Consider the following 115343-nt stretch of genomic DNA (forward strand, 5'->3'; position numbering starts at 1 on the left):
CTGTTGTACGAACTGTTCGCAGCCGTGTACAGCACACCCCTGTTCCGGCCCGGCCGGCAGCAGATGCTCGACATCGTGCGGGACATCGGTGCCGTCGTCGTCCTGGACGACCTGGAGTTCGGCGGGATCGCCCTCGACGAACTGCTCGACGCCACCCCCGAGTGCGCCTTCCTCATCGGAGCCACCCCCGACGTCCCCCTGCCGTCCGCCGACGCTCCCCTGGAGGAGATCGTCCTCGGCGGCTTCGACCGGGCCGGCAGCGAACAGCTGCTGGAGCGGGCCGTCGGCCGGGTGCTCACCGAGGACGAGTCGAACTGGGCCGGTGACCTCTGGTTCGAGTCCGAGGGCCTGCCGCTGCGCTTCACCCAGGCCGGGGCCCTGCTCAGGCAGCGGGACCGGCAGCGGGCCGGTGTGGACGCCGTCGACGAGTTCGGCGTCTTCCAGGACGCGCCGCCCGTGGACGCCCCCTTCGACGCGTCCTTCGACACCCCCGCCGACGCCGTCCCGGGCGAGAACGACATCCCCCTGCCCTCCCTCGCCGAGGGCGCCGCGCCCGCCGCGCTGCTCGCCTCCCGGCTGAGCGCCTCCGCCCGCGAGACCCTCCGGTTCGCCGTCACGCTCGGCGGCGAGGTCCCGCACCAGGCCCATCTGCCCGCCCTCGTCGGCGACACCCACGCCGACGCGGCCCTCGGCGAGCTGGTCGGCTGCGCCCTGGTGACCCCCGTCGGCGCCCGCTACCGGCTCGCCGCCGGGGTTCGGACCCAGCTGGTGGCCGCCGGATACGCCGACGACACCGGGACGCGCGCCCACGCCGCCGCCCAGCACTACGCCTGGTGGGCGGGCCACCCCTCGGTCACCCCCGAGCGGGTCTCGGCCGAGGCGGACGCCGTCCTGGCCGCCCTCACCGCACTGGTCCCGGCGACGGTGCCGGTCGGCGAGGACGAGGAGAGCGCCGCCGTGGTGCTGGCCAGGCAGGCCGCGCCCGCGTTCGCGGCGGGGCTGTCCTGGAGCGCCTGGGAGCGGGCGCTGCGGGCCGGCGCGGAGGCGGCGGGGCTCGCCGGTGAGACCGCCGAGCAGGCCTACTTCCACCATGAGCTGGGCGTCCTCGCGCTCTGCTCCGGACAGCTGGAGCGGGCCCGGGCCGAGCTGGAGGCCTCCATCGGGCTGCGCAACGTCCTCGCCGACAAGCGCGGCACCGTCGCCGGACGCCGGGCCCTCGCCCTGGTCGCCGACCGCTCCGGGGCGACACCGCCCGGCGGGCGCACGGCTGCGGGGGAGGAGGTCCCGGACGCCCGGCACGAGGAGTCGGCGTCCCCGCCCGGGGGAGTGCCGTCCGCGTACACGCCGACGGGCTTCGGCGCGGTCGGGTTCGGCGGGAACGGCTCGGGGGCCATGGGGCCGGGTGCGGCGGGCGTACCCCCGGAGAGCGGTGAGACGACGCTGGTCGGCCATCGTCCGGGGTCCGGCGCGCCCGCGCACAAGGCCGGCGGGATCAAGGGCGTCATAGGCAGCGCCCGGCGCAACCTGGTGGCCGTGGGGGCGGGTGCGCTGCTCGCCGCGGTCTTCGGCACGGTCGTGACCCTCGGCGCGACCTCCGACGGCAACGGCAACGGCCCCGCGGACAAGGTCGGCGTCAACCCCTCGGCGAGCGAGGGCGTCGACGACGGCGGCCTCGTCGCGGACCGCCCCAAGGCCGGCGACGACGACAACACCCCGGGCGCCGTCCCCGAGCCGACCGACCCGGGCCCGGACGGCTCGTTCGGCACGTCGGACGACCCGACGCCGACGGATTCGGCGGGGCCGACGGACGATCCGAGCGGCACGAAGGAGCCGACCAGGTCGCCGTCCCCGTCCCCCTCGAAGTCGACCAAGCCGACCCCGTCGCAGTCCGAGTCGGAGTCGTCGTCCCCGTCGCCCTCCCAGTCGGCGTCGGAGTCGGCGAGCCCCAGCCCGTCGGACCCGCCGACTCCGTCGCTGACTCCACCGGACGACACGAACACGATGAGTGCCCCGGCCTCCAGCTCACCCGCCGACTCCGGCGCCCCGGCCGAAACCGTGGCCTGACGCGAAAGCGGTCCGGCGGTGCCGAACCCCGAGAAGGGTTCGGCCCCGCCGGACCGTCGCCGTTCGAGCGGGACGCGGCCCCTCAGAACAGCCGGAGCTTGTCGTCCTCGATGCCGCGCATGGCGTCGTAGTCGAGGACGGTGCAGCCGATGCCGCGGTCGGTGGCGAGGACGCGGGCCTGGGGCTTGATCTCCTGGGCGGCGAAGACACCGCGGACCGGCGCGAGGTGCGGGTCGCGGTTCAACAGCTCCAGATAGCGCGTCAGCTGCTCGACGCCGTCGATCTCACCACGCCGCTTGATCTCGACCGCGACGGTCGCGCCCTCGGCGTCCCGGCACAGGATGTCGACGGGCCCGATGGCGGTCATGTACTCACGGCGGATGAGCGTGTAGCCCTCGCCGAGGGTCTCGATGCGGTCGGCCAGCAGCTCCTGGAGGTGCGCCTCCACGCCGTCCTTGATCAGACCGGGGTCGACACCGAGTTCGTGCGAGGAGTCGTGGAGGACCTCCTCCATCGTGATGATGAGCTTCTCGCCCGCCTTGTTGACGACGGTCCAGACGCCCTCCTCGTCCCCGGACCCCTCCTTCAGAGTGCAGGGCGGCGACATCCAGTTGAGGGGCTTGTAGGCCCGGTCGTCCGCGTGGATCGAGACGCTGCCGTCCGCCTTCACCAGGATCAGACGGGGAGCCGAGGGAAGATGGGCGGTGAGCCGGCCCGCGTAGTCGACGGAGCAGCGGGCAATGACGAGACGCATGGTCGGCAACGCTACTCGACGCCGACGGGTGCGCGCGATTCGACCTCCGGAAGTGCCCCGCGCGGGGCCCGGCCCCGCCCGATGACCGTCGCCCTCCGTCACGTTCCCGCGCCTCTCACCGGGGCCTTCTCCGTCCTCCGGCATGTGCCGCTGTCAACTCCTGTTCGGCATTGGCTGATTGTGTGCGTCGGGCGCCTTGTCGGTGCGCGCAATCTCCTGGTGCGGTCACGTTCGGTTGCTTACCGTAGAAACTGGAGGTCGCGAAGCGTGCACTCTGCGTGTTCGCCCACCGGTCTCCGACCCTGTCCGTCAACCCCTGTTGTTGTGGGGGTGCGAGAGGAGAACCCATGTCGCTCGACGTCTCACCGGCCCTACTCGAACAGGCCGAGCGAGGCGAGGTCGACGAAGCCGCCTTCGTCGACTGCGTCCGGACCTCCCTGCCTTTTGCGTGGGAGATGATCAGCTCTTTGGTGGCCCAGCTGAAGGTCGACGGCGGAGAGTTCGCCGACAACCAGACGCCGCCGCCGGACGAGCAGGCACGCGGGCAGCTGCTGCGCGCGCTCGCCAGTGACGCGATTCGCGGCGCGCTGCAGCGGCACTTCGGTGTACGGCTGGCCTTCCAGAACTGCCACCGGGTGGCGGTGTTCCCACTGGACCCGTCCGTGGACGACAGGCTGGCCCGCTTCACCTCGATCCGCGGCCAACTCCTCAACCAGTCCCCGGAACTCCGGGACTGCTGAGGTCGTGACGCAGCACGGCTTGCCGCTCCAACCGCGGGAGGTGCATCAGTAAGCGGGGCGGCAAGCCCCCCGGCATGAAACGGCGTGGCTCAGCCGAGGTGAGGCAGCACCTCGGCACCGAGTCGCCGTACGTTCTCCTCCGTCGCCGCCAGATCGCCGGAGCCCTCGACGAGCAGCGCGAAGCGGGAGATGCCCGTCCGCTCGCTGGTGGCCGCGAGCCGGTCGGCGCACAGCCGGGGGGTCCCCACCGGGTGGAGTCCGCAGAGCAGTTCGGTGTACGCCAGCGGGTCCCGCATGGCGCGGGCGCGGCCGTCGACCGTCACATGGGCGTCGAGGCCCTGCTTCAGCCAGCCCGGCATCGCCTTGGTGAGCGCCTCCACGGCGTCGGTGCGCCGGTCCGCGATCTGGCAGACACCGGCCGAGACATGGGCCGCGCCGGAGATCTCCTCCGGTGAACGGCCCGCCGCCCGGGCGCACTTGCGCCACAGCGCGACCATCTCGGCCTTCTCCTCGTCCCCGACGTGCATCCCGAGGAGCATCGACAGCCCGCGCTCGGCGGCCAGCCGTACGCTCGTCGGCGAGGTGCAGGCGACGACGACCTCGGGTCCGGGTGTCTCGTCCAGATCCTCGGCGGGCCGGGGTACGACCGGGACCTCACGGAAGCTGAATCGTTCCCCCGACGCCGAGACCGAGGGCTCCCGCAGCCAGCGCACCAGCAGATCGAGTGATTCCGGGAACCCCTTCTCGTACGCGTCCAGTCCGGTGCCGAAGACCTCCAGATCGACCCAGGGGCCGCCGCGTCCGACGCCCAGCGTGAAGCGTCCGCCGGAGGTCATGTGCAGCAGGGCGGCCTGTTCGCCCAGGGCCACGGGGTGGACGGTCGGCAGCACGCTGACCGCGGTGCCGACGCGGATGCGCCGGGTGCGTCCCAGCAGTAACGCGGCGAGGGTGATCGCCGACGGGCAGGTGCCGTACGGCACGAAGTGGTGCTCGGCCAGCCAGACCGCGTCCAGACCGGCCTCGTCGGCCACTTCCGCCGTCCGTACCGCCCGGTGGAGCGCCTCCCCCTGGCCCTGGCCGGGGAACTGGGCGCCCAGTACAAATGTTCCTACGTGCATCGCTCTTCCTGCTTCCTCGGCTCCGACTCGGGAGCTCCCCCACCGGCATAACCGCATGACACGTGCCGAAGTCACGGCCTGGCGGCGAGATTTGCCGATTGTCTGCAGAATGGGCCGGGCGGAGGGCGATCTGAGCGGATTGATGACGTACGCGTACCCCCACCGGGCCCGCGTAGGCTGGACACCAACCCTGCTCCCTGTATAGCCCCGTGAGGTGTCCCGTGTCCCCGCGTCGCAACCGTCCCAAGGGCAGTGACTCGTCGGGCTCGTCGGGTTCGTCAGGCCGCGGTGCGGAGGAGGACCGGTCGGACCGCTACGGCGGCTGGCAGACCAGCGAGCCCTGGCAGGGCGAGGAGTGGAGCGTGCGGCATGTGGCGGGCGCGAGCGCGGTCGGCAAGACCTACCGCTGCCCCGGCTGCGACCAGATGATCGCCTCGGGGGTGCCGCATGTCGTCGCCTGGCCCGAGCACTCGGGCGTCGACGAGCGCCGGCACTGGCACAAGGCCTGCTGGAACGCGAAGGACCGCCGCACCTCGCGGGTGCAGCGGTCCCGTAACGCGCCGAGGTTCTGAACCCCGAGGCCCTCGCGCTCATACGGCCCTCGCGCTCATACGGCCCTCGCGCTCATCAGGCCTTCGCGCTCACACGTCCCGCTGCTCCAGCAGGGCGTACGAGCCGACGAACGCCGCCGCCACCAGACCGAGCATGATCCACAGCGGCTCCCAGCCGGACGGGCCGGACTGGCTGATCTCCGCGCCGTAGAAGACGCTGAGCTGGCTCGGGATCGAGTACTCCAGCAGGAATTCCTGGACGTCCTTCAGCGACTCCGAGAACATGAAGATCGCGATGACCAGCGGGGCGAGGAAGACACCGAGCATGAGGGTGATCGCGCCCGCCGAGTGCCGGATCAGCGAGCCCATCAGCAGCGCCAGCAGCCCGAACAGCGCGAGGAACAGGCTCACGCCGACGGTCGCCTTGAACCACTCCTCGGCCTCGGGGCTCACCACGCCGTTGCCCTCCAGGATCGCCGCCTGGGCGAAACCGACGAACGCGGTGGTGACCAGGGTGACCGTGAAGGTGAGCGCGAAGAACACGATCGCCTTCGCGAGCAGCACCCGGCCGCGGCTCGGGCACGCGGTCATCGTGGTCCGGATCATCCCCGTGCCGTACTCGGACGCGGTGGTCAGCACGCCGAGCGTGATGACGCAGACGCTGCCGAGCATCACCCCGAACAGCCCGAGGCCGAGCGGGGACTCGCCCTCCAGGTTCATGTCCGTGGACGAGGCGATCAGGGCGAACAGCAGACCGAGCCCGACCACCAGGACGACGAAGACACCCAGCGTCCACATCGTCGAGCGGACCGACTTGATCTTCGTCCACTCGGAGGCGAGCGCGTGCCCGAGGTGGGTGCGCACCACCGGGATCGGTGAGGTGTACGAAGTGCCCGGCGCGCCCTGCCAGGTGGGAGCGGGCGGCTGCTGGGTGAGGGGCGGCTGGGGCGTGCTCATCGGGCGTCCTCGGACTTCGTCAGGTCGGCGGCGGGCGCGGCGGCCGGTGCGGCGGGAGCGGCCGGAGCCGGGGCCGGTGCGGCGGCGGGCTGCGCGGGGGCCTGGGGCGCGACCGGGGGCGCGGCCTGGGCGTACGGGTTCGGCTGGGGCTGCGCGGGCGCCGGAGCGCCGTACGGACCGGCCGGCGGCTGGCCCTGGGGGACCGGCTGGCCCTGCGGCGCGTACGGCTGCCCGCCGTGCTGCGGGGCGGGCGGGGCGTACCAGCCCGGCTGGCCCTGTCCGGGCACCGGCATCGGCGGCTGCGCGCCGGGCGGCAGCGGCTGCTGGAGTCCGGCCTTCTGGTCGGCCGTGGAGCGGTAGTCGACGGCGTTCTGCGTCATCCGCATGTACGCCTCCTCCAGCGAGGCCTGGTGCGGCGACAGCTCCCACAGCCGTACGTCGGCGCCGTGCGCGAGGTCGCTGATCCGCGGCAGCGGCAGCCCCATGACACGCAGTGCCCCGTCCTGCTCGGGCAGCACCTGGCCGCCCGCCTCGGTGAGCGCCGCCGACAGCTTCTCGCGCTGCTGCGGCTCGGTGTCCGGCGTCCGCACCCGCGCGAAGTCGGCGGAGTTCGCCGAGATGAAGTCCTTGATGCTCATGTCGGAGAGCAGCTGCCCGCGCCCGATCACGATGAGGTGGTCGGCGGTCAGCGCCATCTCGCTCATCAGGTGCGAGGAGACGAAGACCGTACGGCCCTCGGCGGCCAGCGCCTTCATCAGATTGCGGACCCAGAGGATGCCCTCGGGGTCGAGGCCGTTGACCGGCTCGTCGAAGAGCAGCACCTGGGGGTCGCCGAGCAGGGCGGCGGCGATGCCGAGCCGCTGGCCCATGCCGAGCGAGAAGCCCTTGGAACGCTTCTTCGCCACGTCCTGGAGGCCGACGACGCCCAGCACCTCGTCCACCCGGCGGGCCGGGATGCCCGACAGCTGGGCCAGCGACAGCAGATGGTTGCGGGCGTGCCGGCCGCCGTGCACCGCCTTGGCGTCGAGGAGGGCGCCGACCTGCCGGGCCGCGTTCGGCAGCTTGCGGTACGGGTAGCCGCCGATCGTCACCTGCCCGGAGGTGGGGTTGTCCAGGCCGAGGATCATGCGCATCGTCGTCGACTTGCCCGAGCCGTTGGGCCCGAGGAAGCCGGTGACGGCCCCCGGCCGCACCTGGAAGGAAAGGTTGTACACGGCCGTCTTGGCGCCATAGCGCTTCGTCAGGCCGACTGCCTCGATCATGCTCCGCACCCATCGAACGGTTCGTGACGTCTCGGAATCGTCTCAGGACGTCGGGGCGCACGCCCCCGTAAGGATTAGGAGCTTATCCGGGCGTTGACGGTTCCGGCCAAGAGGAAGTAAAACCGCGCAGGTCACCGGGTGACCGACTTGGCATGTACTCACGCGTCGCGTTTCCTCAGCATCAGATACCCGCCGAGCAGGGCCGCCACCACCCACAGCGCCATGACGGCAAGGCCGCCCCAGGGGCCGTAGGGGGTGTCGTCGTCGACCGGGGTGACCACCTGCATGATCTTGCTGCCGGCCTGGTCCGGCAGATAGCGGCCCACCTTCTCGGTGGCGCTGACATTGCCCAGGATGGTGGAGATCAGGAAGAAGAACGGCATCAGGATGCCGAGCGACAGCATCGGGCTGCGCAGCATCACCGCCACGCCCATCGAGAACATCGCGATGAGGGTCATGTAGAGCCCGCCGCCGAAGACCGCCCGCAGGACGCCCGGGTCGCCGATCTCGGCCCGGTGCGAGCCGAGCATCGCCTGTCCCAGGAAGAACGTCACGAAGCTGGTCGCGAGCCCCACCACGAAGGCGAGGGCGGTGGCCACCGCGATCTTGCTGAAGAGGAACGTGCCGCGCTGCGGGACCGCGGCCAGCGAGGTCCGGATCATGCCGGTGCTGTACTCGTTCGACACCACCAGCACCCCGAACACGATCATCGCCAGCTGCCCGAGGGTCATGCCCGCGAAGCTGATGAACGTCGGGTCGAAGGAGAGCCGGTCGTCGCGGCTCAGATTGTCGAACTCGTTCTTCGACAGCAGGGAGATCAGCACACCGAGCGCGATCGTGACGACCCCGGCCAGTGACAGCGTCCACACCGTGGACGCCACCGAACGGATCTTCGTCCACTCGGAGCGGACGACCTGGGCGGTGGCCATGTCAGCCCTCCCGCTTCCAGCCGGCGCCCCACGCGGGGGCGGGCTCGGGGGCCGGGACCGGGCCCGTGGCCGGGGTCCCGTCGTGCGCGTGGTACTCCACCGACTCGGCCGTCAGCCGCATGAACGCCTCCTCCAGCGAGGCCTGTTGGGGGCTCAGCTCGTGCAGCACCAGCTGCCGCCGGGCCGCCAGCTCTCCGATCTGCTCGGCCTTTCCGCCGTCCACCTCCAGCGCCCCGTCGCCCGACTCCACGGCCGTCACCCCGGCCGCGTGCAGCGCGTCGAGCAGCTGCTCGCGCTGCGGGGTGCGAATACGTACGTACGACCGGGAGTTCTGCCGGATGAACTCCGCCATCGAGGTGTCGGCGAGCAGCCGGCCCTGGCCGATGACGACGAGGTGTTCGGCGGTCAGGGCCATCTCGCTCATCAGATGGGACGAGACGAACACGGTCCGGCCCTGCGAGGCGAGGGACTTCATCAGGTTCCGGATCCAGTGGATGCCCTCGGGGTCGAGGCCGTTGACCGGTTCGTCGAACATCAGAATGCGGGGGTCGCCGAGGAGCGCGCCGGCGATCCCGAGCCGCTGCCCCATGCCGAGCGAGAATCCCTTGGCCTTCTTCCGGGCGACCGAGGTCAGTCCGACGGTGTCCAGCACCTCGTGCACCCGGGCCCGGGGGATGCCGTTGCTCTGCGCGAGACACAGCAGGTGGTTGAAGGCGCTGCGGCCGCCGTGCACGGCCTTGGCGTCCAGCAGCGCGCCGATGCAGGTGAGCGGGTCCCGCAGGCCGTCGTAGTGCGTCCCGTCGATCCGTACGTCCCCCGCCGTCGGGCGGTCCAGCCCCAGGATCATCCGCATCGTCGTCGACTTCCCGGCCCCGTTCGGGCCCAGAAAGCCGGTCACCGTCCCGGGCCGCACGGCGAAGGTCAGATTGTTCACCGCCACCTTCTCGCCGTACCGCTTGGTCAGCCCGTCGAGCTCGATCATGCGGCCACGCTAGAACGAGGCCCGGGGGCCTGCCACCGGAGTACCGACGACCACGGTCCGGCACTCTCCTCCCGACCGCCCGCGGCCGGCGGGGCCCGGAACGCCGAAGACCCGCGCCCCCCGAAGGGGAGACGCGGGTCTTCGGCTGCCTCGTCCGGCTGCTGCCGTCAGGCGGCCGTGTTACCGGGACTGCTGCGCCGGCACCCCACGCGAGATCGGCTCGTCGTCGGTGACCGGCGTGCCCGCGGCGGCGACGGCCGCGCCCGTGAGCGTCGCCAGCATCTCGCGCACGTTGGTGAGCTGCGCGTTGATCGAGTCGCGACGGTTGGTGAGCGCCGCCAGCTCCCGCTCGGATTCCGAACGGATGCGGTCCGCCTTGGCGTTCGCGTCCGCGACGATGTCCTCGGCCTGACGCTGCGCGGTCTCCACCGTCTGGCGGGCGCGGCGCTCGGCGTCGGTGCGCAGCTTCTCGGCCTCCAGCCGCAGCTGCTCCGCGCGGTGCTCGATCTCCGCGAGACGCTTCTCGGCCTTCTGCTGACGCGACGCCAGGTCGCGCTCGGACTGCTCGCGGCGCTTGGCGAGGTTCGTCTCGAAGTCGGCGGCGGCCTGCGCGGCCTTGGCGCGGGTCTCCTCGAAGAGGGCGTCCGCCTCCTCGCGCTTGGACTGCGCGTCCTTCTGCGCCTCGGCACGCAGCTGCGACGCGTCGCTCTTGGCCTTCTCGACGATCCGGACGCCCTCGTCCTCGGCCTTGGCCTTGCGCTCCGCGGAGAAGGACTCGGCGTCGTTGCGCACCTGCTGGGCCGCGGACTCGGCCAGCTCGCGGTGCTGCTCGGCGGCGCGGCGGGCCTCCTCGCGCAGGTCCTTCGCCTCCTCCTCGGCGAGGCGGAGGATCTTCTCGACGCGCGCGCCGAGACCCGCGTACGACGGCTCGGCGTCGGTCACGGCGGCCTGGGCGTTCTGCGTTTCGAGGTGAAGCTCCTCGATGCGCTTTTCCAGAGCGGTGATGCGGGCGAGAGCGGAGTCACGGTCGGAGACGAGCTTGGAGATACGTTCGTCCACCTGAGCGCGGTCGTATCCACGCCGCACAAGCTCGAAGCCGTAGGGGGAAGTGTCGCTCATGGGGTTCCTGTCGAATGAGACCGGTGAGGTGATAGGTGGAATCCTAGGGGGCGAAGCGGCGTGTCATCGAGCAGATGCACGTTTGATCTGGAGAATGACACCCCTTTTGAGTGGCCGACCATCGGAATACTTGCCAGAAACTTTGCGTAAAGGCCCTGGAAGCACAGACGGCACAGATGGCAAGCACAGAACGAGCACAAAATGGTGTCCGTAGTGCCGGGGGCGGCGCGGGAAGATACCCGCAACGCCCCGGCACCGCTAGCCGTCTGACGACTTGCCACCCGAACGAGTCGCACCTGCCGTGGCACCCGTCTTGACTCCACCGTCCTTGCCGCCCGACGGGGCCTCAAAAGACTCCAACGCCACCAGGACGTCCTGGACACGGGAAATCTCCGCATTGATGTCCTCGCGGCGGCGGACCAGCACCTCCAGCTCGCGCTTGCCCTCCTCGACCGTGCGCCGCGCCTCGCGGATCGCCTCGGCCTTCAGCTCCTCGGCCTCACGGACGAGCGTGGACTTCTTCTGCTCGGCCTCCTTCAGGAGACCCTCCGCCTTCTTCACCGCGGCGATACGGACCTTGCCCGCCTCGGAGTTGGCCTCGGAAACGATCTCCTTGGCCTTCGTCGTGGCCTTCTCCAGCTGTTCCTCGGCGGCCTTGATGAGCGCGTCACAACGGTCGCCGGTGGATTTCATGGTCTCGGCGGCCTCACGGCGGGCCCGGGTGTGCAAGGCCTCGATCTCGGCGGTGATCCGGTCCCGCAGCTCCTCGGCCCGCTCCCTTATGGCGGTCGCGTCCCGGCGCGCCCCGACCAGCAATTCGTCGGCGTCCGTACGGGCCTGCTCCACCGTGGAGTTGCCCTCGACGGTCGCCTCGGAGATCAGCCGGTCGGCCTCCTTGCGGGCCGCGCCCACCATGGAGTCGGCCTGCCCCTCGGCGTCCGCGGTGGTCTGCAGGGCCTGCGTCTGCGCCTCGGTGAGCAGCTTGTCGGCCTCGGCAGCCGTCTCCGAGATGAGCTTGTCGACCTGCTCGGCGGCCTCGGAACGCCGCTTGTTGGCGTCCTTGCGGGCTCCGTCGAGGGTGTTGTCGGCCTCCTCGCGGGCGTGCGCCATGAGCCGGTCGGCCTCCGCCTCCGCCTCCGACCGCGCCCGCTGGGCGTCGGCCCGGACCCGCTCGGCGTGCTGCTGTGCCGAGCCCACGGTCTCGGCGGCCTCGGCGCGCAGCCGCTCGGCCTCGTCGGTCGCCTCGCCGACCAGCCGGTCGGCCTGCGCGACGGACTCGGCCCGGACCCGCTCGGCCTCCTCGTTGGTCTCCCGCGTCAGCCGCTCCGCCTCGGCCGTCACCTCGGTGATCAGGGTGTCGGCCTGGGTGGCGGCGTCCGACCGCATGCGGTTGGCGTCCTCGCGGGCCTCCGCCCGGGTGCGCGAGGCGTCCTGGTCGGCCCGCGCGACGGTGTCCGAGGCCTCGGTGCGCACCCGCTGGGCGTGGTCGGAGGCGTCGCCGCGGATGCGCTCGGCCTCGGCGATGGCCTCCGCGACCGTGCGCTCGGCGAGCGACTTGGCGGCGTCCGTCTCGTCCCGGGCGTCACGGCGCACCCGGTTGGCGTCCTCGGTGGCCCGCTCCCGCTCCGCGTAGGCGTCGGCGCGGACCCGGTCGGACTCCTCCTCGGCCTCCCGGCGCATCCGGTCCGCCACGTGCTCGGCCGTGTTGCGCAGCCCGGCGATCTCCTCCTGGGCCTGCTCGTGCAGCCCGGCGACGGAGTCCCGCACCTGCTGGGCGTGGGTCTCGGCCGCCGACACCATCTCGCCGGCCCGCCGCTCGGCCTCCTCGACCAGCCGTACGGCCTCGGTCTGGGCCTCCTCCACGCGCTTGCGCGCCGAGGCCAGCAGCTCCTCGCTCTGCTCCCGGGCCCGCAGCCGCTCCTGGTCGGCCTCCTGGCGGGCGGAACCGAGCAGGTCCTCGGCCTCGCGGCGACGCCGGGCGGCCTCCTCCTGCGCGGCGGCCAGCGTCTCCGAGGCCTCCGCGGCGAGCCGCTCGGCCGCGGCCTGCGCCTCCGCGCGGACCCGGTCGGCGGTGTCCTGCGCCTCGGACTTCAGCCGCTCCGCCTCGGCCGCGGCGTCCGACCGCAGCCGTACGGCGACGGCCTCGCCCTCGGCGCGGGACGCGGACGCGTCGGACGCGGCCTCGTCCCGCAGCCGCTCGGCCTCGGCCTCGGCCTGCGCCTGGAGCGTGCGGATGCGCTCGGCGGCCTCGGAACGCAGCCGGTCGCTCTCCTCGCCGGCCTCCCGGCGGATCCGTTCGGCCTCGGCGCGGGCGTCGGTGAGCGCCTCCTCGGCGGACGCCAGCCGGGACTCGGCCTCGGTGTGCAGCCGGGTCAGCTCCTCGGCCGCCTCGGCCTTGCGGGTCTCGACCCCGCGCTCGGTCTCCTCGCGCAGCTCCTGGGCGGCGCGCTCGGCCTCGGCCTTGAGCTCCTCGGTCTGCTCGGCGGCCTCCGCGCGGTACCGCTCGGCCTCCTTGCGGGTGCGCTCCAGCGTCTCCTCGGCCTGACGGCGCAGCGTCGACGCGCGTTCGATGGCCTCGGTGCGGACCTTCTCGCTGTCCGCGGTGGCCGTCTGCCGCATCTCGTCGGCGTCCGTGCGCGCCTTGGCGAGCAGCTCCTCGGCGGTCTTGGCCGCCTCCTCGATCTGCTGGACGGCCTCGCGGCGGGCCTCGGAGCGGATCCGCTCGCCCTCGGCGACCGCGTCGGAGCGCAGCTGCTCGGCCTCGCCGCGCAGCCGGCGCGCCTCCTCCTGCAGCTCGACCGTCTTGGCGCGGTACTCCTCGGTGTCGTCCTTCGCCGTGCCCTTGAGCTGTTCGGCGAGGTCGTGGGCCTCGGCGCGCAGCCGGTCCGCCTCCGCCTCGGCCTCCGAGCGGATCCGCTCGGCCTCCTCTATGGCGGCCTTGGTGGTGCTGCGGGCCTCCTCGGACGCCTTGTTCAGCACGTCCTCGGCGGTCTTGGCGGTCTTGGCGAGCGCGGAGGCGGACTCCTCCGCGGTGATCGAACGGGCCTTCTCGGAGGCCTCGGCGACGATCTTCTCGGCCTCCGCCTTGGCGTCGGCGACGACCTCCTCGGCGGACGCCTTGGTGGCCTCGGCCTCCTTGGTGGCCTCCTCGACCAGCCGGGCGACCTGCTCCTTCGCCGTACGCGTGCGCTGCTCGTTGGTCGACTCGGCGCCGGCGACCGACTTGGCCGCGTTCTCCTTCGCCTCCGTGACCAGCTTCTCGGCCTCGGCGCGCGCCTCGCGCAGCGCCGTCTCGGCCTCCGTCATCCGCTGCTCGGCGGTCCGGCTCAGCTCGGAGGCCTGGCGGCGGGCGGAGTCCGACTCGGTGGCGGTGGAGGAGCGCAGCTGCTCGGCGTGGTCGGTGGCCTCCTGGGCCTGGGTGGACGCCGCGTTCAGCAGCCGCTCGGCCTCGGCGCGGGCCCGGCGCAGGATCTGGTCGGCCTCGCCGCGGGCGGCCTCGGAGTCGCTCTGGAGCCGCTGGCGCGCCTCGGTGGCGAGCCGCTCGGCCTCGGCACGGGCGGCGGCGAGCGCCTGCTCGGCCTCCGCGCGGGACTCGTCGACGAGCCGGCGGGCCTGGGACTCGCTGCGGGCGCGCAGCTGCTCGGCCCACGCCACGTTCTCGTTGACGTGCGACTCGACCGTCTGGCGGCGCTCGGACAGCTCCTGGTCGAGCTGCTGGCGGCGGGTGACCGCCTCCTGGTGCAGCTCCGCCTGGAGCCGCGCTGCCTGCTCGGCGTGCTCCTGGAGGATCCGCTGGGTCTGCGCCCTGGCCTGGCTCAGCTCCCGCTCGGCGTCCGTCCGCAGCTGGTCGGCCTGCATCTGCGCCTGGCGGAGCATCTGCTCGGCCTGGTACCCGAGATCGCCGCCGCTGTCGTAGGCGGGCCGGGACATGAGGGTGCGGCGCGCCTCGTGCAGCTTGGCGCGCAGCACCTCGACCTGGTAGCCGAGGTCCTCGGCGTGCTGGATCGCCTTTTCCCGCTCGGTCTTCAGCCGCTCCATCTCGGCCTCGAACCGAGAGAGGTGGTCGACGTCAGCCGCCGGCTCTCGCTCCTGGCGTTCGTAGCCCCGCACTGCGCGGTCCCATCCGTCCCCTGGTCGCAACCTCTGGCAAACGAGCTCCGTCCAACCGCCGAACGGTGCCCCCGGGGAATGGTGTCAGATCAACGGCGGAGCACGGGCTGCCGCCCTCACCCTCGTCCCCCGGCCCTGGGACAGCCGCTGATGGATCGCCGCGGTGCCCCTGGATCCCACTCGTCGGAAGGCGGCAGGACCCGGACCGTCACCCTGAAAGGGGACGGCCGACCCCAACCCTACCGGCCCATATGTACGGGGGTCAGTGCTCAGGTGACTCAACTGGCGCCGAAGTGACCAGTTCTGTCAGTACGCCATGACAATCCTTGGGGTGCAGAAACGTGATCCGTGACCCCATGGAACCGACTCGCGGCTCCTCGTACAGGACGCGTACGCCCTTGTCCTTGATCGCGGCCGCCTCGCCGTCGACATCCGCCGTACCGAAGGCGATGTGGTGGACGCCCTCGCCGTTCTTGGCCAGCCACTTCGCGACCGTGGAGTCCTCGCGGGTGGGCTCCAGGAGCTGCAGGTAGGAGGCGCCCCCGTCGTCCGTGGCGTTGATCCTGAGCATGGCCTCGCGCACGCCCTGCTCCTCGTTGACCTCGGAGTGGTACACCTCGAAGCCGTAGGTGGCCCGGTAGAACTCGACGGTGGCGTCGAGGTCGAAACAGGCGATCCCGATGTGGTCGATTCGCGTCAGCATGGAGTCAGTGCAGCGCTCATACGGCGGTTACGCAACGTGCGCGCGATCACACCGACGGCCCGGTGACGGCACGGAGTGCCACTCAGTACATTCGAAGTAAACCCTCGTTCACTCACTCCTCGGCCGTGCAGGCTGGAAGGGGATCGCACCTCATGACTGGAACGAACGGCACGACCTCGGTGATCGTCGCGGGCGCCCGTACGCCCATGGGACGGTTGCTCGGTTCGCTGAAGTCCTTCTCCGGAGCCGACCTCGGCGGCTTCGCGATCAAGGCCGCCCTGGACCGTGCGGGGATCGGTGGCGACCAGGTGCAGTACGTGATCATGGGCCAGGTGCTCCAGGCCGGGGCAGGGCAGATCCCGGCACGCCAGGCCGCCGTCAAGGCGGGCATTCCGATGAAAGTGCCCGCGCTCACGATCAACAAGGTGTGTCTCTCGGGCCTCGACGCCATCGCGCTGGCCGACCAGCTGATCCGCGCCGGCGAGTTCGACGTGATCGTGGCGGGCGGCCAGGAGTCCATGACCAACGCCCCCCATCTGCTCCCGAAGTCCCGTGAGGGCTACAAGTACGGGGCGATCCAGATGCTCGACGCGATGGCGTACGACGGGCTCACGGACTCCTTCGAGAACATCGCCATGGGCGAGTCCACCGAGAAGCACAACACCCGGCTCGGCATCCTGCGCCCCGAGCAGGACGAGATCGCCGCGCAGTCCCACCAGCGGGCCGCCGCAGCCCAGAAGAACGGCCTCTTCGACGCCGAGATCACCCCGGTGGAGATCCCGCAGCGCAAGGGCGAGCCGGTCGTCTTCAGCCAGGACGAGGGCATCCGCGGCGAGACGACCGCCGAGTCGCTGGGCAAGCTGCGCCCGGCCTTCGCCAAGGACGGCACGATCACGGCCGGTTCCGCCTCGCAGATCTCCGACGGCGCCGCCGCCGTGGTCGTCATGAGCAAGGCCAAGGCGCAGGAGCTGGGTCTGACCTGGCTCGCCGAGATCGGCGCCCACGGGAACGTGGCCGGGCCGGACAACTCGCTCCAGTCCCAGCCGTCGAACGCCATCCAGCACGCGCTGCAGAAGGACGGGCTGGAGGTCGCGGACCTCGACCTCATCGAGATCAACGAGGCCTTCGCCGCCGTCGCCGTGCAGTCAATGAAGGACCTCGGCGTGTCCCCGGAAAAGGTGAACGTCAATGGTGGTGCGATCGCTCTCGGGCACCCCATCGGCATGTCCGGCGCCCGTCTCGTCCTGCACCTCGCCCTGGAGCTGAAGCGGCGCGGCGGCGGGGTCGGCGCGGCGGCGCTGTGCGGTGGCGGCGGGCAGGGCGACGCGCTGATCGTGCGGGTGCCCAAGGCCTGAGGCCCCCGGTTCTCAGGTTCAGGTGGCTAGTCGGAGCGGAGCTGTGATGCAGGACGTCCCCACGCTGGTGGCCCAGGCCAGGGAAGGGCGGCCCCGGGCCGTCGCCCGGCTGATCTCCCTGGTGGAGGGGGCGTCCCCGCAGCTCCGTGAGGTCATGGCGGCGCTGGCCCCGCTCACGGGCGGGGCGTACGTCGTCGGCCTCACCGGCTCGCCCGGGGTCGGCAAGTCCACGTCCACGTCGGCGCTGGTGACCGCGTACCGCAGGGCCGGGAAGCGGGTCGGGGTGCTGGCGGTGGACCCGTCGTCGCCCTTCAGCGGGGGCGCGCTGCTCGGTGACCGGGTGCGGATGTCGGATCACGCGTCCGATCCCGGCGTGTACATCCGTTCGATGGCGACGCGTGGGCATCTGGGCGGCCTGGCGTGGGCCGCCCCGCAGGCGATCCGGGTGCTGGACGCGGCGGGCTGTGACGTGATCCTGGTCGAGACGGTCGGGGTCGGGCAGTCCGAGGTGGAGATCGCCTCCCACGCGGACACGTCCGTGGTGCTGCTCGCGCCCGGGATGGGGGACGGCATCCAGGCCGCCAAGGCGGGAATCCTGGAGATCGGGGACGTCTACGTCGTCAACAAGGCGGACCGGGACGGTGCCGACGCGACCGCGCGCGAGCTGAACCACATGCTCGGGCTGGGCGAGGCGCGGCGGCCCGGGGCCTGGCGGCCGCCGATCGTGAAGACCGTCGCCGCGCGGGCGGAGGGGATCGACGAGGTCGTGGCGGCGCTGGAGAAGCACCGGGGGTGGATGGAGGAGCGGGGGGTGCTGGTCGAGCGGCGGCGGGCTCGGGCGGCGCACGAGGTGGAGGCGATCGCGCTCACGGCTCTGCGGTCGCGGATCGGGGACCTTCACGGTGATCGGCGGTTGTCCGCGCTGGCCGGGCGGATCGTGGCGGGGGAGTTGGACGCGTATCGGGCGGCGGACGAGTTGGTCGCGGGGTTGACGGCGGGCTGACGGGGGCGCGTTGTCGGGTGGGGGCCCGGTGGGGGCTGGTCGCGCAGTTCCCCGCGCCCCTGAAAAGCAGGGGCTTCGCCCCGTGCTTTTCGTCCCGAAAGGGCCGCAGGCCGCTTTCAGGGGCGCGGGGAACTGCGCGGGAAGCCCCACCCACCCGCAGTCGCCGACGTACCCGAACCCCCGAACTCCCTTGCGGCTGCTAGCTTGACCCTCATGTTCCTTCACTTTGCGTAGAGGCGGACCCCCACACCGGTCCCCCCTCCGCCTCCCAGTGAGGAACGTTCCGCATGTCCGCGACCTCTCCGCGGCCGTCGTACGCCGCGGTGCTCCGCATCCCGTACGCCCGCCGTACCTTCGCCGCCGTACTCGTCGGCCGTCTCTCCTACGGCATGGTGCCGATCGCCGTGCTGCTCGCCGTGAGCCGGGCGACGGGCTCGTACGCCGTCGCCGGGACGGTGATGGCCCTGTTCGGGGCCACCAGTGTGTTCCTGTCGCCCGCGCGGGCGGCGCTCGTCGACCGGTACGGCCCGCGCCGGGCGCTGTTGCCGATGGCCTCGCTGTACGCCGTCCTGCTCGGTGTGCTGGCGGTGGCGAGCTGGCGGCCGGGTGCGCCGGGCCCGCTGCTGGGGGCGGTCGCGGTGGCGGCGGGTGCGTGCACGCCGCCGCTCGGGCCGACGATGCGGACGGTGTGGAGCGAACTCGCCGCTTCGGACGCCGGGTTGCTGCGGCGCGCGTACAGCCTCGACGGCGTCGCCGAGGAACTGCTGTTCGTGTCGGGGCCGTTGGTGGTGGGCGGGGTGGTGCAGTTCGCCGCTCCGGCCGCCGCAGTGGTCCTCGGGGCCGTGCTGGTGGTGGCCGGGACCTTCGGTTTCGTGACCTCTCCGGCCGTGGCGCGGATGCCCGGCAGCGGCGCGGCGCCGAAGGAGGGCGCGGGGCCCCGGTCGCGGCGCCCGGCGGCCGGGCTCGTGGCGCCCGTCGTCGCGGCCGGGGGTGTCGGACTGTCCCTCGGCGCGCTCGACCTGCTGGTGCTGGCCTTCGCCGAGCAGCGGGGGCACGGCGACGACGTGGTGGCCTGGATCTTCGCCGCGCTGTCCGCCGGGAGCGCGGTCGGCGGCCTGGCGTACGGCGTGGTCGAGTGGCGCTCCGGGGCACGCGCCCGGCTGGCCCTGCTGACGGCGGGCCTGGGCGTCACCCTCGCCGCTGCCGGGCTCGCTCCGGGCCTGGCCGTGCTCACCGGTGCCGTCGTCTGCGCGGGCCTCTTCGTCGCCCCGGCCCTGACCACGGCGTATCTGGTCGCCGACGCCTCCGCCCCGCCGGACGCCCGCACCCGGTCCGGGGCCTGGGTCAACACGGCCGTCAACGCGGGTCTCTCGGCGGGGGCGGCCGGCTCGGGCCTTCTGGTGGCCCGCTTCTCACCGTCCCTCGGCTTCGCCCTGGCCGGCGGCACGGCCCTCGTCACGGCGTTCGCCGTGGCGGTGGCAGCGACGGGGCGCCGTCGGGCGAGGGCGGCGGAGGGTGCGGTGGAGGAGGACGCGGTGGAGGAGCGGGCCGGTGCCTGAGACGCCCCTGCCGGTGCCCTGAACGGGCGGTAGGGGCACCCGGTGCCGGGTGCCCCTACCTGTGGGGGGAGAGAAATGGTCTCGGGGAGGGTGGGTCAGTCCTCCGAGCGGTCGGCCGTGAGCTTGCCGGTGTCGGGGTTCACCCTCCAGTCGCTGCCGGTGCCGTCGGCGGCGGTGGTGTCGACCTCCCAGGCCTTGTCCGCGCTCTCCTCGTCGAGGTCGACGGAGGTCACCGTGCCCTTGGCGGCGGCGGCCTCCGCGGCCTCCGCGGCGGTCACGGAGCTGCCCTTGAGGGCGGCCCGGATCTGCGCGGTCTCGGCGGCGTCGTCACCGTCGTCGTCCCGGTCGGCGTGCGTGCCGAGGACCTTGCCGGTGGCGGGGTCGACCTGGACGCTGAACCACTTGTCGCCGGCGGTCAGCACGTCGACGTCCCACACCAGGTTCGTGCCTTCGTCGTCGAGGTCGGCGGAGACGGCCGTACCGGACTTGGCCTTCAGCGCGGTGGCGATCGCGTCGGCGGCCGTGACCTGGCCGGCCTTCGCCTCGGCCGCGTTCTCGGCCTTGTCCTCGGCGTCCTGGTCCGTGTCCCGGGCGGCCTTGTCCTCCGCCTTGTCCTCGGCCTTGTCCTCGGCCCGGTCCTGGGCCGTGTCGTCGGTGTCGTTCACGTCCGTGTCGTTGACGTCGTCGCGGTCGTCGTTCGACACCGACACGGTCTTCTTCGCGGGCGCCTCGTCGTCACCCGCCACCGCGATGGCGGTGGCGGTGCCGCCGCCGATCAGGGCGACGGCCGTGATGGTGGCGATGACGATGTTGCGCTTCATGGTTTCCTCCAGTGACGGATGCTGTCGCTTTCGACGTGGACCAATCTGGCCGAGGCACGCTGAAGCGGACCTGAAGCCCCCTGAAGACCGCTTCAGGTTCGGTTTGCCAAGCTGAACGCATGCGCCTGTTGATCGTGGAAGATGAGAAGCGGCTCGCGGTGTCGCTGGCCAAGGGACTGACGGCCGAGGGCTACGCCGTGGACGTCGTCCACGACGGCGTCGAGGGCCTGCACCGGGCGAGCGAGGGGTCGTACGACCTCGTGATCCTCGACATCATGCTGCCCGGCATGAACGGCTACCGCGTCTGCGCCGCCCTGCGCGCCGCCGGCCACGACGTGCCGATCCTGATGCTGACCGCCAAGGACGGCGAGTACGACGAGGCCGAGGGGCTCGACACGGGCGCCGACGACTATCTGACCAAGCCGTTCAGCTATGTCGTCCTCGTCGCCCGGGTGAAGGCGCTGCTGCGGCGGCGCGGTCCGTCCGGCGGGGCCTCGCCCGTGTACGAGGTGGGCGAGCTGAAGGTCGACACCGCCGCCCGGCGGGTGTTCCTCGCCGAGGACGAGATCGCCCTCACCACCAAGGAGTTCTCCGTCCTCGAACAGCTCGCCCTGCGTGCCGGGGAGGTCGTCTCCAAGGCCGACATCCTGGAGCACGTCTGGGACTTCGCCTACGACGGCGACCCGAACATCGTCGAGGTCTACATCAGCACCCTGCGCCGCAAGCTCGGCCCCACGCTCATCAAGACCGTCCGCGGGGCCGGTTACCGCTTGGAGGTCCGCCCGTGAAGCGCCGTCTCGGCTCGGTGCGGGCCCGCGCGACCCTCGCCGCGACCGTCGTCGTCGCCGTCGCCCTGGTCGCGGCGGGCGCCGCCGTGCTGCTCTCGCTCAGGTTCACGCTCATCGACAAGGCGGACGCGGAGGCCGACTCCGTGGCCCGCAACGCCGCCTCGGCGCTGGCGAACGGCTTCGCCTACGACAGGCTCGTGCTCCCCGACGGCGACGAGAACCCCGTCGAGGTCCTGGACCGGGACGAGAAGCCCGTCGCGGTCGGCGAGGACGTCGAGGGCATGGACGTGACCTCGGTCGACTCGGACCGGCTGAACTCCGAGTCCAACGACGACGCCGACGACTCGGCGGAGGGCGACACCGACGCCGAGGACGAGGGCAGGCTCGACCCCGGCAAGGTCGCCGACGAGACCTGGTACGGCGAGGGCAGCGCGACCGTCGAGGGGGTGATCGCGGAGTACCGGTTCGCCGGCGTCGAGGTCGTCACCCCGGGCGGTGTGCCGCTCACCGTCTACGCGGGCGCCCCGCTCGCCACCGAGGAGGACGCCGTCGGCACCGCGCTGACGACGATGCTCATCGGGCTGCCGCTGCTGCTGCTGACCGTCAGCGGGGTGACGTACGTGGTCACCGGCCGGGCGCTGCGGCCGGTGGAGGGCATCCGTTCCGAGATGGCGGCCATCACCGCCTCCGAGGACCTCTCCCGGCGCGTCCCCGAACCGGACACGCACGACGAGATCGCCCGGCTGGCCCGGACCACGAACGAGACCCTGGCCGCGCTGGAGAGCTCGGTGGAGCGGCAGCGCGCGTTCGTCGCGGACGCCTCGCACGAGCTGCGCAGCCCCATCGCCTCCCTGCGCACCCAGCTAGAGGTGGGCGCCGCCCACCCCGAGCTGCTGGATCTTCAGGGCGCGGTCGAGGACACCGTACGGCTGCAGAGCCTCGCCGCCGACCTGCTGCTGCTGGCCCGGCTGGACGCGGGGGAGCGCCCGCCGCCGGACGCGCGCTTCGACCTGGCGACGGTCGTACGGGAGGAGGTGGCGTCCCGGGAGGGGGTGACGCTGGACGGTGTGGACTCGGTGGAGCTGCGTGGTTCGCGCAACCAGATCTGCCGCGTCCTCGGCAACCTCCTGGACAACGCCCACCGCCACGCCCGCGAGCGGGTCGCCGTCACCCTGCGCACCCCGCCCGGCTGGGCGGTTCTCCAGGTGGCGGACGACGGCTCCGGCGTCCCGGCCGCCGACCGCGACCGGATCTTCGAACGCTTCGTCCGCCTGGACGAGTCCCGGGCCCGGGACGACGGCGGCGCGGGCCTGGGGCTGGCGATCGCCAGGAACATCGCGACCCGCCACGGAGGCACCCTGACGGTCGACGACGCCCCCGACGGGGGAGCCCTCTTCGAACTCCGGCTGCCCCGGGACGTCTAGGGGCGAACCCGGGCCCGAACCCGGACCCGGGCCCGAATCCGGGCCCGCGGTCCCCGGTTCACCCCGAGAGAGGGTTACGGCTTTCCGCGATGGCTCCGCAGATGCTGGGCGATCGGCGCGAGCGACTCGTGCAGCTCCTCCAGCCCCTCCTCCGGCAGCAGATCGATGAAGTGCCGCCGCACGGAGGCGACATGATGCGGGGCCACCCGCTGCATCGTCTCCATTCCGTGCTCCGTCAGCACGGCGAACAGCCCGCGCCGGTCGGACTCGCAGTTCTCCCGGCGCACCAGGTCCCCGTTCTCCATGCGGGTGATCTGGTGCGAGAGGCGGCTCTTGGACTGGAGGGTGGCGGCGGCGAGGTCGCTCATCCGCATCCGCCGCCCCTCCGACTCGGAGAGGTTCACCAGGATCTCGTAGTCGTTCATTGTCAGGCCGAACGGCTGCAGGTCCCTTTCGAGCTGGTGAGTCAGCAGCCTGTTGACGTCCAGATGGGTGCGCCAGGCGCACTGCTCCGCATCGGTCAGCCAGCGCGTGGCCGTTTCGGTCTCCATGAATGAAGTCTACCTAAAATGTTGAAAGGCGAACTAGTGAGGGTTCGGTGCTGCTCGGCGCCGAGGATCGGGTGGACAGGTCGGGTCGTACGGGTTGGAGCATGACAGCGCGCACACGTTCGATGTCACACTCCGCAGACTACCGCTCACAGCCCGAAGCGACGTTGGAGGTCCCCCAGCTGTCCGGGAAGGCGCGGTGCGCCCGCGGGCTGTCCGTGATGGCCGGGTACCCCGCCGCCGCCGGGTACGCCCGGCTCGTGCGGGACCACCCCTGTGGCCTGCTCGGCCATGAGGGCCTCGGAGGACTGGAGCAGTACCGTGCCCGCCCCGACGAACTCGAACTGGTGCTCCTCGCCGGAGGCGCCACCCAGCCCCGTCATCGCACGTAGGCCGCCCATCAGGCCCGCCATGTACCCGTGGTCGTAGTGATGGCACGGCGAGGGGCAGTCGGCCCAGCCGACCAGGGCCTGCGGGTCGACCCGGATGGGGGGTTCCATGAACACCACCGGGCCGTTGGAGGCGGCCACGAACTTGCCCGTGCCGATGAGGGTCAGAAAGCCCGGAACGATCGACTGCTTGAGCGCGAGACTTGGCTGAAAAGCGAGGAGATTGCCCGAGCGAATGGTCAGGTTGCCGTCTTCGAGGTCGTAGGAATTGACGTCGAAGGCCCGGTCGGCGAGGAGCATCTTGCCCGAGCCCTCCGCCACGACCCAGTCGCTCGCGTGCAGAGGCGAATGGAACGACGTACGGACGAGACCGCCGAGACGGCCGTGCCCGATGCCGTTGAACTCCATCTGGCCGTAGTAGGCGATCATCTTGCCCTTCTGCAGGAACCACTGGCTCCCCTTGAGCTCCACGCAGAAGGTGTAGTTGTTGACGTTGTCGTCGGACGGCAGCGTCATCGGGTCGTGGACGGTCGGACCGGCGACCGGGGCCCCGTACATGCTCACAGCTTCTCCTCCGAGGCCTGGACGTACACCGCACCACTGCCGCTCAGCTCCAGCTGGAACGCCTCGCCGGAGCCCCGGCCCACCATGTCGCGCCAGCCGAGCGCGGTGGAGAGCTTGTTGCGTACGTCGCCGTGGTGCGCCACGTACGCCTGCGGGTCCACATGGACCGGGCGCTGGGGGATGATCGGGACCTCGATGACCCCGCCGTGCGCCATGACCGCGACCGCGCCGTGGCCCTTCAGGGTGGTGGTGAACAGGCCCTGGCCCGTCACCTGGCCCCGGACCATGCCCATGACGCCGCCCTGCGAGCCCATGAACATCGTGCCCTGCTGGAGGGTGCCGTCGAAGGCCAGCAGCCGGTCGGCCTCGACGTAGAGCGTCTCGCCGGTCAGATTGATCACCTGGATGTGGTGACCGCCGTGCCCGAACAGGACCGTGCCGCTGCCCTCGACGGTCATCAGCGGGGTCGCCTCGCCCGCCACCCGGCGGCCGATCATCGAGGCGATACCGCCCTGGCCGCCCTGCATGTTGGGCGTGAAGGAGACCTCGCCCTTGTAGGCGAGCATCGCGCCGCGCTGGCTGAACAGCCGCTGGCCCGGCATCACCGTCGCCTCGATCATCTTCGAGTTGATCTCACGGAAGGCCATGTCAGACGTCTCCCGCCACCGTGTTGCGCTCGCTGGGCTGGACGTAGACGAGTCCGTCGCCCTCGAAGCGGATCTGGAAGGCCTCGCCGCCGCCCTCGCCCATGAACGTGCGGAACGTCACACCGGACTGGAAGGACTGCTGGAGGTTGCCCTGGTGCGCGATGTACGCCCCCGGGTCCACCGTCAGCGGGTACTGGTGACTCACCCGCAGCACCACCGCCGGGCCGTCGGACATGATCGCCGCCTGGCCGTGGCCCTCGATGGTCGTGGTGAACAGGCCGTTGCCCTGGGTCGCGCCGCGCAGCCCCGTGAAGCTGGTGCCCGTGCGCAGCCCGGAGTCCGTCGCGAGCAGATTGCTCGACTCCACGTACAGCTTGTCCCCCTGAAGACTCACGAGGTTGATCTCGGAAGCCCGGTCCGCGAACCAGCAGGTCCCTTGCCCCGTCACCTCCATCAACGTCATCTGCTCACCCGTGAGGCGCCGCGTCACCATCCCACGCAGGCCCTCTCCACCGCCGCTCAGCTTCTTGAACGACATCTGACCGTCGTACGCGACCATCGAGCCGTTCTTCGCCTTCACGGCGTCCCCGGTCATGTCGACGGCCAGCACTTTGCTGCCTTGAAGTCGGAACATTGCCACGGGAGGACGGTAACCGGCAGATGCCCGGACAGGACAGGGCCCAGAGGTGGATCTCGACCCTGAAGGGACCCCTAGGGCCGTCCGAAGGTTGACGGATGCCAGAATGGGCGGCGCTTGTGCTTCCGTTCACAAAGATCGACCAGCGGTGCGACCGATCGCTCCGCCGACCCCACCGAAGGTGACCCGTGGACATAAAGACCGCCTCCGCCCTCCGCCGCCTGCGCCTCGTCTCCGCCCCCGAGGCCGTCTCCTTCCTGCTGCTGCTCGTCTGCTCGGTGCTGAAGCGGACGACGGAGTTCAACGCGGTGCCGGTGATGGGCTGGGTCCACGCCATCCTCTTCATCCTGTACCTGGTCTTCTGGGCCGACGCCTGGAACCGCGCCAAGTGGTCCCTGAAGACCGCCGTGCTGTACTTCGCCCTCGCCGTCCTGCCCGCCGGCGGGTTCTTCGCCGAGCGCAAGCTGCGCCGCGAGGCCGAGGACGCGGTCGGCGCGACCTTCGCGTCCGCCGCCGACGACGCGAACGAAGGGGCCGTGAAAGCGTGATCGTCGCCTTCTCCGTGACCCCGCTCGGCGTCGGTGAGGACGTCGGCGAGTACGTCGCCGACGCCGTACGCGTCGTCCGTGAATCGGGTCTGCCGAACCGCACCGACGCCATGTTCACCTCGATCGAGGGCGACTGGGACGAGGTGATGGACGTCGTACGGCGGGCCGTCGCCGCCGTCGAGGAACGCGCGCCCCGCGTCTCCCTCGTCCTCAAGGCCGACATCCGCCCCGGTGTCACGGACGGCCTCACCTCCAAGGTGGAGACGGTGGAGCGCCACCTGAACGCGTAGCCGCGAGCCCCGCGCGGCGCGGAGAACCCCGGTCCTCATGGGCCGGGGTTCTTTCGCGCCCGATGTTTGAGCGGTCGCTCAAATCGGTGTACCGTCTGGAACATGCGGGTTGAGCACTCGCTCAAAAACATCGCCGACCTGGGGGAACGCGCATGAGGCTCTATGTCGAGGCACGGATACGGGCGGATCTGGACGACCTGTGGGCTTGCACTCAGGAACCCTCCCTCCATCAGCGCTGGGACCTCCGCTTCACCGAGATCGACCACCTCGCGCGCGTGGAGGGCGAACCGCGGCGCTTTTGGTACGCCACCCGCGTCCTGCCCGGTCTGACGATCGCCGGGACCGGGATCTCGGCCGGCGAGAAGGAGCGCCCGGACGGCACCCGGACCTCGGCCCTGCGGTTCGCCTCGCCGCACCCCCTGTCCCTGCTCGCCGAGGGCAGCGGCTACTGGCGTTACGTACCGGACGGCGAGGGGATCCGCTTTCTCACCGGCTACGACTACCGCCCCCGCTGGGGCCGCCCCGGCGCGCTCGCCGACCGGCTGCTGTTCCGCCCGCTCATGGGCTGGGCCACGGCCTGGTCCTTCGACCGCCTCCGGCTGTGGCTGGAGCGGGACATCACCCCCGAAGAGGCCCTGCGCCGCTGGATCGCCGAGGCGGCCGTACGGGCGCTGACGGTCGTGGCCGCCTGCGCGGGGCCGGCGTACGGGGCGCTGGTGGACCCGGCGGGCGTGCTCGCCCCGCTGGCGCTGTTCGCGACGCCCGTGGCGGCGGTGCCGGCCGCGCTGATCGTGCCGCCGCTGCCCGGCACGCCCTCAGCACGCCGCTGTCTGCGGACACCGCCGCCACGCGCGCGTGCGCCCCGGCTGCTCGCGACGCTGAAGGGATGACTGGCATGGACGACGACAGGACGCCGGGGTCCGCTCCGGCTTCGATCTTCCGTACGGTCATGGGCGCCGACTTCGAGCGGCTGCACCCCGAGCTGCGCCGCCGGTTCTCGGTCGGGCTCGCGAGCGGGGAGGCCTGTACCGGCCGGGGCACGATGGACCGCGTCTGGCACGGGCGGGGGCTGGTCAAGCCGTTCCTCGCGCTGGGCGGCACCCGGAACATCCTCGTCCCGCGCGAGGGGCGGGACGTCCCCTTCACCATCGAGAACGTGCCGTACACCGACGGCTTCGGCCGTGAGACGGTGACCTTCGTGCGTACCTTCGATCTGCCCGGCCGGGCCCACCGGTTCGACGCCCAGATGGTGCTGAGCCCCAAGGGCGACCGCGTCCTCGACTACCTCGGGACCCACCAGCACCTCGCCAGCGAGCTGTACTTCGGCGCGGAGCCCGACGGGTCGCTGCTGATCCGCTCCGGTGAACACCGCTTCCGGGAGGGCCCGGTCGACGTCCGGGTCCCCGAACTCATCGGCGGGGAGGCGGAGGTGCGGGAGCGGTTCGACGAACGGACCGGGCGCTTCCGGATCCGGGTGCGGGTGGTGAACCGGCGCTTCGGGCCGGTCTTCGGCTACGAGGGCTCCTTCACCGCGTCGTACGACGACGTCCGGGTGCGCGGCGTGCGGACCGGGCTGCGGCCGGTCCGTGAGGAGGCGCGGGCGTGAGCGAGGCGACTCGGGTGAAGCTGCTGGAGGGCGCGCTGCGGACGCTCGTGGAGCAGGGGATCGCCAAGACGTCCGCCCGTTCGATCGCCACCACCGCCGGGGTGAACCAGGCGCTCGTCTTCTACCACTTCGGGTCCGTGGACGAACTCCTCGCGGCGGCCTGCCGGTACGGGGCGGAGCACCGGGTCGCCCGCCATCGGGAGCGGCTCGCGGCCGTCACCTCGCTCTCCGAACTGCTGGCCTTCGGGCGGGAGATGCACGAGGAGGAGCGGGCGGCGGGGCAGGTGGCCGTGCTGGGGCAGTTGCTCGCGGGAGCGCAGACCCAGCCGAGGCTGGCGACCGCGACGGCGGCGGGGCTGGAGCTGTGGATCGACGAGGTGGAAGGGGTGCTGGGGCGGGTGCTGGCGGACTCACCGGTGGGCGAGTTCGTCGATGTGCGGGGGTTGGCGCGGGCCGTGGCGGCCTCGTTCGTGGGGCTGGAGCTGTACGAGGGCGTCGATCCGGCAGGGGCGGGGGCGGCACTGGGAGCGCTCGAACAGCTGGGCGTGCTGGTGGCGGCGCTCGACGGGCTGGGGAGTGTGGCGCAGCGGGCGGTTCGGCATCAGCTGCGGAAGACGGTCGGCCGCTGAGGGGTTCTTCTCGCGAACCAGCGGTTCGTCTCTCCCGTTCGGGCTAACGCGGTTGGACGTACCACCCGATCGGCCCTTTCGTGGACGTATCGACTCGTTCGATCGCTGGAGGGCGCCGTGAGGCTGGAGGGATACGACTACGACACGTACAGCAGACTCGCCGGACCGCTCACGGAGGTCACCGGGCCGGCGTACCGGGTGCGGTACCGCAGGCTCCTCGCGAAGGAGCCGCATCGCATACGGGCCGTCCTTCTGATGACGCTGGCGCCCCTGCTGACCGGCGCCCTGCTCGTCTATCTGGTCTGGCCCAGCCACTGGGTGGAGCGCACGGGCGGGGCGACCTGGCTCGTGGCGCTCGACCTCACCATGCTGGTCGCCATCGGGCTGATCGAGCTGTTCATGCTGGTCAACGTCGTCTCCATCGCCCACGCCACGATGGTCGCCCGCGATCCCGTCCCCGTGGTCCCCGAGCCCGGCATACGCGTCGCCTTCCTCACCACCTACGTCCCCGGCAAGGAACCCCTCGCCATGGTCCGGGCCACCCTGGAGGGCGCCACCCGGCTCCGGCACGACGGCCCGCTCGACGTCTGGCTCCTGGACGAGGGCGACGACGACCGGGCCAAGGCCCTCTGCGCGGAACTCGGCGTCCGGCACTTCACCCGCCGCGGGGTGCCCGAGTGGAACCGTCCCCGGGGCGCCCACAAGGCCCGCACCAAGCACGGCAACTACAACGCCTGGATCGCCGAGCACGGCGACACCTACGCGTTCTTCGCCTCCGTCGACACCGACCACGTCCCCCTTCCCGCGTTCCTGGAGCGGATGCTGGGGTACTTCCGCGACCCGGACGTCGCCTTCGTCGTCGGCCCGCAGGTGTACGGGAACTACGTCACCGCCGTCACCAAGGCGGCGGAGTCGCAGCAGTTCCTCTTCCACGCCCTCATCCAGCGCGCGGGCAACCGCTATCGCGCCCCCATGTTCGTCGGCACCAACAACGTCGTACGCGTCGCGGCCCTGCGGCAGATCGGCGGGCTGTACGACTCCATCACCGAGGACATGGCCACCGGCTTCGAACTGCACCGGCACCGCAACCCGGCGACGGGACGGCACTGGCGGTCCGTGTACACGCCCGACGTGCTCGCCGTCGGGGAGGGCCCGGCGTCCTGGACCGACTTCTTCGCCCAGCAGACGCGCTGGTCGCGCGGGACGTACGAGACGCTGTTCAAGCAGTACTGGAAGGCGCCCTTCACGATGCCGCCGGGGCGGCTGTTCTCGTACACGCTGATGCTCGTCTACTACCCGATGACGGCCCTCAACTGGCTGCTGGGCATCGTCAGTTGTGTGCTGTTCCTGTGGTTCGGGGCGTCCGGGACGCAGGTCGCCGCCTCCGTGTGGCTGATGCTGTACAGCGACGCGGCGGCGCTCCAGGTGGGGCTGTACCTGTGGAACCGCAGACACAACGTCTCCCCGCACGAGCCGCGGGGGTCGGGCGGACTCGCCGGGATGGCGATGTCGGCGCTCTCCGCGCCCGTCTATCTGAAGTCCCTGGGGGCCGCGCTGCTCCGGCTGCCCTGCCGTTTCGTGGTCACGCCGAAAGGCGGTGGCGTGAGCGTCGACCGGCTGTCGACCTTCCGGATCCATCTCTTCTGGGCGGCCGTGCTCGCCTCGTCGCTGACCGCGTCGTTCTTTCTCGGCCACACCCATGCGGCCATGCGCACCTGGGCCGTCCTCGCCCTGCTGATCTCGCTCGCGCCCGTCGGGGTGTGGGCGGGCACCCGGTTCGCCGCCGGCCGACAGCCTGTCGCGGCCACCGCCGCGGCCTCGCCCACGACTCCCGCCCCCTCTGTCTCCGGGACCACGACGGGAGGCAACTAGCCATGGGCGGGAAGCCTCTGGCCGACAGGCTGTCGGGCCGGACCAGGAAGTACCTGCTCGGGATCGGTGCCCTCGTGCTGCTCGCCGGGCTCAACGCGCCGGCCGCCATCGGGTTCGCGCGGGAGCGGTACCACGCCTGGAAGATCGCACAGCCGGGGTACCGGGCCGCCTACGGCTCGTGGAGCGAGGTCGCCATCCCGGAGGCGTTCCGGACGAACGCCATCCACGCGGCCCTGCTGCACACCGGCAAGGTGCTGATCGTCGCCGGGTCGGGCAACGAGCAGAAGAAGTTCGACCGGGGCTCCTTCGACACCGTGCTGTGGGACCCGGTGCGCAACACGTACAAGCGGATCCCGACCCCCGTCGACTTCTTCTGCGCCGGACACGCCCAACTCCCCGACGGGCGCCTGCTGGTGGCCGGCGGCACCGCCCGCTACGAGCTGCTGGAGGGCGAGGTCGAGCGGGCCGGCGGCGGTATGCGGGTGAAGAACGAGAGCCCCGACAAGGCGGTGGTCCTGAAGAAGGGGACCCGCTTCCGCTCGCCGTCCGGCGTCGAGTACGTCAGCCGCTTCGACGTCACCGTGCCGAAGGCGAAGCGGGACTTCGACATCGACTACGACCCGGCCGGTGTCATGCGGCCCTGGAGGACGAAGGTGGTCGCGAGCGAGGCCCGGGTCTTCGTGGAGGCGGTGGAGAAGGGCGCGGGGTCCGTCACACCCGGGCGGGCCCAGTACGAGATCGTCGGGCTGGCGGGCGAGGACGCGGACAACACGTACGGCCTCGCCGAGAAGATCACCCTGGACAAGCAGGACTTCCAGGGGATCAGGGAGGCGTACGAGTTCGACCCGGTGGCCGAGCGGTATGTGCCGGTGGCGCCGATGGCGAAGGCCCGCTGGTACCCGACGCTCGTCGGCCTGGCGGACGGGCGGGTGCTGGCGGTCTCCGGGCTGGACGACGTGGGGGTCGTCGACCCCGGGGACAACGAGATCTACGACCCGCGGACGAAGAAGTGGAAGCCCGGCCCGAAGCGGTACTTCCCCACCTACCCGGCCCTCTTCCTCACCCGGGGCGGGAAGCTGTTCTACCCGGCCTCCAACGCGGGGTACGGACCCGACGACCTCGGCCGCGCGCCCGGCATCTGGGATCTGCGGACGAACACCTTCGAGAAGGTCCCGGGCCTGACCGATCCCGACCGGACGGAGACCTCGGCGTCCGTGCTGCTGCCGCCCGCGCAGGACCAGAAGGTGATGGTCCTCGGCGGCGGCGGGGTCGGCGAGTCCCGGAAGTCGACCTCGCGCACGGCCGTCATCGACCTGAAGAAGGAGAACCCGGCCTTCGTCGACGGCCCCGACCTGCCCCAGGGCACCCGCTATCTGAACAGCGTGCTCATGCCCGACGACACCGTCTTCACCTCCAACGGCTCCCGCGACTACCGGGGCCGCAGCGGCAGCAACATCCTCAAGGCGCAGTTCTACGACCCGCGTTCCAACTCCTTCCAGGGCGCCGCCGCCCCCAGGGTCGGCCGCAACTACCACTCCGAGGCGCTGCTGCTGCCCGACGGACGGATCGCCACCTTCGGCTCCGACCCGCTCTACGACGACCGGCGGAACACCAAGTTGGGCCACTTCGAGCAGCGCATGGAGATCTTCACGCCGCCGCTGCTGCACAAGTACGGCGCGAAGCGGCCCGTGCTCGGCGACGGGCCCGAGGAGACCGACGCCAAGGGCCGCGCCACCTTCGCCACGGCCCATCCCGAACGGGTCGCCGCCGCGCGGCTGATGCGGCCCAGCGCGGTCACCCACAGCACGGACGTCGAGCAGCGGTCCATCGCGCTGGAGGTGACGCGGACCCGAGACTCGGTCACCGTCGACGTACCGGACGACCGGACCCTCGTACCGCCCGGCTGGTACATGCTCTTCGTGACGGACGCGGAGGGGACGCCGTCGAAGGCGAAGTGGGTCCAGGTGAGATGAGACGCGGCAGGGGGCGTGCCGGGCGGCGTCGATATCGAAACGCGAGACAGGGCTGACCGGCATGTGACCGGCCGGTAAGGTCGATGCCGTGCCGAAGCCGCTCAGCCTCTCCTTCGACCCCATCTCGCGCGCCGACGAGCACTGGAAGCAGCGCTGGGGAAACGTCCCGTCCATGGCCGCGATCACCTCGATCATGCGTGCCCAGCAGATCCTGCTGGCGGAGGTCGACGCGGTGGTCAAGCCGTACGGCCTGACGTTCGCGCGCTACGAGGCCCTGGTGCTGCTCACCTTCTCCCAGAAGGGCGAGCTGCCGATGTCCAAGATCGGCGAGCGGCTGATGGTGCATCCCACGTCCGTGACCAACACGGTCGACCGCCTGGTCAGATCGGGCCTCGTCGACAAACGCCCCAACCCCAACGACGGCCGCGGCACCCTCGCCTCCATCACCGACAAGGGCCGCGAGGTCTGCGACGCCGCCACCCGCGACCTCATGTCCATGGACTTCGGGCTCGGCACCTACGACGCCGAGGAGTGCGCGGAGATCTTCGCGATGCTCCGGCCGCTGCGGGTGGCGGCGGGGGACTTCGAGGAGGGGTGACGGCGGCCCCCAGGGGTGCGCGAAGATCGTGCGAAACCCGTGGTTACGCTCGTACCCATGAAAAAGAGCGTGCTGACCCGCTACCGCGTCCTGGCCTATGTCACCGGTGTCCTGCTGATCCTGCTGACCGTGGGCATGATCGGCAAGTACGTGCTGGAACTGGACGGAGCCGCGGACTTCACGTATGTCGTCAGCCTCGCCCACGGCTGGCTGTACGTCCTGTACCTGGTCTTCGCCTTCGACCTCGGCTCCAAGGCGAAGTGGCCGGTCAGGAAGCAGCTGTGGGTGCTGCTGGCGGGCACGATCCCGACGGCCGCCTTCTTCGTGGAGCGCAGGATCAGCCGCGAGCTGGAGGCGAAGATCGCGGACAGCTCGTTCGCGACCGCCAAGGCGTAGTCCGCACGGGCCCTGCCGCCGTACGGACGCGCGTACGGCGGTCTGCCTTCGCCGTTTACTAGGACGTCCTAGTAAATTGGCTGCATGGACGCTGACGCCATCGCAGAGGGACGCCGACGCTGGCAGGAGCGGTTCGACTCCGCCCGGAAGCGGGAGGGGGACTTCACGACGCTGTCCGGGGACGCGGTCGAGGCGGTGTACGGGCCCCGGGCCGGTGACTCGTACGAGGGGTTCGAGCGGATCGGGTGGCCGGGGGAGTACCCGTTCACCCGGGGGCTGTACTCCACGGGGTACCGGGGGCGGACGTGGACCATTCGGCAGTTCGCGGGGTTCGGGAACGCGCGGCAGACGAACGAGCGGTACCGGAAGATCCTCGCCGACGGGGGCGGGGGGCTGTCCGTGGCGTTCGACATGCCGACGCTCATGGGGCGGGACTCCGACGATCCGCGGTCGGTGGGCGAGGTCGGGCACTGCGGGGTCGCCGTCGACTCCGCCGCCGACATGGAGGTGCTGTTCCGGGGGATTCCGCTGGCGGACGTCACCACGTCGATGACGATCAGCGGGCCGGCCGTGCCCGTGTTCTGCATGTATCTCGTCGCCGCCGAGCGGCAGGGCGTCGATCCGGGGGTGCTCGACGGCACGCTCCAGACCGACATCTTCAAGGAGTACATCGCGCAGAAGGAGTGGCTCTTCCCGCCCGAGCCGCATCTGCGGCTCATCGGCGACCTGATGGAGTACTGCGCGGCCCGGATTCCCGCCTACAAGCCGCTGTCCGTCTCCGGGTACCACATCCGTGAGGCGGGGGCCACGGCCGCGCAGGAGCTGGCGTACACGCTCGCGGACGGGTTCGGGTACGTGGAGCTGGGGCTCAGCCGCGGGCTGGACGTCGACGTGTTCGCGCCGGGGCTGTCCTTCTTCTTCGACGCCCATCTCGACTTCTTCGAGGAGATCGCCAAGTTCCGCGCGGCCAGGCGGATCTGGGCCCGGTGGATGCGGGACGTGTACGGGGCGCGGACGGACCGGGCGCAGTGGCTGCGCTTCCACACCCAGACCGCCGGGGTCTCGCTGACCGCGCAGCAGCCGTACAACAACGTGGTGCGTACGGCGGTGGAGGCGCTGTCGGCCGTGCTCGGCGGGACCAACTCCCTGCACACCAACGCCCTCGACGAGACGCTGGCCCTCCCGAGCGAGCGGGCGGCGGAGATCGCGCTGCGGACGCAGCAGGTGCTGATGGAGGAGAGCGGGGTCGCCAACGTGGCCGATCCGCTGGGGGGTTCGTGGTACGTCGAGCAGTTGACGGACCGGATCGAGGCGAACGCGGAGCGGATCTTCGAGCGGATCAGGGAGCGGGGGGTGCGGGCGCGGCCGGACGGGGCGCATCCGATCGGGCCGATGACGTCCGGGATTCTGCGGGGGATCGAGGACGGGTGGTTCACCGGGGAGATCGCGGAGTCGGCGTTCCGGTATCAGGAGGCGTTGGAGAAGGGGGAGAAGCGGGTGGTGGGGGTGAACGTCCATCAGGGGTCGGTGACCGGGGATCTGGAGATTCTGCGGGTGGGGCATGAGGTGGAGCGGGAGCAGGTGCGGGGGTTGGGGGAGCGGAGGGCGGGGCGGGACGAGGGTGTGGTGCGGGGGGCGCTCGGAGGGCTGGTGGAGGTCGCCCGGGGCGGGGGGAACGTGGTGGGGCCGATGCTCGACGCGGTGCGGGCGGAGGCGACGTTGGGGGAGATCTGCGGGGTGCTGCGGGAGGAGTGGGGGGTGTATACGGAGCCGGCCGGGTTCTGAAGGGGTGAGCGGGTACGCGCGGGCCCGTGAGGGCTTGTCGCGCAGCTCCCCGCGCCTCTTACGGGGCGCGTCTCAGGCCCTGGAGCAGGAGGGCGGTGAAGTCGCGGACCCATTGCTCGTCCGCCCGTTCCGCGCTCACCAGGGTGCGGTGGACCACGGCGCCCGCGACCACGTCGAAGATGAGGTCGACGGTGCGGGTGGCGGTGGCGGGGTCGGGTTCCGGGGGGAGTTCGCCCCGGGTGAGGGCGCGGGCGCGGCCCTCCAGGACGAGGCGTTTCTGGCGGTCGACGATGGAGGCGCGGATGCGTTCGCGCAGGGCGTCGTCGCGGGTCGACTCGGCGATGACCGCCATGAGGCCGCTCTTGGCCTCGGGGCGGGCCAGGATCGCCGCGAACTGCAGCACCACGCCCTCGATGTCGGCGGCCAGGCTGCCCCGGTCGGGCAGCCGGAGTTCGTCGAAGAGTTCGGCGACCGCGTCCACGACGAGTTCGTTCTTGCCCGCCCAGCGGCGGTAGAGGGTCGTCTTCGCGACGCCCGCCCGGGTGGCCACGTCGCCCAGGGTCAGCTTCGACCAGCCGAGGTCGACCAGCGCCTCCCGGGTCGCCGCCAGGATGGCGGTGTCCGCGGCGGCGTTGCGCGGGCGTCCGCCCGTGGCGCGGGCGGCGGGGGTGCGGCTCTGCATCCGCCGACCATATCCGGCCGTTCCCGAAGTCCTCGGGCACATCGTGAGACAGATCACCGGCGAGTGGGTAAGGAGGGGTGCAGAGAGCCGCCCGGGACCGTTACGCTACGAGTCGTAGCGAAAGTCGGGGGTCGGGCGGGGCCGGGTGTCTGGCTCTCGGGACGCTTTTCACGTGCGTGCTCGGAAGGGGGAGGATGTACTCATGCAGCCACGGAACATGTCCATGAGCGGAGTCGTCGACCTCGCCGCGGTGAAGGCGGCCCAGGAGGCCAAGGCGAAGGCGGAGCAGGCGCGCGCCGAATCGGCCCGGCAGGGCGGCGGAGGGGCGGTCTCCCCGGCCGACCTGGTCATCGACGTCGATGAGGCCGGGTTCGAGAGCGAGGTCCTGCAGCGGTCCACCGAAGTGCCCGTCGTCATCGACTTCTGGGCCGAGTGGTGCCAGCCCTGCAAGCAGCTCAGCCCGGTGCTGGAGCGGCTCGCCGTCGAGTACGGCGGCAAGTTCGTCCTCGCCAAGATCGATGTCGACGCCAACCAGATGTTGATGCAGCAGTTCGGGATCCAGGGGATCCCGGCCGTCTTCGCCGTAGTCGCCGGGCAGGCGCTGCCCCTCTTCCAGGGAGCCGCCCCCGAGCAGCAGATCCGCGCGACCCTCGACCAGCTCGTGCAGGTCGCCGAGGAGCGCTTCGGGCTCACCGGCCTGGTCGTGGACCCGGACGCCGAGTCCGGTGCCCCCGTCGAGGCGGCCCCGCAGATCCCGGCCGGCCCCTACGACCACCTGCTCGAAGCCGCCGTGCACGCCCTGGACGCGGGCGACTTCGGCGGCGCGGTGCAGGCGTACAAGAACGTGCTCAGTGACGACCCGGGCAACAGCGAGGCCAAACTCGGGCTCGCGCAGGCCGAGTTGCTGCAGCGGGTGCAGGGCGCCGACCCGCAGGACGTGCGCAAGGCGGCCGCCGAGAACCCCGGTGACGCGCAGGCGCAGATCGCGGCGGCCGACCTCGACCTCGTCGGCGGGCATGTGGAGGACGCGTTCGGCCGGCTCATCGACACCGTGCGCCGCACGGCGGGCGACGACCGGGACGCCGTACGGATGCGGCTGCTGGAGCTGTTCGAGGTGGTCGGCGGTGACGATCCGCGGGTGGCCGCGGCGCGCCGTCAGTTGGCACGGGCGTTGTTCTGACCCGCTCGTGAAGCCGCGCCCCGGGGTGCCGGGGCGCGTGGTGCGCGAGTGAGAGATTTGGCGACACAGCGACACCGCGGCCGCGTTTTGCCAAATCTTGGTAAACGCGGCCGCTGTTACTGGAAGTTACTCGCAGTAAGAGAATGCCGTCGATCTGTCGGACTCTGTCCGGCTGTCGTCCGTTGTGTCGCCTCGGTCGAAAACACCCAGGGTCGCTGGTCGATACCGATGGGTCGTTGTTCGGTTATCCGTCCGTTACTAGCCAGTAACGACCCCCCTTGCGGGGGCGGCGAGAATGCACCACGATCGGCGACGCTCGGTCCTGTCCCGTACCCCGCCAACCAGTCGGGTCAACGGGTTTTCTGGGTCCCCACCGAGTAGAGCGGGCGACAGTGGCGCCCGTTCTTGGGCAGGGGGGTCTCCGCTCGACGGCGGAGCCTGTCCAGCAGGTTGTGCGTGATGCGTGTCAGGCGCGACCAGTGGTTGTCGCTCGGGGGTGATCGCCGGTGATTCGGGCGCTTTTCGCGTTTGAAGGGTACGGGCGCTCTCCTTCCCGAGGACGTAGCACTTCTCCCATCCCTGCCCGGCTGAGCCGCCGTTGAGGGGCGATCCGGTTCAGGAGATGTACGTCCGAGAAGGAGGAAATATGGAGTCCCAGGTGCGTGGCGGGACCAGATGGAAGCGGTTCGCTGTGGTCATGGTGCCCAGCGTCGCCGCCACGGCAGCGATAGGTGTCGCCCTCGCGCAGGGTGCTCTCGCAGCGTCGTTCAGTGTGTCGGGCCAGTCGTTCAAGGTGACGGCTGACCAGCTCGACGGTACGGGCTTCTCGCAGTACGGCGCGCTCGACGAGGGGTACACCCTCAAGGGCGAGAAGACGGTTCACCCCGTCGCCGTCTCGGCGTTCAAGTCCGCGTCGATCACCAACATGTGCCAGTCGGTCGTGACCCCGGGCGTCCCGTTCCTCGGTAGCGTCAGCCTCAAGCTGACCGCCGGTACGGGTGGCAAGAAGGTCGAGGCCCAGAACCTCTACATCGACGTCGAGGACCTCTCGGCCGATGCCGTCTTCCGCGGCATCGACATCGGTGTGGCGGCCAAGGACGCCAACAAGGGTCCGGGCATGAAGGGTGGCTCGGAGCAGGCCAACCCCTACGGGTTCGCCCAGCAGGCCGACTCGGCCACGCTGACCGACGTGAAGCAGACGGCGTGGGCCACCACTGCCGGAACCTTCAAGCTGAGCAATCTGAAGATGTCGCTCCACAAGGGCACCGTGGAGTGCTACTAGGCACTCCCTGGGCGGGTGAGGGGGCCTGCCTCCTCGCCCGCCCGTCCCCACCGCCGTGCGCCTCGCCGCGCAACGGCACTCCGTACGTGAATTCCGTACGCGCGCCTCGTACATGTCCGTAGGTGGACACGCGCCGTACGTGAACTTGTCACAGCAACACCGTTCCAGGGAGCTGTTGTCCATGAGCGCCGAGTCAACGGGGCAGAACGAAGACTATCTCCGCGTCCTCCGGCGGCGCTTCGGCGACTGGAGGGGCAGCCGCCCCTTCTGGGCGGGCCTGTTGGTACTGCTCAGCGGCTTCCCGATCATGTACTTCCCGTACGCGAACGTACAGATCGGCCACCTCACCCTCGCCATGGCGACGACGGGCGGCTCGGGCTCCCTCATCATCGGCGTCCTGCTGGTGGTGCTCGGTGTGAGCCTCTGGTTCCAGCGCCACGTACGGACCTTCGCCGGTACCGCGGCGATCCTCCTGGCGCTCGTGTCCATCCCCGTCTCCAACCTCGGCGGCTTCGGCTTCGGCTTCCTGCCCGCGCTGATCGGCGGCGCGCTCGCCATCTCCTGGGCACCCGCTCACGACGAGGCGGCGGTGCCGTCCACCTACCGGACCCCGTCGCGGACGCCGGCACCGCAGGACACGGCCTCCCAGGCCACGACTTCTGAGAACACCGAGAACACGGCACAGCAAGGTGCGGTCCCCCTGCACAAGGGCGACGCCCCGGAGTCCGCGACAGCGGGTTCGGCGAACGGGGCGGCGCACGGCGAGGGCGACGACCTGACAGGTACCACCCCCACGAACGGGACGAACGGGAGGCACAGTGCCGGCTGACGAGGTGACCCACGGGACTTCGGTGGGAGAGTCCCGTGCGAGATCCGGACCGCGGCACGCGGCGCCCAAGAAGCCCCTTCTCACCCGGCTGAACGTGCCGGCGGGCAAGGCGATAGCCCTGGCGGCGATGCCGACGGCGGTCCTCATGGGCATGGGCTTCACACCCACGATCACCCTCGCCCGCGCCGACGACCCGGCCAAGCTGAGCCTGACGGCCGACGAGTACAAGGACTGCGTGGAGGCCCTGGAGGCCGCCGAGGAGGGCACGGACAGCTCCGCCTCGCCGACCCCGACGCCGTCCGCCTCCGCCTCGGAGAGCGCCGACTCCACGGACGACGGGACCAAGGACGAGGACACGTCCGCCGAGGACGACTCCACGTCCGGCACGGGCAACTCCTCGGGCGACTCCGCCTCCGACGACACGTCCAGCGGCTCGGACTCGACCGGCTCCTCCTCGTCGGACTCGGGTTCCGACGACAAGGACGCGACGGACAAGACCGACGACTCCACGTCCACCGGCACCGCCGGCGGCACGGACACCGCGGCGTCGGACACCGGGAAGGACGGCTCCGGCAACGTCCTGGAGGACATCGGCAGCGCGCTGGAGGACCTCTTCACGCCGGACGACAAGGAGACGGAGAGCACCACGCCGTCCGAGTCGGCCACCAGCCCGTCCCCGTCGCCCTCGGACTCGGCCCCGGAGGACACCTCCGGCTCTGACGAGGACACGGACGCGGGTTCGGACTCCGGCAAGGAGACGCCGGACACCACCGACAAGGTCGAGGAGTCGGCCAAGGACGTCACCGGCGCCGCCGACGACGCCAAGGACACCGACGACACCAAGGACACCGAGGAAGCCGCCGAGGACACCGCGGACGACGCGACCGCGACGCCCAGCCCGTCGCCGAGCGAGAGCCTGGACGCCGAGGGCTGCCCGGTCGCCACGGACGACGAGAGCGGCGTCGAGAAGGGCATCCCCGCCCTGCCCGACGACCCCTGGTACCTCAACGCCAGCTCGCTGCTCCTGAAGGGCGCCGACTACAAGGGCGTCGTCAAGGTGAAGACCGCCGACGGCACGGTCAAGGAGGTGCTGAAGTACGTCATCTCCGACGGCACCGACATCGGCGACCTCCACCAGACGGTCGACGACAAGCAGGCCGGCGTGACCTACCACGTGCAGGCCGGCAAGGGCACCACGTCCACCATCCGCGACGGCCAGACGGTCATGTACACCGAGAGCATCTCCGGCAACCTGCTCGGTCTGATCCCGGTGACCTTCGACCCGAAGCACCCGCCGCCGCTGAACATCCCGCTGATCTACTTCACCAAGGTGAAGGTCGTCCAGGCGGGCCAGTTCGGCGGGACGCTCACCGTGCCCGGGCTGCACCAGTACACGACCGACTGATCGGCCGGTCCGCACAGAGCGTCCACAGGACCCGTCCGGGAGCCGCACAGACCGAGGGCGCCCCCCTTCTGAAGGGGGGCGCCCTCGGTGCTGTCCTACGCCTCTGCCGCGGCCTCCACGGCCACCTCGGCCCCGTCAGTCGCGGGAGCCGCCGCCCAGGTGGTGCACCCGGACCATGTTGGTGGTGCCCGGGACACCGGGGGGCGAACCGGCGGTGATGATCGCGATGTCGCCGTCCTGGAAGCGCTTGAGCTTGACCATCTCCTGGTCCACCAGGTCGACCATCTCGTCGGTGCTGTTCACGAACGGGACGACATGCGACTCGACACCCCAGCTGAGCGCCAGCTGGTTGCGGGTGGACTCGTCCGTGGTGAACGCGACGATCGGCTGGGAGGCGCGATAGCGGGACAGCCGGCGGGCGGTGTCACCGGACTGCGTGAAGGCCACCAGCGCCCGGCCGCCGAGGAAGTCGGCGATCTCACAGGCGGCGCGGGCGATCGAACCGCCCTGCGTACGCGGCTTCTTGCCCGGGACCAGCGGCTGGAGGCCCTTGGAGAGCAGCTCCTGCTCGGCCGCCGAGACGATCTTCGACATCGTGCGGACCGTCTCCAGCGGGTACGCGCCCACGCTGGACTCCGCCGAGAGCATGACCGCGTCCGCGCCGTCCAGGATCGCGTTGGCCACGTCGGAGGCCTCGGCGCGCGTGGGGCGGGAGTTGGTGATCATCGACTCCATCATCTGGGTCGCCACGATCACCGGCTTGGCGTTGCGGCGGCACAGCTCGATCAGGCGCTTCTGCACCATGGGGACCTTCTCGAGCGGGTACTCGACGGCCAGGTCGCCACGGGCGACCATCACACCGTCGAACGCCATCACGACGTCCTCCATGTTCTCCACCGCCTGCGGCTTCTCCACCTTGGCGATGACGGGGACCCGGCGGCCCACCTCGTCCATCACCTTGTGGACGTCCCGCACGTCCTCGGCGTCCCGCACGAAGGAGAGCGCCACCAGGTCGCAGCCCATCCGCAGCGCGAACCGCAGGTCCTCGACGTCCTTCTCGGACAGCGCGGGCACGTTGACGGCCGCGCCGGGCAGGTTGATGCCCTTGTGGTCGGAGATGACACCGCCCTCGACGACCTCGGTCCGCACACGGGGACCGTCGACCTCGATGACCTTCAGCTCGACGTTACCGTCGTTGATGAGGATCTGGTCGCCCGCGGAGACGTCACCGGGCAGCCCCTTGTACGTCGTACCGCAGATCTGCTTGTCGCCCGGCACGTCCTCGGCGGTGATGGTGAACTCGTCACCGCGCACCAGCTCCACCGGACCCTCGGCGAAGGTCTCCAGACGGATCTTGGGGCCCTGGAGGTCGGCGAGGACACCGATGGCCACACCGGTCTCGGCGGAGGCGGCCCGGACCCGGTCGTAACGGCCCTGGTGCTCGGCGTGGCTGCCGTGGCTGAAATTGAAACGGGCCACGTTCATGCCGGCCTCGATGAGGGCGACCAGTTGCTCGTGGGAGTCGACCGCGGGGCCGAGAGTACAGACGATTTTCGAACGGCGCATGGGACGATCCTATCGGTTTGTTTCGCTCCGGAATATTCCGTCTGGCGGAATGCTGCAATTCATATGGGCGGCTATGCGCTCAGTCGTGTTACCGGCGTGTATTTCCGGGCCGTGCTTTGCTCATTTGTCGACCAGGGCGTACGTCTGTGCCGCGATCTCCAGTTCCTCGTCCGTCGGCACCACCGCGACCGCGACCCGGGCGCCGGCCGGCGAGATCAGCCGCGGCTCGTCGCTCCGTACGGCGTTGAGATCGCCGTCCACGGCCAGACCCAGCCCCTCCAGGCCCGCCACGGCGGCCTCGCGCACCGGTGCCGCGTTCTCGCCGACACCCGCCGTGAACGCGACCGCGTCCACCCGGCCGAGCACCGCGTAGTAGGCGCCGATGTACTTCCTCAACCGGTGAATGTAGATGTCGAAGGCCAGCTTCGCCCGCTCGTCGCCCTCGTCGATACGCCGGCGTATTTCCCGCATGTCGTTGTCGCCGCACAGCCCGATCAGACCGCTCTTCTTGTTGAGGAGAGTGTCGATCTCGTCCGTGGACATTCCGCCAACGCGCATCAAATGAAAGATGACGGCCGGGTCCATGTCTCCGGACCGCGTACCCATCACGAGCCCCTCCAAAGGCGTCAGCCCCATGGAGGTGTCCACGCACCGGCCGCCCTCGACCGCGGAGGCGGACGCCCCGTTGCCGAGGTGCAGCACGATGACGTTCACCTCCGACGGGTCCTTGCCCAGCAGTTCGGCGGTCGCCCGGGAGACGTACGCGTGCGAGGTGCCGTGGAAGCCGTAGCGCCGGATGCGGAGGGCGTCGGCCGTCTCGACGTCGATCGCGTAACGGGCGGCGGACTCCGGCATGGTGGTGTGGAACGCGGTGTCGAACACCGCGACCTGGGGAAGGTCCGGGCGCAGTGCCCGCGCCGTCCGGATCCCCGTCAGATTGGCCGGGTTGTGCAGCGGCGCCACCGGGATCAGCCGCTCGATCTCGGCGAGCACGGCCTCGTCGATCACGGTCGGCTCGGTGAAGCTCTGCCCGCCGTGCACCACGCGGTGCCCGATGGCGGCCAGTTCGGGGGAGTCGAGGCCGAGGCCGTCCGCCGCCAGCTCCTCCGCGACGGCCTTCAGGGCGGCCTCGTGGTCGGCGATCGGCCCGGTGCGCTCGCGGGAGGCGCCCCCGCCGGCGAGCGGCGTGTGCTTCAGCCGGGAGGTCTCCTCACCGATGCGCTCCACCAGCCCCATGGCGAGACGGCCGCTGTCGCGCATGTCGAGCAGCTGGTACTTCACCGAGGAGGAGCCGGAGTTGAGGACGAGGACGCGGGTGGCGGTCACGGTGCTGGTTCGCCTTCTGTCTGCGGGGGTCTCTGCGGGGGTCACTGGGCGGGCGCCTGGGCCTGGATCGCCGTGATGGCGACCGTGGTGACGATGTCCTGGACGAGGGCGCCCCGGGACAGGTCGTTGACCGGCTTGCGCAGGCCCTGGAGGACCGGCCCGACCGCGAGGGCGCCGGCCGAACGCTGCACGGCCTTGTAGGTGTTGTTGCCGGTGTTGAGGTCCGGGAAGATCAGCACCGTCGCCTGGCCCGCGACCTCGGAGTCCGGCAGCTTGGTCGCCGCGACACTCGGCTCCACGGCCGCGTCGTACTGGATCGGCCCCTCGATCAGCAGATCGGGCCGCCGCGCGCGCACGATCTCCGTCGCCTCCCGCACCTTGTCGACGTCGGCGCCCGAACCGGACGTCCCCGTCGAGTACGACAGCATCGCGATCCGCGGCTCGACCCCGAACCGCCGCGCGGTGGCGGCGGACTGGACGGCGATGTCGGCGAGCTGCTCGGCGTTCGGGTCGGGGTTCACCGCGCAGTCGCCGTAGACCAGCACCTTGTCGGCGAGGCACATGAAGAAGACCGACGAGACGATGTCCGCGTCCGGCTTGGTCTTGATGATCTCGAAGGCGGGCCGGATGGTGGCGGCGGTGGAGTGCACCGACCCCGACACCATGCCGTCGGCGAGCCCCTCCTGCACCATCATCGTCCCGAAGTAGTTCACATCGGAGACCACGTCGTACGCCAGCTCGACGCTGATGTTCTTGTGGGCGCGGAACTGGGCGTACTTCTCCGCGAACGCGTCCCGCCACTCGGAGGTCGCCGGGTCCACCAGCATGCTGTCGCCGAGGTCGATGCCCAGGTCGGCGGCCTTCTTGCGGATCTGCTCGACGGGCCCGAGGAGGGTGAGGTCGCAGACGTTCCGCCGCAGGATCACCTCCGCCGCGTGCAGGACGCGCTCCTCCGTGCCCTCGGGGAGGACGACGCGGCGCCGCTCGGAGCGGGCCTGTTCGAGGAGGGTGTGCTCGAACATCATCGGCGTGATCCGGTCGCTGCTCGGCGCCGAGACCCGGCCCCGCAGCTCGGCGGTGTCGACGTGCCGCTCGAAGAGCCCGAGCGCGGTCTCCGCCTTGCGGGGCGTCACCGCGCTCAACTTCCCCTCCATGGAGAAGAGTTCGGAGGCGGTGAGGAAGGAACCGGACTCGACGGCGACCACGGGCGTGCCGGGCGCGAGACGGGCCGCGAGGGTGAGGATCTCCTCGCTGGGCCGCTCGTTGAGGGTGAGCAGCACACCGGCGATGGGCGGGGTGCCGGCGCTGTGCGCGGCGAGCGCGCCGATGACCAGGTCCGCGCGGTCGCCCGGGGTGACGACCAGACAGCCCGGGGTCAGGGCGTTGAGGAAGTTCGGCAGCATGGCCCCGCCGAACACGAAGTTCAGCGCGTCGCGGGCGAGCCCCGAGTCGTCGCCGAGGAGGACCTTGCCGCCGAGGGCGTGGGTGATCTGGGCGACGGTGGGCGCGGAGAGCGCGGGCTCGTCCGGGACGACGTAACAGGGCACGGGGAGCGGCAGCCGCGAGTCCCCGAGCCGCTCGGCTATCTCGGCGCGGTCGGCGGGCGCCACCCGGTTGACCACCATGGCGAGCACGTCGCAGCCGAGGCCCTCGTACGCGCGGAACGCGTTGTGCGTCTCGGCGGCGACCGACTCGGCGGTCTGCTTGCGCCCGCCGACCACGGAGATCACCGACGCCCCGAACTCGTTGGCGAGCCGGGCGTTGAGCGACAGCTCGTCCGGGAACTGGGTGTCCGCGAAGTCGGTGCCCAGGACGAGGACGACGTCGTAGTCACGGGCGACGGCGTGGAACCGGTCCACGAGCGTCGACACCAGCTCGTCCGTGCCGTGCTCGGCCTGGAGGGTGGACGCCTCGTGGTAGTCCATGCCGTACACGGTCGCCGGGTCCTGGGTGAGGCGATAGCGGGCGCGCAGCAGATCGAAGAGCCGGTCCGGTCCGTGGTGCAGCAGGGGCCGGAACACCCCCACCCGGTCGACCTGGCGGGTCAGGAGCTCCATCACCCCCAGCTCGACGACCTGGCGGCCGTCGCCGCGGTCGATACCGGTCACGTACACGCTGCGCGTCACGTGTGCTCTCCGTTTCGTATGGTTCGACTTCGTATGGTTCGACTGGTTCGACAGGGGAGGGGCGGAAATCACCGTCACGGCGGACGGAAACCCTCTTGACAATACCCCTGACCATGGATAAGGCGCCCATCAGCTGGGTGTGGTGCCGGGCGGGGTGGACGGGCGCGGCGACCCCCAGTCGGGCGTGAAACAATCGGACTGGCTCACAAGTACCAGCAATCACCAATAATCACCGGCACGAGCAGGACGATCAGGACGAGCAGGAGAAGCAGCACGATGCGTATCGGAGTTCTCACCGCAGGCGGCGACTGTCCGGGCCTGAACGCAGTGATCCGGTCGGTCGTGCACCGAGCGGTCACCCAGTACGGCGACGAGGTCATCGGCTTCGAGGACGGCTACGCGGGTCTGTTGGACGGCCGCTACCGCACCCTCGACCTGGAGTCCGTCAGCGGCATCCTGGCCCGTGGCGGGACGATCCTGGGCTCCTCCCGCCTCCAGCGCGACCGCCTCCGCGAGGCCTGCGAGAACGCGCAGGACATGGCCCACCAGTTCGGTATCGACGTACTGATCCCGATCGGCGGCGAGGGCACGCTGACCGCGGCCCGCATGCTGTCGGACGCGGGTCTGCCGGTGGTCGGCGTCCCGAAGACCATCGACAACGACATCTCGTCGACGGACCGCACCTTCGGCTTCGACACGGCGGTCGGGGTCGCCACGGAGGCCATGGACCGCCTCAAGACGACCGCCGAGTCCCACCAGCGGGTGATGGTCGTCGAGGTCATGGGCCGGCACGCGGGCTGGATCGCGCTGGAGTCGGGCATGGCGGCGGGCGCGCACGGCATCTGCCTGCCGGAGCGGGCCTTCGACCCCGCCGACCTGGTGAAGATGGTCGAGGAGCGCTTCTCGCGCGGCAAGAAGTTCGCGGTCATCTGCGTCGCCGAGGGCGCGCACCCGGCCGAGGGCTCCATGGACTACGGCCACGGCGAGATCGACCAGTTCGGCCACGAGCGCTTCCAGGGCATCGGGGCGGCACTGGCGTACGAGCTGGAGCGGCGCCTCGGCAAGGAGGCCAAGCCGGTCATTCTCGGACACATCCAGCGCGGCGGCACCCCGACCGCGTACGACAGGGTGCTCGCCACGCGCTTCGGCTGGCACGCGGTGGAGGCCGCGCACCGCGCCGACTACGGGCGGATGACCGCGCTCCGCGGCACCGATGTGGTGATGGTGCCGCTGGCGGAGGCGGTGACCGAACTGAAGACGGTCCCGAAGGACCGGATGGACGAGGCGGAGTCGGTGTTCTAGGGGCGTCCTGGCGGACACGGCCTACGGGCGGATGGTCGCTCGCCGGACCAGTGACCAGAAGTGGTCGGTGATCCGGTCCAGGTAGTCACGGCCGGCGTCGCCCGAGTCGGTGGCGGCGGTGCCGTTGGCCCAGGTGAGAGTGGCGGCCATCAGGCCCTGGTACTCGGTGTGCATCTCCTGGAGGACGTCCTCCAGGAGGCGTCGGTCGAGGGACAGCAGCTTCACGGTCGGCCGAACCTGGGCCTGCCAGCGCGTGGTCACCGCGCCGTGCAGCAGCTCCCTGAGCCTCGGTTCGCGCCCCGTGACGGTGATCAGGTCGGCGAGCGCGAGGTCGAGCGCGGCGGCGAGGGCGGCGCACTGGCGGTCCGTGCCGCGCCACTCGCCGGTCTCCTCCATACGGAGATAGGCGGCGAGTTCGAGCCCGACCGCACGGGCGACGTCCTCTGCGGCGACCCCGCGTGCCATCCGATGTTCCCTCAACGTCCTCGGTGTACCGATGAGTTCGGCGGTCGAGCACCACAACACACCCGCGAGCGCGGTGAGTTCGGGGCCGGTTGGCGCGATATCGCCGTGCTCCCAGGCGGCGACCAGGTCCGGGGTGACGTACGGGAGTCCGTACGAGGACCGCATTCCGTAGGCGACATGCTCCGGCCCCATCCCGAGTGCGATACGGAGTTTCCGGGCGGCGGGGGCGTTGAAGGGCGGGGTGGGGGCGGAATCGGGGGCGTGTGGGTCCGTGGCCGGGGCCTGGTACGAGTGCGGATGCGGATGCGGGTACGGCTGCTCGGGCTGGTGCTGGGGCTGCCGTTCATGGGCTGAGCGTCGGTGCACGCGCACAACGTAGGGGTGCCGGGCTGCGGTGACTACGGGCTGTTCGGCCACAAACACGGATTGTAGGAATCTACGGTTGGTGGGGGCGGTGCGCTGCGAGTGAGTGGAGTGGCTCCCTGGGTAGGGGTGAGCGCATGACGAAAGCGACGCAGCTGGACGAGCACATACGCGAGCGCCTACTGGCCCCGAACTTCTGGCACTTGGCGACGGTGGGGGTGGACGGGGCGCCTCAGGTGTCACCCATGTGGGTGGACATCGAGAGCCGTGACGGGAGTGAGTACGTCATGGTGAACACGTCGGTGGGCCGGGTGAAGGAGGAGAACCTGCGCCGCAACCCGGGTGTCTCCCTCTCCCACATCGACTCCGGGAACCCCTACGACCGGGCCGAGATCCGGGGCCGGGTGGTCGGGTTCGTGGAGGGCGAGGAGGCGGAGCGGGCCATGGACCGGCTCACGCAGAAGTACATCGGCGAGGAACGCTATCCGTGGCTCCTGCCCGGGGAGCGGCGCCTGATGATCCTGATCGAGCCGGTGCGGGTGCGGCGGGTGGTGGGGGTGGAGCCGTTCCGGCCTGGGAAGTTGGGGTAGCGGCAGGGGGCAGGACGGGCGGGCGAGGGAGAGCATGGCGTCGCGTCGGCCGCCCTCTCACCCTTTGACCGCCCCACCCAAAGCAAACCCCCCACCCAACCGCCTGGCCACCCCCACATACAACAAAATCACCGGCGTCGAATAGATCACCGAGAACGCCGCCAACTGCCCATAAACAACCGTCCCCCGATTCCCGAAGAACTCGTTGATGCTCACCGCCGCCGGCATCTGCTCCGGGGTCAGGAGCAGCATGAACGGGACGAAGAAGTTGCCCCACATCATCACGAACGAGAAGACCGTCACCACGGCCACGCCCGGCCCCATCAGCGGTAGTACGACCCTGATCAGCGACTGAAGCGACGACGCGCCGTCCGTCCACGCCGCCTCCTCCAGTTCCTTCGGGACGCCGTCCATGAAGTTCTTCATCAGCCAGATGGCGAACGGCAATTGGGACGCGGCGAAGAAGAAGATCGTGCCCTGCATGGTGTCGATCAGGTTCACCTGGACGAAGAGCGCGTAGACCGGGACCATGATCGCCGTGATCGGGAGGCTCGTCGCGAAGAGGATGGTGAGGAGGAAAGGGCGGTTCAGGCGGGAGCGGAAGCGGGAGAGGGGGTAGGCAGCCAACGCCGCGCACACCACCGTCAGCAGAGTCCCTCCGCCGCACAGCAGCAGGCTGTTGAGGAGTGGTGTGAAGGTGATCTCCGGGGTCAGGACGGCGTCGAAATTGTCCAGGGTCACGCCGTCGGGGACTTTCACCGTCAGGTTCGCCTTCGGGTCCACCGACGAGAGGATCACCCACGCCAGGGGGAGGACGAAGGCCGCGGCGATGACCAGCAGTCCCGCGTCGGCCGCCAGGCGGCGGGTGTTCAGAGTGGGCACGGTACTCACACCTCCGTCCGCAGCAGCCGCAGATAGATCACCGAGAACAGCGAACCCACCACCAGCAACAACAGCGCCACCGCCGTGCCGTAACCGATCATGCTTTTCTGGAAGGCCTCCTCGTACATGAAGAGGGGGAGGGTCTGGCTCTTGCCGCCCGGGCCGCCCCGCGTCATCACCCAGATCAGGCCGAAGACCGACAGGGTCTGGAGGGTGATGAGCATCAGGTTCGTGCCGATGGAGCGGCGGATCATCGGGAGGGTGATGTGCCACATACGGTGCCAGCCGCCCGCGCCGTCCATTTCCGCCGCTTCCGTGATCTCCTTCGGGATTTCGTTCAGGGCGGCTGAGTACACCAGCATCGAGAAGGCTGTCCCGCGCCAGACGTTCGCGAAGGACACCGCCAGGATCGGGAGTGTGTACAGCCAGTTCTGGGTCGGGAGATGGAGCCAGTCGAGGAGGGCGTTCAGGGTGCCCTCGCGGCGGAAGAAGGCGTAGAGGAGGAAGCCGGCCACGACCTCCGGGAGGACCCACGCCGTGACGACGATTCCGCCGACCAGTGTGCGGACGGGTTTCGAGGCGCGTTGCATGAGCGCCGCCAGCGCCAGGCCCAGGGTGTTCTGGCCGAGCAGGGCCGAGACCACCGTGAACACCAGGGTCAGCCAGACCGCGTTGAGGAAGGCCTCGTCCCCGAAGGCCGTGCGGAAGTTGTCGAAGCCGATGAAGGAGTCCTCGGCCTGGCCGGTGAGCTGGAGGTCGGTGAAGGCGATGTAGGCGCAGTAGGCGATGGGGCCGGCGAGGAAGAGGAGAAGGAGGATCGTGGCCGGGGTGAGGGGGACGGCCCGGGTGACCGCTCGGAGAGCGGGGTGAACGGGGTGCGGAGGTCCCGTCGCCGGCCTCTTCATGCGCGGGGGCTCATTCCTCGGCCCCTTCGGTCACCTGGTCGTCCGTCGCCGTCTTCAGTTCCTCGTCGTAGTTCTTCGCCGCCTCCGCCACCGACGCGTCGCCCGTCGTCACCGATTCCATCGCCTCCTGGATGGCCGTGGAGACCTTGGGATACGCCGGGTACGCCGGGCGGTAGTGCGTGCTCGACACCAGGTCGGTGAAGAACTTGATGCCGGGCTGGGCCTCGGCGTACGCGGGGTCCGACGCCACGTCCTCGCGGACGGCGATTCCGGAGTTGGCGATGTACCACTTCTGGGCGTTCGCCTTCGTCTGCATCGTCTCGATGAACTTGAAGGCGAGGTCGGGATTTCCGGCCTTGTCGGGGATCGCCCAGGTCCAGCCGCCGGACATGCTCACCTTGCCGGGGGACTGGCCGTTCTGGGTGGGCATAGGGGCGAGGCCGAGTTTCTCCGACCATTCGGGCCATTCATGGCCGCTGCCGGGCAGCCAGTCCTGGGGGAGCCAGGAGCCGTCGAGGTTGATACCGAGCTTTCCCTCGGGGAGGAGTTCGCCGCGGACCCGGGTGGAGATGTTGGGGTCGAGGGCGTCGGAGACCTCGGGGCCCAGTTTCTCCTTGTAGACCGTCTCGACGAAGGCGAGGGAGTCCTTGAAGCCCTGGGTGCCCGCTTTCCATTTCTTGGACTTCTCGTCGTACAACGGGTCGCTCGCTCCGCCACCGCTCGTGGCACCCTCCGTGCCGTAGAGCAGCATTTCGAAGCCCTGCATGGTGGCCGCCTCACCGGCGGGTTTGCCCGTGTAGACGTTCAAGGGGATGACGTCGGGGACCTTCCGCTTGATGGTGCGGGCGGCATCGAGGACGTCGTCCCACGTCTTCGGCTGCCAATCCGCGGGCAGGCCCGCCTTCGCGAAGATCGCCTTGTCGAACCAGAGACCACGTGTGTCCGTGCCGTCCGGAATTCCGTACGTCTTTCCGTCCTCGGCCTTCGCCGCCGTCTTGGCCGTGTCGATGAACTGGTCCCAGTCCTTCCACTTGGCCAAGTAGTCGTCCAGCGGCTTCAGATAGCCGCTCGTGATGTCCGAGTTGATGAGGAACGTGTCCTCGTAGACCAGGTCCGGCGCCGTCTTCGGAGAACGCAGCATCTGCTGGACCTTGGTGTAGTACTCCGAGTCCGGGGCCTTGATCGGGACGAGTTTCACCGTCTTGCCCGGATTCGCCTTCTCGAACTGCTTCTTGACGTCGGCGAGGAAGGTGTCCATCACCCGGACCTGGTTGTCCGTGGACTGTTTGTAGGAGACCTCCACCGTGTCCGGGTCGCTGCCGGAGCCACTGCCGCAGGCGGCGAGCGCGCCCGGCGCGGTGATCGCCAGCGCGGCGGTGAGGAGGAGGCGGAGAGGAGATCGGTGGGGGGATCTGCGGGGGGATCGGCGGGGGTGGGGTGCGGTGGGGCGCACGGGCACGACCTCCTGCTGGCTACGTCGTTGTGGCCTGGGTGGGTGCCCGGTGACGGTACGAGGAGTGGTCTAGTCAGGTCAATGCGTCTGCACGGGTTCCCCGTAAGGTGCTGAGTGAGTTGCTTGAGCAGCGGCTCTGTCGGCGCGGGGGTAGGGGGCAAGGGTGTCGGACCAAGGTGACGTCACCTTCGGGCAGTTGCTGCTCGTCGAGTACCAGACCGTCAAGGACGAGCAGAAGACGCGGATCGGGTTCCGGGACAATCTGCTGTACGTCACCCTCACCGTCCTCGCGGCCGTCATCGCCGCCTCCGCGCAGGCCGGGCAGCCCGCGATGCTGCTCGCGCTGCCGCCGGTGTGTGTGGTGCTCGGGTGGACCTATCTGGTCAACGACGAGAAGATCTCGGCGATCGGGGCGTATGTGCGGGGCGATCTCGGGCCGAGGCTCGCGCAACTGGCCGGGGCGGAGAAGGCCTTCGACTGGGAAGTGGCCCACCGCGCGGACACCCGGCGGCGGTCCCGCAAGGCCATACAGTGCGGGATCGATCTGCTGGCCTTCTGCGTCGTGCCGTTCGCCGGGTTGGCGGTGTACTGGGTGAGCGGTGGGACCGGCGCCGGGCTCGTCGTCGTCTCGGTCGTCGAGGCGCTCACGGTCGTCGGGCTCGGGGTGCAGATCGTCCTCTACGCCACGCCCTTCAGCCGGCCCGCCACGACCTGAGCAGCGCGGCCGTGTCGGGGTGCGGGCCGTGGTCCGCCCAGTCCAGGGGGGACCAGCCCGTGCCGTGGTCCTCGCGGAGGTGGGGATCGGCGCCGTGGGTCAGGAGTTCCCGGACCGTCGCGGTGTGTCCCCAGCAGGCGGCGGCGCACAGGGGGGTGCCCTCCGCGCCGGGGCCGCGGCTCTCCGTGTCGGGCGAAGCCCCGGCCTCCAGGAGCAGGCGGGCCACTTCGGCCTCTCCCTGCACCGATGCCAGATACAGCGGAGTGGTGCCGTCCGCGTCTCTGCCCTCAGGGTTCGCTCCACCGCGCAGCAGGGCTTTCGTGGTCCTGGCGTCACCGGACAGGATCGCCTCGAAGAGGCGGTGGGAGAGCTTCTTCCGCCGTCGCCGCTTCATGGCCGGTGCGGCTCACGTGCCTGCTCGGGGAGGCTCGCGACGGCCGCCCGTACCGCTTCCAGCAGCGCGGCCAGGCCCGGCGCCCCCTCCCACTCCGCGGCCGTGTAGTGCCAGGTGGAGCGCGTCCCCGGGGCGTCGATCTCCAGGGTCCGCCTCCCCTTCCGGTCGGGGCCGGTGACGCGCAGCTCCAGGTGCCGGATGTGGAAGCGTTTGGGATGGCTGCCGAAGATCTCCAGTATCCGACCGTCGAACGAGAGCACCTCGTGGCCGACCGTGGTCATGATCTCGTCGTTCATGGCGGAACCCTATGTACGGCGATCAGCGGAGAGCCAGGCCCCGACGCGGGAGCGCTCTAGCCCTTCACCCACCGGTACTGCAGCTCCGGCCGCCCCACCTGCCCGTACTGCGGGCTGCGGGCCGCCCGCCCCGCGTCCACCAGATGCTCCAGGTAGCGGCGGGCCGTGATGCGGGAGATGCCGACCGCCTCGGCGACCCCGGCCGCCGTCAGGCCCTCGCCCGCGTCCCGGAGGGTCACCGTCACGCGCTCCAGGGTCGGGGCGCTCAGGCCCTTCGGGAGGGCGGCGGGCCCCGGCGCACGCAGGGTCGCCAGGGCGCGGTCCACCTCGTCCTGGCCGCTCGCCTCGCCCGCCGCCGCGTGGAACTCGGCGTAGCGGACCAGGCGGTCGCGGAGGGTCGCGAACGTGAAGGGCTTCAGGACGTACTGGACCACGCCCAGCGAGACGCCCTCCCGGACCACGGTCAGGTCCCGCGCCGACGTCACCGCTATCACGTCCGCGTGGTGACCGGCCGCGCGCAGCGAGCGGGCCAGCTGCAGACCGTGCACGTCCGGCAGGTGGAGGTCCAGCAGCAGCAGGTCCACCGGCATCCGGTCCAGCGCGCGCCGCGCCTCCGCGCCCGTGTGGGCCTTGCCGACCGCCGTGAAGCCGGGGACACGGCCGACGTACATCATGTGCGCGTCGGCGGCCACGGGGTCGTCCTCGACGACCAGCACTCTGATGGGGTCGGACCCGGCCTTCGTCATACGTCGTCGCCTCCAGCCACCGCGGCCCGAGGGGCCTGGACATCGTCGTCCCGCACCGCGGCATCATGCCCCACGGAGTCCCGCACCGCAGGAACCGGCCCGGCCCCGTCGCCGCCATGTGCACCGAGCGGCAGCCGGACCTCGAACTCGGCGCCGCCCCCGGCCGCCTCCGACACGGTCAGCGTGCCGTCGTGGCGGTGCGCGGTCTGCCGTACGAGGGCCAGGCCCAGGCCCCGCCCGCCCGGCCCCGCCGGCTTCGTCGAGAAACCGCGCTCGAAGACCGCCTCCGCGTGGGCCGGATCCACCCCGGCCCCCGTGTCCGTCACCCGCAGCACCAGCACGGGGCCCTCCGACGGCCCGCCCCCGGCGCCCGGCGAATCCGGCGCGTCCGCCTCGTCCGCCTCGCCTGTCTCGTCGGTGTAGGCCGTCACCGTCACCCGGGCCCCCACCGACCCCTGCGCCGCGTCCACCGCGTTGTCGATCAGGTTGCCCAGGACGGTGACCAGGTCGCGGGCGGGGAGGGACTCGGGGAGGAGGCCGTCGTCGATGCGGCTGTCCTCGGAGACCACCAGCTCGACGCCCCGCTCGTTGGCCTGGGCCGCCTTGCCCAGCAGCAGGGCCGCGAGGACCGGCTCGCTCACCGCCGCCACGACCTTGTCCGTCAGGGCCTGGGCCAGTTCCAGCTCCGCCGTCGCGAAGTCGATCGCCTCGTCCGCGCGGCCCAGCTCGATGAGCGAGACGACCGTGTGCAGACGGTTGGCGGCCTCGTGCGCCTGGGAGCGCAGCGCCTCGGTGAAGCCGCGTTCGGAGTTCAGCTCGCCCGTGAGGGACTGCAGTTCGGTCACGTCCCGCAGGGTGACCACCGCGCCCCGGCGCTGGCCGCCCGAGACCGGGGAGGTGTTCACCACCAGCACCCGCTCGGCGGTGAGGAGCACCTCGTCCACCCGGGGCTCGGAGGAGAGCAGGGCGCCCGTCAGCGGGGCGGGCAGGCCCAGGTCGGCCACCGAGCGGCCGACCACGTCGTCGGTCACCCCCAGCAGCTCCCGCGCGCCGTCGTTGATGAGGGCCACCCGGTACTGGCCGTCGAGCATCAGCAGACCCTCACGCACGGCGTGCAGCGCGGCCTGGTGGTAGTCGTGCATATTGCTCAGCTCGGCGGCGTTCATGTTGTGCGTGTGGCGGCGGAGGCGGGCGTTGACGATGTAGGTGCCCATACCGCCGAGCGCCAGCGCGCCGGCGGCCACTCCGACCAGGGCCGTCAGCTGCTCCTGGACGCGGTCGCTGATCGCCTGGACCCGGATACCGGCGCTGACCAGACCGATGACCTTGCCCTTCTCCATGATCGGGACGACCGCGCGGACCGACGGGCCGAGGGTGCCGGTGTAGGTCTCGGTGAAGGACTCGCCGTTCTGGGCCTGCTCTATGTGGCCGAGGAAGTGCTCACCGATCAGTTCGGGGTTGGGGTGCGTCCAGCGGATGCCGTCCGGCGTCATGATCGTGACGAAGTCGACGCCCGCGTGCCGCTGCACCTCCGTGGCGTACGGCTGGAGCCGCCTGCTCGGCTCGGACGTGTGGATCGCCGCCCGGACCGAGGGGGAATCGGCCACCGTGACCGCGACGGCCCGGGCCTGGCGGGTCCCCGCCTCCTCCGCCTGGCTGCGGTCGCTGACGTACGTGAACAGCGCGTACCCGGCCACGACGGCCGCGATCAGCACCGCCTGTACGGCGAAGAGCTGACCGGCCAGGCTGCGGGGACGGAACAGGGAAGGGACGCGCATGCCAACAGTCTGCATCGCCGTGTTGGCGTGAACTAAATGAACGGAAGGGTGACCGCCCTCACAGGGAGGGAGATAGTCACTTCATCGACCCGTCCAGCACATGGACACCGACAGGGAGTACGACTCCCGCACCGGGACCCCACAACCCGAGCCGCCGGGAGCCCGCCTCCCACCCCGGGAGGCACCTCTCCCCACCACCGGGAGCCCCCCAGCTCCCACCGCCGGAAGCCCCCAAGCCTCCGGCCCGGAAGCCCGCCGGCTTCCACCGCCGGGAGCCCCGGCTCCCACACCCCCCGGGAGCCCCGCTCCCACCGCCGGAAGTCCCCCAACTACCGGCACCGGGAGCCCGCCGGCTCCCGACCCCGGGAGCCGGTCTCCCACGGAGGCCACAGCGCTTCCACCCGGAGGCCTCTGGGCCTCCACCCGGGAACCCGCCGGTTCCCACCTGGGAGACCGTCTCCCGAATTCCCCCGGACGTGAGCCGCACGCCGGAACAGCGAGCCGACGACGTCGTCGACGAGGAGGGCAGCCGTGGCCAGCACCACCCATACGGCACCTACCGCACCCGCCAAGCGGGACCGCACCCACTACCTGTACATCGCCGTGATCGTGGCTGTGGCTCTCGGCATCGCCGTGGGTCTCATCGCCCCCGACTTCGCTGTCGAGCTGAAGCCCATCGGCACCGGCTTCGTCAATCTGATCAAGATGATGATCTCCCCGATCATCTTCTGCACGATCGTGCTGGGCATCGGCTCCGTACGGAAGGCCGCGAAGGTAGGCGCCGTCGGCGGTATCGCCCTCGCCTACTTCACCGTGATGTCGCTGGTCGCCCTCGGTATCGGCCTGGTCGTCGGCAACATCGTCGAGCCGGGCACCGGCCTCGCGGTCACCGACGCGATCAAGGAGACCGGTCAGGCGCAGGTGTCGGCCGAGGCCAAGGACACCACCGAGTTCCTGCTCGGCATCATCCCGACGACGATCGTCTCCGCCTTCACCGGCGGCGAGGTCCTCCAGACGCTGCTCGTCGCCCTCTTCGCCGGCTTCGCGCTCCAGGCCATGGGCGACTCCGGCCAGCCGATCCTGCGCGGTGTCGAGCACATCCAGCGCCTCGTCTTCCGCATCCTCGCGATGGTGATGTGGGCCGCCCCGATCGGTGCCTTCGGCGCCATCGCGGCCGTGACCGGTTCCGCGGGCCTCGACGCCCTCAAGAGCCTCGCCGTGCTGATGCTCGGCTTCTACATCACCTGCTTCCTCTTCGTCTTCATCGTCCTCGGCGCGCTGCTGCGGATCGTCTCCGGCCTGAACATCTTCACGCTCTTCAAGTACCTGGGCCGTGAGTTCCTGCTGATCCTGTCCACCTCCTCCTCCGAGTCGGCGCTGCCGCGCCTCATCGCGAAGATGGAGCACATGGGCGTCAGCAAGCCCGTCGTCGGTATCACCGTCCCGACCGGCTACTCCTTCAACCTCGACGGCACCATGATCTACATGACCATGGCGTCCCTGTTCATCGCCGACGCCATGGGTACGCCGATGTCGGTGGGCGAGCAGATCCCGCTGCTGCTCTTCCTGCTGGTGGCCTCCAAGGGCGCGGCGGGTGTCACCGGCGCCGGTCTCGCGACCCTCGCGGGTGGTCTGCAGTCGCACAAGCCCGCCCTGGTGGACGGCATCGGCCTCATCGTCGGCATCGACCGCTTCATGAGCGAGGCCCGCGCCCTGACCAACTTCGCGGGCAACGCGGTCGCCACGGTCCTCATCGGCACCTGGACCAAGGAGATCGACAAGGAGCGGGTGGAGCAGGTGCTCGCCGGACAGCTGCCCTTCGACGAGAAGACGCTGCTGGACGACGGCCACGGGTCCGCGCCGGCGCCCGCCGCCGAGCCGGAGGGCGAGAAGGAACTCGCCAAGGCGTGAGCGCTCCGCTCCGGGCGCCGGATCGAGCGCCGGGGTCCCTCACAGGTCCCCAAGACTCCGTACGGCCGGGTCCTCCCCCCGTAGACCCGGCCGTACGGCCCACAACCGCATAGCCCCAGAGCCCCGAGTGGCCAGGTCCTCCCCCTATAGACCTGGCCACTCGGCCTTTTCGGATTCGCCGTCGGGCTCGCGTCGGTGGGGCTTCTCGAGCAGTTCCCCGCGCCCCTGAAGGGGCGCGTTGGCGTTGACGTCGGCGTCAAGGAATACCGTCCTCGTATGCGCATCGGGGAACTGGCGGAACGGGCCGGGACGACGACACGGGCGTTGCGGTACTACGAGGCGCGGGGGCTGTTGCCCGCGCGGCGGACGGGCAACGGGTACCGGACGTACGACGAGGCGGATCTGCGACTGCTGCGGCAGATCCGGACCTTGCAGGACTTCGGGTTCGACCTGGAGGAGACGCGGCCGTTCGTGGAGTGTCTGCGGGCGGGGCATCCGGAGGGTGACTCGTGCCCGGCGTCGCTGGCGGTGTACCGGCGGAAGCTGGACGAACTCGACGCGCTGATCGGTGAGCTGGCGGCGGTGCGGGCGTCGGTCGGTGCGCAGCTGGCGCGGGCCGAGCGGGCGCGGGAGCGGCTGGCGGCCGAGGCGGAGGTTCCGGGCGGTCCGGAACCGGAGTGCGAACTGGGCCTGGGAGGCGGGGAGTTGTGATCAGAGCGGCGGGTGTGGCCGAGGTGACGGACGCGGACTTCGGGGCGGAGGTGATCGGGGCGGAGCTGCCGGTGCTGGTGGAGTTCACGGCCGACTGGTGTCCGCCCTGCCGGCAGATGGGGCCGGTGCTCAGCGCCCTCGCGGCGGAGGAGGGGGCGCGGCTGAAGGTGGTGCAGCTGGACGTGGACACGAACCCGGAGACCACCCACGCGTACCGGGTGCTGTCCATGCCGACGTTCATGGTGTTCAAGGACGGTGAGCCGCTGAAGGCGATGGTCGGCGCGCGGCCGAAGCGGCGGCTGCTGGAGGAACTCGCCGACGTGCTCTGAGGTCTCGACGTGCTCTGAGGTCCCGGCGAAGCCGCGCCTTATGCAGGAAATCCCCCGAGTGATTGCACTCGGGGGATTTCCTTGCGTATATTTAATGGTTCGCGACTTCAATTCGATGGAGTCACGGAGAAGTTCAGTGAGCACAGTATATCCGGGCGGGAGTGGAATTGTCAAACACCGGCTTTTCGCAAGATGAATTGCGGCGCGAGCAGGAATTCATCGACGGGGTGTACGCCCGTGTGGACGCCCTGCGCGGTGAGACCGAGGGGTCCGTCACGGACGCGCTCGCCCAGGGCAACACGCCCATGCAGGCCCGGCTGGAGCGGGACATCCTGGTCGCCGAACGCTCGGGGCTGCTGGCCGCGCTGAACTCCGTCGACGGCGCGCTCTGCTTCGGCCGGCTCGACCTCGCCGACGGGGCCGTCCACCACATCGGCCGGATCGGACTGCGCGAGGACGACACCGAGCACACCCCGATCCTGATCGACTGGCGCGCCGACGTCGCCCGGCCCTTCTATCTCGCCACCGGCCACACCCCGATGGGCCTGCGCCGCCGCCGGCACCTCACCACCGAGGGCCGCCGGGTCACCGCCCTGCACGACGAGATCCTCGACCTCGGCGACGAGACCCGCACGGGCTACGAGGACCCCACCGGCGACGCGGTGCTGCTGGCGGCCCTCGACTCCGCCCGCACCGGCCGTATGGGCGACATCGTGCAGACCATCCAGGCCGAGCAGGACCGGATCATCCGCGCCCCGCACCAAGGGGTGATGGTCGTGGAGGGCGGCCCCGGCACGGGCAAGACCGCCGTCGCCCTGCACCGGGCCGCCTTCCTCCTCTACGAGCAGCGCGAACTGCTCGCCAAGCGCGCCGTCCTCGTCGTCGGCCCCAACCCCGCCTTCCTCGGCTACATCGGCGAGGTGCTGCCGTCGCTGGGCGAGACGGGTGTGCTGCTGTCCACGGTCGGCGAACTGTTCCCCGGCGTACGGGCCACCGCCACCGACACACCGGAGGCGGCCCGGGTGAAGGGGAGCGCGGCCATGGCCGACGTCCTCGCGGCCGTCGTACGGGACCGGCAGACGCTGCCCGACCCGGTGATCGCCATCGAGCACGACCGGGAGATCCTGATGCTCGACGACGACCTCGTCCGGGTCGCCCGCGAGCGCACCCGCGAGGCGCGGCTCCCGCACAACGCGGCCCGTGAGCACTTCGAGGGCTACGTCCTCAACACGCTCACGGAGATGGTCGCCGAGCGCATCGGCACCGACCCCTACGACGGCTCCAACCTCCTCGACGACAGCGACATCACCCAGATCCGCGACGAGCTGGCCGAGAACCCCGAGGTCTGGGCCGCCATCGGACGGCTGTGGCCCCGGATCACCCCGCGCCGGCTGATCGCCGACCTCCTCGCCGAACCCGACGCGTATCTCTCGCCGGAGGACGCCGACGCCGTACGCCGCCCCGTCACGCGCGCGTGGACCGTCGCCGACGTGCCGCTGCTCGACGAGGCCGCCGAACTCCTCGGCGAGGACGACCGGGTGGCACGGGCCCGCGCCGAGCGGGAGCGGGAGACCCAGGTCGCCTACGCGCAGGGCGTGCTGGAGGTGTCGTACGCGTCCCGCACCTACGAGTTCGAGGACAAGGAGGAGGACGACCCGGACGGCTCGGAGGTGCTGTCCGCGCACGACATCATCGACGCCGAACGGTTCGCCGAGCGGCACGAGGAGGAGGACCACCGCAGCGCGGCCGAGCGGGCCGCGGCCGACCGGACCTGGGCGTTCGGGCACATCATCGTCGACGAGGCGCAGGAGCTGTCGCCGATGGCCTGGCGGCTGCTGATGCGCCGCTCGCCCACCCGCTCGATGACCCTGGTCGGCGACCCGGCCCAGACGGCGGAGGCCGCGGGCGTCGGGTCCTGGGCCGACATCCTCGCCCCGTACGTCGAGGACCGCTGGGAGCACACCCGGCTCGGCGTCAACTACCGCACCCCCGCCGAGATCATGGCGGTCGCCGCCGCCGTCGTCCGCGCCGAGCGGCCGGACTTCGAGCCGCCGAGTTCCGTACGGTCCACCGGCGTACGGCCCTGGGCGCGCCGCGCGGCGGCGCAGGAGCTGCCCGCGGCGGTGGCCAAGGCGGTCGCCGAGCTGACCCCCGCCGAGGGACGGCTCGCGGTGATCGCGCCGCGTGAACTCCACCGGGCCCTGGCCGCGCGGCTGGACGGGGTCACGGCGGGCGCCGAACCCGACCTGACCCGGACCGTCGTCCTCCTCGACCCCCGACAGGCGAAGGGACTGGAGTTCGACTCCGTCCTCGTCGTCGAGCCGGGGCGGTTCGGCACGAGCGATCTGTACGTCGCGCTGACGCGAGCCACACAGGCGCTCGGTGTCGTCCACACGGAGGAGCTGCCGGCGGCGCTGGGGGAGTTGTCGGGGGTGGCCTGAACCCGAGGGGCGCGGCGCCGTCTGCCGGGTACCCGGCAGACGGCCTTCCCGTCACCGTCACCACTGGTGCATCGGGGATCACCAACCCGTAACAGTTACCGTCATCGTCACTGCTCGTGCACGGTTCCTGCGGTATGCGTGTCGGTCATGGAAACACATCCGTTCGCGGCCGCCCCGTCCGGCGGCCCCGGTCTGGAATCGCTGCCCGTCGAGCCGTTGCTGACCTCGGAGTTCGACGTGGATCCGGGCAGTGTCTACGAGCGACTGCGGCGTACGCACGGCCCCGTGGCACCCGTGGGGCTGATGGGGGTACCGGCCTGGCTGGTTCTCGACTACCGCGAGGTGCTGGAGGTCCTGCGCAACGAGAGCGTGTGGCGGCGCGACGTACGGCACTGGAGGGCGCGTGCGGAGGGGCGGCTGCCGAAGGACTGGCCGCTGCTCGCCGGGTACGAGGTCCGGCAGACCATGTTCCTCGACGACGAGGAGCACCGGCACGCCCGGCTGAGCTACCACTCGGCGATGCGGCCCTTCCAGGACGGGCACTCGCCCGAGGGCTGGGAGCTGCGGGCCGCCGTCGCGCGGTACGCCGACGAACTGATCGGTGTGCTCGCGGCCGAGTCCGGGACCACCGGGTTCGCCGATCTCGCGGCGCAGTACACCCGGCCGCTGCTCCTCATGGTGACGACCAAGCTGTTCGGCTGTCCCGTCGAACTCGGCGACGAGATGGTCATGGATCTGTGGCGGATGCTGGACGGCGGACCGGACGCGGGGGCGGCGACCGGGCGGGCGCTCGGCGCGATGACCCGGCTGGCCGCGCACCGGCGCTCCCGGCCCGGGGAGGACCTGACCTCCTACATGCTGCTCTCCGATCCGACGCTGAGCGACGAGCAGTTGGGCCGTGAGCTGTTCATGAACGCGGTCTATCTCAACGACATCACCGGGAACATGGTCTGCAACACGCTCCTGGAGGTGCTGCGCGGGAACGCGACCGTGCGGCGGAGTCTGTCCAACGGGCAGCTCGGGGAGGCCGTGAACCGGGCGGCGCTGGTGAATCCGCCGACTGCCAATCTGTGCTTCCGGTTCGCGGCGCGGGATGTGCGGCTCGGGAACTACTGGATCCGGGCCGGGGACATCGTGTCGCCGTCGGTGGCCGCCGCGCACCGGGATCTGCTCGCGATCGGGTCGTCCCACCTCGTCGACTCCGCGGTCAGTACGCGGGCGCATCTCGCGTGGGGGGCGGGGCAGCATCAGTGTCCCAGCGCGGCGCGGGAGTTGGCGGGGACGATCGTGACCACCGCGGTGGGGCGGGTGTTCGAGCACTTCGCCCGGGCGGAGCTGACCCTGCCGCCGGACCAGTTGCCCTGGCGGTCCGGGCCTGTGGTGCGGGGGTTGCGGTTGTTGCCTGTGCGGTACGAGTTGGCGCCGGGGAGTGGGGTTCGGGTGCCTGGGGTTCGGCCGGGGGTGGTGGCCCCTTCGGCCGCTGTTGCCCCTGTGGCGCCGGTTGTCGGGGAGTCGTCGGGGGGTGGGGTGTTGGGGGTGTTGCGGCGGATGATGGCTCGGGGGCGTAGGAGCGGCTGATGATCGGGGGTGGGTGGGTGGGTACGTGCGGGTCCGGTGGGGCTTCTCGCGCAGTTCCCCGCGCCCCTGAAAAGCAGGGGCTGCGCCCCGTGCTTTTCAGGCCCGCAGGGTCTGGTCACGTACCCACCCACCCCCGCGCGGAGCGCGAAAGGGCTACGCCGGGCGGAGCCAGAGGGTGGTGAGTGGGGGGAGGGTGAGGCGGATGCTGGCGGGGCGGGCGTGCCAGGGGTGGGGGTCGGGCTTGACCGGGTCGGGGGTCGTGGCCCCCGTGCCCCCGTACGCCGCCGCGTCCGTGTTGAGGATCTCCCGCCAGGCCGGGACGTCCTCGGGCACCCCCAACCGGTACTCCTCCCGCACCACGGGCGAGAAGTTGGAGACGGCCAGCAACGGCGTACCGTCCTCGGCGAGCCGCAGGAACGCCAGGACGTTGTCGTCCGCCGAGTCCCCCGTGATCCAGGAGAACCCGGCCGGCCGGGTGTCCTGCTCCCACAGGGCCGGTGTGCGGCGGTAGGTGTGGTTGAGGTCGCGGACCAGGTCCCGCACCCCCCGGTGGTCGGCCTCCGCCCCGTACGCCGGGTCGAGCAGCCACCAGTCGGGCCCGTGCGCCTCCGACCACTCCGCGCCCTGGGCGAACTCCTGTCCCATGAAGAGGAGTTGCTTGCCCGGGTGGGCCCACATGAAGCCCAGATACGCACGGTGGTCGGCGCGCTGCTGCCACCAGTCGCCCGGCATCTTCGACACCAGCGACCTCTTGCCGTGCACGACCTCGTCGTGGGAGATCGGCAGGACGTAGTTCTCGCTGTACGCGTACACCATCGAGAAGGTCATCTCGTGGTGGTGGTGCTTGCGGTGGACGGGCTCCTTGGCCATGTAGCCCAGCGAGTCGTGCATCCAGCCCATGTTCCACTTCAGACCGAAGCCGAGCCCGCCGAAGCCGCCCGGACCGGTGTGATGGGTGGCACGGGTGACACCGTCCCAGGCCGTGGACTCCTCCGCGATCGTCACGACACCCGGCACCCGCCGGTACACGGTCGCGTTCATCTCCTGGAGGAAGGCGACCGCGTCCAGGTTCTCCCGGCCGCCGTGCTCGTTCGGCGTCCACTGGCCCGCCTCGCGCGAGTAGTCGAGGTACAGCATCGACGCCACGGCATCCACCCGCAGCCCGTCGATGTGGTACTCCTCGCACCAGTACAGGGCGTTCGCCACCAGGAAGTTGCGCACCTCGCGGCGCCCGTAGTCGAACTCCAGCGTCCCCCAGTCGGGGTGCGCCGCCCGCAGCGGGTCCTCGTGCTCGTACAGCGGACGCCCGTCGAACTCGGCCAACGCCCAGTCGTCCCGCGGGAAGTGCGCCGGCACCCAGTCCATCAGCACCCCGATCCCGGCCCGGTGCAGGGCGTCGACCAGGTACTTGAAGTCGTCGGGGGTGCCGAGGCGGGCGGTCGGCGCGTAGAAGCCGGTGACCTGGTAGCCCCAGGAGCCGCCGAAGGGGTGCTCGGCGATCGGCAGCAGCTCGACATGGGTGAAGCCGAGGTCGGAGACGTACGCCGGGAGCTGCTCGGCGAGTTGACGGTACGTCAGCCCCGGTCGCCAGGACGGCAGATGGACCTCGTACACGGAGAACGGCGCCTCGTGCGCGGGGGTTTCCGTCCGCGCCGCCAGCCACTCCTCGTCCGTCCACTCGTAGTGCGAGGCGTGCACGACGGACGAGGTCAGCGGCGGCACCTCCGTACGGCGGGCCATCGGGTCGGCCCGGAGCGTCTTCGAACCGTCCGGCCGGGTGATCTCGAACTTGTACAGCTCGCCCTCGCCGATCCCGGGCACGAACAGCTCCCACACACCCGAGGAGCCCAGCGAACGCATCGGGAAGCCGGAGCCGTCCCAGAAGTTGAAGGTCCCGGCGAGGCGCACGCCCCGCGCGTTCGGCGCCCACACCGTGAACCGGGTACCGGTGACTCCCTGGTGGGTCATCGGCTGGGCGCCGAGCGCCCGCCACAGCTCCTCGTGCCGGCCCTCGCCGATCAGATACAGGTCCAGCTCACCGATCGCGGGCAGGAAACGGTACGCGTCCTCCGTCTCCTGCTCCGTCCCCTCGTACGAGACCAGCAGCCGGTACGCCCCCGGCACCTCCCGCAGCGGCAGCAGCGCGGAGAAGAACCCGCCCCCGTCGTCGTGCAGCTCCGCCCGCAGCGACCCCGCCACCACGCTCACCCCGAGCGCGTAGGGCCGGAACACCCGGAACACGACACCGCCGGGCGCGGGGTGGGCCCCGAGCACGGAGTGCGGCGCGTGATGCGTCCCGGCGAGCAACCGCTCGCGGTCCGATCCGTCCATCGCGGGGGAGAAGGCGGGCTGGGTGAGTGCGGGAGGGGCGGCGGGCGCGGCCGGCACCGGCGCCGGGCCCGTCGGCTCGGTGGTCGCCTGCTTGGGGAGCACCGGGTCCGGGGTGGCGGGATCGGTGGTGGCCTGGTGGGGGAGGAGCGGTTCGGGGCCGGCCGGCTCGGTGGTGGTCTGGTGGGGCAGGGCCGGTTCGGGGCCCGTCGCCGACTCGGTCAGCACCGATCCGGAGGCGGTCGGTTGGGCGGCGGTCGCCTCGGGCCCCGCCGTTGCCGCGCCCGGCGGGACGACCGAGGCCGCGCTCGCCGCGTCCTGCGGCACCTTCACGGCCTTCTTCGCCGAGGCCCGCTTCGTCACGGTCTTCTTCGCCGCGGCCTTCTTGGTCACGGCCTTCTCGACCACGGCTTCGGCGGGGGCGGCTGCCACGGCTGCCGCGGCTTCGGCGGTGACCGCCTTCTTGGCCGCGGTCTTCTTCACCGCGGCTTTCTTGGCGACCGCTTTCGTCACCGCTTTCGTCACCGCCTTGGCCGGCGCCGCCTTCTTCGCCACCGCTTTCGCCGGGGCCGCCTTCTTGGCGACCGCCTTCGCCGTCTTCTTGGCCGCGAGCTTCTTGGCCGTGGTCTTCTTGGCCGCGGTCTTCTTGGTGGGGGCCTCGTCGGCAGCGCCCTCCGCCACGGTCACCTTCCGTGGCGCCGCCTTGCCGCCCCCGGCGGTCTTCTTCGTCGCCGCTTTCTTCGTCGCGGTCTTCTTCGCCGCTGTCGCCGCCGCCGCCGTCGTGGTCGTCGTCTTCTTCGCCGTCGCCTTCTTCACCGCGGCCTTCTCCGCAGCCGTCTCCCCCGCAGGCACCCCCTCGGCGGGCGCCCTCTTCGCAGGCGCCCTCTTCGCGGCGGTCTTCTTCGTCGCGGCGGACCTCTTCACCGGCGCCGTCTTCTTCGCGGCGGTCTTCTTCACCGGGGCCGGTGCGTCGGCCCCGGCGTCGGGGTGTTGCGTGCTGTCCTCGGACGGCGGGCGGGGAGTCACAGGGACGGTCTCCTCGGGAGGTACGGGTCAGGGGGTGTCGGTGCAGGGGTCCGTGGCCAGGCGGTGGACGGCGGCCAGGGGCACCGGCAGCCAGTCGGGGCGGTGCCGGGCCTCGTAGAGGACCTCGTACACCGCCTTGTCGGTCTCGTACGCGCGCAGCAGTACGGGATCGGTCCGGGGATCGGTTCCGGCGACGTCCGCGTAACCGGAGCAGTACGCGGCCCGGCACGCGGTCGCCCAGCCGTCGGCCGGGGGCCGCGACGAGTGCGCGGCGTAGTCGAAGGAGCGGAGCATGCCGGCGATGTCACGCGCGACGGGCTGCGGCATCCGCCGCTCGGCCAGCGGCTTCGACGGCTCGCCCTCGAAATCTATGAGCGACCACTCCCCGGAGGGCGAGCGCAGACACTGCCCGAGATGGAGGTCGCCGTGGATGCGCTGCGCGGTCCAGGTGCGGCCCTCGGCGGCGAGATCGGCGAGCGCCTCGAACGCCGTGCGCAGACCGGGCGCGTACGGCCGCAGCGCGGGGACGGCCTGCGCGGTGGCCTCCAGTCGTCCGGTCATCCCGTCGACCAGTGATTCCAGCTGCGGCCGGCCCAGCGTGACCGTGGGCAGGGCCCGGGTCAGCGCGGTGTGCACCTCGGCGGTCGCCCGGCCCAGGGCCCGGGCCTCGGCCGTGAAGTCCTCGCCCTTGGCCAGCACGCTCAGCGCCAGCTCCCAGCCGTCGGCCGCGCCGTGCAGGAACGGCTGCAGGACGCCCAGGGTGTGCGGCTCCCGGTCGGCGGTGGTCCGGCCCAGGTCCGCCAGCATCCAGGCCACCGGCGCCGGAACCCGGGGACAGTTCTCGCGGGAGAGCACCAGGGGCAGTTCGAGATCGGGGTTGGCCCCGGGGACGACCCGGCGGAAGAGCTTGAGGATGAACGTATCGCCGTAGACGATCGACGAGTTGGACTGCTCCGAGGTCAGCACGCGCGGCACCAGACCCTCGGGAATGTCGCACCGTGTGTCCCGCTCGCAGCGCAGCTCCCCGACGCGTGCCGTCGAGCGCAGGGCCTCCAGCAGCACATCGGCGAGACGCGGATCGTGCAGTGCCTCGTACACCGTCCGCCCCGCCAGCCGGCCCTCGGCCACATGCCCGATCAGCGCGGGCGCCAGCCGGGGCGGCAGGGTCTCGCGTACGCCGAGCAGCAGTTGGTAGCAGTCGCCGGGGTGGGCCGGGGCGCCCTGGGACGGCACCAGCGGCTGATGGGCCCGGACGAGGAGATGCAGGAGTCCGGCCGAGGCGGCCCCGACCGGCAGCAGTTCGGTGGCCGCCACCAGGCTGAACCCGGTGACCGGCCGCCCCTTCCCCGCGAACCAGCGCTGCCGGGGCAGCCACTCCCGCAGCAGCGGCTCCAGGGAGACGAGCAGCCCGGGACCCGGCTCCGCGGCGGGCGGTGGAGCAGGACTTGTCGCGGTGGAGTGCGTGGCGGCTTCCGACATGGCCTCGCGTCCTTTCCCCGGGGGCGGGGTGTTCCTGTCTGCGTGCCCCGGGCGGGCCGGGGGAAACCGGCGCCGCCCGGGGTTCCGGTCGGGCTTACACGGTGTCCTTCGGGTGGTCCTTCCGCAGGCGGAACCAGTAGAAGCCGTGGCCCGCGAGGGTGAGGAGATAGGGCAGTTCACCGATGGCGGGGAAACGCACTCCGCCGATGAGTTCGACGGGATGGCGTCCTTCGTAGGCCCGCAGATCGAGTTCCGTGGGCTGCGCGAAACGGGAGAAGTTGTTCACGCACAGCACCAGGTCGTCCCCGTGTTCGCGCAGGTAGGCGAGTACGGACGGGTTCGACGAGGGCAGTTCGGTGTATGTCCCGAGGCCGAATGCCGGGTTCTGTTTGCGGATCTCGATCATCCGGCGGGTCCAGTGCAGCAGCGACGACGGCGACGACATCGAGGCTTCGACGTTGGTGACCTGGTAGCCGTAGACGGGGTCCATGATCGTGGGGAGGGAGAGGCGTCCGGGGTCGCAGGAGGAGAAGCCGGCGTTGCGGTCGGGGGTCCATTGCATGGGGGTGCGGACGGCGTCGCGGTCGCCGAGCCAGATGTTGTCGCCCATGCCGATCTCGTCGCCGTAGTAGAGGATCGGTGAGCCGGGCAGGGAGAGGAGCAGGGCGGTGAAGAGTTCGATCTGGTTGCGGTCGTTGTCCAGGAGTGGGGCGAGGCGGCGGCGGATGCCGATGTTGGCGCGCATGCGGGGGTCTTTGGCGTATTCCGCGTACATGTAGTCGCGTTCTTCGTCGGTGACCATTTCGAGGGTGAGCTCGTCGTGGTTGCGCAGGAAGATGCCCCATTGGCAGCTTGCGGGGATGGCGGGGGTCTTGGCGAGGATTTCCGAGACGGGGTAGCGGGATTCCCGGCGCACGGCCATGAAGATGCGGGGCATGACGGGGAAGTGGAAGGCCATGTGGCATTCGTCGCCGCCGCTGGCGAAGTCGCCGAAGTAGTCGACGACGTCCTCGGGCCATTGGTTGGCTTCGGCGAGGATGACGGTGTCGGGGTAGTGGGCGTCGATCTCCTTGCGTACCCGTTTGAGGAAGTCGTGGGTTGCGGGAAGGTTTTCGCAGTTGGTGCCTTCCTGTTGGTACAGGTAGGGCACGGCGTCGAGGCGGAAGCCGTCGATGCCGAGGTCGAGCCAGAACCGCAGGGCGGAGATCATCTCTTCCTGTACGGCGGGGTTCTCGTAGTTGAGGTCGGGCTGGTGGGAGAAGAAGCGGTGCCAGTAGTACTGCTTGCGGACGGGGTCGAAGGTCCAGTTGGAGGCTTCGGTGTCGACGAAGATGATGCGGGCGCCGGGGAACTGTTTGTCGTCGTCGGCCCAGACGTAGTATTCGCCGTAGGGGCCGTCGGGGTCTTTTCTGGATTCCTGGAACCAGGGGTGCTGGTCGCTGGTGTGGTTCATGACGAAGTCGATGATGACGCGCATGCCGCGTTGGTGGGCGGCGTCGACGAATTCGACGAAGTCGGCGAGGTCGCCGAATTCGGGGAGGACGGCGGTGTAGTCGGAGACGTCGTAGCCGCCGTCGCGGAGGGGGGATTTGAAGAAGGGCGGGAGCCAGATGCAGTCGATGCCGAGCCACTGCAGGTAGTCGAGTTTGGCGGTCAGGCCCTTGAGGTCGCCGATGCCGTCGCCGTTGCTGTCCTGGAAGGAGCGGACCAGGACCTCGTAGAAGACGGCGCGTTTGAACCAGTCCGGGTCCCGGTCCTTCTGCGGAGTGTCCTCGAAGGTGTCCGGAACGGGCTCGTTGACGATCATTGTGTGGGTGACCCCCCGATCTGCGGGTTGGACGGTCGCAGGACGGTCAGTACGTGGGCGGGCGTGCGGCCCGGTTCAAGACGTACATAGTTGTTCCTGCCCCAGGTGTAGACCTCGCCGGTGAGCTCGTCGCGCACCAGCACGGACTCATGCCAGTCCAGGCCGAGTTGCGGCATGTCCAACGAGACCGTGGCCTCCTGGGTGTGGTGGGGATCGAGGTTGACCACCACCAGAACCGTGTTCGAGCCCGCCCGCTTCGAGTAGATGATCACCGCTTCCTGGTCGGCCTGGTGGAAGTGCAGATTCCGCAGCTGGCGCAGCGCCGGGCTCCGCCGCCTGATCTCGTTGAGCTTGCCGAGCAGTGGGGCGATGGTACGTCCGTCTTGTGCTGCCGCGTCCCAGTCGCGGGGGCGGAGTTGGTATTTCTCGGAGTCGAGGTATTCCTCGCTGCCGGGTTTGAGGGGGGTGTTCTCGCAGAGTTCGTAGCCGGAGTAGACGCCCCAGGTGGGGGAGAGGGTGGCGGCGAGGACGGCGCGGAGTTCGAAGGCGGGGCGGCCGCCTTCCTGGAGGAAGGCGTGGAGGATGTCGGGGGTGTTGACGAAGAAGTTGGGCCGCATGTAGCTGGCGGCTTCGCCGGTGAGTTCGGTGGCGTACTCGGTGAGTTCGGCTTTGGTGTTGCGCCAGGTGAAGTAGGTGTAGGACTGCTGGAAGCCGGTGGCGGCGAGGGTGTGCATCATCGCGGGGCGGGTGAAGGCCTCGGCGAGGAAGATGACGTCGGGGTCGGTGGTGTTGATGCCGGCGATGACCCGTTCCCAGAACAGGACGGGTTTGGTGTGGGGGTTGTCGACGCGGAAGATGCGGACCCCGTGGTCCATCCAGTGCCGCAGGACCCGGGTGGTCTCGGTGATGAGGCCGGGCAGGTCGGCGTCGAAGGCGATCGGGTAGATGTCCTGGTACTTCTTCGGCGGGTTCTCGGCGTGGGCGATGGTGCCGTCGGGGCGGTGGTGGAACCACTCGGGGTGTTTGTCCACCCAGGGGTGGTCGGGGGAGCACTGCAGGGCGAAGTCCAGGGCGACTTCCAGGCCCAGCGCGCGGGCCTCGGCCACGAAGAAGTCGAAGTCGTCGATCGTGCCCAGATCCGGGTGGACGGCGTCGTGGCCGCCCTCGGGGGAGCCGATGGCCCAGGGGACGCCGACGTCGTCGGGGGTGGGGGAGAGGGTGTTGTTGCGGCCCTTGCGGAAGGTGGTCCCGATGGGGTGGATCGGGGGGAGGTAGAGGACGTCGAAGCCCATCGCGGCGATGGCGGGCAGGCGTCGGGCGGCGGTGCGGAAGGTTCCGTGGGGCTGCTCGGGGGTGCCCTCGGAGCGGGGGAAGAACTCGTACCAGGAGCCGAAGAGGGCGCGTTCGCGTTCGACCAGCAGGGGGAGGGGTTCGCTGGAGGTGACCAGTTCGCGCAGGGGGTGGCGGGCGAGGACCTCGTCCACCTCCGGCGCCAACGCCGCCGCGAGCCGCGAGGAGGCGGGGCGTGCGGTGTCCCGCAGCGCGTCCACGGCGGCGCGGAGGGTGCCACGGCCGGCCTTGCCCTCGGGGATGCCGTCGGCGGCGCGCGTGTGGAGGCGGGCGCCCTCCTCCAGGACGAGTTCGGTGTCGATGCCCGCCGGGATCTTGATCCGGGCGTGGTGCCGCCAGGTGGTGACCGGGTCGCCCCAGCCCTCCACGGCGTAGGACCACAGACCCTCGCCCGGTACGGCCACGGTGGCGCCCCAGCGGTCGGTGCCGGGGGCGAGTTCACGCATCGGGGTCCAGTCGGCCGGGCGGCCCTCCGGGTCCCTGAGCACGACATTGGCGGCCACCGCGTCATGGCCCTCCCGGATGACGACGGCCGAGATCTCGAAGGCCTCGCCCACGACGGCCTTCGCCGGCCGGCGGCCGTGGTGGACGGTCGGCCGTACGTCGAGAACCGGTATCCGCCCGATGGTGGGGGCGCCCGGAGTCGTCGGGGGTGTCGGGGGTGGCGCGGACGGCGCGGGCGGGTCCGTGCGCGCCGGGCGTGCGGGGCTTGCCGCGGCGCTGTCGGGTGGTGCGGTGGTGCTCTCGGGTGGTGCGCTGGTGGTACTGGTCGTCGGGGGTGGTGACGAGTGGTGCGTGGCGGGCATGACCGCTCCTGTCCGCGTCAACGTGGGTGGGCGGATGAGGGTGTGGGGAGGTGGGGCCATTGGGGCGTACCGGTGGAGCCTTCCCACACAGTGCGGGTGGGCATTCCGGCACTTTGTTAACTACTCACGCGTATGTCTACACACAAGACCGGCCTCGTCCGGAGAGGGCGAGACCGGTCACTGTAGTCGCTCTGGGTAAAGGGTCGTTCACCTGTGGTGTTACGGCTTCCTACGGGTTGTCGACATGCAGAAGCCTGTTCGGGGAGCCCGGATATCTGTCCTTGACCTTGCCCGAAACCGCACGCTCCAGCAGTGCCCTGGCCACATCCGCCGGGGCGGCCCGGGGGTGGTCGGCCAGATACAGCGCCGCCGCGCCCGCCGCGTGCGGGGCGGCCATGGACGTACCGGAGGAGGTGACCCTGCCGGTGTCGCTCCTGTGCGAGGCGGAGGTGATGGACACACCGGGGGCGAACAGATCCAGGCTCGGGCCCCAGTTCGAGAACGGGGCGCGGACGTCCTTCTTGTCGGTGGCGCCGACGGTGATCGCCTGTTTGACGCGGGCGGGTGAGGAGAGGCCCGCGGCGCGCCCGTCGTTGCCGGCGGCGACCGTGTAGGTGACCCCGGACGCGATGGAGTTGCGTACGGCCGTGTCGAGTTGGGCGTTGCCGTTGCCGCCGAGGCTCATATTGGCCACGGCCGGTTTCCGCGCGTGCCGGGTGACCCAGTCGATGCCCGCGATGACCTGGGCGGTCGTCCCGGCGCCCGCGTCGTCGAGCACGCGCACGGCGACGACTTTCGCCTTCTTCGCGACCCCGGCCGTGGCGCCGGCCACGGTGCCCGCGACATGGGTGCCGTGGCCGTTGCCGTCCTGGGCGGTCCGGTCGTTCTGGACGAAGTCCCAGCCGTTGACCGCCCGGCCGCCGAACTCCTTGTGGGAGATCCGCACGCCGGTGTCGATCACATACACGGTGACGCCCTTGCCCGCCGAGTCCGGCCAGGTGTAGCTCTTGTCGAGCGGCAGATCCGGCTGGTCGAGGCGGTCCAGGCCCCAGGAGGGCGGGTTCGTCCGCCCGCCGTTGTCGGTGACCTCGGTGCCGTCGTGGGCGACCTTCGTGTCCTGGACGACCGAGGCCACGCGGGAGTCCGCCGCGAGCCGCCTGGCCTGCCGCTCACCGGCCGTCACGGAGTAGCCGTTCAGGGCGGTGCTGTACATGTGGCGTATTTTCGCCCCGTACATCGCCGCTATGCCCTTTCCGGCCTTCGACGGGGCGTGCGTTCCCGCCTTGAGGGTGACTATGTAACTGCCGCTGACGGAACCGGGACCACCGGCCCCGAGGACGAGTCCCTCCGCCGCGGCCTGCGCCGGCGGGGAGATGGCCGAAAGCGCGGCGGCCGTCAGGATCGCCGTGAGCCCTCCGGCCCGGCGCCGGGGCCCGCGCGCGGGGTGGCGTCCGGGCCTGCGCCCGCGGCGCTTTCTCGCCTCTGTCGGATCGTGCATGTGTGAGAACCCCCTCCCCGGCCGAGGTCGGCCGGTGTTCCACTGGGCAGCCTCTCGTGCGGTGTGAAGCCCCACAAGGCCGCGCAGAGGTGTGGAATCGGCCATATCGTCCGTGGGGCGCACACATGGGGCGCATGCGAGGCATGTGGCCCGGTTGCGGCGAATTCCGGACTGAACTCCTCCGGGTGGACTGCCCGGCGGGGCGGCCGGGGTACGGATGCGCCGTAATCGCATACCGAGGGGACGCCCCGTGGTTGCCGGGCCCCCGCGCCGCTACCGTCGGGGGAGACGAACGGCGCACAGCGGAGTGCGTCCCCCGGCCCGTACGTCCTGGCGCGAAGGTGGAACCCTCTGTGAAGGCCATCCGCAGATTCACCGTCCGACCCGTCCTGCCCGAACCCCTCCGTCCGCTCAGCGAACTGGCGCGCAATCTGCGCTGGTCCTGGCACGCCGAGACCCGTGACCTCTTCCAGTCGGTCGACCCCGAGCGCTGGGCCGCGTCGGGCGGCGACCCCGTACGCCTCCTCGGCTCCGTCGCCACCCGGCGCCTCGCCGAACTCGCCGAGGACCGGCGCTTCCTGCGCCGGCTGACCGCCGTCGCCGACGACCTGCGTGACTACGTCACCGGGGACCGCTGGTACCAGGAGCAGGGGCGGGGGCAGAGCCAAGGGGAGCCCCGGATCCCGGGGCAGTCGCAGGAGCGGACCCCGGGGCAGGCGCAGGGGACCGAACTCCCTGCCGCCATCGCCTACTTCTCGCCCGAGTTCGGCATCACGGCCGCCCTGCCGCAGTACTCCGGCGGCCTCGGCATCCTCGCCGGCGACCATCTGAAGGCGGCCAGCGACCTCGGCGTCCCGCTGATCGGCGTCGGACTGCTCTACCGGCACGGCTACTTCCGGCAGACCCTGTCCCGGGACGGCTGGCAGCAGGAGCACTATCCGGTGCTCGACCCGAACGAACTGCCCCTGGTACCGCTCCAGGACACCGACGGCACCCCGGCCCAGGTCGGACTGGCCCTGCCCGGCGGGCGCCGGCTGCACGCCCGGATCTGGCAGGCCCAGGTCGGCCGGGTGCCGCTGCTGCTGCTCGACTCGGACGTCGAGGAGAACGACCTCGGCGAACGCGGGGTGACCGACCGGCTGTACGGCGGCGGCAGCGAGCACCGGCTCCTCCAGGAGATGCTGCTCGGCATAGGAGGTGTCCGGGCGGTCCGCGCGTACTGCCGCATCACCGGCCACCCCGGCCCCGAGGTCTTCCACACCAACGAGGGTCACGCCGGCTTCCTCGGCCTGGAGCGGATCGCCGAACTGTGCGACGCGGGGCTCGACTTCGACGCCGGTCTGGAGGCGGTCCGCTCCGGCACCGTCTTCACCACCCACACCCCCGTCCCGGCCGGCATCGACCGCTTCGACCGCGAGCTGGTCGCCCGCCACTTCGGCCCCGACGCCGAACTCCCGCGCCTCGACGTGGGCCGCATCCTCGGCCTCGGCATGGAGACCTACGGGGGCGGTGACCCGAACGTCTTCAACATGGCGGTGATGGGGCTGCGGCTCGCCCAGCGCGCCAACGGCGTCTCCCTGCTGCACGGGCAGGTCAGCAGGGAGATGTTCTCGGGCCTGTGGCCGGGCTTCGACCCGGACGAGGTGCCGATCACCTCGGTCACCAACGGGGTGCACGCCCCCACCTGGGTGGCCCCGGAGGTGTTCCGTCTCGGTGCCCGGCAGATCGGCGCCGAACGGACCGAGGACGCGATGTCCGTCGGCGGCTCCGACCGCTGGGACGCCGTCGGTGACATCCCCGACCAGGACATCTACGACCTGCGGAGGGTGCTGAGGGAGCAACTGGTCCTCGAAGTGCGGGAACGCCTGCACGCCTCCTGGCGGCAGCGCGGCGCCGGCACGGCCGAGCTGGGCTGGATCGACGGCGTGCTGGACCCGGACGTCCTGACCATCGGCTTCGCACGCCGGGTGCCCTCCTACAAACGCCTGACGCTGATGCTGCGCGACCCCGACCGCCTCATGGAACTCCTCCTCCACCCGGAACGCCCGATCCAGATCGTGATCGCGGGCAAGTCGCACCCGGCGGACGACGGCGGAAAACGCCTGATCCAGGAACTGGTGAGGTTCGCGGACGACCCGCGGGTCCGCCACCGGATCGTGTTCCTCCCCGACTACGGCATGGCCATGGCCCAGAAGCTGTACCCGGGCTGCGACGTGTGGCTCAACAACCCGCTGCGCCCCCTGGAGGCGTGCGGGACGAGCGGCATGAAGGCGGCCCTGAACGGCTGCCTCAACCTGTCCGTCCTGGACGGCTGGTGGGACGAGTGGTTCCGGCCGGACTTCGGCTGGGCGATCCCCACCGCCGACGGTACGGCCACGGCCGAGGACCAGGACCGCCGGGACGACGTGGAGGCCGCCGCCCTCTACGACCTGCTGGAACAGCGGGTCGCCCCGCGCTTCTACGAGCGCGGGCCGGGCGGGCTGCCCGACCGCTGGATCGAGATGGTCCGCGAGACCCTCACCCACCTCGGGCCGAAGGTGCTGGCGGGCCGCATGGTCCGCGAGTACGTCGAGCGCCTGTACGCTCCCGCCGCGCGGGCCCATCGGGCGCTGGTCCCGGACACGGCCCGGGAACTGTCCGAGTGGAAGGCGCGGGTCCGCGGCGCCTGGCACCGGGTCACGGTGGACCATGTGGAGACCTCGGCGGCACCGCTCGGCACCGCCGCGGAACTGGGCGCGACGCTGGTGCTGCGCGTCCGCGTCGGCCTCGGCGAACTGTCCCCGGACGACGTCGAGGTCCAGGCGGTCTCCGGCCGCGTCGACACCGACGACCGCATCACCGACGCGACATCCGTCCCGCTGAAGCCGGTCGGCGGCCCCGACGAGGAGGGCCGCTGGTCCTACGAGGGCCCCCTCTCCCTCGACCGCACCGGCTCCTTCGGCTACACGGTCCGCATCCTCCCCACCCACCGCCTCCTGGCCGCCCCCGCCGAACTGGGACTGGTGGCGGTGCCGTCGGAGGAACTGGGGGAGGAGGCGGGGGTGTTGATGCGGTGACCCGGGCGGGCGGGGTGTGCGCCGGTTCACTCCGCCCGTTGCCCGCCGGCGGGGCGGCCGTTCACTCCTTGGGGTCCCCCGCCAGCCTCCGCAGCACCACCCCGCACCGCCGGGCGTACGCGTGTTGCAGTCCCCGGGTCGCCGCGCCGCCCGCGCGGGCGTACCACTTGGCGCCGCGGCTGAAGGCGGTGACGGTGAGCCAGACGGTGCCGTCGCCGGTGCGGTCGACGATGAAGGCTTCCTCGCCGCATTCCGGGTGGCCGGGCAGCGTGCCGTAGGCCCAGCCCTTGCGGCGGGGTTCGTCGACCGTCCAGACGACGCGGCAGGGGGCCTTGATGAGGCCGCCCAGGGTCAGGGTCACGTCGACGCCCGGGGCGGCCTCGGCCGCGTCCGCGCGTATGCCGACGCCCAGCGCGCGGTGCATCTCCCAGGTGAGGACGGCGTGCGCGGCCCGTGCGAACACGTCCGTGCCCTCGCCTATGCGGGAGCGGACGTGGAGGGGGTTGAAGTCGGGCGGGCAGTGGCCCTCACGGGTCGCGCCGACCGCGTCGTAGGTGAAGGGGCCCTCGGGTAGGGGGCCGTTGGTTTCGGGCATGGCGCAAAGACTAGGGCGGCACCCGGAGTCGCCTTCTCTCCGGGTGCCGCCCCTGGCTCAGGTGAGCGTCACGCCGTGACGTTGACCGCCGCCCACGCCGCGTTCACCGCCGCGTACTCCGCGCTGCCGGAGCCGTAGAGGGAGGACGCCGCGTTCAGGGTCGCCGTGCGGGCGCCCTTGTAGTTCGTGGTCGAGGTCATGTAGGTCGAGAGGGCCTTGTACCAGATCTGGACGGCCTTGTCGCGGCCGATGCCCGAGAGCGTGGCGCCGTTGGAGGTGGGGGAGTTGTAGGAGACCCCGTTGATCGTCTTGGCGCCGCTGCCCTCCGACAGCAGGTAGAAGAAGTGGTTCGCCGGGCCCGAGGAGTAGTGGACGTCCAGGCCGCCGAGCGAGGAGGACCAGTAGTTGGCCGACGAGCCGTCCTTGCTGGGCTGGTCCATGTAGCGCAGCGGCGTGCCGTTGCCGTTGATGTTGACCTTCTCGCCGATGAGGTAGTCGCCCGGGTCCTTGGAGTTGGCGGCGTAGAACTCGACCGCCGTGCCGAAGATGTCCGAGGTGGCCTCGTTCAGACCGCCGGACTCGCCGCTGTAGTTGAGGCCCGCGGTGTTGGAGGTGAGGCCGTGGCTCATCTCGTGCCCCGCCACGTCCAGCGAGGTGAGCGGCTTGGTGTTGCCCGCGCCGTCGCCGTACGTCATGCAGAAGCAGTCGTCGTCCCAGAAGGCGTTGATGTACGCGTTGCCGAAGTGGACGCGGGAGTACGCGGCGACACCGTTGTTCTTGATGCCGTTGCGGCCGAGGACGTTCTTGTAGAAGTCCCAGGTGACCTGGGCGCCGTAGTGGGCGTCCACGGCGGCGTTCTGGTCGGTGGAGGAACTGGAGACGGCGCCGGTGCCCCACTTGTCGTCGGCGTCGGTGAAGAGCGTGCCGGTCGAGGCCGACGTGGAGCGGGCCTTGTTGTAGGTCTTGTGGCCGCCGCGCCCGGCGTCGGTCAGGTTGTACGTCGAGCCCGACAGGGTCGTGCCGAGGGTGACCGTGCCGTTGTACTGGCTGTTGCCGCTGCCGGTCTGGACGGCCTCCCACTCGTACAGCTTCTTGCCGCTCTCCGCGTCGGTGACGACGTGGAGCTGCTGCGGGGTGCCGTCGTGCTGGAAGCCGCCGACGACCGTCTCGTAGGCGAGGACGGGCTTGCCGCTCGCGGCCCAGACGACCTTGCGCGGGGCCTCGTCGGCCGCGCTCTTGGTGGAGCCCTCGGCCTTGGCGGCCTTGAGCGCCTGCTTCTCGGCGGTGGCCTTGGTGACGTCCGCGGTCAGGTCGGAGACCTTGACGGACGCCTTCGTGGCCTTGGTGACGCTCTTGATGTCGCCGGCCTTGGACTCGTGGACGACGAGGTCGCCGCCGAGGACCGGGAGGCCGCCGTAGGTGCGCTCGTAGCGCGTGTGGACGGTGCCGTCGGCGTCCTTGAGGACGTCGCGGACGACCAGTTCCTCCTTGGCGCCCAGGCCTATCTCGTCGGCGGTCTCGGCCGTGGCCGCGTCCGCCTCCTTGATCAGGGCGGTGCGCGCGGCGGGGGTCAGCAGGACCGGGGCTCCGGCCGGCTTGGCCTTGTCCGCGACCGGCGCGGGCTGGGCGGTGGCACCGGTGGTGAGACCGGTGGAGAGCAGCGCGCCGGCGGCGACGGCGGTCGCGATGGCGAGGGTGGTGCGCTGGTGACGCGCGTAGAGAGGACGTCGGGGAGTCACACGAGCTCCTTATGTGGGGGAGTTGCTGCGGTGCTGGTGCGGCGGGTGAGGGAAGAGTGACACCTGGGTCGTGTCCATGTCATGAGGGGGTGATGATGTTGGCCGAAAGTCAACTGTCCGGTGAATGGTGCGCGAACATGAACGGGCGCCGCCCCGGCGGGAATCGACCCACCGGGGCGGCGCCTTTCAGGAACGGCGAGCGCGTGCGCGCGAGCGTCCTACGGGAACGTCAGCTTCCAGCTGTTGATGTACCCGGTGTCCTGTGCCGCGTTGTCCTGGACCCTCAACTGCCAGACGCCGTTGGCCACTTCGGAGGAGGCGTTGACGGTGTACGTGGTGTTGAGGTTGTCCGAGCTGCCGCCGGTGCCGTACGCCTTCATCGTGTACGCCGTGCCGTCGGGGGCGACCAGCTGGACCTGGAGGTCACCGACGTAGGTGTGGACGATGTCCACGGCGACCGCGAGGTTCGAGGGTGCGTTTCCGGTCCGGCCGGAGACCGTGATCGGCGAGGTGACCGCCGCGCCGTTGTCCGGAATCGATACGTCGGTCGTGGACTCGAACGACGTACCGCCGCCCCCGCCGCCACCGGGCCGGGTGCCCACGTTGATGCCCGCCCAGGCGTTCTGCACCGCCGTGTACTCGGCGGACGTGGTGCCGTACAGCTCACCGGTGGCCGCGAGGGTGCCGGTGCGGGCCGCCGCGTAGTTGGTCGTGGACGTGAACTTCGTGGTCAGCGCCCGGAACCAGATCTTCTCCGCCTTGTCGCGGCCGATGCCCGTCACCGGGAGGCCGTCCGAGGTGGCCGAGTTGTAGCTCACGCCGTTGATGGTCTTGGCGCCGCTGCCCTCGGAGAGGAGGTAGAAGAAGTGGTTCGCGGGACCCGAGGAGTAGTGCACGTCGATCGAGCCGATGCCCGAGTACCACGAGTCCTTCGAGGAACCGTCCTTGCTCGGCCGGTCCATGTAGCGCAGCGGCGTGCCGTTGCCGTTGATGTTGATCTCCTCGCCGATGAGGTAGTCACCGACGTCGGAGGAGTTGTTGGCGTAGAACTCGACGGTCGAGCCGAAGATGTCCGAGGTGGCCTCGTTCAGACCGCCGGACTCGCCGCTGTAGTTGAGGCCCGCGGTGTTGGACGTGAGGCCGTGGGTCATCTCGTGCGCGGCCACGTCGATCGAGGTCAGCGGGTTGGCGTTGCCCGAGCCGTCGCCGTACGTCATGCAGAAGCAGGAGTCCTGCCAGAACGCGTTGACGTAGTTGTTGCCGTAGTGGACGCGGGAGTAGGCGCCGACGCCGTCCCCGCGGATGCCGTTGCGGCCGTGCACGTTCTTGTAGTAGTCCCAGGTCAGCGCCGCGCCGTAGTGGGCGTCGGCGCCGGCCGACTCCAGGTTCGACGGGCTGCCGTTGCCCCAGACGTCGTCGGGGCCGGAGAACAGGGTCCCGGTGCCGGAGGAGCCGCGGTTCAGGTTGTACGTCTTGTGGCCGCCGCGCGCGCCGTCGGTGAGGTTGTACGTCGAACCGGACTGGGTGGTGCCGAGGGTCACCTGGCCGCTGTAGACCGTGTTGCCGGTGCCGGTCTCGACCGCCTCCCACTCGTACAGCTTGGCGCCGCTGGTGGCGTCCGTGACGACGTGCAGCTCCTGCGGGGTGCCGTCGTGCTGGAAGCCGCCGACGACCGTCTCGTAGGCGAGGACGGGCTTGCCGCTCGCCGCCCAGACGACCTTGCGGGGCGCGCGGTTGATCTCGGGGCTCTTGGCGTCCTCGGCCTTCGCCGCGCCGAGCGCCTGCTTCTCGGCCTTGCCCTTGGTGACGGTCGGCGTCAGCGACGGCACACCGATCTTCGCCTTGGTCGCCTTGACCACGTCCTTGGTCGCGCCCGCCTTCGAGGTCTCGACGACCAGGTCGCCGCCGAGGACCGGGAGGCCGTCGTACGTCCGCTCGTAGCGGGTGTGCACGGTGCCGTCGCCGTCCTTGACCACGTCACGGACGACGAGCTTCTCCTTGGCGCCGAGGTTCAGCTCCTCGGCGGTCGCCGCCTTGGTGGCGTTGGCCTCGCGTATCAGCTCGGCCCGCTGGGCGGGGGTGAGCTTGACCGAGGCCGCGCCGGTGGCCTTGCCCGCGGCCGACGGTGCCTTCTCCGGGGCGGCGGTGGCGGAGCCCGACTGGACGGCGGCGGCCAGCAGGGCGGTGACGGCCACGAGCGCCCCGGCGGCCGCGCGGCGCCGGGTGCGGTGACCGAGGGTGTTACCGGTGTGGGAGGTGCGTCTGTGGGACTGGCGTCTCAACACTGACTCCTTCTGCGTGGCCGCGGTTCGCGCGGCCAGGGGAGAACGGACGGCTGGTGGCCGCCCGGGCAGAACAAGGTGAGAACTGATGAACGCGAAACCACATACGTGGGGGGTGCCGCGCGGCACGGCGCACTGGTTGTGAGGTTGCTGTGCCGCGGTTGTGGGCAGAGTGGCACCAGATCGCGCTTCCTGTCAGGACCGCGTCAAGAAGTTGGCCGGAAACGCTCCGTTGACCGGTTGGTCATGTTCGCTATACGGACCGTTCCCCGTGCCACCTCCGCCACAGCGCCGCGTACGCCCCCTCGGCCGCCACCAGCTCCTCGTGGGTGCCGAGTTCGGTGATGCGGCCGTCCTCCATGACGGCCACACGGTCCGCGTCGTGGGCGGTGTGCAGACGGTGGGCGATGGCGACGACGGTGCGGCCGTGGAGGACGGCGGCGAGGGCGCGTTCGGTGTGGCGGGCCGTGGTGGGGTCGAGGAGCGCGGTCGCCTCGTCCAGGACGAGGGTGTGCGGGTCGGCCAGGACGACCCGGGCCAGGGCGAGTTGCTGGGCCTGGGAGCCGTCCGTACGGCGACCGCCCTCGCCGAGCCGGGCGTCGAGGCCCCCGGGCAGGTCACGGACCCAGCCGTCCGCCCCCACGGCCGCCAGCGCCGCCCACAACTCCCCGTCCGCTGCCGACGGTTCGGCGATCAGCAGATTGTCCCGGACCGTGCCCAGGAACACATGGTGCTCCTGGGTGACCAGGACGACCTGCCGGCGCAGCCGCTCGGGGCCGAGGTCGACGACGGGGACGCCGCCGACCGTCACGGTGCCGGACGTCGGCGCGTCGATGCCCGCGAGAAGACGGCTGAGTGTCGTCTTCCCGGCGCCCGACGGGCCCACCACCGCGAGGCGTTCACCGGGCCGGACCGTCAGATCGACCCCGCGCAGCACCTCCCCGCCCCGCTCGTACGCGTAACGGACGTCCGTCACGTCGATACGGTCGTCCACCGGTTCGGGAGTGACGGCGGAGCCCGCGCGCGGCGCCCCGGCCAGCCCCTCGACCCGCGCGAACGAGGCACCGCTGCTCTGCAGCATCTCGACCCGCATCAGGATCTCGTCCAGCGGGCCGGTGAGCTGCTGCAGATACAGGGCCGCCGACACCACCGTGCCCAGCGTGACCGAGCCGCGCGCGAGCAGCGCCCCGCCCACCAGCAGGACCAGCACCTGCGGCACGAAGTACGAGACGTCCATGCCCGGGAAGAGCACCGTGCGCAGGAACAGGGTGTGGAGGCGGCGCCGCCGGGACGTCTCCAGCGCGTCCCCGCTCGCCGCGATCCGCCGTCGTTCCAGCCGCAGCGCCTCGACCGTACGGGCCCCGGACGCGGTCGCCGCGACGATCTCCGCGACCTCCGAATTGGCCGCGCCCTCCGCGAGATACCCGGTCCGTGCCCGGCGCAGATACCAGCGCAGCACCACCCCGATCCCGCTCAGCCCGAACAGCGCGCACACCCCGAGCAGCGGGTCCAGCGCGAACACCGCGCCGATCAGGAACAGCGCCTGCACCGAGCTGATCAGCAGCTCGGGGCCCGCGTCCCGCAGCGTCCGGCCGACCGCGTCCACGTCGGCCGTGCCGCGCGCCGTCAGATCACCGGTCCCCGCCCGCTCCACGACCGACGCCGGCAGCGCGAGTGTCCGGTCCACGAACTCCTCCCGCACCCGTGCGAGCGTCCGCTCCCCGAACCGGTGCGCCACGTACCGGGCCCAGCGCGCCAGCAGCAACTGCGCCAGCGCGCACACCAGGATCACCGCCGCCAGCCGGTCCACCGTCCCGACGCCGGCCCCGCCGCGCACCTCGTCGATGATCCGCCCCACCAGCCACGGCCCGGCCAGCCCCGTCGCCGCGGCGGCTCCGTTCAGCCCCAGCACGGCGAGGAACGCCCGGCCGTCCGCCCGTACCAGGCGTACGGTGGCCCGCCGCACCGTGGCCGCGTCCGCGACGGGCAGCCGGTCCGAGGAGGCGCCGGGCAGGGGGTCGAGCACCGTCACCGTACGACCTCCGCGTCCGTCTCTGTCTCTGTCCCTGTCTCTGTCCCTGGGGCGCCGGTGCCGTCCGTCTCCCCCGCGTCCCGCGCCACCAGCGCCCGGTATCCCGGTTCCGCCGCGAGGAGTTCACGGTGGGTGCCGGTCGCCGCGACCTTGCCGTCGACCAGGTGGAGAACGAGGTCCGCGTGGTCGAGGACCAGCGGCGAGGTGGTGGTGACCAGGGTCGTACGGCCCGCGCGGGCGGCCCGCAGCCGCTGGGCGACGCGGGCCTCGGTGTGCGCGTCGAGCGCCGAGGTCGGCTCCACGGCGAGCAGGATCTCCGGGTCGGCCAGCAGCGCCCGCGCCAGCCGTACCCGCTGCCGCTGGCCGCCGGAGAGATTCCGGCCGAGCGCGTCGACCGCCGAGTCCAGGCCGTCCGGCAGACCCTGCACGATGTCCTCGGCCACGGCCGCGTGGAGCGCCCGCCCGGCCGTCGCGTCGTCCGGGGCGCCCCGTCCGCCGCCGAGGACCTCGCGGAGCCGGCCCGCGAACAGGTCCGCCTCGTGGTCCGCGACCAGGATCCGCTCCCGGACCTGCGCCAGCGGGATCGCGTCGAGCGGGGTTCCGCCCCAGGTCACCGCGGTCGGCGCGTAGCGGCCGAGCCGGTCCACCACCGCCGTCGCCTCGGCCGGCCGGCCGGCGGCCAGCGCCACCAGCCGCCCCGGCGGCACCCGGACGCCCGAGTCGGGATCGTGCAGTGCCGAGGGCTCGGCGGGCGCGTACGCGGTGCCGTGGTCCGGCAGCGGCTCCAGGCTCAGGAACCGGATGACCCGCCGCGCGGCCACCACCCCGCGGCTCAGCTCGTACCCCCAGTCGACGAAGTACGACACCGGCCTCACCAGCACCGTCACGAACCCGAACACCGACACCAACTCACCCACGGTGATGGCCCCCTGGGCGGCGAGCCGGGCCGCCAGCCAGGTCACCACCGCCAGGAACACCGTCGGCAGCCCCAGCCCGAGCGCCTGCATCCAGCTGGTCACCGCCCCCACCCGGTACCCCTGCGCCCGCAGCCGCCGCGAGTCCCGGTGGAACGCGTCGGCCACCAGCCCCTTGCCGCCGAGCCCGCCCAGGACCCGCAGCCCGCCCGCGAGATCCGCGATCCGCGCGGTCAGCACGCCCTGCCGCTCCCGGTACTCCGTCTCCGCGCCCTGCAGCCGCCGCATCAACGGCCCCACGACCACGGCCAGCAGCGGCATCCCGAGCAGCACGACGGCCGCGATGGGCAGCGAGACCGACACGAGCAGCCCGGCGACCACCAGATACGCGGCGAGCGCGCCGACCCCCGGCCCGATGACCGTCAGCGAGGTGGAGATCGTGTTGACGTCGCCCACCCCGATGGTGACGACCTCCCCGGCACCGACACGCCGCGGCAGCGCGGCCCCCAGCCGGACGGCGTGCGCCATCACCACCTTCACCGTGCGGAAGTTGGCGTCCATCCGCACCCGGGTCATCGTGCGGTGGCGCATGACGCTCAGCCAGGCGTTGAACGCGCCCACGCCGAAGAGGGCGGCCGTCCAGCCGACGAGGGCGCCGCGGTCGCCCGGTGCCAGACCCTCGTCGATCGCGCGGGAGAGCAGGTACGGGGTGGCCGCGAGCAGCACCATCCATACACAGGAGATGAGGGAGCCGAGGGCGGAGCGGCCCGCCTGCCGCTTGACCAGCCACCACAGATAGCGGGCGCCGCCCCGGAGGTCGGGGGTGCCGGGGTCCTCGTACGCGTTGATCATCGGCCCCCGGTTTCTGTGTGTGGTGTGTCGTGTTCCGGCCGCGGCTACGCCAGGCTGTCGCGCCAGGCCCGGTGCAGGTCCGCGAAGCGGCCCGTGCCCGCGATCAGGTCCGCCGGGCTGCCGTCCTCCACGACCCGCCCGTGTTCCATCACCAGGACCCGGTCGGCGATCTCCACCGTCGACAGACGGTGGGCGATCACCACGGCCGTGCGCCCGCGCAGCACCGTCGTCATCGCGCGCTGGACCGCCCGTTCGCCCGGGATGTCGAGGGAACTGGTCGCCTCGTCCAGGATGAGGACCGCCGGATCGGCGAGCAACGCCCGCGCGAACGCGACGAGTTGGCGCTGACCGGCGGAGATACGGCCACCGCGCTTGCGTACGTCGGTGTCGTAGCCGTCGGGCAGGGCGGAGATGAAGTCATGGGCGCCGATGGCCTTGGCGGCACGCTCGATGTCCTCGCGGGACGCGTCGGGGCTGCCGATGGCGATGTTCTCGGCGACCGTGCCGGAGAACAGGAACGACTCCTGCGTCACCATGATCACCCCGCGCCGCAGCTCGGGCACCGGGAGGTCGCGCAGATCGACGCCGTCCAGCAGGACCCGCCCGGACGAGGGGTCGTAGAAGCGCGCCACCAGCTTGGCGAGGGTCGACTTCCCGGCGCCGGTGGAGCCGACCACGGCCACCGTGCTGCCCGCCGCGAGGGTGAGGTCGAAGCGGGGCAGGACCTCACCGCCGGTGCGGTACGCGAACCGCACGTCGTCGAAGACCACCTCGCGGCCGGGGAGCGCGGACGAGGCCGCCGCCGGAAGCTCCTTCGGCTCGGCCGGCTCCGGGACCGACGGGGTCTGGGCCAGCAGACCCGCGATCTTCTCCAGCGAGGCCGCCGCCGACTGGTAGGAGTTCAGGAACATGCCGAGCCGGTCGATCGGGTCGTACAGCCGCCGCAGATACAGCACCGCCGCCGCCAGCACCCCCAGCGCCAGCGACTCCGAGGCGACCCGGTACGCGCCCCACAGCACGATCGCCGCGACCGTGATGTTGGCGACGACACGGGAGCAGACCACATAGCGGGCCATCTCCAGGATCGCGTCGCCGTTCCTGCGCTCGTGGTGGCTGTTGAGGGCGTTGAACTCGGCGTCGTTGGCGGCCTCCCGGCGGAACGCCCGCACCGGGCGGATGCCGTTCATCGTCTCCGCGAACTTCACGATCACCGCGGCGATCGCGCTGGACCGGGCCGTGTAGACGCTCGCGGCGCGCCGCCGGTAGCTCCGCACGAACGCGTACAGCGGCACGAACGAGGCCACCGCCGCCGCGCCCAGCCCGAGGTCCAGCCAGAGCAGCATCGCCGAGATGTAGACGAAGGCGAGGATCACGCCGATGAGTTCCTGAAGGCCCTCGTCGAGCAGCTCGCGCAGCGACTCGACGTCCGTGGTGGAGCGGGAGATCAGCCGGCCCGAGGTGTACCGCTCGTGGAAGTCGACGCTCAGCGCCTGCGCGTGCCGGAAGATCCGGCCGCGCAGCTCCAGCAGCACGTCCTGGTTGACCCGCGCGGACGCCCCGATGAACAGGTACTGCAGCCCGCCGGCCGCCAGCGCGCACGCCAGATAGCCGGCCGCCACCGCGATCAGCGGCCCGTGCCGGCCGTCCCGCAGCGCCGGTACGGCACTGTCGATGGCGTACGCCACCAGCAGCGGGCCCGCCTGTACGGCCGCCTGCTGGAGCAGCAGCAGCACGCTCGCCATGACGACGCGGGCCCGCATCGGCGCGAGCAGGGAGCGCAGCAGGGCGAGGGTGGCGCCGGGGGGAGTGGGGAGGTCGTCGTGGTCGAAGGGGTCGTCGGCGGGGGCCCGGGGGGTGGTGGACCGGTCGTCCGCGGGCTTCACCAAGGACGTCGTCCCGCCGGGCTCCCCGCCCGGCTTCCCGCCCGAGGCCCCCTCCGGCTCCTTGTCCGGTTCCTTGTCCGCCGCGGTGGTCGTGGGCGCCGTCATCGCTCGTCCCCCTCCTCGGTCCCGGACATCAGACGGGTGTACTCCGTGTTCGTGCGCAGCAGTTCCTGATGGGTGCCCACCGCCGTGATCCGGCCGCCGGAGAGCAGCGCCACACGGTCGGCGAGCAGGACGGTCGACGGGCGGTGCGCCACGATCAGCGCGGTCGTCTCCGCGAGCACCCGGCGCAGCGCGGCCTCCACCGCCGCCTCCGTGTGCACGTCCAGCGCGGACAGCGGGTCGTCGAGGACCAGGAAGCGGGGTCTGCCGACCACCGCCCGCGCGAGCGCCAGGCGCTGCCGCTGGCCGCCGGAGAGGCTGAGCCCCTGCTCGCCGACCTGGGTGGCGGTGCCGCCGGGGAGCGCGTGCGCGAACTCCGCCTGGGCGATGGCCAGGGCGCGGTCCAGCTCGGCTTCGCCCGCCTCGTCCCCGGCGCCCATGAGGACGTTCTCGCCGACCGTCGCCGAGAAGAGGGTGGGCTCCTCGAAGGCGACGGCCACCAGGGCGCGCAGCGACTCCCGGGGCATCGCGGCGATGTCGTGACCGTCCAGGGTGATGCGGCCGGACGTGATCTCGTGCAGCCGGGGGACGAGGGCGGTGAGGGTGGTCTTGCCGGAGCCGGTCGCGCCGACCAGCGCCATCGACTCGCCGGGGCGGATGTGCAGGTCGATGTGGGCGAGGGTGGGGGTGGTGCCGGGGGCCGCGTCCGGGTAGCGGAAGGTGACGTCGTGGAACCGGAGCCCGCCCTCCGCGGGCGCGAGCGCCGGGCCGGCGGACCCCTTGGGCCCGCTGGACTCCGGCTTCTCGTCCATCACCTCGAAATACCGCTCCGTCGCCGTCGCCGCCTCCTGGCTCATCGCCAGCAGGAAGCCGATCGAGTCGACGGGCCAGCGCAGCGCGAGCGCGGTGGAGAGGAAGGCGACCAGCGTGCCGGCCGAGAGCACTCCGTCCGCGACCTGGACCACACCCAGCACCAGCGCCGCCCCGATCGCCAGCTCGGGCAGCGTGATGATGACGCCCCAGATCACCGACAGCAGGCGGGCCTTGCGCAGTTCCGTCCCCCGCAGCGTCCGCGACAGCTCACGGAACGCGCGCGCCTGGCTGCGGTGCCGCCCGAACCCCTTGATGATGCGGATCCCGAGCACGCTCTCCTCGACGACCGTGGTGAGGTCGCCCACCTGGTCCTGGGCGAGCCGCGCGACCGCCGCGTACTTCCGCTCGAAGAGGACACAGGTGACGATCACCGGGACCGCGGGCCCCAGGATGACCAGCCCCAGCGTCCAGTCCTGGAGCAGCATGATGATCACACCGACCACGATGGTCACCGCGTTGACCAGCAGGAACGTCAGCGGGAACGCGAGGAACATCCGCAGCAGCATCAGATCGGTCGTGCCGCGCGACAGCAGCTGCCCGGAGGCCCAGCGGTCGTGGAAGGCGACCGGCAGACGCTGCAGATGGCGGTAGAGGTCCGCCCGCATCGACGCCTCGACCCCGGCGAGGGGCCGCGCCACCAGCCAGCGCCTGAGCCCGAACAGCAGCGCCTCGGTGAGCCCGAGCAGCAGCAGGTACAGCGCCCCGAGCCAGACGCCCGCCGGGTCCCGGTCGGCGACCGGCCCGTCCACCATCCACTTCAGGACGAGCGGGATGACCAGGCCCACGCACGAGGCGATGACCGCCACGAACGCGGCGACGGACAGCCGCGCCCGCACGGGCCGCACGTACGGCCACAGTCGCAGCAGTGTCCGTACGGCGGACCGCCGCTCGGCCCGCGCGTCCTTCGTGGCCTGCTCGGGTTCCTGGGTCGGGTCGGGTTCCTCGGCGGTTGCACGTGTCGTGGGCATCAGCAGCGAGCCTACGGATCGGCACTGACAACGCCCACCGAGTTTTGGCCGGACCGCGCTCGGCCGCGAGTCCTACGACCCGCGCGGGGTACGGGGGCGTACGGGGAGTCCGGCGAGGTCGTAGCGGCGTATCAACCGATCGGCTGATGGCCGTTCGAGCGCGTTGGCCGATGCGGGCACCCGTGCCCGGCCGGGATTCTCGACCCATGGCCCACACATCGTCCGCACCAGGCTCGCCCACCCGCACCCCGCCCGCCTCCGCCCCCGTCATCGAGGTCACCGACCTCCGCAAGTCCTACGGTGGCCGGAACGTCGTCGACGGTGTCTCCTTCACCGTCCAGGAGGGCGAGATCTTCGGGATCCTCGGCCCGAACGGCGCCGGCAAGACCACCACCGTCGAATGCGTCGAGGGACTGCGGGTGCCCGACGCGGGCCGGGTCCGGGTCGCCGGACTCGACCCGGTCGCCGAGCACGAGGCCACCCGCCGGGTGCTCGGCGCCCAGCTGCAGGAGAGCGAACTGCAGCCCAAACTCACCGTCCGCGAGGCGCTGGAGCTGTACTCCGCCTTCTACCCGCGCCCGCTCGACTGGCGGCCCCTCGCCGAACGCCTCGGCCTCACCGACAAGCTCACCACCCGGTTCGCCAAGCTCTCCGGCGGGCAGAAGCAGCGGTTGTTCATCGCGCTCGCGCTGGTCGGCGACCCCCGGATCGTGGTTCTGGACGAGCTGACCACCGGCCTCGACCCGCGCGCCCGCCGGGACACCTGGCAGCTGATCGAGGACATCCGCGCGAACGGTGTGACCGTCCTCCTCGTCACCCACTTCATGGAGGAGGCACAGCGGCTCTGCGACCGGATCGCCGTGATCGACCAGGGCCGGATCGCGGCGCTGGACACCCCCGCGGGGCTCATCCGCCGCTCGGCGGGCGCCACCGTCATCAGCTTCACGCCCTCCGCCCCGCTGGACGACCGTGACCTGAACGCGCTGCCCGCGCTCGCGGCGATCGAGCACAAGGACGGCCGCCTCACCCTCTCCGGCACCGACGAGACCGTCAACGCCGTCCTCACCCTCCTCGCCCGCACCCACATCACCGCCCGGCAACTCCGGGTCACCGACGCCACGCTGGACGACGCGTTCCTCGACCTCACCACGGGGACGCGGGAGCAGGGGACGCGCGAGCAGAAGAAGGAGACAGCGGCATGAGCGGCATCACCCTCGTCGACACGGCCGTCCTGCGGACCGAGATACGGCTCTTCCGCCGCGAACCCGGCAGCCTCTTCTGGATCCTGGTGTTCCCCACCCTCCTCCTCGTGATCCTCGGCTCGATCCCGTCCTTCCGCGAGGCCGACCCGGCCTTCGGCGGACTGCGCCCGGTCGACGGCTATGTCCCGGTGAGCGTGCTGCTCGGCCTGATCGTCGGCGGGGTGCAGGCGATGCCGCAGACCCTCACCGGCTACCGCGAACACGGTGTCCTGCGCCGGATGTCCACGACCCCGGTCCGGCCCGTCGCCCTGCTGTCCGCCCAGATGTTCCTGTACGGCGGTGCCGCCCTGCTGTCGGCGCTGCTCGCCCTCGCGGTCGGCCGCCTCGCCTTCGACGTACGGGTGCCCGAGCAGCCCCTCGGCTACGCGGTGGCCCTGCTGCTGGCCGTCCTGGTCGCCCTCGCGCTGGGGGCCGTGATCTCGGCCGTGTCCCGCACCACGAGGATCTCGGCGGCGATCGGCTCCGCCGTGTTCTTCCCGGCGATGTTCTGCGCGGGGGTGTGGATGCCGGTGCAGACCATGCCGGACGTCCTGGCCCGGTCCGTCGGCTGGACCCCGTTCGGCGCGGCGGCCCAGGCACTGAACGAGGCGGCGGCGGGCGACTGGCCCGGCTGGGACCACCTCGGCGTCGTCGCCGCCTGGACGGTGCTGCTCACCTGCGCGGCGTCGCGCTGGTTCCGCTGGGAATAGGCGCGAGGCGATGTGGCACGAGCCCGTGCGGGCTCCCGTGCAGACTGGGGAGATGACCGTGACCGCGGCTGACCGGCACATCGAGCGGCGCTGGGACCAGTTCCACACCTGGGGGCCCTACGGGCTGCTCGGCGTCAGCACCGTCCTCGCCGTCGCCACCAGCGAACTGCTGACCGACGCCGCCGAGTGGTACGCCGCCGGGGCCCTGCTCCTCGCCGCCGTCCTGCTCCAGGTGGGGTGGCACCTCGCCCAGCCCCGGCGGACCGGCCGACGCTGCCGGACCCCGTCCCCCGCCGGAACGCTGTACTACATCCTCCGCTGGGCCATCGCCTTCGCCCTCACCTGGATCAACCCGTTCTTCGCGTTCTACGCCGCCACCGGCTACATGGACGCCGACGAACTGATCCCGGGCCGGTGGCGGCGGCTCGGCCTGTTCGCCAGCGCGGTCACCGTGGCGGGCGCGCAGGCCGGCGGGCTGCCGCCGACCGGCCCGGCCCACTGGGTCGTGTTCGCCGCCCTCCTCGGGGCCAACTCCGGGCTGCAGATGGCGATCGCCCATCTCACCGAGCAGGAGGAGAAGCGGACCCGCGAGCGCACCGCGACCATCGCCGAACTCGAACGCACCAACACGGCGCTGCAGCAGGCCCTCGACGAGAACGCCGCGCTGCACGCCCAACTCCTCGTCCAGGCGAGGGAGGCCGGGGTCGCCGACGAACGGCGGCGGCTGGCCGCCGAGATCCACGACACCATCGCCCAGGGCCTGACCGGCATCATCGCCCAGCTCCAGGTCGTGGCGAACGCCCCCGACCTGGACCTCGCCCGCACCCATCTGGCCCGCGCCTCGGACCTGGCCCGCCACAGCCTCGGCGAGGCCCGCCGCTCCGTGCACAACCTCGCCCCGGTCGCCCTGGAGCACGACGGGCTGCCCGAGGCCCTGAAGAAGACGGTCACGGAGTGGGCCGAACGCACGGGAGTCCGGGCCGAGTTCACGGCCACCGGACGCGTGGAACCCCTCCACGACGAGGTCTCGGCGACCCTTCTGCGCATCGCCCAGGAAGCCCTGTCGAACGCGGCCCGGCACGCCGCCGCGGGCCGCGTCGGCGTCACCCTCACCTTCCTCGGCGACGAGGTCATCCTCGACATCCGCGACGACGGCCACGGCTTCGACCCGCTCGCCGTCCCCGAACGCACCAGCAGCGGCGGCTTCGGCCTCGCCGGGATGCGCGTGCGCGCCGAACGCATCGCCGGCACCCTCACCGTCGAGTCCGAACCGGGCCACGGCACGGCCCTGTCGGCTCGCGTACCGTTGGTCCGCCATGACCCGTGACATCTCCCTTCTGGTCGTCGACGACCATCCCGTCGTACGGGACGGTCTGCGCGGCATGTTCGACAACGCCCCCGGCTTCCGCGTGCTCGGCGAGGCGTCGAACGGCGTGGAGGCGGTGGCCCTGACCGCGGCCCTCGACCCCGACGTGGTCCTGATGGACCTGCGCATGCCGGGCGGCGGCGGGGTCGACGCCATCCGCGAGCTGACCCGCCGCGCGGCCCGCGCGAAGGTCCTCGTCCTCACCACGTACGACACCGACTCGGACACCCTCCCCGCGATCGAGGCTGGCGCGACGGGCTATCTGCTGAAGGACGCCCCGAGGGAGGAACTCTTCACGGCGGTCCGCGCGGCGGCGGAGGGCCGCACCGTCCTCTCCCCGGCCGTCGCCTCCCGCCTGGTCTCGGCCGTCCGCACCCCCGCCCACGAGCCCCTCTCCGCCCGCGAACGCGAGGTCCTTGCCCTCGTCGCCCGGGGCACCGCCAACCGCGAGATCGCCCGCGAACTCTTCATCAGCGAGGCCACGGTCAAGACCCACCTCACCCACCTCTACGCGAAACTGGGCGTCAAGGACCGCGCGGCGGCGGTCGCCAAGGCCTACGAACGGGGCATCCTCGGCTGACCCGCGGACGGCCGCCCCTCAGCCCGTCAGCCTTCTCGCCCCCTCGCCCCCTCGGCCCCTCAGCCCGTCACCCGCAGCAGCAGCACGCACCGCGCGGGCACCGTCACCGACGCGCCCGCCCGGTGCACCACCCCCGGCCCCTCGTCCTGGTCCTCCCGGGACGTGTCGACGACCACCTCGTAGCGGTCGGCCCACGGGCTGCCCGGAAGGGTGAAGTCGGCCGGGCGGTCACCGGCGTGCAGGACCGTGAGGAAGCTGTCGTCGAGGATGGGCGTGCCGCGCGCGTCCCGGCCCGGGATGTCCCGCCCCGACAGATACATGCCCAGCGTCGCGGCCGGCGCGTACCAGTCCCGTTCGGTCATCTCGGTGCCGCGCGCCGTGAACCAGGCCAGGTCGCGCAGCCCGTCCGCCGAGTGCGCGCGGCCGGAGAAGAACGCCCGGCGGCGCAGCACCGGGTGGGCGTGGCGGAGCGCGATCAGCCGGGCCGTGAGGTCGAAGAGGGCCTTCCAGCCGGGGTCGTCCAGCAGACTCCAGTCGACCCAGCTGATCTCGTTGTCCTGGCAGTACGCGTTGTTGTTGCCGCCCTGGGTGCGTCCCAGTTCGTCGCCCGCGACCAGCATCGGCACGCCCGTCGAGAGCAGCAGCGTCGTCAGCAGGTTCCGCAACTGCCGCCGCCGCAGCGCCCGTACGCGTTCGTCGTCCGTCTCGCCCTCGGCGCCGCAGTTCCAGGACCGGTTGTCGTCCGAGCCGTCCCGGTTCCCCTCGCCGTTGGCCTCGTTGTGCTTGCGCTCGTACGACACCAGGTCCCGGAGCGTGAAACCGTCGTGCGCGGTGATGAAGTTGACCGAGGCGTACGGCCGCCGCCCGCCCCACGCGTACAGGTCGCTCGACCCCGACAGGCGGTAGCCGAGGTCCCGTACGTCCGGCAGCGCTCCCCGCCAGAAGTCCCGGACCGCTCCCCGGTAGCGGTCGTTCCACTCCGTCCACAGCGGGGGGAAGGCCCCGACCTGGTAGCCGCCCGAGCCCACGTCCCACGGCTCGGCGATCAGCTTCACCCGGCGCAGCACCGGGTCCTGGGCGATGACGGCGAGGAACGGGGAGAGCATGTCGACGTCGTGCATCGAACGGGCGAGCGCCGCCGCCAGGTCGAAGCGGAAGCCGTCGACACCCATCTCCGTCACCCAGTAGCGCAGCGAGTCCGTGATCAGGCGCAGGACGTGCGGCTGGACCACATGGAGCGTGTTGCCGCAGCCGGTGTAGTCGGCGTACCGGCGGGCGTCCGACTGGAGGCGGTAGTAGCCCCGGTTGTCGATGCCCTTCAACGACAGCGCCGGGCCCAGCTCGCCCGCCTCGGCGGTGTGGTTGTAGACCACGTCGAGGACGACCTCGATCCCGGCCGCGTGCAGCGCCCGCACCATCCGCTTGAACTCGCCGACCTGCTGCCCGGTCGTGCCCGACGAGGCGTACGCCGCGTGCGGGGCGAAGTAGCCGATCGAGTTGTAGCCCCAGTAGTTGCGCATGCCCCGGCGCAGCAGATGGTCCTCGTGGGCGAACTGGTGCACCGGCAGCAGCTCCACCGCCGTGACCCCGAGCTTCACCAGGTGCTCGATCGCGGCGGGGTGCGCCAGACCGGCGTAGGTGCCGCGCAGTTCCTCCGGAATGCCGGGGTGGGCCATGGTGAAGCCGCGGACGTGCAGCTCGTAGATGACCGAGTCCGCCCACGGGGTCTTCGGGCGGCGGTCGTCGGACCAGTCGTCGTCATCGTGGACGACGACGCCCTTCGGGACGTGCGGCGCCGAGTCCCGTTCGTCGCGCACGGTGTCGGCGACATGCTGCTCCGGCCAGTCCCGGACATGCGCGTACACCTCGGGCGGCAGCCCGAACTCGCCGTCCACGGCCCGCGCGTACGGGTCCAGGAGCAGCTTCGCCGGGTTCCAGCGGGCGCCGGTCCACGGGTCCCAGCGGCCGTGCACGCGATAGCCGTACCGCTGCCCCGGCAGGACGCCCGGTACGAAGCCGTGCCAGATCTCATGGGTCAGCTCGGTCAGCCGCAGCCGGGTCTCCTCGCCCGCCCCGGAGAACAGACACAGCTCGACGGCCTCCGCCCCGCCCGCCCACAGCGCGAAGTTGGTGCCCGCGACCCCGTCGGGGCCCACCCGGAACCGGGCCCCGAGCGGCGTCGACGCCCCCGGCCACACCGGCCTCGGCTCCGGCGCGGCCTGCTCGCGCCGGCCGCCGTTCAGCACGGTCGCCGGACGCGCGGCCGGCACCCCGAGCGTCCCCCGCCCCCGTACCTCCGCTGCTTCCTCCTGCTCGGCTGCGCTCGACACCTCAGGCCTCCCGCGGCTCGTTGAGCGACGGGAAAGGGGAGCAGGGCGTCCCTGCACTGCTCCCCGTCACGTCGTCCTCCCAAGGGTTCTGCCCAGAGCACGCCTCGCACTCACGTTTCCCGGGGGCGTGCGCCGTCGTTGGGCCGCACGTGAACCACGCACAGACGCACGCGCGCCGCACCGGGGCCGCCCTCGCCGCCGCGCTCACCTGGGCCGGCCTGCTGGCCGGGGCCGCCGGATGCACCGTCGGACCGCCGCTGACCAGCGGAAAGGCATCCGACGACACGATCCGGGTCACTCCGGAGGACGGCAGCAAGGGCGTGCGCCCGGAGCAGCGCTTCGAAGTACGGGTGCCCAGCGGGCGCCTGGAGTCCGTCAAGGTGGTGAAGTCGCAGGACGCGCAGGAGTCACCCGTACCGGGCCGGTTCTCCGCCGACGGGCTGACCTGGCGCCCCACCGGCTCACCGAAGCTCGCCCTGGCCGCCCGGTACACCGTGGACGCGGTCGCCCTCGACGGCCACGGCCGCCGCTCGGCACGGCACGTCACCTTCACCACACATGTCCCGGACGAGCGTTTCATCGCCTACGTCACTCCGGAGAACCGGGCCACCGTCGGCACCGGCATGATCGTCTCGCTGGAGTTCAACCGGGCGGTCGAGAACCGCGCCGCTGTCGAACGCGCCGTCGAGATCACCGCCGAGCCGGCCGTCGAGGTCCGCCCGCACTGGTTCGGCGACGGACGTCTCGACTTCCGCCCCGAGACGTACTGGAGGCCCGGCACCCGCGTCACCGTCGGGCTGCGGCTGCGGGACGTGGAGGGCGCGCCCGGCGTCTACGGCCAGCAGCACAGGACGTTCTCCTTCACCGTCGGCCGCCACCAGGTCAGCGTCGTCGACGCGGCCAGGCACACCATGCGTGTGGAACGCGCGGGCGGCGTCCTCGCCACCCTGCCCGTCACCGCCGGGGCGCCCAGGACCACGACGTACAACGGGAAGATGGTCGTCACCGAGATGCTGGAGGTGACCCGGATGAACGGCGCCACCGTCGGCTTCAAGAAGGCGAACGGCAAGGGCGAGTACGACATCCCGGACGTCCCCCACGCCATGCGCCTGACCACCTCCGGCACCTTCCTGCACGGCAACTACTGGGCCCCGGACGCCTTCGGCCGGGCCAACGTCAGCCATGGCTGTGTGGGCCTGCGCGATGTGAAGGGCGGTGACTCCGGCACCCCCGCGGGCTGGTTCTTCGACCGCAGTCTCGTCGGGGACGTCGTCGAGGTGATCAACAGCAACGACAAGAAGGTCGCTCCCGACAACGGGCTCGGAGGGTGGAACATGGGCTGGAACGAGTGGAAGGCGGGTGCCGCGGTGAAGTAGAGCGACAGGGCACCGGCTTTGCGCCGACATCGCACGACCTCGCCGTGCGCGCATGATCATCGAAGTCGGGATCGATTGGGACTGAACGGTGACATTCACCGAGGCCAAATCATTCCGATCATCTGGTTAATGTACGAGCGTACGCGCACGCTGCGCGTAGGGGTGCGGGCCTGATCAGGCCGTGCGAGGGGAGAACAGAGAGTTGAACGGGCGACCGATATCGGGGGCGTCGGTTGGCGCGCGGACGCGGCGGCGCAAGGGGGCCCTGGCGATGCTGCCGGTCCTGATGCTCCTCGCCGTCACCGCGTGCGGCGGAGGCGGGGGTTCGGACTCCGGCTCCGGCGGCGACAAGGGGAAGGGCTCCGACAAGAGCGCCTCCGACAAGGCGGCGGCCACCGGGGCCTCGGAGGCGGTGGTCTCCATCGCCCCGAAGAACGGCGCCGATTCCGTGGCCACCAACGGCGCGCTCAAGGTGACCGCCACCAAGGGCAAGCTGTCCGAGGTCACCGTCGAGAACGACAAGGGCGAGAAGATCGCCGGTGAGATAGCCAAGGACGGCGCCAGCTGGAAGCCGTCCATCCACCTCAACTCGGCCACCGAGTACAAGGTCCACGCCGTCGCCAAGGACTCCGAGGGGCGTGAGGCGGCCGAGGACTCCTCCTTCACCACGCTGACCCCGAAGAACACCTTCGTCGGCATCTTCACCCCCGAGGACGGCTCGAAGGTCGGCGTCGGCATGCCGTTCTCGGTCCGCTTCACCCGGGGCATCACCGCCCCCGAGGACGTCGAGAAGGCCATCACGATCAAGACCGAGCCGGCCGTCGACGTCGAGGGCCACTGGTTCGGCAACGACCGGATCGACTTCCGCCCGGAGAAGTACTGGAAGGCCGGTACGAAGGTCACCGTCGACCTCAACCTCGACGGCGTCGAGGGCCGCGAGGGCGTCTACGGCGAGCAGAGCAAGAAGATCTCCTTCACCATCGGCCGCAGCCAGGTCTCCACGGTGGACGTCAAGAAGCTCACCATGAAGGTCGAGCGCGACGGCAAGGTCATCAAGACCATCCCGGTCACCACCGGCAAGCCCGGCATGGAGACCTGGAACGGCCAGATGGTCATCAGCGAGCGCCTCAGCGTGACCCGGATGAACGGCGAGACCGTCGGCTACGGCGGCGAGTACGACATCAAGGACGTGCCGGACGCCATGCGGCTGACCAACTCCGGCACCTTCATCCACGGCAACTACTGGGGCGGCGACGCCTTCGGCAACTACAACGCCAGCCACGGCTGCATCGGTCTGCGCGACACCCGCGGCGGCTGGGACCGCAAGGCGCCGGGTGCCTGGTTCTTCGACAACTCGATGATCGGTGACGTCGTGGTCGTCAAGAACTCCAACGACCGCATCGTCGACCCGGACAACGGCTACAACGGCTGGAACATGTCCTGGGACAAGTGGAAGGCCTAGCCCTCCCCGCTCCATGTACGGCTCCGGTGCGCTGTGACACAGCACACCGGAGCCGTTGCCGTTAGTCCCCGTTAACCTGCCTGCATGACCGTGCATCTCGAAGTCACCGAAGGCGTGGGCACCATCCGCCTGGACCGCCCGCCCATGAACGCCCTGGACATCGCCACCCAGGACCGGCTCAAGGAGCTCGCCGAGGAGGCGGCGGACCGGGCCGACGTCCGCGCGGTCGTCCTCTTCGGAGGGGACAAGGTGTTCGCGGCCGGCGCGGACATCAAGGAGATGCAGGACATGGACCACGCGGCGATGGTCGCGCGGGCCCGTGCCCTGCAGGACTCCTTCAGCGCCGTCGCCCGTATCCCCAAGCCGGTCGTCGCGGCCGTCACCGGCTATGCGCTCGGCGGCGGTTGCGAGCTGGCCCTGTGCGCGGACTACCGGATCGCCGGGGAGAACGCGAAGCTCGGCCAGCCGGAGATCCTGCTCGGCGTGATCCCGGGCGCGGGCGGCACCCAGCGGCTGTCCCGTCTCGTCGGCCCCTCCAAGGCCAAGGACCTCATCTTCACCGGCCGGATGGTCAAGGCGGACGAGGCCCTCGCGCTCGGTCTGGTGGACCGGGTGGTCCCGGCCGAGGAGGTGTACTCCGCCGCGCACGAGTGGGCCGCGCGGCTGGCGCGGGGCCCGGCCATCGCGCTGCGCGCCGCCAAGGAGTGCGTCGACGCGGGCCTGGAGACCGACCTGGAGACCGGCCTCGCGATCGAACGGAACTGGTTCGCGGGCCTCTTCGCCACGGAGGACCGCGAGCGCGGGATGCGCAGCTTCGTGGAGGAGGGGCCGGGCAAGGCGAAGTTCGTCTGACGGTCCACAAGTTTCGCTGATCGACTTGCAGTTGACGCGATGTCTTACCCGCGTCCCCCGAAGGGGCGGTTTATCCGAGCCTTAAGACAGCCTTAAGGGAGTCTTGCCCAAGGCTCGTGGCGCTGACCGAAGTTCAGGGTGTCTGTGCAGGTCAGGTGGGCTGTCGTGGGTGGCTTGCTGCCGCTGGCATATGTCAAACGAAACTCCCGGAATGGTTGGTTCCGGGGGTTGTATTCCTGCGGAACGGCCCCGAAAGGGGCGCGGGGCGGCCATGATGGGGGCATGGCGGGGCTGGAGGGTATCGAACAGCCGCGGCGGCACGGGAGTGCGACCGCGGCGCGTTGGTCACCTGCGATCGAGGACGAACGGGCGCAGAAGGCACTGGAGTTGTTCGGCAACCCGACCGAGCACGAGGTCCCGCTGCCGTCCCGTCCCGAGTCCGCGGCGACGGCCCGCAGGCTCGCCCAGGTCGTCGTGCTCCGCCAGTGGCGGCTGTCGCCGAAGATGACCGAGGACGCGGTCTTACTCGTCTCCGAACTCGTGGGCAACGCCGTGCGGCACACCGGCGCCCGCGTCTTCGGACTCCGTATGCGCCGCCGCCCGGGCTGGATCCGCGTCGAGGTCCGCGACCCCTCGCGGGGGCTGCCCTGTCTGATCCCGGTCCAGGAGACGGACATCAGCGGCCGGGGCCTCTTCCTGGTCGACAAGCTCTCCGACAGATGGGGCGTGGACCTGCTGCCGCGCGGCAAGACCACCTGGTTCGAGATGCGGGTGGCGGACCGGTGAGAGGCCGTCCAGGGCCCCGCCTCGCCGGGGGCGCGGGGCTGTTCCCGACATGCGGCTCCACCGCGTGGGCGCGACCAGCCGCGACGAACCCGCGGTCGCCACCCGGCAGAAGCCCTCACGGCGCCCCGCACCCCGCACCCGTCGGCAGGCGCCACGCATCTCCGTCAATCGGGCCAATCGCCCGAATTCCCTCCCGGCCTCCCTATAAAGGTCGCGTGACCACGCCCCGCGCCTCCCTAGAGCAGCACCCCGTCAGCCGGCACTCCGTCGGGCGGCATCCCGTCAGGCGGCACCCCCTCAGGCAGCACAGCCTCGTGCAGCGCGCCCTGCTCGCCGCCGCCGTCCTCGCCGCGGTCGCCGCGTGCGGTTCCGGGACCAGGACCGACGAGCAGCAGCAGCGCATCCGGGCCGACCGGGCCGCCGCCGAGGCGGAAGCCGCCGAGCGGAAGAAGAAACAGCGGACGGCGATCCGGGGACTGCACGGCATGCCGCCCGTGCTGGACCCCAAGGACGTCTACGCCGCCGACCGCCCGAACCGGCTCTCCCCGGTGGTCAAGGACTTCCCGTCCCGGGTCTACGTCCCCAACAGCGAGTCCGACACCGTCTCCGTCATCGACCCGGAGACGTACGAGATCGTCGAGACCATCCCGGTGGGCCGCCAGCCCCAGCACGTCGTGCCCTCCTGGGACCTCAAGACCCTGTGGGTCAACAACAACCGGGGCCACACCCTCACCCCCATCGACCCGAAGACCGGGAAGGCGGGCAAGCCCGTCGAGGTGCACGACCCGTACAACCTGTACTTCACCCCCAACGGCAAGTACGCCGTCGTCATGGCCTCCCTCGACCGCGAACTCGTCTTCCGCGACCCGCACACCATGAAGCGCGTCAGGACCGAGCCGGTCACCTGCTACGGCGTCAACCACGCCGACTTCTCGCTCGACGGCACGTACTTCATCGTGTCCTGCGAGTTCAGCGGGGAACTGCTGAAGGTCGACACCGAGAAGATGAAGGTGATCGGACAGCAGAAACTGCCGTTCGAGGGGGCCATGCCGCAGGACGTGAAGATCTCCCCGGACGGCAAGCGGTTCTACATCGCCGACATGATGGCCGACGGCATGTGGGTCCTCGACGGCGACACCTTCGCCGAACCGGAGCTGCTGCCCACCGGCAAGGGCACCCACGGCCTCTACGTCGGCCGCGACTCCCGCGAGATGTACGTCTCCAACCGCGGCGAGGGCACGGTGTCGGTCTTCGACTTCACCGAGAACAGGCTCACCAAGAAGTGGCACCTCCCCGACGGCGGCAGCCCCGACATGGGCGGCGTCTCCGCCGACGGCAAGGTCCTGTGGCTCTCCGGCCGCTACGACTCCGAGGTGTACGCCATCGACACCCGCACCGGGGAACAGCTCGCCCGCATCCCCGTCGGCAGCGGCCCGCACGGTCTCGCGGTCTACCCGCAGCCCGGCCGCTACTCGCTCGGCCACACGGGCATCTTCCGCTGACGACCGGCATGCACCGGTGACACATGACAACCGGGCGGGCTGACACGCCTCCATACGAGTGACGGTCCCCGGCCCGGCGCGGCGCAGCCGAGATGGTGCTGAGCATGATCACTTCTCGTGCGCGGCGCCGGGCCGCGGCCGTCGTCCTGTCCCTCTCCGCCGTCCTCGCCACCTCCGCCGCGACGGCTCCGGCGCAGCCCTCCGCCGCGGTGCCGGCCAAGGCCGCCGCCATGGCCTTCGCGGGGGCCGTCGCCCCCACCTGTCCCCAGTTCGAGGACCCGGTGCACGCCGCCGCCGACCGCCGGGTGGACGTCGGGCGCATCACCCCCGACCCGGCCTGGCGCACCACCTGCGGCACGCTCTACCGCAGTGACAGCCGCGGCCCGGCCATCGTCTTCGAGCAGGGCTTCCTCCCCAGGGACGTCATCGACGGGCAGTACGACATCGAGAGCTACGTCCTGGTCAACCAGCCCTCGCCGTACGTCTCCACGACCTACGACCACGACCTGTACAAGACCTGGTACAAGTCCGGCTACAACTACTACATCGACGCCCCCGGCGGCGTGGACGTCAACAAGACCATCGGTGATCAGCACAAGTGGGCCGACCAGGTCGAGGTCGCCTTCCCCGGCGGCATCAGGACGGAGTTCGTCATCGGCGTCTGCCCGGTCGACAGGAAGACCAAGACGGAGAAGATGAGCGAGTGCGAGGGCAACCCGCACTACCGCCCTTGGCACTGACCGCTGTCCACCCGGCACCGACCGTCGTCTACCGGGCGCTGAGCAGTATCTCCGAGCCCACCGGCCGGTAGCCCGCCGACTGGAACGCCCGCACGCTGCGGGCGTTCCCCGGCGCGATCTGCGCCCACAGCGGCTCGGCGGCGAGATGCCGGGCGGCGGTCACCAGCGCCCGGCCCAGCCCCCGCTGCCGCAGGGCCTCGTCGACCTCGACCGAGACCTCCAGCCGCCCGCCGATACCGCGGCCCGTCGTCAGCACACCGCCGTCCGCCGCCCAGACCCGTACGTCGTCACGCCGGTGCCGGGCGTACGCGACGCGCGGGTGTCCGGCGTCCACGATCTCCCGCAGCGGCAGCGGCGGTTCGCCCGGCAGGGGCGTGGCGACCAGCATCGCGTCGATCGTCTCGGACGTACGGCCCGTCCGTTCCATGAGGGCGGCGAGGAACCGCGGGTTCATGCTCGCCGAGAGCGCGTCGCACTCCGCCTCCGCGAGCGTCCGGTGGACCCACGCGGGGTCCTCGTCCGTGAAGACCACGGAATGGGCCGTGAAGCACAGCACGCCCGCGTCGCGCGGCGAGTGCTGGGCGACGACGGTCGTACGGCCGTCCGCCGGCGGGAAGACCCCCCGGGCCGCCGCGTCGAGAATGTCCCGCAAGCTCTCCATCGCCGCCGTGCTCCTTGAGTCTCCACCCACTGGAAGGCCCACACTCGCAGACATGATCGAGAACGGCACCGGCCTTTTCACCATCGGGCAGCTCGCCCGCGGCTCCGGTCTGTCCGTGCGCACCATCCGCTACTGGTCCGACGAGGGCGTCCTGCACCCGGTCACCCGCAGCGCGGGAGGCTACCGGCTGTACGACGCCGCGTCCGTCGCCCGGCTCGAACTCATCCGCACGCTGCGGGAGCTGGGGCTCGGCCTGGACGACGTACGGCGGGTGCTCGCGGGCGAGACGACCGTCGCGGAGGTCGCGGCCAGGCATGTGACCGCGCTGGACGCCCGGATCCGGGCGCTGAAGGTGACCCGGGCGGTGCTGTCGACGGTGGCGCGACGCGGCTCGACCGCGGAGGAGATGACCCTGATGAACAGACTGGCCCGGCTGTCCGCCGCCGAACGCGGGCGGATCATCGACGACTTCATGGAGGAGACCTTCGGGGGACTGGACACCGCCGACCCCGACATCCGGACACGGCTGCGGTTCAGCCTCGCGGATCTGCCGGAGGACCCCACGCCCGAGCAGGTCGACGCCTGGGTGGAGCTGGCCGAGATGCTCCAGGACCCGGCGTTCCGGGCGCGGATGCGGCAGACGGTCGAGTTCAACGCGGCCGACCGGGGGCCGCAGGTGGCCTCGGGCACCTCGCTGTGGTTCATGAGCCGGTTGGTGCGGCTGGCGGGGGAGGCGCTGCGGGACGGCGTCGACCCCGCCTCGCCCGCCGCCGGTGAGGTGCTGGCCGGGCTGCTCGGCGACGCGGACCGGGCCGTCCTGCTGGAACGCGTCACCTCGGCGGCCCACGCCGAGCTGGCCCGGTTCCGGGAGCTGGCTTCGCTGGTGCGGGGCGTGGAGCCGCTGTCGGCGCACACGGAGGAGTTCGCGTGGGTGGTCGCCGCACTGCGTGCGCGCACGGCCGGTTAATCTGACCTGCGTCAGTAGGACAGTCGGCAGGACTGCCTGGAAGAGGCAGAGCACCAAGAAGGGGCGGACCGGTGGCGGACATCGAGGCAGCGCGCAAGGAGTTCCAGCGGATCGACGCGGACGGCGACGGTTTCATCACCGCCGCCGAGTTCAAGACCGCCCTGGCCCAGGAGGGCGACTGGAACGTCACCGAGTCCGTGGCGGAGGTCATCATCCGCACCCGCGACCTCAACGGCGACAAGCTCCTGTCGTTCGACGAGTTCTGGGCCCACCTGAACAAGTGAGCCGGGCCCCGGGGGCGCCTTCCGTCGAGTACGACGGGGGCGCCCCCGCGGCGTATCCGGAACGGGCGGGCGGGGCGGGTGAACGGGCGGGCGGGTGAGCGGGTGAATGTGCCGGAGTACCGGAATAGGCGGGCGCACGGCGAGGTTGGAGCCGAGTAATACATGCACACGCATGAAACGCGACGCACTGTGACCCACTGCGACCCAAGGGGCGACCTGACATGAAGATCGGCATCATCGGCGCGGGCAACATCGGCGGCAACCTCACCCGACGGCTCACGGCCCTCGGCCACGAGGTGTCCGTCGCCAACTCCCGGGGCCCGCAGACCCTCACCGCGCTGGCCGAGGAGACGGGTGCGACCCCGGTCCCGGTGGCGGAGGCGGCACGCGGCGCCGAGGTCGTGGTGATCACGATCCCGCTGAAGGCCGTCCCGGACCTGCCGTCCGGCCTCCTCGACGGCGCGGCGGACGGCGTCGCCGTCCTCGACACGGGCAACTACTACCCCCGTCAGCGCGACGGCAGGATCGCCGCGATCGAGGACGACGGCCTCACCGAGAGCCGCTGGACCGAGCGGCACATCGGCCACCCCGTGATCAAGGCCTTCAACGGCACCTACGCCCAGGACATCCTCGACCGCCCCCGCCCCGCGGGCGCCGCCGACCGCCTCGCCCTCCCCGTCGCCGGCGACGACGAGCCGGCCAAGGCCAGGATCCGCGCCCTCATCGACGACCTCGGCTTCGACACCGTCGACGCCGGCGGCCTCGACGACTCCTGGCGCCAGCAGCCCGACACCCCCGTCTACGGCCTCCGGGCCGGCACCGAGGCCGTGACCAAGGCCCTGGCCGAGGCTTCGCCGGAGCGGCCGGCGGAGTTCCGGGCGTAGCGGCACGGACTCGGCGCGGACCGGGCCGGCGGCCGGCGCTCAGCCGCCGGCCCACTCCCGCAGCGCGGCCTTGCTCGGGAAGGCCGCCACGTTCTTGTCGACCGGGTGGTCCGTGTGCTGGTGGAAGCGCCACCTGGCCTTGATCCGGGGCTTGCCGGCGGTGACGTAGTCCGCTATCCAGAGGCCGTCGCCGGCGTAGGACCGTGGAGTCGACGGTCAGCCAGTAGGTGCGGTTGCAGTAGAGGATCACGCGGTGACGCGGGCGGAGTTCCTTGACCCTGCGGAGGAAGCGGTCCTTCTCGGCGTTGCTCGCGTGGGTGCCCTCGCCGGTCGTCTCCCAGTCCACGGCGAGGATGTCCCCCGCCCTCTCCGGGGCCTTCCCGACGAAGTACTCGGCCTGCGCGGCCAGGTTCCCGGGCCACAGGAAGTGGTAGAAGCCGACGACCAGCCCCGCCGCACGAGCGGTCCTGGTCTGGGCGGCGAGCTTGGGGTTGGTGTACGTGCGCCCCTCGGTGGCCTTGACGAACACGAAGGACAGGCCGGTGGTGTCGTAGGAGGAGGACTGGTACGAGCTGACGTCGATGCCGCGCAGCATGGGGTCTCCGGAGCGGGATGTGGGGGGAGTCAGACGGGGGCGGTCATGTGCTCCGCCAGGGTCGTGAGGTTTCTGAGCAGGGCGGGGGGCGGAACGGCGAGGTCGAGGGTGTGGGCGACGACGGTGATGCCGGAGCCGCGGATCGCGTGCGGGACGGGGGCGGGGGTGGAGGCCGTCGCCGCGTAGACCAGGTGGCCCCGGGGGAGGCCCAGGGCCGTGCAGTAGGCGAGCAGTTGGTACAGGTGGGACGTGGGGGGCGTGGCGGGGGAGACGTAGGTGTACTTCGCGTCCGCCACCGAGACGGGGCGGCCCTCGCGGTAGAGGACCAGGTCGGGCCGGAAGGGGACCCGGGAGCCCTCGTCCAGGCGGTGGTGGGTCTCCTGGGCGGCACAGCGGATGCCGTGCCGGGCGAGGGCGGTGGTGAGGGCGACGGTCAGGAAGCGTTCGAAGACCGCCGGCATGTCGAGCAGGAAGCCGTCCGTGGGCAGCGGGGTCCCGCCCTCCGGCTGGGCCGAGCGGTGGGAGAGGAGCAGTTCCGCCAGGCGCAGGGCCGGGGCGTAGCGGGAGTTGAGACGGGTCGGGGTCCAGCCGGGGAGGGGCGCGCCCGGGTGGAGGAGGCGCACCCCGCGCAGATGGTCGGCGAGGTGGCGCAGCGCCAGGCGGGTGGCGGTGGGGACGCCCGGCAGACGCGTGGCCAGGTGGAGGGCGGCGAGGAGGAGGCGGTTCTCCGCGATGTCCGGGGTGTGATCGTCGTAGCGGACGGCCACCGGGAGGGGCAGGCCCACGCGGCGGAGCTGGTCCGCCGTCCGGATCCGGCCCCTGATCAGCGGCAGATCCTCCTCGACCGTGCGGTAGCCGTGCAGGACGCCGGACTCCAGGGTGCGGCGCGTGGTACGGGCGAGGAGGTCCGCGAGGGCGGGCAGCAACTCGTCGCTCGTGGCCGCGGTGACCGGGTCGGGCTCCGGACGCCAGGGGTCGGTGGGGGAGTAGGAGAGCAGGAACAGCAGGTCGCGGACCGGGAGTTTGGGCCGGAGGAGGAGTTCGATCGCCCCGCCCGCCGGGGTGCGCAGCCGGACCAGGCCCACCTTCTGGTGGCCGGCCACGCGCCATCGGCCGCCGGGGGCCGGGGCCAGCCGGACGAGACCGGGTGCCGAGAGCAGGGCCGCGACCTGGTCGGCCGTCAGGTCCCGTACGGTGCCGGGACCGGTCTCGTCGATGGTCAGCCGGAGCGGGGGCAGGGGCGGCGCCGGGCGCATACCGGGTACGGGGCGCACGCCCGGCGTGACGGAATCGGGGTGCACGTCCGTCATGAGCCCAGTGCCCTGCGCAGGGAGGCCAGGCCGTACTCCTCCTCGACGTCCACCCCCGTGCCGTACGACTGGTCCTCCAGGAGCGGCAGGATCTGCGTGCGCCAGATCAGGTCGAGACCCTCGGGGCGGGTCGCGCCGGGTTTCATCAGATAGGACGGGCCGATGGCGCGGTCGGCGTCGCCGAGGCGCCGGTTCAGCTCGTCCAGCAGACGGGCGGCAATCTCCGGCAGGCCGTGGCGGCGCAGCCAACGGTCCAGCAGGCCGTGCACCGGCTGCTGTTCGGGGGAGAGCCGGCGGAAGGCGAAGCGGCGGCGCATCGCCGCGTCGATGAGCGCGATCGAACGGTCGGCCGTGTTCATCGTGCCGACGAGGAACAGGTTGGCCGGGAGATGGAACGGGTCGTGCGGACTGTACTGGGTGGTGACCGGCTCCTCGCGGTACTCCAGCAGGAAGTACAGCTCGCCGAAGACCTTCGCGAGGTTGGCCCGGTTGAGCTCGTCGATCACCAGGACGTACGGGTTCGCCGGGTCCTTGCGCGCCCGCTCGGCCAGCAGTTTGAACGGGCCGGGGACGACGTCGAACACCACCGACCCCGGGGCGCCCGCCCCGCCGTCGCCGCGCACCGGACGGAAGCCCTCGAAGAAGTCCTCATAGGTGTAGGAGGGGTGGAACTGCACGAGTTCCACGCGGTCCGGTCCCGCCAGATGCCTGGCCAGGGCGCGGGCGAGATAGGTCTTCCCGGTGCCGGGCGGGCCGTGGAACACGAGCTGACGCTGCTCCTGGAGCTGCTGGGCCGTCTCCGCCAGCCAGGGCAGCGGCATCAGCAGGTGTTCGGCCAACTCGGCGGTCACGGGAGGCAGTTCCAGGGGTTTGGTGACATCGGCCTCGATCAGCGGTTCGGCGACGACGTCCTCCAGGCCCGCGCGCTCCGCGAGTTCGGCGGCCACGCTGCTGATGTCGTACACCGTGGGCGGCCGGGTCAGCCGGTTCTGGACGGTCTGGGGGAGTTCCGAGCGTTTCAGCGGGCGCTCGGCGGTGGCCCAGCGCACCGGCAGACGCCGGGCGTTGTCGAGGCCGTCCGCGGTGTCGTACACCGCCGGGCCCTGGACCGTGCCGACGTGGACCTCGTCCGGCGTGACGGTGGCCACCAGGTCGCCGGGCCGTATGAGGGTGAGGAAGGCGTGCAGTTGGTACACGGACTGTCCGCGTGACTGGGTGCTGTCGTCGGGAAGCCCTTCCAGCACCGTCCGCTGGATCTCCTGCTTGGCCGTGCCCGCCGGGATGCCGGGCAGTTCCTTCCAGGACACCGAGCAGTAGCCCCGCGCCAGCCAGTCCGGTACGAGATCGCGTCCGTCGACGTTGGCACCGCGCACCAGCCAGCCCCGCTGGTCGTGCTCGACGGTGGCGTGCCGCCAGCGGCCCACCCAGGGTTCGGCGTAGAACCACACCGGCTCCTTGCTCCGCGCCTCCAGGATTCCGCGGAGTTCGAGCAGATCACGGTCGTCGTCGCCGGTGACCCGGGGCAGTTCGTCCGTGAACGCCTTGACGATCTCGTGCTTGTGGTGAGCGCTGGCGATGGGCTGGAAAGTGTCCGGGAAGAGCGCGTGGAGGAGTACGTGGATCTGGGCGCGGCCCTTCTTGTGGCCGACCGAGTCCTGGATGCCCAGGCAGAGCCTCCGCAGACCCCAGGGGTCGTCGTTCAGCAGCGCGGCCCGCTCCCCCGGCTCCCGCCCGGCCAGCCGCTCCACCAGCAGGACCAGGATCTGGAACTGTGCCCACCGGTAGTTGAGGAACCCCTGGCCGCCATGGAGAAAGCCCTTCAGACCCGGCTCCAGGGCCTCCGGCACGACGACCGGCCGGGCGGCCCAGGACAGCACCTCGCGCAGGATCTGGAGCTTCTTCGGCAGGCCGATCTGCTCAGGTACCAGCGGGGCCATGTTCACGAAGAGCAGCTCGGCCGCGAGGACGATCGTGTCGTCGGGCGCCCCGGCGAGCTGCCGGCCCAGCTTGACCAGGAAGGTGTCCGAGGACTCGTCGGGCCGGTCGACGAACCGGGCGCGCAGATCAGCGGCCGTGCCGCCCGTCCAGGCCTCCAGGTCCGGTGAGAAAGCGGACCTCCCGGTCAGCAGCCCGTCGCGGAACATCCGCTGTACCACTGCCACGACTTCGGCGCCGTCCGGCCTTTCCGCCACAGTCCCACCCGTCCCTCGCCCGTTCCGAGACGCCCACCCTAGAAGGGTGGCGGGGACTCGTCACGACGAGGGACGGCCAGGTGTCACCGTGGGCGCCGACTCCGATTCCGGCGCTGACTCCGGCTCCGGTACTAACTGCTGCCGCTGGAGCGGCCGAAGAACTCGATCTCGGCTATGGCCACCTGCTTCTTGTCGTCGGCGCCGAAGGAGGAGCGGATGGTGAAGCGGACGGTTTCGGCGCTGCCGACGCGGAACTTGCGGCTCTGGGCGCCGGCGGTCTGGTCGAGGGTGATGAACTTGGTGGACTTGGTGCCGTCGGCGGCGGTGATGGTCGCCTCGATGCGGTGGGGGCGGGCCGAGTCCGCGAGCTGGTCCGGCTTCTTCGAGACGCCCGGCGTGATGACCACGTCCAGCAGGCGGAGGGGCTGCTCGAAGTGGGCCTCGATCCACTCGCCCTCGCCGGACTGGGTGACACCCGGGCCCCACCAGGTGTTGTTGTAGTTGTCGAAGGCCAGCTTCGGCTTGTGGCCGGGGAACGAACGGGACGCCTTGTAGGTGTCCGCGTAGACCCTGGTGCGCTTGGCGAAGTGGTCGCGGGCCGCCTGGTAGCCGTCGTCGGCCTGGAAGGCGAGGGTGACGACCAGGGCGAGGACGACGGCGGCGACCACCCAGTTCATGATCGCGCCGAAGCCGCGGCGCAGGCGGGGGCGGTCGCCCGCCCACGGGGTCTCCGTGTTGCGGCCGTTCAGTACCCGGCGCCACCACGGCAGCCGTCCCGGCGTCTGAGGACGGCCGGCCATCGGCATCGCGCAGCGTGCGCAGAAGTGCCGGTCGGGCCGGGTCGGCGTCCCGCACCACGGGCAGGGCACACCGCCCTCCGTGCCGAACTCCGGGCCAGGGGTACGGACTTGGGGGCGCTGGACGTCGGGGCGGCCCGGCAGTACGGGCGCGACGGCCGGCTCCGCCGGGGCTCGGGGCTCGGGGTCCGCCACCGGGACGAGGAGGGACCTGGCCCGGTCGGCGGCGGAGGGGGAGGCGACGGGGGGTGCCGTGGGTGTGGGGAGGGGGGTCGTGGGGGCCTCGTCGTCGTGCCGGGGGTGAGGCGCGGGGGCCGGCTCGGGGGTGGCCGCCGGGGGAGCCGCCGTCGCCGTGCCGCCGGCGGGGGCCGGTTCGGCGGCGGGGGGTGCGTCCGCCCGTACCGTCGTGGCGCTCTCGGGGGCGCGGACGGTGGCCGCGGCCGTTCCCTGTCCGCCGGTGTCGTGGCCGGTGCGGGCCGTGCCCGTGCCGGCGCCCGGGTGGGCGAAGGCGTCCCAGCCGGGCTCGCGAGCGGCACCGTCGGGCGCGGCGGCAGGGGCAGGGGCCGGGTCCGTCGTACGGGCGGCGGTCGCCGGGGCCGGGGCGTCGGCCGTGGCGGCGCCCGCGGTCGCCCGGGCCGGGGTTCCGGACCAGCCGAGTACCGCGCCGCAGGCGTCGCAGAAGGACTGGCCGGGCTCCCCGCGGGTTCCGCATTCGGCGCAGCTCTGGGCCTGGCCGGTGCCGGGGGTCGGGCTGGTCATCTCTCGGGGATCCTTTCGGCGGCGGTCACCTGGACCGTGTAGGGCATATGGGCGGGGCGGGCGGCGGCCACCAGGCTGTCCAGCCGGTGTTCGTCCGCCGGGGTGGGGTCGGGCAGGCGCAGGAGTACGTGCAGCCGGGGGCGGGGCTCGCCGGGGACCGGGCCGAGGGGGCGGGCGTCCCAGGCGGCGGCACCGCTCTCGGTGATCTCCGGGGTCACACCGAAGACGAGGCGTACGGCTTCGGAGAGGCCCCGGCGGGTGCCGCGCACCCGGTGCAGATACGCGGCGGCGGCGACGGCCGCGCGCAGCCGGTCCTCCGGTTCCGTGCCGTCGGTCTCGGCGCCCACCCAGCCGGCCAGCCACTGGGTGAAGTCCACCGGGGCGAGGGTCGGGGTGAAGTAGGAGTCCAGGCAGTCGAGGACGGAGAGGATCGGGGCGAGGACGTCGTCGAGGCCGCCGACGAAGCGCTGGGCGAGGTCGTCGTCGGCGAACACGGCGGGGAGCATCGTGCCGATGGGGTGGGAGGAGCCGAGGTTGTCTATGGAGCCCCTCATGTCCGGCCGCCCAGTTCTCCGCGCCCCTTACGGGGCCCGGGGCTCACGGCTTGTCCCCGATCACTCGGACCCGGTGGTCGAAGGAGAAGACCAGGGACGGGGGCGAGAGGTCGATGCGGTTGGTGGGGTCGCCCCGTTTGCCGGTGAGGGGGTCGGCGGGGTGGAGCTGGACGTCGTCGACGAGTTCGACGCCGGGGACGCGCTGGAGGACGGCGAAGACCTCGCCGGACTGGACGGGGCGGCCGAAGGGCCAGCCGCGGCCGTCGGCGCCGCCGGTCAGCGGGTCGAGGTGGCGGTAGAGGGCGTCGTGGGCCTGGCGGCGCACCCGGTCGGTGTCGGTGCCCCGGAAGGCGTGGAGGGTCGCGACCACCGTGACGCCCTGGTAGAAGGGCGGGCCGACCGCCAACCGCGTGCCGATCAGGCGCCGTTCGTCCAGGTGGCGGGTGATCCGGCGCAACAGCGCGTCCCCGGGGACCAGTTGCTCGAAGCGGAGCCGGCCGCCGGGGTCCGGGACGGCCTGGGGGACCACCAGCACCCGTACCGCGTAGGCCCCGTGCTCGCCCTCCTCGCCCTCCAGGCAGGTGATGCGGGCGGTCTCGGGGGCGGCGCGGCGGGCCAGCTCCTCGTAGTCGCGCAGGGTCACGGCACGCTCCTGGGCGCGCAGGGTGATCGGTGCCCGGACCTTCGCCTCCGCCACCGTCTCCGCGTCGACCCCGCCGCGCGCGGCCTCCCGGTTGACGACCTCGGAGACGTACGGGACGGAGGTGCGCAGCACCCGGATGGCGCCCCGGGCGACGTTGCCCGCCCGGCCCCCGCCGGTGCGGTAGCGCACGGCGCGGATCACGGACCCCTTGGGCGCGACGGCCCCGTACGCGCGCAGGGTGCCGTCGGGTTCCCGTACCGCCGGGCCGAAGGCGATCTCGCCGGTGGCGGAGTCGAGGGTGATGTGCCGGTCGTAGGAGGTGGACGCGGCGAAGGACGGGACGACGTCCCAGTCGGTCCAGCCGTCGTGCTCGGCGGTCTGGAGCAGGACGGGCGGGGTGTCGCCGACCACGGGGTAGTGGGCGAGGCGCAGCCGCTGGCCGGGCAGACCGGTGGACTCGCCGAGCGCCTCGTCGTACACGGTCTCGGCGTGCACGACGGTGGTGGTGCCGCCGATGGTGAACGCCTCGGCGGCGCGCACGGTCGGCGAGGTGGTGTAGAAGGGCTGGTCGGGGAGGGGTTCGGTGACCCGGCAGCGCAGCCAGCCGGCCTCCTGGCCGCCGGTGCGGGACAGGGTGTGCGCGCCGGGCATGTGCAGGACCACCTCGCCCGGACGGTTCAGACCGCCCGTGCCGTCACGGTCGATCTCGCACTCCGTCCAGCCGTCCTCGGTCCACGCCTCCCAGACCAGCGGCGGCTGCCGCGGGTCCACACCGACACCGTCGACGACGCTGTCCAGTTCCAGCGCGAGCGCGCAGTGCGGGACGGCGGCGGTCAGCCCGAACAGCATGCAGTCACCGGGCCGCGGGGACTCCGCGAAGCACATCAGGTCCTTGCCCTCGGCGAGGTCGGCCGTCCGGTCGGCGACCGGCTCACCGGGCCGCTGGGTGACCAGATACCGCAACGCGCAGGGGACGACGCTCAGTTCGCGCTCGGTGGCGAAGACGACCGCCTCCTCGCTCTCGGTGCGCAGCGTGGCGACCTCCGTGCCCACGGGCAGCGGGACCGGCTCCTCCTGCGGCGCCGACAGCCAGAACGTCACGTCCGTCCGGGCGGCCGAGGGCGGGAACAGGGTGATGCCCACCAGGTCCAGGAACGCCAAGTGGTTCTTCTCCGGCACCCGGTTGAGCCGGTAGACGATCTGGTCGGCCATGTGGGCGACCGTCTCCACCAGGGTGACGCCGGGGTCGGAGACGTTGTGGTCGGTCCACTCCGGGGCCCGCTGCTGGATGTAGCGCTTGGCGTCGTCGACGAACTGCTGGAACCGGCGGTCGTCGAGGTTCGGGGAGGGCAGGGCCATCAGCGGTCGCTTTCGGGACGGTCGGGAAAGTCGGGACGGTCGGAGCCCCCGGAACCTCCGGAGGACAGGTCCGGCTCGTCGTGGGACGGGATGACGTAGAACGGGAAGACCAGGCTGCGCGGGTTGTTGGTGCCGCGGATCGCGTACTGGACGTCGATGAAGAGGACGCCCTGGTCGGCGCCGGCCGTCACCTCGACGTCGGTCACCTCGATCCGGGGCTCCCAGCGGTCGAGGCTCGTGTACACCTCGTGCTGGATACGGCCGGCGGTGGCCTCGTTGACCGGCGCGAACACCAGGTCGTGGATGGCGCAGCCGAACTCGGGGCGCATCGGCCGCTCGCCCGGCGCCGTCGCCAGGATGAGCCGGATGGCCTCCTCCACCTCGCGCTCCCCGCTGACCAGGGCGATGCCCCCGGTCGGCCCGATGCGCAGCGGGAACGCCCAGCCGGATCCGACGAACTGCTCGGCCATCAGTGGGCCGCCCCTTCTTTCTCGAAGCTGTCCTGAAGCTGTGTCATCCGAAGCTGTGTCATGCGAAGTCGTGTCATCCGAACGGGTACTTGATCGTGTTGACGGAGAAGATCCCCATCAGGTCGACCTTGACGCCCTTGAGGTTCAGCATGGCCGCGGCGCTGATCTGCACGGTGCCGACCGCGCTGAGCGTCGCCATGCCGGCCGCGCTGAGGTTGAGGGCGCCCGCCGCGGCGACGTTGACCGCGCCGGCCGACCGGAGGCTGACGATCCCGCCGCCCTGGATGGTGAGCGGGCCGCCGCTCCTGACGGTCAGGGCCCGGCCCGCCGTCAGGGACAGATCCGTACCGGCCCGCACGGAGACCGAGGTGCCGCCCTTGATGGAGACGGCTCCCTTGCTGTCCACCGTGATCTCGGTCTTCGTCCGGTCGAGGTTGATGATGAGCCGGTCGTTGCCGGTGGCGAGGCGTACGCCCTGCTTGCGCAGCCCGGTCTGCTGGCTGAGCAGGTCGACCCGGTTGCCCTCCCGGTCGGACAGGGTGTGCCGGATCGCCTTCTTCTTGACGGGGTCGTGCAGCCATACGTCCTTCACCGGGGTCGGCTTGTCGACGCCGTTGTAGAGACCGCCGATGACGAACGGATGGTCGAGCGTGCCCCGGTCGAAGGCGACCAGCACCTCGTCGCCGACGTCCAGCGGGAAGATCCCGCCGCCGCCCTTGCCGCCCAGCTGCACGGTCCGCGTCCAGTCGCTGACATAGGTGTCGTCCAGCCACGGGAACTGCAGCTTCACCCGACCCTGCTTCAGCGGGTCCTGGACGTCGGTGACCAGGGCGTTGGCCACGCTCGGCATCCTCGGCGCCGCCGTACCGCCCCCCGAGGTCAGACCGAACAGCGAGCGCCACTGCCGGCCGCTGACGGTCACCCAGGTCTCGTAGTGGCTGCCGTCGCCGAAGGTGTGCCGTACGGAGGTGCAGGTGTACTTGCCCTCGAACGGGGCGCCCACGTCGGAGAGCGTGATCGGCACACCGGGGCGCAGCAGCGGATTGCCGCGGACCATGACCTCCAGCTCCGCGAAGGAGGAGGTGATGTCGTCGGCGAGGGAACCGGCCGCGTGCGTGACCTCGGTCTGCAGGTCGTACGGGGTGTCCGTCTCCACCAGCTTGGCGGCCTTGAACGGGTTCGAGGCCTTCTGCGGGGTGGTGCCGATGGCGATGCCCGGGTTGGCGCTCGCCTTCGTCGTCGCGGTGAGCTTCTTCTTCGTCGTCACGTTCCAGCCGCGCGCCTCGACCTTGTCGACCTGGTCGGCGGCGGTGACGGCGGCCCGGCAGCGCAGGATGTCCACGCCGGCCTTCAGCTCGTAGGGGTCCTTCTTCCCCGGGGCGGTGGTCGGGGGCGCGCCGGAGGCCGGCTTCGGCTTGACGAACTGGAACTTGCCCTTGGCGTCCAGCGACATCACCATCTCGTTCTCGTCGGCGAGCCGCGCGAGGAAGTCCCAGTCCGTCACGTTGGACTGGCTGATGAAGTCGTAGACGGTCTTGGTGGACTGCACCTGGCCGATCGGGACGCCGTTCATCCCGGCCAGCTTGCGGGCGATGTCGGCGGCCGTCTGGTTGCGGTACGCCGCCACCCTGCGCACCCGCATCAGCCGGTGGCCCGGGTCGTAGCCGCGGACCACGGTGAAGGTGCCGGTGCCGTCGTAGTCGGTCTCCATCCCGGTGACCTCGCCGGTGAACACCGGGGAGCCCGCGCCCTTGCCGCCGGCCACGGGGGAGATGACCACCAACGAGCCGAACCTGACGTTCAGTTTGCCCAGCAGCAGCCCGTGCGGGTCCCGGAAGGTGAGCCGGAACGCGCCGGGCACCCCGGCCCCGAGATCGACCCAGCCGCCGACCAGCAGATCGGCGTAGTCCGTCGGCAGCTTCCTGCCGTCGATGGTGACTTCGATGATGTTGGAGAAGGACGGGTCCCCGGCCTGGCCACCACCCATCAGTGGCTCACCTCCCCGGCCGCCGGGAGGACGAGTTCGGTGCCGGTGGGCAGCCGGTTGGGGTCGTCGATGTCGTTGGCCTCCGCGATCGCCCGCCACGCGGACGCGTTGCCGTACTCCCGCCACGCCAGCGACTGCAGCGTGTCGCCCGCCACGACCCGGTGCACGCTCCGCGCGGTGAGCGCGCCCGAGGTCGGGTTCTGGCCCTCGGTGCGGCTGGGAATCTCGTGCAGCGTCAGCCGGCAGGCGGCCCGGATCGGCACACCCGTCGTCCCGAACAGCGAGTACGTGACGTCCACGGAACTGACGTACGCCGTGAAACGGGCCGTCGAGAACGCCCCCCACTGGAACACCACCCACGGCGGCGACGGCTGCTTCGCGGCGAGGCTCTTGGCCGTCACCTCGCAGCAGGACAGCAGGGTGTCCACCTTCTTCAGCACGGTGGTGCCGCTCGGCTTGTCGGAGGAGTCGAGGAAGATCTCGACGTTCATCTCCCGGGGGTCCGGCCCCATGAACTCCGGCAGCGCGCCGTCGCGTACGGCCGCGCTCGTCGTCCGCTTCCACTGGGCGCCCTGGCGCAGTGTCAGCTCCGCCGGGTTGAACTCGAAGTTGAACGTCTTCTTCAGCCCGCCCGGTGTGGTGCTCGTGCCGACCGGCGGCTCGTGGATGGCCAGTGTGGCGCGCACGAGGCTCTTGCCCGCACCGCCCTTGCTGCCCTTCGCCATGTCCCTGTCCCTGTCCCTGTGTCCGTGCCTGTGTCCGTGCCTCGGCCGGTCAGTCCGTGAACCCGTGGTGCGTGATCTCCAGGACCTCGGTCGCCACGCTCGGGTTCGCCGGGTCCAGGGACGGGCCCTGCCAGCTCACCGGCAGGACGTCGATCAGGCCCCAGTGCGCCACCTCCGAGCCGTCCGCGCGCAGTGCCGCGATCTGCGCCGTCGGGCGCTTCACCCCCGTCGCCACGGACGAGATCCACGCCGCGACCTTCGCCGTGTCCGGGGTCAGCGGGCGCGTCAGCCGGATGTTGGAGAACGTCACGCGCGACGGGAACTGCCAGACGAACCCGTTGTTCCCGCCCTCCTGGCGGTGCTCGATCTCCACGGTCGAGGACAGCCCCTCACACCCGTTGAAGTAACCGAGGCTCTCGCCGTCGATCGTCAGGGTGAAGAAGATGGTGGAGCCCGGGTCGAGGTCGCGGGGCATCGGGGAGGGCCTTTCTGGTGGTGCGGGTCGGCGGGTCGGTGGCGTGGGGTTCCGGCCGGGGTCAGTGGCGGGGGTCGCGGAGTTTGCCGATCCGTTCGCGGTCCATACGGAGCTCGGTGCGGACGAGGCGGGTGATCCGGCCGATCAGCTTGTGCGTGAGCTCGTCCAGC

94 protein-coding genes and 1 pseudogene (2 of these 95 cut by a window edge) are annotated in these 115343 nt (G+C 71.3%); 44 read left to right on the top strand and 51 right to left on the bottom strand.

All coding sequences use genetic code 11. The features are described 5' to 3' along the window. Nucleotides 1-2064 carry the 3' portion of an ATP-binding protein gene (locus J8M51_RS19635; protein ID WP_086760464.1) on the top strand. 495 nt of this gene lie to the left of the window's left edge, so only the last 2064 of its 2559 coding nucleotides appear in the window; its start codon lies off the left edge, out of view; its stop codon occupies nucleotides 2062-2064. A gap of 82 nt (nucleotides 2065-2146) precedes the next feature. Here the strand turns inward: J8M51_RS19635 and nucS are convergent, their stop codons facing one another. Continuing rightward, on the bottom strand, nucleotides 2147-2818 hold the full coding sequence (gene nucS / locus J8M51_RS19640) for an endonuclease NucS (protein WP_086760466.1): 672 nt from the start codon (nucleotides 2816-2818) through the stop codon (nucleotides 2147-2149). A gap of 347 nt (nucleotides 2819-3165) precedes the next feature. Between nucS and J8M51_RS19645 the strand changes: the two genes are divergently transcribed. Beyond that, complete coding sequence (locus tag J8M51_RS19645; protein WP_086760468.1) at nucleotides 3166-3558, top strand: SCO5389 family protein; 393 nt, start codon at nucleotides 3166-3168, stop codon at nucleotides 3556-3558. An 89-nt stretch (nucleotides 3559-3647) separates the two neighbouring features. On the opposite strand, the gene J8M51_RS19650 is transcribed toward J8M51_RS19645, so the two are convergent. Continuing rightward, complete coding sequence (locus J8M51_RS19650; RefSeq protein ID WP_086760469.1) at nucleotides 3648-4676, bottom strand: LLM class flavin-dependent oxidoreductase; 1029 nt, start codon at nucleotides 4674-4676, stop codon at nucleotides 3648-3650. Between the two features lie 221 nt (nucleotides 4677-4897). Between J8M51_RS19650 and J8M51_RS19655 the strand changes: the two genes are divergently transcribed. Further along, nucleotides 4898-5248: an ATP/GTP-binding protein gene (locus tag J8M51_RS19655; RefSeq protein WP_086760471.1), complete on the top strand. Its 351-nt coding sequence runs from the start codon at nucleotides 4898-4900 to the stop codon at nucleotides 5246-5248. A gap of 69 nt (nucleotides 5249-5317) precedes the next feature. Here the strand turns inward: J8M51_RS19655 and J8M51_RS19660 are convergent, their stop codons facing one another. The 7 genes from J8M51_RS19660 to mce form a co-directional block, all read right to left on the bottom strand. Then, entirely contained in the window at nucleotides 5318-6184 is an 867-nt protein-coding gene (locus J8M51_RS19660) for an ABC transporter permease subunit (RefSeq protein ID WP_086760473.1), read from the bottom strand. Further along, a complete protein-coding gene (locus tag J8M51_RS19665; protein WP_267299343.1) occupies nucleotides 6181-7446 on the bottom strand; it encodes an ATP-binding cassette domain-containing protein in 1266 nt (421 codons plus the stop codon). Before J8M51_RS19665 ends, J8M51_RS19660 begins: the two co-directional genes overlap by 4 nt. Before the next feature lie 158 nt (nucleotides 7447-7604). Then, the gene (locus J8M51_RS19670; protein WP_086760590.1) at nucleotides 7605-8375 is read right to left on the bottom strand and encodes an ABC transporter permease; all 771 of its coding nucleotides are present in this window, start codon (nucleotides 8373-8375) and stop codon (nucleotides 7605-7607) included. 1 nt (nucleotide 8376) lies between these two features. Further along, nucleotides 8377-9357: an ABC transporter ATP-binding protein gene (locus J8M51_RS19675; RefSeq protein ID WP_256965874.1), complete on the bottom strand. Its 981-nt coding sequence runs from the start codon at nucleotides 9355-9357 to the stop codon at nucleotides 8377-8379. A gap of 180 nt (nucleotides 9358-9537) precedes the next feature. After that, nucleotides 9538-10476: a coiled-coil domain-containing protein gene (locus tag J8M51_RS19680; protein ID WP_013000631.1), complete on the bottom strand. Its 939-nt coding sequence runs from the start codon at nucleotides 10474-10476 to the stop codon at nucleotides 9538-9540. A gap of 258 nt (nucleotides 10477-10734) precedes the next feature. Further along, the gene (scy, locus tag J8M51_RS19685) at nucleotides 10735-14586 is read right to left on the bottom strand and encodes a polarized growth protein Scy (protein WP_086760588.1); all 3852 of its coding nucleotides are present in this window, start codon (nucleotides 14584-14586) and stop codon (nucleotides 10735-10737) included. Nucleotides 14587-14848: 262 nt separating this feature from the next. Further along, nucleotides 14849-15289, bottom strand: a complete 441-nt coding sequence (gene mce, locus J8M51_RS19690) for a methylmalonyl-CoA epimerase (RefSeq protein ID WP_086760586.1) — start codon at nucleotides 15287-15289, stop codon at nucleotides 14849-14851. A 152-nt stretch (nucleotides 15290-15441) separates the two neighbouring features. Between mce and J8M51_RS19695 the strand changes: the two genes are divergently transcribed. From J8M51_RS19695 to J8M51_RS19705, 3 genes are all read left to right on the top strand, one after another. Beyond that, a complete protein-coding gene (locus tag J8M51_RS19695; protein WP_086760584.1) occupies nucleotides 15442-16644 on the top strand; it encodes an acetyl-CoA C-acetyltransferase in 1203 nt (400 codons plus the stop codon). A 46-nt stretch (nucleotides 16645-16690) separates the two neighbouring features. Further along, nucleotides 16691-17647, top strand: coding sequence for a methylmalonyl Co-A mutase-associated GTPase MeaB (gene meaB, locus J8M51_RS19700; RefSeq protein ID WP_267299344.1), 957 nt, complete (start codon nucleotides 16691-16693; stop codon nucleotides 17645-17647). Nucleotides 17648-17934: 287 nt separating this feature from the next. Further along, the gene (locus tag J8M51_RS19705) at nucleotides 17935-19206 is read left to right on the top strand and encodes an MFS transporter (RefSeq protein WP_256965578.1); all 1272 of its coding nucleotides are present in this window, start codon (nucleotides 17935-17937) and stop codon (nucleotides 19204-19206) included. Nucleotides 19207-19301: 95 nt separating this feature from the next. On the opposite strand, the gene J8M51_RS19710 is transcribed toward J8M51_RS19705, so the two are convergent. Next, nucleotides 19302-20027, bottom strand: coding sequence for a PepSY domain-containing protein (locus tag J8M51_RS19710; protein WP_086759183.1), 726 nt, complete (start codon nucleotides 20025-20027; stop codon nucleotides 19302-19304). 119 nt (nucleotides 20028-20146) lie between these two features. On the opposite strand from J8M51_RS19710, the gene J8M51_RS19715 reads away from it, so the two are divergent. Together J8M51_RS19715 and J8M51_RS19720 are read left to right on the top strand one after the other, a co-directional pair. Further along, nucleotides 20147-20815: a response regulator transcription factor gene (locus J8M51_RS19715; RefSeq protein ID WP_086759185.1), complete on the top strand. Its 669-nt coding sequence runs from the start codon at nucleotides 20147-20149 to the stop codon at nucleotides 20813-20815. Further along, on the top strand, nucleotides 20812-22239 hold the full coding sequence (locus tag J8M51_RS19720; RefSeq protein ID WP_216589411.1) for a sensor histidine kinase: 1428 nt from the start codon (nucleotides 20812-20814) through the stop codon (nucleotides 22237-22239). The genes J8M51_RS19715 and J8M51_RS19720 overlap by 4 nt, the downstream gene beginning before the upstream one ends. A 74-nt stretch (nucleotides 22240-22313) precedes the next feature. Here J8M51_RS19720 and J8M51_RS19725 read toward each other — a convergent pair whose 3' ends face one another. The 4 genes from J8M51_RS19725 to J8M51_RS19740 form a co-directional block, all read right to left on the bottom strand. After that, nucleotides 22314-22790 (bottom strand): MarR family winged helix-turn-helix transcriptional regulator, encoded by a 477-nt coding sequence (locus tag J8M51_RS19725; protein ID WP_086754527.1) that lies wholly within the window; start codon nucleotides 22788-22790, stop codon nucleotides 22314-22316. 146 nt (nucleotides 22791-22936) lie between these two features. Continuing rightward, nucleotides 22937-23734, bottom strand: a complete 798-nt coding sequence (locus tag J8M51_RS19730; protein WP_086754529.1) for an AIM24 family protein — start codon at nucleotides 23732-23734, stop codon at nucleotides 22937-22939. 2 nt (nucleotides 23735-23736) lie between these two features. Beyond that, nucleotides 23737-24387, bottom strand: coding sequence for an AIM24 family protein (locus J8M51_RS19735; protein ID WP_086754531.1), 651 nt, complete (start codon nucleotides 24385-24387; stop codon nucleotides 23737-23739). 1 nt (nucleotide 24388) lies between these two features. Next, complete coding sequence (locus J8M51_RS19740) at nucleotides 24389-25021, bottom strand: AIM24 family protein (protein ID WP_086754533.1); 633 nt, start codon at nucleotides 25019-25021, stop codon at nucleotides 24389-24391. Between the two features lie 191 nt (nucleotides 25022-25212). On the opposite strand from J8M51_RS19740, the gene J8M51_RS19745 reads away from it, so the two are divergent. From J8M51_RS19745 to J8M51_RS19790, 10 genes are all read left to right on the top strand, one after another. Continuing rightward, nucleotides 25213-25572 (top strand): DUF3817 domain-containing protein, encoded by a 360-nt coding sequence (locus tag J8M51_RS19745; RefSeq protein ID WP_086754535.1) that lies wholly within the window; start codon nucleotides 25213-25215, stop codon nucleotides 25570-25572. Then, a complete protein-coding gene (locus J8M51_RS19750) occupies nucleotides 25569-25862 on the top strand; it encodes an MTH1187 family thiamine-binding protein (RefSeq protein WP_086754537.1) in 294 nt (97 codons plus the stop codon). Before J8M51_RS19745 ends, J8M51_RS19750 begins: the two co-directional genes overlap by 4 nt. Nucleotides 25863-26014: 152 nt before the next feature. Continuing rightward, complete coding sequence (locus J8M51_RS19755) at nucleotides 26015-26752, top strand: hypothetical protein (RefSeq protein ID WP_086754539.1); 738 nt, start codon at nucleotides 26015-26017, stop codon at nucleotides 26750-26752. Nucleotides 26753-26757: 5 nt separating this feature from the next. After that, nucleotides 26758-27468 carry a DUF4166 domain-containing protein gene (locus J8M51_RS19760; RefSeq protein ID WP_086754540.1) on the top strand — a complete coding sequence of 237 codons (711 nt, stop codon included), beginning with the start codon at nucleotides 26758-26760 and terminating at the stop codon, nucleotides 27466-27468. Then, nucleotides 27465-28097, top strand: coding sequence for a TetR/AcrR family transcriptional regulator (locus tag J8M51_RS19765; RefSeq protein ID WP_086754542.1), 633 nt, complete (start codon nucleotides 27465-27467; stop codon nucleotides 28095-28097). Before J8M51_RS19760 ends, J8M51_RS19765 begins: the two co-directional genes overlap by 4 nt. 117 nt (nucleotides 28098-28214) lie before the next feature. Next, nucleotides 28215-29969, top strand: coding sequence for a glycosyltransferase family 2 protein (locus J8M51_RS19770; protein WP_086754544.1), 1755 nt, complete (start codon nucleotides 28215-28217; stop codon nucleotides 29967-29969). Nucleotides 29970-29971: 2 nt separating this feature from the next. Continuing rightward, nucleotides 29972-31942 carry a radical copper oxidase GlxA gene (gene glxA / locus J8M51_RS19775; protein WP_398856491.1) on the top strand — a complete coding sequence of 657 codons (1971 nt, stop codon included), beginning with the start codon at nucleotides 29972-29974 and terminating at the stop codon, nucleotides 31940-31942. 88 nt (nucleotides 31943-32030) lie between these two features. Then, on the top strand, nucleotides 32031-32540 hold the full coding sequence (locus J8M51_RS19780; protein WP_086754546.1) for a MarR family winged helix-turn-helix transcriptional regulator: 510 nt from the start codon (nucleotides 32031-32033) through the stop codon (nucleotides 32538-32540). 57 nt (nucleotides 32541-32597) lie between these two features. Next, entirely contained in the window at nucleotides 32598-32936 is a 339-nt protein-coding gene (locus J8M51_RS19785; RefSeq protein ID WP_086754548.1) for a DUF3817 domain-containing protein, read from the top strand. A gap of 84 nt (nucleotides 32937-33020) precedes the next feature. Then, nucleotides 33021-34721, top strand: coding sequence for an acyl-CoA mutase large subunit family protein (locus tag J8M51_RS19790; protein ID WP_267299345.1), 1701 nt, complete (start codon nucleotides 33021-33023; stop codon nucleotides 34719-34721). 58 nt (nucleotides 34722-34779) lie between these two features. Here J8M51_RS19790 and J8M51_RS19795 read toward each other — a convergent pair whose 3' ends face one another. After that, nucleotides 34780-35403 carry a TetR/AcrR family transcriptional regulator gene (locus tag J8M51_RS19795; RefSeq protein ID WP_267299346.1) on the bottom strand — a complete coding sequence of 208 codons (624 nt, stop codon included), beginning with the start codon at nucleotides 35401-35403 and terminating at the stop codon, nucleotides 34780-34782. A gap of 202 nt (nucleotides 35404-35605) precedes the next feature. On the opposite strand from J8M51_RS19795, the gene J8M51_RS19800 reads away from it, so the two are divergent. The 4 genes from J8M51_RS19800 to J8M51_RS19815 all read left to right on the top strand — a co-directional run bounded on the left by J8M51_RS19800 (nucleotide 35606) and on the right by J8M51_RS19815 (nucleotide 40099). Beyond that, nucleotides 35606-36583 carry a tetratricopeptide repeat protein gene (locus J8M51_RS19800; RefSeq protein ID WP_086752840.1) on the top strand — a complete coding sequence of 326 codons (978 nt, stop codon included), beginning with the start codon at nucleotides 35606-35608 and terminating at the stop codon, nucleotides 36581-36583. Between the two features lie 646 nt (nucleotides 36584-37229). Beyond that, nucleotides 37230-37865: a DUF6230 family protein gene (locus tag J8M51_RS19805; protein WP_086752838.1), complete on the top strand. Its 636-nt coding sequence runs from the start codon at nucleotides 37230-37232 to the stop codon at nucleotides 37863-37865. A gap of 181 nt (nucleotides 37866-38046) precedes the next feature. Continuing rightward, nucleotides 38047-38694 carry a DUF6114 domain-containing protein gene (locus J8M51_RS19810; RefSeq protein ID WP_086752836.1) on the top strand — a complete coding sequence of 216 codons (648 nt, stop codon included), beginning with the start codon at nucleotides 38047-38049 and terminating at the stop codon, nucleotides 38692-38694. Further along, the gene (locus J8M51_RS19815) at nucleotides 38684-40099 is read left to right on the top strand and encodes a hypothetical protein (protein WP_179202902.1); all 1416 of its coding nucleotides are present in this window, start codon (nucleotides 38684-38686) and stop codon (nucleotides 40097-40099) included. Before J8M51_RS19810 ends, J8M51_RS19815 begins: the two co-directional genes overlap by 11 nt. 135 nt (nucleotides 40100-40234) lie before the next feature. On the opposite strand, the gene pyk is transcribed toward J8M51_RS19815, so the two are convergent. The 3 genes from pyk to pta all read right to left on the bottom strand — a co-directional run bounded on the left by pyk (nucleotide 40235) and on the right by pta (nucleotide 45117). Beyond that, nucleotides 40235-41665 (bottom strand): pyruvate kinase, encoded by a 1431-nt coding sequence (pyk, locus tag J8M51_RS19820; RefSeq protein WP_086752834.1) that lies wholly within the window; start codon nucleotides 41663-41665, stop codon nucleotides 40235-40237. Between the two features lie 120 nt (nucleotides 41666-41785). Beyond that, nucleotides 41786-42991, bottom strand: a complete 1206-nt coding sequence (locus J8M51_RS19825; RefSeq protein ID WP_086752832.1) for an acetate kinase — start codon at nucleotides 42989-42991, stop codon at nucleotides 41786-41788. Nucleotides 42992-43032: 41 nt separating this feature from the next. Beyond that, complete coding sequence (pta, locus tag J8M51_RS19830) at nucleotides 43033-45117, bottom strand: phosphate acetyltransferase (RefSeq protein WP_086752830.1); 2085 nt, start codon at nucleotides 45115-45117, stop codon at nucleotides 43033-43035. 276 nt (nucleotides 45118-45393) lie between these two features. Here pta and J8M51_RS19835 point away from each other — a divergent pair, with 276 nt between their 5' ends. After that, a complete protein-coding gene (locus J8M51_RS19835; protein WP_086752828.1) occupies nucleotides 45394-46419 on the top strand; it encodes an ATP-dependent 6-phosphofructokinase in 1026 nt (341 codons plus the stop codon). Between the two features lie 21 nt (nucleotides 46420-46440). On the opposite strand, the gene J8M51_RS19840 is transcribed toward J8M51_RS19835, so the two are convergent. Then, on the bottom strand, nucleotides 46441-47250 hold the full coding sequence (locus J8M51_RS19840; RefSeq protein ID WP_267299348.1) for a helix-turn-helix domain-containing protein: 810 nt from the start codon (nucleotides 47248-47250) through the stop codon (nucleotides 46441-46443). 134 nt (nucleotides 47251-47384) lie between these two features. Between J8M51_RS19840 and J8M51_RS19845 the strand changes: the two genes are divergently transcribed. Continuing rightward, nucleotides 47385-47837, top strand: a complete 453-nt coding sequence (locus J8M51_RS19845; protein ID WP_216591781.1) for a PPOX class F420-dependent oxidoreductase — start codon at nucleotides 47385-47387, stop codon at nucleotides 47835-47837. A 57-nt stretch (nucleotides 47838-47894) separates the two neighbouring features. Here the strand turns inward: J8M51_RS19845 and J8M51_RS19850 are convergent, their stop codons facing one another. From J8M51_RS19850 to J8M51_RS19860, 3 genes are read right to left on the bottom strand one after another with little or no spacing between them, the layout of a single operon-like run. Next, complete coding sequence (locus tag J8M51_RS19850; protein ID WP_267299349.1) at nucleotides 47895-48719, bottom strand: carbohydrate ABC transporter permease; 825 nt, start codon at nucleotides 48717-48719, stop codon at nucleotides 47895-47897. Between the two features lie 5 nt (nucleotides 48720-48724). Beyond that, on the bottom strand, nucleotides 48725-49624 hold the full coding sequence (locus J8M51_RS19855; protein WP_086762503.1) for a carbohydrate ABC transporter permease: 900 nt from the start codon (nucleotides 49622-49624) through the stop codon (nucleotides 48725-48727). A gap of 10 nt (nucleotides 49625-49634) precedes the next feature. Further along, nucleotides 49635-51077 (bottom strand): extracellular solute-binding protein, encoded by a 1443-nt coding sequence (locus J8M51_RS19860; protein ID WP_398856497.1) that lies wholly within the window; start codon nucleotides 51075-51077, stop codon nucleotides 49635-49637. Nucleotides 51078-51240: 163 nt separating this feature from the next. Here J8M51_RS19860 and J8M51_RS19865 point away from each other — a divergent pair, with 163 nt between their 5' ends. Beyond that, the gene (locus J8M51_RS19865) at nucleotides 51241-51792 is read left to right on the top strand and encodes a hypothetical protein (RefSeq protein ID WP_086755464.1); all 552 of its coding nucleotides are present in this window, start codon (nucleotides 51241-51243) and stop codon (nucleotides 51790-51792) included. Here the strand turns inward: J8M51_RS19865 and J8M51_RS19870 are convergent. From J8M51_RS19870 to J8M51_RS19885, 4 genes are read right to left on the bottom strand one after another with little or no spacing between them, the layout of a single operon-like run. Beyond that, the gene (locus J8M51_RS19870) at nucleotides 51770-52186 is read right to left on the bottom strand and encodes an ankyrin repeat domain-containing protein (RefSeq protein WP_086755465.1); all 417 of its coding nucleotides are present in this window, start codon (nucleotides 52184-52186) and stop codon (nucleotides 51770-51772) included. The genes J8M51_RS19865 and J8M51_RS19870 overlap by 23 nt on opposite strands. Continuing rightward, entirely contained in the window at nucleotides 52183-52482 is a 300-nt protein-coding gene (locus J8M51_RS19875) for a hypothetical protein (RefSeq protein ID WP_086755466.1), read from the bottom strand. Before J8M51_RS19875 ends, J8M51_RS19870 begins: the two co-directional genes overlap by 4 nt. Before the next feature lie 56 nt (nucleotides 52483-52538). Continuing rightward, a complete protein-coding gene (locus J8M51_RS19880; protein WP_216591275.1) occupies nucleotides 52539-53228 on the bottom strand; it encodes a response regulator in 690 nt (229 codons plus the stop codon). After that, on the bottom strand, nucleotides 53225-55006 hold the full coding sequence (locus J8M51_RS19885; RefSeq protein WP_267299350.1) for an ATP-binding protein: 1782 nt from the start codon (nucleotides 55004-55006) through the stop codon (nucleotides 53225-53227). Before J8M51_RS19885 ends, J8M51_RS19880 begins: the two co-directional genes overlap by 4 nt. Before the next feature lie 531 nt (nucleotides 55007-55537). Between J8M51_RS19885 and J8M51_RS19890 the strand changes: the two genes are divergently transcribed. The 5 genes from J8M51_RS19890 (at nucleotide 55538) to J8M51_RS19910 (ending at nucleotide 61976) form a co-directional block, all read left to right on the top strand. Next, nucleotides 55538-56917 carry a cation:dicarboxylate symporter family transporter gene (locus J8M51_RS19890; RefSeq protein WP_086763079.1) on the top strand — a complete coding sequence of 460 codons (1380 nt, stop codon included), beginning with the start codon at nucleotides 55538-55540 and terminating at the stop codon, nucleotides 56915-56917. Nucleotides 56918-57193: 276 nt separating this feature from the next. Continuing rightward, on the top strand, nucleotides 57194-57628 hold the full coding sequence (locus J8M51_RS19895; protein ID WP_086763077.1) for a MerR family transcriptional regulator: 435 nt from the start codon (nucleotides 57194-57196) through the stop codon (nucleotides 57626-57628). Next, complete coding sequence (locus tag J8M51_RS19900; RefSeq protein WP_086763075.1) at nucleotides 57625-57957, top strand: thioredoxin family protein; 333 nt, start codon at nucleotides 57625-57627, stop codon at nucleotides 57955-57957. The genes J8M51_RS19895 and J8M51_RS19900 overlap by 4 nt, the downstream gene beginning before the upstream one ends. A 197-nt stretch (nucleotides 57958-58154) precedes the next feature. Beyond that, nucleotides 58155-60398, top strand: a complete 2244-nt coding sequence (locus J8M51_RS19905; RefSeq protein ID WP_086763073.1) for a HelD family protein — start codon at nucleotides 58155-58157, stop codon at nucleotides 60396-60398. A 147-nt stretch (nucleotides 60399-60545) separates the two neighbouring features. Then, nucleotides 60546-61976 (top strand): cytochrome P450, encoded by a 1431-nt coding sequence (locus J8M51_RS19910; RefSeq protein WP_267299351.1) that lies wholly within the window; start codon nucleotides 60546-60548, stop codon nucleotides 61974-61976. 153 nt (nucleotides 61977-62129) lie between these two features. Here J8M51_RS19910 and glgB read toward each other — a convergent pair whose 3' ends face one another. From glgB to J8M51_RS19935, 5 genes are all read right to left on the bottom strand, one after another. Beyond that, nucleotides 62130-65330 (bottom strand): 1,4-alpha-glucan branching enzyme, encoded by a 3201-nt coding sequence (gene glgB, locus J8M51_RS19915; protein WP_267299352.1) that lies wholly within the window; start codon nucleotides 65328-65330, stop codon nucleotides 62130-62132. 27 nt (nucleotides 65331-65357) lie between these two features. Next, nucleotides 65358-66809 (bottom strand): maltokinase N-terminal cap-like domain-containing protein, encoded by a 1452-nt coding sequence (locus tag J8M51_RS19920; protein ID WP_086761809.1) that lies wholly within the window; start codon nucleotides 66807-66809, stop codon nucleotides 65358-65360. Nucleotides 66810-66903: 94 nt separating this feature from the next. Next, a complete protein-coding gene (gene treS, locus J8M51_RS19925; RefSeq protein WP_086761811.1) occupies nucleotides 66904-68616 on the bottom strand; it encodes a maltose alpha-D-glucosyltransferase in 1713 nt (570 codons plus the stop codon). Continuing rightward, nucleotides 68613-70772, bottom strand: coding sequence for an alpha-1,4-glucan--maltose-1-phosphate maltosyltransferase (locus tag J8M51_RS19930; protein ID WP_267299353.1), 2160 nt, complete (start codon nucleotides 70770-70772; stop codon nucleotides 68613-68615). The genes treS and J8M51_RS19930 overlap by 4 nt, the downstream gene beginning before the upstream one ends. 229 nt (nucleotides 70773-71001) lie before the next feature. Then, the gene (locus J8M51_RS19935) at nucleotides 71002-72270 is read right to left on the bottom strand and encodes a S8 family peptidase (protein ID WP_267299354.1); all 1269 of its coding nucleotides are present in this window, start codon (nucleotides 72268-72270) and stop codon (nucleotides 71002-71004) included. Between the two features lie 353 nt (nucleotides 72271-72623). Between J8M51_RS19935 and glgP the strand changes: the two genes are divergently transcribed. Beyond that, a complete protein-coding gene (gene glgP, locus J8M51_RS19940) occupies nucleotides 72624-75326 on the top strand; it encodes an alpha-glucan family phosphorylase (protein ID WP_086763533.1) in 2703 nt (900 codons plus the stop codon). Nucleotides 75327-75387: 61 nt separating this feature from the next. On the opposite strand, the gene J8M51_RS19945 is transcribed toward glgP, so the two are convergent. The 7 genes from J8M51_RS19945 to J8M51_RS19975 form a co-directional block, all read right to left on the bottom strand. Beyond that, on the bottom strand, nucleotides 75388-75921 hold the full coding sequence (locus J8M51_RS19945) for a DUF1990 family protein (RefSeq protein ID WP_086761252.1): 534 nt from the start codon (nucleotides 75919-75921) through the stop codon (nucleotides 75388-75390). A 68-nt stretch (nucleotides 75922-75989) separates the two neighbouring features. Continuing rightward, nucleotides 75990-77660 carry a M4 family metallopeptidase gene (locus J8M51_RS19950; protein ID WP_086761249.1) on the bottom strand — a complete coding sequence of 557 codons (1671 nt, stop codon included), beginning with the start codon at nucleotides 77658-77660 and terminating at the stop codon, nucleotides 75990-75992. Between the two features lie 218 nt (nucleotides 77661-77878). Then, the gene (locus J8M51_RS19955) at nucleotides 77879-79945 is read right to left on the bottom strand and encodes a M4 family metallopeptidase (protein WP_086761247.1); all 2067 of its coding nucleotides are present in this window, start codon (nucleotides 79943-79945) and stop codon (nucleotides 77879-77881) included. A 250-nt stretch (nucleotides 79946-80195) separates the two neighbouring features. Then, on the bottom strand, nucleotides 80196-81968 hold the full coding sequence (locus J8M51_RS19960) for an ABC transporter ATP-binding protein (protein WP_267299692.1): 1773 nt from the start codon (nucleotides 81966-81968) through the stop codon (nucleotides 80196-80198). A gap of 2 nt (nucleotides 81969-81970) precedes the next feature. Further along, complete coding sequence (locus J8M51_RS19965; RefSeq protein ID WP_086761245.1) at nucleotides 81971-83740, bottom strand: ABC transporter ATP-binding protein; 1770 nt, start codon at nucleotides 83738-83740, stop codon at nucleotides 81971-81973. A gap of 44 nt (nucleotides 83741-83784) precedes the next feature. Continuing rightward, nucleotides 83785-85728 carry an ABC transporter ATP-binding protein gene (locus tag J8M51_RS19970; RefSeq protein ID WP_267299355.1) on the bottom strand — a complete coding sequence of 648 codons (1944 nt, stop codon included), beginning with the start codon at nucleotides 85726-85728 and terminating at the stop codon, nucleotides 83785-83787. Further along, a complete protein-coding gene (locus tag J8M51_RS19975) occupies nucleotides 85725-87566 on the bottom strand; it encodes an ABC transporter ATP-binding protein (protein ID WP_267299356.1) in 1842 nt (613 codons plus the stop codon). The genes J8M51_RS19970 and J8M51_RS19975 overlap by 4 nt, the downstream gene beginning before the upstream one ends. A 206-nt stretch (nucleotides 87567-87772) precedes the next feature. On the opposite strand from J8M51_RS19975, the gene J8M51_RS19980 reads away from it, so the two are divergent. From J8M51_RS19980 to J8M51_RS19995, 4 genes are read left to right on the top strand one after another with little or no spacing between them, the layout of a single operon-like run. Then, nucleotides 87773-88768, top strand: a complete 996-nt coding sequence (locus J8M51_RS19980; RefSeq protein ID WP_216590924.1) for an ABC transporter ATP-binding protein — start codon at nucleotides 87773-87775, stop codon at nucleotides 88766-88768. Beyond that, a complete protein-coding gene (locus J8M51_RS19985) occupies nucleotides 88765-89517 on the top strand; it encodes an ABC transporter permease (RefSeq protein ID WP_086763678.1) in 753 nt (250 codons plus the stop codon). Before J8M51_RS19980 ends, J8M51_RS19985 begins: the two co-directional genes overlap by 4 nt. 58 nt (nucleotides 89518-89575) lie before the next feature. Further along, entirely contained in the window at nucleotides 89576-90844 is a 1269-nt protein-coding gene (locus J8M51_RS19990) for a sensor histidine kinase (RefSeq protein ID WP_086763682.1), read from the top strand. Beyond that, nucleotides 90834-91463 carry a response regulator gene (locus J8M51_RS19995; RefSeq protein ID WP_267299357.1) on the top strand — a complete coding sequence of 210 codons (630 nt, stop codon included), beginning with the start codon at nucleotides 90834-90836 and terminating at the stop codon, nucleotides 91461-91463. The genes J8M51_RS19990 and J8M51_RS19995 overlap by 11 nt, the downstream gene beginning before the upstream one ends. A gap of 59 nt (nucleotides 91464-91522) precedes the next feature. Here J8M51_RS19995 and glgX read toward each other — a convergent pair whose 3' ends face one another. Beyond that, entirely contained in the window at nucleotides 91523-93793 is a 2271-nt protein-coding gene (glgX, locus tag J8M51_RS20000) for a glycogen debranching protein GlgX (protein WP_398856506.1), read from the bottom strand. 149 nt (nucleotides 93794-93942) lie between these two features. On the opposite strand from glgX, the gene J8M51_RS20005 reads away from it, so the two are divergent. From J8M51_RS20005 to J8M51_RS20030, 6 genes are all read left to right on the top strand, one after another. Next, nucleotides 93943-95169, top strand: a complete 1227-nt coding sequence (locus tag J8M51_RS20005) for a L,D-transpeptidase (RefSeq protein ID WP_086762655.1) — start codon at nucleotides 93943-93945, stop codon at nucleotides 95167-95169. A 202-nt stretch (nucleotides 95170-95371) separates the two neighbouring features. Beyond that, the gene (locus J8M51_RS20010) at nucleotides 95372-96631 is read left to right on the top strand and encodes a L,D-transpeptidase (protein ID WP_179203449.1); all 1260 of its coding nucleotides are present in this window, start codon (nucleotides 95372-95374) and stop codon (nucleotides 96629-96631) included. A gap of 84 nt (nucleotides 96632-96715) precedes the next feature. Then, nucleotides 96716-97483, top strand: coding sequence for an enoyl-CoA hydratase/isomerase family protein (locus tag J8M51_RS20015; RefSeq protein ID WP_086762659.1), 768 nt, complete (start codon nucleotides 96716-96718; stop codon nucleotides 97481-97483). Nucleotides 97484-97765: 282 nt separating this feature from the next. Next, complete coding sequence (locus J8M51_RS20020; protein WP_179203450.1) at nucleotides 97766-98269, top strand: ATP-binding protein; 504 nt, start codon at nucleotides 97766-97768, stop codon at nucleotides 98267-98269. 215 nt (nucleotides 98270-98484) lie between these two features. Continuing rightward, nucleotides 98485-99771: a YncE family protein gene (locus J8M51_RS20025; RefSeq protein ID WP_398856509.1), complete on the top strand. Its 1287-nt coding sequence runs from the start codon at nucleotides 98485-98487 to the stop codon at nucleotides 99769-99771. A 104-nt stretch (nucleotides 99772-99875) separates the two neighbouring features. Then, entirely contained in the window at nucleotides 99876-100511 is a 636-nt protein-coding gene (locus tag J8M51_RS20030; RefSeq protein ID WP_086762669.1) for an ADP-ribosyltransferase, read from the top strand. 28 nt (nucleotides 100512-100539) lie between these two features. Here the strand turns inward: J8M51_RS20030 and J8M51_RS20035 are convergent, their stop codons facing one another. Continuing rightward, nucleotides 100540-101172 (bottom strand): GNAT family N-acetyltransferase, encoded by a 633-nt coding sequence (locus J8M51_RS20035; RefSeq protein WP_086762665.1) that lies wholly within the window; start codon nucleotides 101170-101172, stop codon nucleotides 100540-100542. A 52-nt stretch (nucleotides 101173-101224) separates the two neighbouring features. Between J8M51_RS20035 and J8M51_RS20040 the strand changes: the two genes are divergently transcribed. The 3 genes from J8M51_RS20040 to J8M51_RS20050 all read left to right on the top strand — a co-directional run bounded on the left by J8M51_RS20040 (nucleotide 101225) and on the right by J8M51_RS20050 (nucleotide 103307). Then, nucleotides 101225-102139, top strand: coding sequence for a helix-turn-helix domain-containing protein (locus tag J8M51_RS20040; protein WP_086762667.1), 915 nt, complete (start codon nucleotides 101225-101227; stop codon nucleotides 102137-102139). A 71-nt stretch (nucleotides 102140-102210) separates the two neighbouring features. Then, nucleotides 102211-102423, top strand: a complete 213-nt coding sequence (locus tag J8M51_RS20045) for an EF-hand domain-containing protein (RefSeq protein WP_045563253.1) — start codon at nucleotides 102211-102213, stop codon at nucleotides 102421-102423. Nucleotides 102424-102644: 221 nt separating this feature from the next. Continuing rightward, the gene (locus J8M51_RS20050; RefSeq protein ID WP_216591767.1) at nucleotides 102645-103307 is read left to right on the top strand and encodes an NADPH-dependent F420 reductase; all 663 of its coding nucleotides are present in this window, start codon (nucleotides 102645-102647) and stop codon (nucleotides 103305-103307) included. 39 nt (nucleotides 103308-103346) lie between these two features. Here J8M51_RS20050 and J8M51_RS20055 read toward each other — a convergent pair. The 11 genes and pseudogenes from J8M51_RS20055 to J8M51_RS20105 all read right to left on the bottom strand — a co-directional run. Next, a pseudogene (locus J8M51_RS20055) lies at nucleotides 103347-103902 on the bottom strand (GH25 family lysozyme). Between the two features lie 29 nt (nucleotides 103903-103931). After that, the gene (locus J8M51_RS20060) at nucleotides 103932-105212 is read right to left on the bottom strand and encodes an McrC family protein (RefSeq protein ID WP_256966060.1); all 1281 of its coding nucleotides are present in this window, start codon (nucleotides 105210-105212) and stop codon (nucleotides 103932-103934) included. Continuing rightward, nucleotides 105209-107374, bottom strand: coding sequence for an McrB family protein (locus J8M51_RS20065; RefSeq protein ID WP_256966059.1), 2166 nt, complete (start codon nucleotides 107372-107374; stop codon nucleotides 105209-105211). The genes J8M51_RS20060 and J8M51_RS20065 overlap by 4 nt, the downstream gene beginning before the upstream one ends. 161 nt (nucleotides 107375-107535) lie before the next feature. After that, entirely contained in the window at nucleotides 107536-108960 is a 1425-nt protein-coding gene (locus J8M51_RS20070; RefSeq protein ID WP_267299359.1) for an NADase-type glycan-binding domain-containing protein, read from the bottom strand. Beyond that, on the bottom strand, nucleotides 108957-109514 hold the full coding sequence (locus tag J8M51_RS20075; protein WP_216591584.1) for a phage tail protein: 558 nt from the start codon (nucleotides 109512-109514) through the stop codon (nucleotides 108957-108959). The genes J8M51_RS20070 and J8M51_RS20075 overlap by 4 nt, the downstream gene beginning before the upstream one ends. Nucleotides 109515-109557: 43 nt before the next feature. After that, on the bottom strand, nucleotides 109558-111516 hold the full coding sequence (locus tag J8M51_RS20080; RefSeq protein WP_086755259.1) for a putative baseplate assembly protein: 1959 nt from the start codon (nucleotides 111514-111516) through the stop codon (nucleotides 109558-109560). Continuing rightward, nucleotides 111516-111986, bottom strand: coding sequence for a GPW/gp25 family protein (locus tag J8M51_RS20085; RefSeq protein WP_086755260.1), 471 nt, complete (start codon nucleotides 111984-111986; stop codon nucleotides 111516-111518). The genes J8M51_RS20080 and J8M51_RS20085 overlap by 1 nt, the downstream gene beginning before the upstream one ends. A gap of 73 nt (nucleotides 111987-112059) precedes the next feature. Next, on the bottom strand, nucleotides 112060-113973 hold the full coding sequence (locus J8M51_RS20090; RefSeq protein ID WP_086755261.1) for a VgrG-related protein: 1914 nt from the start codon (nucleotides 113971-113973) through the stop codon (nucleotides 112060-112062). Further along, on the bottom strand, nucleotides 113973-114698 hold the full coding sequence (locus J8M51_RS20095; RefSeq protein WP_086755262.1) for a CIS tube protein: 726 nt from the start codon (nucleotides 114696-114698) through the stop codon (nucleotides 113973-113975). The genes J8M51_RS20090 and J8M51_RS20095 overlap by 1 nt, the downstream gene beginning before the upstream one ends. Nucleotides 114699-114747: 49 nt before the next feature. Continuing rightward, nucleotides 114748-115173 (bottom strand): phage tail protein, encoded by a 426-nt coding sequence (locus tag J8M51_RS20100; protein WP_037695699.1) that lies wholly within the window; start codon nucleotides 115171-115173, stop codon nucleotides 114748-114750. Between the two features lie 61 nt (nucleotides 115174-115234). After that, nucleotides 115235-115343, bottom strand: the end of a protein-coding gene (locus J8M51_RS20105) for an extensin (RefSeq protein ID WP_267299360.1). Its footprint extends 458 nt past the window's final position; the window shows 109 of its 567 coding nt (coding positions 459-567); the start codon falls outside the window, past its right edge — the gene reads right to left on this strand; its stop codon occupies nucleotides 115235-115237.

It is taken from the genome of Streptomyces griseiscabiei, from assembly GCF_020010925.1.
Classification (GTDB): domain Bacteria; phylum Actinomycetota; class Actinomycetes; order Streptomycetales; family Streptomycetaceae; genus Streptomyces; species Streptomyces griseiscabiei.

What these genes read in the sequence shown, in the direction of transcription:
- nucS (WP_086760466.1), bottom strand. Translation starts at nt 2,818, where the DNA reads ATGCGTCTCGTCATTGCCCGCTGCTCCGTCGACTACGCGGGCCGGCTC.
- J8M51_RS19645 (WP_086760468.1), top strand. Translation starts at nt 3,166, where the DNA reads ATGTCGCTCGACGTCTCACCGGCCCTACTCGAACAGGCCGAGCGAGGC.
- J8M51_RS19650 (WP_086760469.1), bottom strand. Translation starts at nt 4,676, where the DNA reads ATGCACGTAGGAACATTTGTACTGGGCGCCCAGTTCCCCGGCCAGGGC.
- J8M51_RS19660 (WP_086760473.1), bottom strand. Translation starts at nt 6,184, where the DNA reads ATGAGCACGCCCCAGCCGCCCCTCACCCAGCAGCCGCCCGCTCCCACC.
- J8M51_RS19665 (WP_267299343.1), bottom strand. Translation starts at nt 7,446, where the DNA reads ATGATCGAGGCAGTCGGCCTGACGAAGCGCTATGGCGCCAAGACGGCC.
- J8M51_RS19670 (WP_086760590.1), bottom strand. Translation starts at nt 8,375, where the DNA reads ATGGCCACCGCCCAGGTCGTCCGCTCCGAGTGGACGAAGATCCGTTCG.
- J8M51_RS19675 (WP_256965874.1), bottom strand. Translation starts at nt 9,357, where the DNA reads ATGATCGAGCTCGACGGGCTGACCAAGCGGTACGGCGAGAAGGTGGCG.
- J8M51_RS19680 (WP_013000631.1), bottom strand. Translation starts at nt 10,476, where the DNA reads ATGAGCGACACTTCCCCCTACGGCTTCGAGCTTGTGCGGCGTGGATAC.
- mce (WP_086760586.1), bottom strand. Translation starts at nt 15,289, where the DNA reads ATGCTGACGCGAATCGACCACATCGGGATCGCCTGTTTCGACCTCGAC.
- J8M51_RS19695 (WP_086760584.1), top strand. Translation starts at nt 15,442, where the DNA reads ATGACTGGAACGAACGGCACGACCTCGGTGATCGTCGCGGGCGCCCGT.
- meaB (WP_267299344.1), top strand. Translation starts at nt 16,691, where the DNA reads ATGCAGGACGTCCCCACGCTGGTGGCCCAGGCCAGGGAAGGGCGGCCC.
- J8M51_RS19705 (WP_256965578.1), top strand. Translation starts at nt 17,935, where the DNA reads ATGTCCGCGACCTCTCCGCGGCCGTCGTACGCCGCGGTGCTCCGCATC.
- J8M51_RS19710 (WP_086759183.1), bottom strand. Translation starts at nt 20,027, where the DNA reads ATGAAGCGCAACATCGTCATCGCCACCATCACGGCCGTCGCCCTGATC.
- J8M51_RS19715 (WP_086759185.1), top strand. Translation starts at nt 20,147, where the DNA reads ATGCGCCTGTTGATCGTGGAAGATGAGAAGCGGCTCGCGGTGTCGCTG.
- J8M51_RS19725 (WP_086754527.1), bottom strand. Translation starts at nt 22,790, where the DNA reads ATGGAGACCGAAACGGCCACGCGCTGGCTGACCGATGCGGAGCAGTGC.
- J8M51_RS19730 (WP_086754529.1), bottom strand. Translation starts at nt 23,734, where the DNA reads ATGTACGGGGCCCCGGTCGCCGGTCCGACCGTCCACGACCCGATGACG.
- J8M51_RS19735 (WP_086754531.1), bottom strand. Translation starts at nt 24,387, where the DNA reads ATGGCCTTCCGTGAGATCAACTCGAAGATGATCGAGGCGACGGTGATG.
- J8M51_RS19740 (WP_086754533.1), bottom strand. Translation starts at nt 25,021, where the DNA reads ATGTTCCGACTTCAAGGCAGCAAAGTGCTGGCCGTCGACATGACCGGG.
- J8M51_RS19755 (WP_086754539.1), top strand. Translation starts at nt 26,015, where the DNA reads ATGAGGCTCTATGTCGAGGCACGGATACGGGCGGATCTGGACGACCTG.
- J8M51_RS19760 (WP_086754540.1), top strand. Translation starts at nt 26,758, where the DNA reads ATGGACGACGACAGGACGCCGGGGTCCGCTCCGGCTTCGATCTTCCGT.
- glxA (WP_398856491.1), top strand. Translation starts at nt 29,972, where the DNA reads ATGGGCGGGAAGCCTCTGGCCGACAGGCTGTCGGGCCGGACCAGGAAG.
- J8M51_RS19785 (WP_086754548.1), top strand. Translation starts at nt 32,598, where the DNA reads ATGAAAAAGAGCGTGCTGACCCGCTACCGCGTCCTGGCCTATGTCACC.
- J8M51_RS19790 (WP_267299345.1), top strand. Translation starts at nt 33,021, where the DNA reads ATGGACGCTGACGCCATCGCAGAGGGACGCCGACGCTGGCAGGAGCGG.
- J8M51_RS19795 (WP_267299346.1), bottom strand. Translation starts at nt 35,403, where the DNA reads ATGCAGAGCCGCACCCCCGCCGCCCGCGCCACGGGCGGACGCCCGCGC.
- J8M51_RS19800 (WP_086752840.1), top strand. Translation starts at nt 35,606, where the DNA reads ATGCAGCCACGGAACATGTCCATGAGCGGAGTCGTCGACCTCGCCGCG.
- J8M51_RS19805 (WP_086752838.1), top strand. Translation starts at nt 37,230, where the DNA reads ATGGAGTCCCAGGTGCGTGGCGGGACCAGATGGAAGCGGTTCGCTGTG.
- J8M51_RS19810 (WP_086752836.1), top strand. Translation starts at nt 38,047, where the DNA reads ATGAGCGCCGAGTCAACGGGGCAGAACGAAGACTATCTCCGCGTCCTC.
- pyk (WP_086752834.1), bottom strand. Translation starts at nt 41,665, where the DNA reads ATGCGCCGTTCGAAAATCGTCTGTACTCTCGGCCCCGCGGTCGACTCC.
- J8M51_RS19835 (WP_086752828.1), top strand. Translation starts at nt 45,394, where the DNA reads ATGCGTATCGGAGTTCTCACCGCAGGCGGCGACTGTCCGGGCCTGAAC.
- J8M51_RS19845 (WP_216591781.1), top strand. Translation starts at nt 47,385, where the DNA reads ATGACGAAAGCGACGCAGCTGGACGAGCACATACGCGAGCGCCTACTG.
- J8M51_RS19855 (WP_086762503.1), bottom strand. Translation starts at nt 49,624, where the DNA reads ATGAAGAGGCCGGCGACGGGACCTCCGCACCCCGTTCACCCCGCTCTC.
- J8M51_RS19870 (WP_086755465.1), bottom strand. Translation starts at nt 52,186, where the DNA reads ATGAAGCGGCGACGGCGGAAGAAGCTCTCCCACCGCCTCTTCGAGGCG.
- J8M51_RS19875 (WP_086755466.1), bottom strand. Translation starts at nt 52,482, where the DNA reads ATGAACGACGAGATCATGACCACGGTCGGCCACGAGGTGCTCTCGTTC.
- J8M51_RS19880 (WP_216591275.1), bottom strand. Translation starts at nt 53,228, where the DNA reads ATGACGAAGGCCGGGTCCGACCCCATCAGAGTGCTGGTCGTCGAGGAC.
- J8M51_RS19885 (WP_267299350.1), bottom strand. Translation starts at nt 55,006, where the DNA reads ATGCGCGTCCCTTCCCTGTTCCGTCCCCGCAGCCTGGCCGGTCAGCTC.
- J8M51_RS19895 (WP_086763077.1), top strand. Translation starts at nt 57,194, where the DNA reads ATGCGCATCGGGGAACTGGCGGAACGGGCCGGGACGACGACACGGGCG.
- J8M51_RS19910 (WP_267299351.1), top strand. Translation starts at nt 60,546, where the DNA reads ATGGAAACACATCCGTTCGCGGCCGCCCCGTCCGGCGGCCCCGGTCTG.
- J8M51_RS19920 (WP_086761809.1), bottom strand. Translation starts at nt 66,809, where the DNA reads ATGTCGGAAGCCGCCACGCACTCCACCGCGACAAGTCCTGCTCCACCG.
- treS (WP_086761811.1), bottom strand. Translation starts at nt 68,616, where the DNA reads ATGATCGTCAACGAGCCCGTTCCGGACACCTTCGAGGACACTCCGCAG.
- J8M51_RS19930 (WP_267299353.1), bottom strand. Translation starts at nt 70,772, where the DNA reads ATGCCCGCCACGCACCACTCGTCACCACCCCCGACGACCAGTACCACC.
- J8M51_RS19935 (WP_267299354.1), bottom strand. Translation starts at nt 72,270, where the DNA reads ATGCACGATCCGACAGAGGCGAGAAAGCGCCGCGGGCGCAGGCCCGGA.
- J8M51_RS19945 (WP_086761252.1), bottom strand. Translation starts at nt 75,921, where the DNA reads ATGCCCGAAACCAACGGCCCCCTACCCGAGGGCCCCTTCACCTACGAC.
- J8M51_RS19965 (WP_086761245.1), bottom strand. Translation starts at nt 83,740, where the DNA reads ATGATCAACGCGTACGAGGACCCCGGCACCCCCGACCTCCGGGGCGGC.
- J8M51_RS19970 (WP_267299355.1), bottom strand. Translation starts at nt 85,728, where the DNA reads ATGACGGCGCCCACGACCACCGCGGCGGACAAGGAACCGGACAAGGAG.
- J8M51_RS19975 (WP_267299356.1), bottom strand. Translation starts at nt 87,566, where the DNA reads ATGCCCACGACACGTGCAACCGCCGAGGAACCCGACCCGACCCAGGAA.
- J8M51_RS19980 (WP_216590924.1), top strand. Translation starts at nt 87,773, where the DNA reads ATGGCCCACACATCGTCCGCACCAGGCTCGCCCACCCGCACCCCGCCC.
- J8M51_RS19985 (WP_086763678.1), top strand. Translation starts at nt 88,765, where the DNA reads ATGAGCGGCATCACCCTCGTCGACACGGCCGTCCTGCGGACCGAGATA.
- J8M51_RS19995 (WP_267299357.1), top strand. Translation starts at nt 90,834, where the DNA reads ATGACCCGTGACATCTCCCTTCTGGTCGTCGACGACCATCCCGTCGTA.
- J8M51_RS20015 (WP_086762659.1), top strand. Translation starts at nt 96,716, where the DNA reads ATGACCGTGCATCTCGAAGTCACCGAAGGCGTGGGCACCATCCGCCTG.
- J8M51_RS20020 (WP_179203450.1), top strand. Translation starts at nt 97,766, where the DNA reads ATGGCGGGGCTGGAGGGTATCGAACAGCCGCGGCGGCACGGGAGTGCG.
- J8M51_RS20030 (WP_086762669.1), top strand. Translation starts at nt 99,876, where the DNA reads ATGATCACTTCTCGTGCGCGGCGCCGGGCCGCGGCCGTCGTCCTGTCC.
- J8M51_RS20035 (WP_086762665.1), bottom strand. Translation starts at nt 101,172, where the DNA reads ATGGAGAGCTTGCGGGACATTCTCGACGCGGCGGCCCGGGGGGTCTTC.
- J8M51_RS20040 (WP_086762667.1), top strand. Translation starts at nt 101,225, where the DNA reads ATGATCGAGAACGGCACCGGCCTTTTCACCATCGGGCAGCTCGCCCGC.
- J8M51_RS20050 (WP_216591767.1), top strand. Translation starts at nt 102,645, where the DNA reads ATGAAGATCGGCATCATCGGCGCGGGCAACATCGGCGGCAACCTCACC.
- J8M51_RS20060 (WP_256966060.1), bottom strand. Translation starts at nt 105,212, where the DNA reads ATGACGGACGTGCACCCCGATTCCGTCACGCCGGGCGTGCGCCCCGTA.
- J8M51_RS20070 (WP_267299359.1), bottom strand. Translation starts at nt 108,960, where the DNA reads ATGACCAGCCCGACCCCCGGCACCGGCCAGGCCCAGAGCTGCGCCGAA.
- J8M51_RS20075 (WP_216591584.1), bottom strand. Translation starts at nt 109,514, where the DNA reads ATGAGGGGCTCCATAGACAACCTCGGCTCCTCCCACCCCATCGGCACG.
- J8M51_RS20080 (WP_086755259.1), bottom strand. Translation starts at nt 111,516, where the DNA reads ATGGCCCTGCCCTCCCCGAACCTCGACGACCGCCGGTTCCAGCAGTTC.
- J8M51_RS20085 (WP_086755260.1), bottom strand. Translation starts at nt 111,986, where the DNA reads ATGGCCGAGCAGTTCGTCGGATCCGGCTGGGCGTTCCCGCTGCGCATC.
- J8M51_RS20090 (WP_086755261.1), bottom strand. Translation starts at nt 113,973, where the DNA reads ATGGGTGGTGGCCAGGCCGGGGACCCGTCCTTCTCCAACATCATCGAA.
- J8M51_RS20095 (WP_086755262.1), bottom strand. Translation starts at nt 114,698, where the DNA reads ATGGCGAAGGGCAGCAAGGGCGGTGCGGGCAAGAGCCTCGTGCGCGCC.
- J8M51_RS20100 (WP_037695699.1), bottom strand. Translation starts at nt 115,173, where the DNA reads ATGCCCCGCGACCTCGACCCGGGCTCCACCATCTTCTTCACCCTGACG.